Annotated in this window: 84 protein-coding genes and 6 tRNA genes (2 of these 90 running past the window's edge); 40 read left to right on the top strand and 50 right to left on the bottom strand. The window is 68.2% G+C overall.

What is annotated here, in order from left to right:
* From ISN75_RS07925 to ISN75_RS07880, 10 genes are all read right to left on the bottom strand, one after another.
* Positions 1-95 carry the beginning of a SurA N-terminal domain-containing protein gene (locus ISN75_RS07925; protein WP_167255530.1) on the bottom strand. It extends 1,810 nt beyond the left edge of the window, so 95 of the gene's 1,905 nt are visible here — the first part of the coding sequence; its start codon is at positions 93-95; its stop codon lies off the left edge, out of view.
* A gap of 90 nt (positions 96-185) precedes the next feature.
* Positions 186-262: transfer RNA gene (locus ISN75_RS07920), tRNA-Asp, on the bottom strand.
* Between the two features lie 9 nt (positions 263-271).
* Positions 272-346, bottom strand: a tRNA-Val gene (locus ISN75_RS07915).
* A gap of 20 nt (positions 347-366) precedes the next feature.
* Entirely contained in the window at positions 367-639 is a 273-nt protein-coding gene (locus ISN75_RS07910) for an HU family DNA-binding protein (protein WP_019465590.1), read from the bottom strand.
* Positions 640-982: 343 nt separating this feature from the next.
* Complete coding sequence (lon, locus tag ISN75_RS07905) at positions 983-3,493, bottom strand: endopeptidase La (protein WP_343819010.1); 2,511 nt, start codon at positions 3,491-3,493, stop codon at positions 983-985.
* Positions 3,494-3,711: 218 nt separating this feature from the next.
* Entirely contained in the window at positions 3,712-5,007 is a 1,296-nt protein-coding gene (gene clpX / locus ISN75_RS07900; RefSeq protein WP_167255534.1) for an ATP-dependent Clp protease ATP-binding subunit ClpX, read from the bottom strand.
* Between the two features lie 104 nt (positions 5,008-5,111).
* Positions 5,112-5,741: an ATP-dependent Clp endopeptidase proteolytic subunit ClpP gene (clpP, locus tag ISN75_RS07895; RefSeq protein WP_167255536.1), complete on the bottom strand. Its 630-nt coding sequence runs from the start codon at positions 5,739-5,741 to the stop codon at positions 5,112-5,114.
* A gap of 201 nt (positions 5,742-5,942) precedes the next feature.
* Entirely contained in the window at positions 5,943-7,235 is a 1,293-nt protein-coding gene (tig, locus tag ISN75_RS07890) for a trigger factor (protein WP_343819007.1), read from the bottom strand.
* A gap of 86 nt (positions 7,236-7,321) precedes the next feature.
* Positions 7,322-7,406, bottom strand: a tRNA-Leu gene (locus tag ISN75_RS07885).
* 249 nt (positions 7,407-7,655) lie between these two features.
* Entirely contained in the window at positions 7,656-9,605 is a 1,950-nt protein-coding gene (locus ISN75_RS07880; RefSeq protein ID WP_343819005.1) for a formylglycine-generating enzyme family protein, read from the bottom strand.
* Positions 9,606-9,713: 108 nt separating this feature from the next.
* Between ISN75_RS07880 and rnd the strand changes: the two genes are divergently transcribed.
* Together rnd and ISN75_RS07870 are read left to right on the top strand one after the other, a co-directional pair.
* Positions 9,714-10,829 carry a ribonuclease D gene (rnd, locus tag ISN75_RS07875; RefSeq protein ID WP_167255542.1) on the top strand — a complete coding sequence of 372 codons (1,116 nt, stop codon included), beginning with the start codon at positions 9,714-9,716 and terminating at the stop codon, positions 10,827-10,829.
* 59 nt (positions 10,830-10,888) lie between these two features.
* Positions 10,889-10,964 (top strand) — tRNA-Ala (locus tag ISN75_RS07870).
* 124 nt (positions 10,965-11,088) lie between these two features.
* Here the strand turns inward: ISN75_RS07870 and ISN75_RS07865 are convergent.
* From ISN75_RS07865 to ISN75_RS07855, 3 genes are all read right to left on the bottom strand, one after another.
* On the bottom strand, positions 11,089-11,448 hold the full coding sequence (locus tag ISN75_RS07865) for a hypothetical protein (RefSeq protein WP_167255544.1): 360 nt from the start codon (positions 11,446-11,448) through the stop codon (positions 11,089-11,091).
* A 168-nt stretch (positions 11,449-11,616) separates the two neighbouring features.
* On the bottom strand, positions 11,617-11,937 hold the full coding sequence (locus ISN75_RS07860; RefSeq protein ID WP_246866657.1) for a hypothetical protein: 321 nt from the start codon (positions 11,935-11,937) through the stop codon (positions 11,617-11,619).
* A gap of 96 nt (positions 11,938-12,033) precedes the next feature.
* On the bottom strand, positions 12,034-12,969 hold the full coding sequence (locus ISN75_RS07855) for a LysR family transcriptional regulator (RefSeq protein ID WP_167255548.1): 936 nt from the start codon (positions 12,967-12,969) through the stop codon (positions 12,034-12,036).
* A gap of 127 nt (positions 12,970-13,096) precedes the next feature.
* Between ISN75_RS07855 and ISN75_RS07850 the strand changes: the two genes are divergently transcribed.
* Positions 13,097-14,527, top strand: a complete 1,431-nt coding sequence (locus tag ISN75_RS07850) for an MFS transporter (RefSeq protein ID WP_343819002.1) — start codon at positions 13,097-13,099, stop codon at positions 14,525-14,527.
* Positions 14,528-14,802: 275 nt separating this feature from the next.
* On the opposite strand, the gene ISN75_RS07845 is transcribed toward ISN75_RS07850, so the two are convergent.
* The 4 genes from ISN75_RS07845 to ISN75_RS07830 form a co-directional block, all read right to left on the bottom strand.
* Positions 14,803-15,396: a DUF899 family protein gene (locus tag ISN75_RS07845; protein WP_343819000.1), complete on the bottom strand. Its 594-nt coding sequence runs from the start codon at positions 15,394-15,396 to the stop codon at positions 14,803-14,805.
* Positions 15,397-15,414: 18 nt separating this feature from the next.
* On the bottom strand, positions 15,415-16,119 hold the full coding sequence (locus ISN75_RS07840) for a DUF899 domain-containing protein (RefSeq protein ID WP_168647658.1): 705 nt from the start codon (positions 16,117-16,119) through the stop codon (positions 15,415-15,417).
* A gap of 63 nt (positions 16,120-16,182) precedes the next feature.
* Positions 16,183-16,629 carry an ArsR/SmtB family transcription factor gene (locus tag ISN75_RS07835; protein WP_168647659.1) on the bottom strand — a complete coding sequence of 149 codons (447 nt, stop codon included), beginning with the start codon at positions 16,627-16,629 and terminating at the stop codon, positions 16,183-16,185.
* Between the two features lie 140 nt (positions 16,630-16,769).
* The gene (locus ISN75_RS07830; protein WP_343818997.1) at positions 16,770-23,132 is read right to left on the bottom strand and encodes an autotransporter-associated beta strand repeat-containing protein; all 6,363 of its coding nucleotides are present in this window, start codon (positions 23,130-23,132) and stop codon (positions 16,770-16,772) included.
* A 424-nt stretch (positions 23,133-23,556) separates the two neighbouring features.
* Here ISN75_RS07830 and ISN75_RS07825 point away from each other — a divergent pair, with 424 nt between their 5' ends.
* The 6 genes from ISN75_RS07825 (at position 23,557) to ISN75_RS07800 (ending at position 30,184) form a co-directional block, all read left to right on the top strand.
* Positions 23,557-24,030 (top strand): RidA family protein, encoded by a 474-nt coding sequence (locus ISN75_RS07825; protein ID WP_343818995.1) that lies wholly within the window; start codon positions 23,557-23,559, stop codon positions 24,028-24,030.
* Between the two features lie 270 nt (positions 24,031-24,300).
* A complete protein-coding gene (locus ISN75_RS07820) occupies positions 24,301-26,487 on the top strand; it encodes a TonB-dependent siderophore receptor (RefSeq protein WP_343818993.1) in 2,187 nt (728 codons plus the stop codon).
* 3 nt (positions 26,488-26,490) lie between these two features.
* Positions 26,491-26,751 (top strand): hypothetical protein, encoded by a 261-nt coding sequence (locus ISN75_RS07815; RefSeq protein ID WP_167255560.1) that lies wholly within the window; start codon positions 26,491-26,493, stop codon positions 26,749-26,751.
* The gene (locus tag ISN75_RS07810) at positions 26,748-27,008 is read left to right on the top strand and encodes a hypothetical protein (RefSeq protein WP_167255562.1); all 261 of its coding nucleotides are present in this window, start codon (positions 26,748-26,750) and stop codon (positions 27,006-27,008) included. Before ISN75_RS07815 ends, ISN75_RS07810 begins: the two co-directional genes overlap by 4 nt.
* A gap of 7 nt (positions 27,009-27,015) precedes the next feature.
* The gene (locus tag ISN75_RS07805) at positions 27,016-28,602 is read left to right on the top strand and encodes a PepSY-associated TM helix domain-containing protein (protein WP_343818991.1); all 1,587 of its coding nucleotides are present in this window, start codon (positions 27,016-27,018) and stop codon (positions 28,600-28,602) included.
* 166 nt (positions 28,603-28,768) lie between these two features.
* Positions 28,769-30,184, top strand: a complete 1,416-nt coding sequence (locus ISN75_RS07800; RefSeq protein ID WP_167255566.1) for a cytochrome B6 — start codon at positions 28,769-28,771, stop codon at positions 30,182-30,184.
* Positions 30,185-30,268: 84 nt separating this feature from the next.
* Here the strand turns inward: ISN75_RS07800 and ISN75_RS07795 are convergent, their stop codons facing one another.
* On the bottom strand, positions 30,269-32,728 hold the full coding sequence (locus tag ISN75_RS07795) for a membrane-bound PQQ-dependent dehydrogenase, glucose/quinate/shikimate family (protein ID WP_168647663.1): 2,460 nt from the start codon (positions 32,726-32,728) through the stop codon (positions 30,269-30,271).
* Positions 32,729-32,971: 243 nt separating this feature from the next.
* On the opposite strand from ISN75_RS07795, the gene ISN75_RS07790 reads away from it, so the two are divergent.
* Positions 32,972-33,048: transfer RNA gene (locus tag ISN75_RS07790), tRNA-Arg, on the top strand.
* 29 nt (positions 33,049-33,077) lie between these two features.
* Here the strand turns inward: ISN75_RS07790 and ISN75_RS07785 are convergent.
* A complete protein-coding gene (locus ISN75_RS07785) occupies positions 33,078-34,160 on the bottom strand; it encodes an acyltransferase family protein (RefSeq protein WP_168647664.1) in 1,083 nt (360 codons plus the stop codon).
* A gap of 261 nt (positions 34,161-34,421) precedes the next feature.
* Between ISN75_RS07785 and ISN75_RS07780 the strand changes: the two genes are divergently transcribed.
* From ISN75_RS07780 to ISN75_RS07760, 5 genes are all read left to right on the top strand, one after another.
* Positions 34,422-35,957, top strand: a complete 1,536-nt coding sequence (locus ISN75_RS07780) for an aldehyde dehydrogenase family protein (protein ID WP_167255572.1) — start codon at positions 34,422-34,424, stop codon at positions 35,955-35,957.
* A 79-nt stretch (positions 35,958-36,036) separates the two neighbouring features.
* Positions 36,037-36,804: a class I SAM-dependent methyltransferase gene (locus ISN75_RS07775; RefSeq protein ID WP_343818989.1), complete on the top strand. Its 768-nt coding sequence runs from the start codon at positions 36,037-36,039 to the stop codon at positions 36,802-36,804.
* Positions 36,805-36,815: 11 nt separating this feature from the next.
* Complete coding sequence (locus ISN75_RS07770) at positions 36,816-37,853, top strand: quinone-dependent dihydroorotate dehydrogenase (protein ID WP_343818988.1); 1,038 nt, start codon at positions 36,816-36,818, stop codon at positions 37,851-37,853.
* A gap of 31 nt (positions 37,854-37,884) precedes the next feature.
* Entirely contained in the window at positions 37,885-38,913 is a 1,029-nt protein-coding gene (murB, locus tag ISN75_RS07765; protein ID WP_168647719.1) for a UDP-N-acetylmuramate dehydrogenase, read from the top strand.
* Between the two features lie 3 nt (positions 38,914-38,916).
* Positions 38,917-39,378: a hypothetical protein gene (locus ISN75_RS07760; RefSeq protein WP_168647667.1), complete on the top strand. Its 462-nt coding sequence runs from the start codon at positions 38,917-38,919 to the stop codon at positions 39,376-39,378.
* A gap of 9 nt (positions 39,379-39,387) precedes the next feature.
* Here the strand turns inward: ISN75_RS07760 and ISN75_RS07755 are convergent, their stop codons facing one another.
* Positions 39,388-40,626, bottom strand: a complete 1,239-nt coding sequence (locus tag ISN75_RS07755; protein WP_168647668.1) for an MFS transporter — start codon at positions 40,624-40,626, stop codon at positions 39,388-39,390.
* 128 nt (positions 40,627-40,754) lie between these two features.
* On the opposite strand from ISN75_RS07755, the gene ISN75_RS07750 reads away from it, so the two are divergent.
* The gene (locus tag ISN75_RS07750) at positions 40,755-41,555 is read left to right on the top strand and encodes an AraC family transcriptional regulator (RefSeq protein WP_167255582.1); all 801 of its coding nucleotides are present in this window, start codon (positions 40,755-40,757) and stop codon (positions 41,553-41,555) included.
* A 108-nt stretch (positions 41,556-41,663) separates the two neighbouring features.
* Here the strand turns inward: ISN75_RS07750 and ISN75_RS07745 are convergent, their stop codons facing one another.
* Positions 41,664-42,608 carry an NAD-dependent epimerase/dehydratase family protein gene (locus ISN75_RS07745; protein ID WP_168647669.1) on the bottom strand — a complete coding sequence of 315 codons (945 nt, stop codon included), beginning with the start codon at positions 42,606-42,608 and terminating at the stop codon, positions 41,664-41,666.
* Positions 42,609-42,699: 91 nt separating this feature from the next.
* Between ISN75_RS07745 and ISN75_RS07740 the strand changes: the two genes are divergently transcribed.
* The 4 genes from ISN75_RS07740 to ISN75_RS07725 all read left to right on the top strand — a co-directional run bounded on the left by ISN75_RS07740 (position 42,700) and on the right by ISN75_RS07725 (position 47,882).
* Positions 42,700-43,593: a LysR family transcriptional regulator gene (locus ISN75_RS07740; RefSeq protein WP_168647670.1), complete on the top strand. Its 894-nt coding sequence runs from the start codon at positions 42,700-42,702 to the stop codon at positions 43,591-43,593.
* 149 nt (positions 43,594-43,742) lie between these two features.
* Positions 43,743-45,908, top strand: coding sequence for a polyphosphate kinase 1 (gene ppk1, locus ISN75_RS07735; protein WP_168647671.1), 2,166 nt, complete (start codon positions 43,743-43,745; stop codon positions 45,906-45,908).
* Positions 45,909-46,030: 122 nt separating this feature from the next.
* On the top strand, positions 46,031-46,204 hold the full coding sequence (locus tag ISN75_RS07730; protein ID WP_167255590.1) for a hypothetical protein: 174 nt from the start codon (positions 46,031-46,033) through the stop codon (positions 46,202-46,204).
* 109 nt (positions 46,205-46,313) lie between these two features.
* Complete coding sequence (locus tag ISN75_RS07725) at positions 46,314-47,882, top strand: asparagine synthase-related protein (protein ID WP_343818986.1); 1,569 nt, start codon at positions 46,314-46,316, stop codon at positions 47,880-47,882.
* Positions 47,883-48,065: 183 nt separating this feature from the next.
* Here the strand turns inward: ISN75_RS07725 and ISN75_RS07720 are convergent, their stop codons facing one another.
* Positions 48,066-48,614 (bottom strand): NADPH-dependent FMN reductase, encoded by a 549-nt coding sequence (locus tag ISN75_RS07720; protein WP_167255595.1) that lies wholly within the window; start codon positions 48,612-48,614, stop codon positions 48,066-48,068.
* A gap of 298 nt (positions 48,615-48,912) precedes the next feature.
* Between ISN75_RS07720 and ISN75_RS07715 the strand changes: the two genes are divergently transcribed.
* Positions 48,913-50,565: a sensor domain-containing diguanylate cyclase gene (locus tag ISN75_RS07715; RefSeq protein ID WP_168647674.1), complete on the top strand. Its 1,653-nt coding sequence runs from the start codon at positions 48,913-48,915 to the stop codon at positions 50,563-50,565.
* Between the two features lie 42 nt (positions 50,566-50,607).
* Here the strand turns inward: ISN75_RS07715 and ISN75_RS07710 are convergent, their stop codons facing one another.
* The 6 genes from ISN75_RS07710 to ISN75_RS07685 all read right to left on the bottom strand — a co-directional run bounded on the left by ISN75_RS07710 (position 50,608) and on the right by ISN75_RS07685 (position 56,568).
* Positions 50,608-51,192, bottom strand: a complete 585-nt coding sequence (locus ISN75_RS07710; protein WP_343818983.1) for an Ivy family c-type lysozyme inhibitor — start codon at positions 51,190-51,192, stop codon at positions 50,608-50,610.
* 139 nt (positions 51,193-51,331) lie between these two features.
* Positions 51,332-51,901 carry an Ivy family c-type lysozyme inhibitor gene (locus tag ISN75_RS07705; RefSeq protein ID WP_168647676.1) on the bottom strand — a complete coding sequence of 190 codons (570 nt, stop codon included), beginning with the start codon at positions 51,899-51,901 and terminating at the stop codon, positions 51,332-51,334.
* Between the two features lie 137 nt (positions 51,902-52,038).
* Complete coding sequence (locus tag ISN75_RS07700; RefSeq protein ID WP_343818981.1) at positions 52,039-54,306, bottom strand: thiamine pyrophosphate-dependent enzyme; 2,268 nt, start codon at positions 54,304-54,306, stop codon at positions 52,039-52,041.
* Positions 54,307-54,350: 44 nt separating this feature from the next.
* Positions 54,351-54,824, bottom strand: a complete 474-nt coding sequence (locus ISN75_RS07695; protein ID WP_168647678.1) for a hypothetical protein — start codon at positions 54,822-54,824, stop codon at positions 54,351-54,353.
* Between the two features lie 8 nt (positions 54,825-54,832).
* Positions 54,833-55,393 (bottom strand): GNAT family N-acetyltransferase, encoded by a 561-nt coding sequence (locus ISN75_RS07690; RefSeq protein ID WP_167255607.1) that lies wholly within the window; start codon positions 55,391-55,393, stop codon positions 54,833-54,835.
* Positions 55,394-55,398: 5 nt separating this feature from the next.
* Complete coding sequence (locus tag ISN75_RS07685) at positions 55,399-56,568, bottom strand: acyl-CoA dehydrogenase family protein (protein WP_168647679.1); 1,170 nt, start codon at positions 56,566-56,568, stop codon at positions 55,399-55,401.
* A 300-nt stretch (positions 56,569-56,868) separates the two neighbouring features.
* Between ISN75_RS07685 and ISN75_RS07680 the strand changes: the two genes are divergently transcribed.
* The gene (locus ISN75_RS07680; protein WP_168647680.1) at positions 56,869-57,744 is read left to right on the top strand and encodes a DMT family transporter; all 876 of its coding nucleotides are present in this window, start codon (positions 56,869-56,871) and stop codon (positions 57,742-57,744) included.
* An 87-nt stretch (positions 57,745-57,831) separates the two neighbouring features.
* Here ISN75_RS07680 and ISN75_RS07675 read toward each other — a convergent pair whose 3' ends face one another.
* Together ISN75_RS07675 and ISN75_RS07670 are read right to left on the bottom strand one after the other, a co-directional pair.
* Positions 57,832-58,761 (bottom strand): 5'-nucleotidase, encoded by a 930-nt coding sequence (locus ISN75_RS07675; protein ID WP_168647681.1) that lies wholly within the window; start codon positions 58,759-58,761, stop codon positions 57,832-57,834.
* Between the two features lie 19 nt (positions 58,762-58,780).
* A complete protein-coding gene (locus tag ISN75_RS07670; protein ID WP_168647682.1) occupies positions 58,781-59,542 on the bottom strand; it encodes an NAD kinase in 762 nt (253 codons plus the stop codon).
* Positions 59,543-59,793: 251 nt separating this feature from the next.
* Here ISN75_RS07670 and ISN75_RS07665 point away from each other — a divergent pair, with 251 nt between their 5' ends.
* The 3 genes from ISN75_RS07665 to ISN75_RS07655 all read left to right on the top strand — a co-directional run bounded on the left by ISN75_RS07665 (position 59,794) and on the right by ISN75_RS07655 (position 64,812).
* Entirely contained in the window at positions 59,794-62,178 is a 2,385-nt protein-coding gene (locus ISN75_RS07665; RefSeq protein WP_343818976.1) for an ESPR-type extended signal peptide-containing protein, read from the top strand.
* A complete protein-coding gene (locus ISN75_RS07660) occupies positions 62,179-62,472 on the top strand; it encodes a YadA-like family protein (protein ID WP_343818975.1) in 294 nt (97 codons plus the stop codon).
* A gap of 351 nt (positions 62,473-62,823) precedes the next feature.
* Positions 62,824-64,812 (top strand): YadA C-terminal domain-containing protein, encoded by a 1,989-nt coding sequence (locus tag ISN75_RS07655; protein WP_343818974.1) that lies wholly within the window; start codon positions 62,824-62,826, stop codon positions 64,810-64,812.
* Between the two features lie 96 nt (positions 64,813-64,908).
* Here the strand turns inward: ISN75_RS07655 and ISN75_RS07650 are convergent, their stop codons facing one another.
* The gene (locus ISN75_RS07650; protein ID WP_343818972.1) at positions 64,909-69,843 is read right to left on the bottom strand and encodes an NAD-glutamate dehydrogenase; all 4,935 of its coding nucleotides are present in this window, start codon (positions 69,841-69,843) and stop codon (positions 64,909-64,911) included.
* Between the two features lie 716 nt (positions 69,844-70,559).
* On the opposite strand from ISN75_RS07650, the gene ISN75_RS07645 reads away from it, so the two are divergent.
* Both ISN75_RS07645 and ISN75_RS07640 read left to right on the top strand, forming a co-directional pair.
* The gene (locus ISN75_RS07645) at positions 70,560-71,771 is read left to right on the top strand and encodes an efflux RND transporter periplasmic adaptor subunit (RefSeq protein ID WP_343818970.1); all 1,212 of its coding nucleotides are present in this window, start codon (positions 70,560-70,562) and stop codon (positions 71,769-71,771) included.
* Positions 71,772-71,786: 15 nt separating this feature from the next.
* Positions 71,787-74,987, top strand: a complete 3,201-nt coding sequence (locus ISN75_RS07640; RefSeq protein ID WP_167255622.1) for an efflux RND transporter permease subunit — start codon at positions 71,787-71,789, stop codon at positions 74,985-74,987.
* 121 nt (positions 74,988-75,108) lie between these two features.
* On the opposite strand, the gene ISN75_RS07635 is transcribed toward ISN75_RS07640, so the two are convergent.
* Together ISN75_RS07635 and ISN75_RS07630 are read right to left on the bottom strand one after the other, a co-directional pair.
* On the bottom strand, positions 75,109-75,573 hold the full coding sequence (locus ISN75_RS07635) for a nuclear transport factor 2 family protein (RefSeq protein WP_343818968.1): 465 nt from the start codon (positions 75,571-75,573) through the stop codon (positions 75,109-75,111).
* Between the two features lie 35 nt (positions 75,574-75,608).
* Entirely contained in the window at positions 75,609-76,769 is a 1,161-nt protein-coding gene (locus ISN75_RS07630; RefSeq protein ID WP_167255626.1) for an acyl-CoA dehydrogenase family protein, read from the bottom strand.
* 203 nt (positions 76,770-76,972) lie between these two features.
* On the opposite strand from ISN75_RS07630, the gene ISN75_RS07625 reads away from it, so the two are divergent.
* The 3 genes from ISN75_RS07625 to metH are packed head-to-tail and all read left to right on the top strand — an operon-like array spanning position 76,973 to position 81,690.
* Positions 76,973-77,899, top strand: a complete 927-nt coding sequence (locus ISN75_RS07625; protein ID WP_167255628.1) for an ArsR/SmtB family transcription factor — start codon at positions 76,973-76,975, stop codon at positions 77,897-77,899.
* Positions 77,900-77,912: 13 nt separating this feature from the next.
* Positions 77,913-78,998, top strand: a complete 1,086-nt coding sequence (locus ISN75_RS07620) for a homocysteine S-methyltransferase family protein (protein ID WP_168647689.1) — start codon at positions 77,913-77,915, stop codon at positions 78,996-78,998.
* 4 nt (positions 78,999-79,002) lie between these two features.
* Complete coding sequence (gene metH, locus ISN75_RS07615) at positions 79,003-81,690, top strand: methionine synthase (RefSeq protein WP_208399752.1); 2,688 nt, start codon at positions 79,003-79,005, stop codon at positions 81,688-81,690.
* A gap of 859 nt (positions 81,691-82,549) precedes the next feature.
* Here metH and ISN75_RS07610 read toward each other — a convergent pair.
* From ISN75_RS07610 to cyoA, 7 genes are all read right to left on the bottom strand, one after another.
* Positions 82,550-82,879 carry a lipid-A-disaccharide synthase N-terminal domain-containing protein gene (locus ISN75_RS07610; RefSeq protein WP_167255630.1) on the bottom strand — a complete coding sequence of 110 codons (330 nt, stop codon included), beginning with the start codon at positions 82,877-82,879 and terminating at the stop codon, positions 82,550-82,552.
* Between the two features lie 105 nt (positions 82,880-82,984).
* Positions 82,985-83,059 (bottom strand) — tRNA-Val (locus ISN75_RS07605).
* A 76-nt stretch (positions 83,060-83,135) separates the two neighbouring features.
* Positions 83,136-83,903, bottom strand: a complete 768-nt coding sequence (locus ISN75_RS07600; protein ID WP_343818965.1) for an SURF1 family protein — start codon at positions 83,901-83,903, stop codon at positions 83,136-83,138.
* 22 nt (positions 83,904-83,925) lie between these two features.
* Entirely contained in the window at positions 83,926-84,336 is a 411-nt protein-coding gene (gene cyoD / locus ISN75_RS07595) for a cytochrome o ubiquinol oxidase subunit IV (protein WP_167255634.1), read from the bottom strand.
* Positions 84,333-84,968 (bottom strand): cytochrome o ubiquinol oxidase subunit III, encoded by a 636-nt coding sequence (gene cyoC, locus ISN75_RS07590; protein WP_167255636.1) that lies wholly within the window; start codon positions 84,966-84,968, stop codon positions 84,333-84,335. The genes cyoD and cyoC overlap by 4 nt, the downstream gene beginning before the upstream one ends.
* On the bottom strand, positions 84,961-86,934 hold the full coding sequence (gene cyoB / locus ISN75_RS07585) for a cytochrome o ubiquinol oxidase subunit I (protein ID WP_343203600.1): 1,974 nt from the start codon (positions 86,932-86,934) through the stop codon (positions 84,961-84,963). Before cyoB ends, cyoC begins: the two co-directional genes overlap by 8 nt.
* Positions 86,935-87,015: 81 nt before the next feature.
* Positions 87,016-87,996, bottom strand: coding sequence for a ubiquinol oxidase subunit II (gene cyoA / locus ISN75_RS07580; RefSeq protein ID WP_343818963.1), 981 nt, complete (start codon positions 87,994-87,996; stop codon positions 87,016-87,018).
* Positions 87,997-88,125: 129 nt separating this feature from the next.
* Here cyoA and ISN75_RS07575 point away from each other — a divergent pair, with 129 nt between their 5' ends.
* Positions 88,126-89,463 (top strand): MFS transporter, encoded by a 1,338-nt coding sequence (locus ISN75_RS07575; protein WP_343818961.1) that lies wholly within the window; start codon positions 88,126-88,128, stop codon positions 89,461-89,463.
* Between the two features lie 52 nt (positions 89,464-89,515).
* On the opposite strand, the gene ISN75_RS07570 is transcribed toward ISN75_RS07575, so the two are convergent.
* The 3 genes from ISN75_RS07570 to ISN75_RS07560 form a co-directional block, all read right to left on the bottom strand.
* The gene (locus ISN75_RS07570; protein WP_167255642.1) at positions 89,516-90,073 is read right to left on the bottom strand and encodes a GNAT family N-acetyltransferase; all 558 of its coding nucleotides are present in this window, start codon (positions 90,071-90,073) and stop codon (positions 89,516-89,518) included.
* A gap of 254 nt (positions 90,074-90,327) precedes the next feature.
* Positions 90,328-91,914, bottom strand: coding sequence for a hypothetical protein (locus ISN75_RS07565; RefSeq protein WP_168648614.1), 1,587 nt, complete (start codon positions 91,912-91,914; stop codon positions 90,328-90,330).
* 21 nt (positions 91,915-91,935) lie between these two features.
* Positions 91,936-92,388: a DUF3574 domain-containing protein gene (locus ISN75_RS07560; protein ID WP_167255646.1), complete on the bottom strand. Its 453-nt coding sequence runs from the start codon at positions 92,386-92,388 to the stop codon at positions 91,936-91,938.
* A gap of 79 nt (positions 92,389-92,467) precedes the next feature.
* On the opposite strand from ISN75_RS07560, the gene ISN75_RS07555 reads away from it, so the two are divergent.
* The 6 genes from ISN75_RS07555 (at position 92,468) to ISN75_RS07530 (ending at position 105,844) form a co-directional block, all read left to right on the top strand.
* Positions 92,468-92,635 carry a hypothetical protein gene (locus tag ISN75_RS07555; RefSeq protein WP_168648613.1) on the top strand — a complete coding sequence of 56 codons (168 nt, stop codon included), beginning with the start codon at positions 92,468-92,470 and terminating at the stop codon, positions 92,633-92,635.
* Between the two features lie 80 nt (positions 92,636-92,715).
* Positions 92,716-95,157 (top strand): TonB-dependent receptor, encoded by a 2,442-nt coding sequence (locus ISN75_RS07550; RefSeq protein ID WP_343818959.1) that lies wholly within the window; start codon positions 92,716-92,718, stop codon positions 95,155-95,157.
* A gap of 297 nt (positions 95,158-95,454) precedes the next feature.
* Entirely contained in the window at positions 95,455-98,937 is a 3,483-nt protein-coding gene (gene recC, locus ISN75_RS07545; protein ID WP_168648611.1) for an exodeoxyribonuclease V subunit gamma, read from the top strand.
* Positions 98,934-102,629: an exodeoxyribonuclease V subunit beta gene (recB, locus tag ISN75_RS07540; RefSeq protein ID WP_343818958.1), complete on the top strand. Its 3,696-nt coding sequence runs from the start codon at positions 98,934-98,936 to the stop codon at positions 102,627-102,629. Before recC ends, recB begins: the two co-directional genes overlap by 4 nt.
* Positions 102,619-104,565, top strand: a complete 1,947-nt coding sequence (recD, locus tag ISN75_RS07535; RefSeq protein WP_343818956.1) for an exodeoxyribonuclease V subunit alpha — start codon at positions 102,619-102,621, stop codon at positions 104,563-104,565. The genes recB and recD overlap by 11 nt, the downstream gene beginning before the upstream one ends.
* 145 nt (positions 104,566-104,710) lie before the next feature.
* On the top strand, positions 104,711-105,844 hold the full coding sequence (locus ISN75_RS07530) for a DUF3103 family protein (RefSeq protein ID WP_343818954.1): 1,134 nt from the start codon (positions 104,711-104,713) through the stop codon (positions 105,842-105,844).
* Positions 105,845-105,880: 36 nt separating this feature from the next.
* Here ISN75_RS07530 and ISN75_RS07525 read toward each other — a convergent pair whose 3' ends face one another.
* From ISN75_RS07525 to ISN75_RS07505, 5 genes are all read right to left on the bottom strand, one after another.
* Positions 105,881-106,294: a type IV pilin protein gene (locus tag ISN75_RS07525; protein WP_343818953.1), complete on the bottom strand. Its 414-nt coding sequence runs from the start codon at positions 106,292-106,294 to the stop codon at positions 105,881-105,883.
* 10 nt (positions 106,295-106,304) lie between these two features.
* Positions 106,305-106,844 (bottom strand): pilus assembly PilX family protein, encoded by a 540-nt coding sequence (locus tag ISN75_RS07520; protein WP_167255660.1) that lies wholly within the window; start codon positions 106,842-106,844, stop codon positions 106,305-106,307.
* Positions 106,828-108,132, bottom strand: a complete 1,305-nt coding sequence (locus tag ISN75_RS07515; protein WP_343818951.1) for a PilW family protein — start codon at positions 108,130-108,132, stop codon at positions 106,828-106,830. Before ISN75_RS07515 ends, ISN75_RS07520 begins: the two co-directional genes overlap by 17 nt.
* Entirely contained in the window at positions 108,129-108,647 is a 519-nt protein-coding gene (gene pilV, locus ISN75_RS07510; protein WP_168648605.1) for a type IV pilus modification protein PilV, read from the bottom strand. The genes ISN75_RS07515 and pilV overlap by 4 nt, the downstream gene beginning before the upstream one ends.
* A gap of 331 nt (positions 108,648-108,978) precedes the next feature.
* Positions 108,979-110,826 carry an ATP-binding cassette domain-containing protein gene (locus ISN75_RS07505; protein ID WP_168648628.1) on the bottom strand — a complete coding sequence of 616 codons (1,848 nt, stop codon included), beginning with the start codon at positions 110,824-110,826 and terminating at the stop codon, positions 108,979-108,981.
* A gap of 262 nt (positions 110,827-111,088) precedes the next feature.
* Between ISN75_RS07505 and ISN75_RS07500 the strand changes: the two genes are divergently transcribed.
* A complete protein-coding gene (locus ISN75_RS07500) occupies positions 111,089-112,330 on the top strand; it encodes a TIGR03862 family flavoprotein (RefSeq protein ID WP_343818949.1) in 1,242 nt (413 codons plus the stop codon).
* A gap of 107 nt (positions 112,331-112,437) precedes the next feature.
* Here the strand turns inward: ISN75_RS07500 and ISN75_RS07495 are convergent, their stop codons facing one another.
* Together ISN75_RS07495 and ISN75_RS07490 are read right to left on the bottom strand one after the other, a co-directional pair.
* Complete coding sequence (locus tag ISN75_RS07495; RefSeq protein WP_167255666.1) at positions 112,438-112,980, bottom strand: hypothetical protein; 543 nt, start codon at positions 112,978-112,980, stop codon at positions 112,438-112,440.
* A gap of 139 nt (positions 112,981-113,119) precedes the next feature.
* Positions 113,120-114,673 carry an oligopeptide:H+ symporter gene (locus ISN75_RS07490; RefSeq protein WP_343818948.1) on the bottom strand — a complete coding sequence of 518 codons (1,554 nt, stop codon included), beginning with the start codon at positions 114,671-114,673 and terminating at the stop codon, positions 113,120-113,122.
* A 119-nt stretch (positions 114,674-114,792) separates the two neighbouring features.
* Between ISN75_RS07490 and ISN75_RS07485 the strand changes: the two genes are divergently transcribed.
* The gene (locus ISN75_RS07485) at positions 114,793-115,239 is read left to right on the top strand and encodes a ribonuclease domain-containing protein (protein WP_343818946.1); all 447 of its coding nucleotides are present in this window, start codon (positions 114,793-114,795) and stop codon (positions 115,237-115,239) included.
* Positions 115,236-115,343 carry the beginning of a barstar family protein gene (locus tag ISN75_RS07480; protein WP_167255672.1) on the top strand. It continues 330 nt past the right edge of the window, so 108 of the gene's 438 nt are visible here — the first part of the coding sequence; it begins with the start codon at positions 115,236-115,238; its stop codon lies beyond the right edge, outside the window. The genes ISN75_RS07485 and ISN75_RS07480 overlap by 4 nt, the downstream gene beginning before the upstream one ends.

Raw genomic sequence — 115,343 nt, 5'->3', positions numbered from 1 at the left:
GACTCGATGCCGAAGAACGAGATGGCGAAGACACAGATGCCGAGGATGATGATCGACGGCCAGCCGTGCAGCTTGGTACGTAGTGCCTGCAACATGGGAATCTTCCCGTCAGGGTTGATCGAGTGCGCCCGACCCGGCGCGGTCCATAAAAAGCAAGGGCGCCACGCGGGCGCCCTTGCGAACTGTGGCGGAGCGGACGGGACTCGAACCCGCGACCTCCGGCGTGACAGGCCAGCATTCTAACCGACTGAACTACCGCTCCGCAGTTTTCTGGTGGGTGCTGTAGGGATCGAACCTACGACCATCGCCTTGTAAGGGCGGTGCTCTACCGCTGAGCTAAGCACCCGAAACCAAGCGAGAAGCCGCTTAGTTTAGGGCATCCTTCAGGGTCTTGCCAGCCTTGAAAGCCGGAACCTTCGAGGCCTTGATCTTGATCGTCTCGTTGGTGCGCGGGTTGCGGCCGGTACGGGCGGCGCGCTTGCGCACGGTGAACGTGCCAAAGCCCACGACCGACACATCGTCACCCTTCTTCAGTGCCTTCTGCACGGTCTCGAAGAAAGCCTCGAGCGCGCGGCCGGCGTCGGCCTTGGTGAGTTCGGCCTTCTCGGCAATGGCATTGATCAGATCGGTTTTATTCATTGAGACACTCCCTTAAACGTTATGCGGCCCGCGTGGTCAGTCTGGGACGAGACGACGCCGACTAGGATGATTTGGCGACCGGTGGGCGCCGCCCCGCGACCCCGCATCATGCGCTTGACGACGACGCGCCTGGATTGCGGTGCCGCTCTTTATACCAGTGGCCCCTAGGGTCCGCAATACAAGCAATACCAAGGCTTTCAGGCTTTTCGAAGGTCTCGCCGGCACTTGCCGGAAGGGGTGCGAAACGTTACCCGGCGCACATGCGAAGCAGTATTCGCGCAACAAAAAAGTGGCATGCCAGAGGCATGCCACTTCGGCTTGCTTACGATGACCAGTGCGCCGCTCAGTGCGGACGAACGGGCGTCTCGGCGGAGTCTTCGTTGCCGTCGACTTTCTTCTCGACCTTCGCGCCAGCTTCCGCTTCGCCGGCCTGGCGCGGCTGCAGCGGACGCTCCAGCGCGATGTCGAGCACTTCGTCGATCCAGCGCACCGCGTGGATCTCCAGCTGGCCGGTGATGTTGGACGGAATGTCGGCGAGGTCCTTCTTGTTCTCTTCCGGAATGATCACCGTGGTGATGCCGCCGCGATGCGCCGCCAGCAGCTTCTCCTTGAGGCCACCGATCGGCAGCACGCGGCCGCGCAGGGTGATCTCGCCGGTCATCGCCACTTCGGAGCGCACCGGCACCTTGGTCAAGGCCGACACCAGCGCCGTGCACATGGCGATGCCCGCGCTCGGGCCGTCCTTCGGCGTGGCGCCTTCCGGCACGTGGATGTGGATGTCCAGGTTCTGGTGGAATTCCGGGTCGATGCCGAAGCGGTCCGCGCGCGCGCGCACCACGGAGAGCGCAGCCTGGATCGATTCCTTCATCACGTCGCCGAGCTGGCCGGTATGCACCAGGCGGCCCTTGCCCGGCACGATCGAGGCTTCGATGCTGAGCAGATCGCCGCCCACCTGCGTCCACGCCAGGCCGGTGACCAGGCCCACTTCGTTCTGCAGTTCCTTGCGGCCGAAATCGAAGCGGCGCACGCCGAGGTAATGCTCGAGGTTCCCGGAGGTGACCTTGATCGCCGACGGCTTCTTCGCCTTGGCGGTCTTCGCCGTTTCCGGCTTGGCGGCCTTGGCCTTCGACACCTTCTTCGCCTCGCCCAGGGTCAGCTCCTTCACCACCTTGCGGCAGATCTTGGACACCTCGCGCTCGAGGTTGCGCACGCCGGATTCGCGCGTGTAGTAGCGCACGATGTCGCGGATGGCTTCGCCGTCCACGCTGAGTTCTTCCGGCTTCAGGCCATTGGCCTTCAGCTGCTTCGGCAGCAGGTACTTCTGCGCGATCCCCAGCTTCTCATCCTCGGTGTAGCCGGGGATGCGGATGACTTCCATGCGGTCCAGCAGCGGACCGGGAATGTTGAGCGAGTTGGCGGTGGCGATCCACATCACCTCGGACAGGTCGAGATCGACCTCCAGGTAATGGTCGTTGAAGGTGTGGTTCTGTTCCGGATCCAGCACCTCGAGCAGGGCCGAGGACGGATCGCCGCGGAAGTCCATCGACATCTTGTCGATTTCGTCCAGCACGAACAGCGGGTTCTTGGTGCCGACCTTGTTCAAGTTCTGCACGATGCGGCCCGGCATCGAACCGATGTACGTGCGGCGATGGCCGCGGATCTCGGCCTCGTCGCGCACGCCGCCCAGGCTCATGCGGACGAACTTGCGGTTGGTCGCCTTGGCGATGGACTGGCCGAGCGAGGTCTTGCCCACGCCGGGCGGGCCGACCAGGCACAGGATCGGGCCCTTCATGGTGTTCACGCGCTGCTGCACGGCGAGGTATTCGAGGATGCGCTCCTTGACCTTCTCCAGGCCGAAGTGGTCGGCATCGAGCACGTCCTGCGCCAGCTGCAGGTCCTTGCGCACCTTGCTGCGCTTCTTCCACGGCACGCCGACCAGCCAGTCGAGGTAGTTGCGCACCACCGTGGCTTCGGCCGACATCGGCGACATCTGGCGCAGCTTGCTGAATTCCTGGCGCGCCTTGGCCAGCACCGGCTTGGGCATGCCGGCGTTGTCGATCTTCTTCTGCAGTTCCTCGACTTCGTTCGGGCCCTCCTCGCTCTCGCCGAGCTCCTTCTGGATGGCCTTCATCTGTTCGTTGAGGTAGTACTCGCGCTGGCTCTTCTCCATCTGCGACTTCACGCGGCCGCGGATGCGCTTTTCCACCTGCTGCAGATCCATCTCGCCGTCGACCAGGCCGATCAGCAATTCGAGGCGCTGGCCGACGTCGGCGGTTTCCAGCACCTTCTGCTTGTCGGCCATGCGCACGGACAGATGCGCGGCGATGGAGTCGGCCAGGCGCGAGGGATCGTCGATGCCGGACAAGGTGGCCAGCACTTCCGGCGGCAGCTTGCGGCTCTGCTTCACCAGCTGCTCGAACAGCGAGACCAGCGTGCGCGACACCACGTCGAGCTCGCGCTCCTTGGCGCTGTACTGCGGCTCGATGATGCGTGAGGTTGCCATCAGCATGCCACCGTCTTCCTGGTACTTCTCGACGGATACGCGCGCCTGGCCCTCGACCAGCACCTTCACGGTGCCGTCGGGCAGCTTCAGCAGCTGCAGCACGCCGGCGAGCGTGCCGATCTGATGCAGGTCGGCGACCGCGGGGTCGTCGATGTCCGGGCTCTTCTGCGCCACCAGCAGGATCTGGCGCTCGCCTTCCATGGCGCGCTCCAAAGCGCGCATCGATTTGTCGCGGCCCACGAACAGCGGGATGACCATGTGCGGATAGACCACCACGTCGCGCAGCGGCAGGACCGGAAGCGCGTCCAGCGCGGCACCGGTGGCGACGGGAAGGGGGGCATTTTTTGCCATGTGAAATGGTTCCCTCTGGGGACTAAAACGACTACGCCCCGACACTGCGCCGGAGGCATCTGATCGTCAAGTGGAGGCCGGGGCGTTGTCATACAAGTGCATGCGCGGCAACGAAAAGCAAAACGGCCTGTAGCAATGAAACAGCCACGAAAACCTGGGCCTCAAAAAAAACGGCCCCGGATTGCTCCGGAGCCGTTCGTTCAGCCTGGAAAGACTGTTCAGGCCGCGTCGCCGCTCTCGCCCGCCACGCGCTGCTGCTGCAGGTTGCCGCGATAGATCAGGTAGGGCTCGGCCTGGCCGTTGATGACGGCGTCGTCCACGACCACCTTGCTGACGTGCTCCAGCGAGGGCAGCTCGTACATGGTGTCGAGCAGCACCTGCTCCAGGATCGTGCGCAGGCCGCGCGCGCCGGTCTTGCGCTTGAGCGCCTTGCGGGCGATCGCCTGCAGGGCCTCCGGGCGGAATTCCAGCTCCACGCCTTCCATCTCGAACAGCTTCTTGAACTGCTTGGTGACGGCGTTGCGCGGCTCGGTGAGGATCTTCACCAGGGCCGGCTCGTCCAGCTCGTCCAGGGTCGCGACCACCGGCAGGCGGCCGACGAATTCCGGGATCAGGCCGAAGCGGACCAGGTCCGCCGGCTCCACGTCCGCCAGCACCTTGCCGAGGTTCTCGGTGCGCTCCTTGCTGCGCACTTCGGCGGAGAAGCCGATGCCGGTCGTTTCGGAACGCTGCTGGATCACCTTCTCCAGTCCGGCGAACGCGCCGCCGCAGATGAAGAGGATGTTCTTGGTGTCGACCTGCAGGAATTCCTGCTGCGGATGCTTGCGACCGCCCTGCGGCGGCACCGAGGCCAGCGTGCCTTCGATCAGCTTCAGCAGGGCCTGCTGCACGCCTTCGCCGGACACGTCGCGGGTGATCGACGGGTTCTCGCTCTTGCGCGAGATCTTGTCGATTTCGTCGATGTAGACGATGCCCGACTGCGCCTTGTCGACGTCGTAGTCGCACTTCTGCAGCAGCTTCTGGATGATGTTTTCCACGTCCTCGCCCACGTAGCCGGCTTCGGTCAGCGTGGTGGCGTCGGCGATCGTGAACGGCACGTTGAGCAGGCGCGCCAGCGTCTCGGCCAGCAGCGTCTTGCCGGAGCCGGTCGGGCCGATCAGCAGGATGTTGGACTTGCCCAGTTCGACGTCGTCGCTCTTCTGGCGCGATTCCATGCGCTTGTAGTGGTTGTACACGGCCACCGCCAGCGCCTTCTTGGCGCGGGTCTGGCCGACCACGTACTGATCGAGCGTCTCCATGATCTCGCGCGGCTTGGGCAGCTGGCTGCGCCCGGAGGCGGCCTTCTCCTCCAGCTCCTCGCGGATGATGTCGTTGCAAAGCTCCACGCACTCGTCGCAGATGAACACGGAGGGACCCGCGATCAGCTTGCGCACTTCATGCTGGCTCTTGCCGCAGAAGGAGCAGTAGAGAATCTTGCCGCTGTCGTTGGAACGGCCCTGCCGCTCGTCAGTCATGCTGTAACCCTGCTGTAAATCGGTTGCGACGCGAGAATAGCACAGGGTTCCGCGTCCGATTCCAGACGCAGAACCCGGCCCTCAAGCACTGTAACGGCCGCGGATCAGGCGGACTTGACCGTTTCGCCGGCGCGGCGGTCCAGCACCTGGTCGATCAGGCCGTAGTCGCGGGCGGCCTCGGCGCTCATGAAGCGGTCGCGCTCCATGTCCCGCTCGATCTTGTCCAGCGGCTGGCCGGTGTGCTGTACGTAAATATCGTTAAGGCGGCGGCGCAGGTACAGGATTTCCTGGGCCTGGATCTCGATATCCGTGGCCTGGCCGCGGGCGCCGCCCGACGGCTGGTGGATCATCACGCGCGAATTGGGCAGCGAATAGCGCTTGCCCTTGGCGCCGGCCATCAGCAGCAGCGAGGCGGCGCTGCAGGCCTGGCCCACGCACATGGTGCTGACGTCGGGCTTGATGAACTGCATGGTGTCGTAGATCGCCAGGCCGGCGGTAACCGCACCGCCCGGGCTGTTGATATACAGATGGATGTCCTTGTCCGGGTTTTCGGACTCCAGGAACAGCATCTGCGCGACCAGCAGGTTGGCAACCTGGTCGTTGACTTCGCCGACGAGGAAGATCACGCGCTCTTTCAGCAGGCGCGAATAAATGTCGTACGAACGCTCGCCACGCGCCGTCTGCTCGACGACGATGGGGACCAGGTTGAGGTTCTGGATCGGGTCCATGGCCATGCTTGTCGCTCTCCGGGTTGATACGCCTGACATTGCTGATGGATCGTGCTGGAAACCGCGCCAAACCGCCATCCGGGCGGAAATCGCGCGTTCCTGCGGCACGTGGTTCGTCGCTGCCCGCTCCGCGGCCGGACCATCAAGGCCGGCCGCGTCGACTCCTTAAAACTCCAAGGAACGGCGGGCTGTCGATCGATACCCGCCTCAGGCGCTGACCGGGCGCATCACCTCGTCGAAGCTCAGGTTCTCGTCGGTGGTCTTGGCGTTATCCGCCACCCACAGCGCGACCTGGTCTTCCATCACGCGGTTCTGCAGCCCGGACATCAGTTGGGGGTCGGAGTTGTACAGTTCAATGACCTTTTCCGGCTCCTCGTAGGTCGAGGCGATCGCGGCGAGCTGCTCGGCCAGGCGGGTGCGGTCCAGCTTCAGCTCCTGCTTGCGGGCCAGCTCGCTCATCAGCAGGCCGGCGATCACGCGCTTGCGGGCCATCGGCGCGGCGGCCTCGACCAGCTGCGGCGGCGGCTGCTGGCCGCGCGGCACGCTGCCGGCGGCGAGCTGCTGGGCCTCGGACTGCACCATGATGTTCGGCACTTCCAGGCCGTCGTGGGCGTCCGCCAGCTTCTCGGCCACCTGGGACTTCAGGCGCGCCATCAGGGTGGCCTTGAGCTCGCGCTCCAGGTTGTTGCGCACTTCCTTGCGGAACTGCTCCAGGTCGCCGTCGGCGATGCCGAACAGCTTGGCGAACTCGCCGTCCACGGTGGGGAGCTTGGGTTCCTGCACCTTCACGATCTTGAACGAGACCTTGGCGGTCTTGCCGGCCAGGTTCTCGTTGCGGAAATCGGCGGGGAATTCCACGTCGGTCTCGAACTCGTCGTCGGCCGAGCGGCCGGTCAGGGCCTCGTCCAGCGCCTTGAACAGGGTGCCGGAGCCCAGCACGCTGCCGGCGCGCTCCAGGCCTTCGGCCGGGAAGCGGTAGTCGCCGGCGGTGGCGCTGTACTCGAACATCACGAAGTCGCCCTCGGCCGAGGCGCGGGCCACTTCGTCGAAGCTGCGGCGCTGGGCGCGCAGGGTCTCGATCATCTTCTCGATGTCGGCGTCGGTCACTTCGGCGACCGGGCGCTTGATCTCCAGCGCGGCCACGTCGACTTCCGGGAACTCCGGCATGATTTCGAAGGTGGCGGTGTAGGTGATCTCGCCGTTTTCCGGCTGGCCGGTGGTGTCCACCGAGGGGTTGGCGACCGGACGCAGGTTCTCCTGGTTCACCGCCTCGCGCAGGGTGCTGCCGATCAGGTCGGACAGCACCTCGCCGCGCACCTGCGCGCCGAAGCGCTGCTGGATCACCGTGGTCGGCACCTTGCCCGGACGGAAGCCCTTCAGGCGCACCGTGCGGCCCATCTCGGCGATGCGAGCGCTGACCTGCGACTCGAAGCGCTCCGCGGGGAACTTCACCGTGAGCTTGCGCTCGAGCTTGCCAACGTTTTCAACCGAAACCTGCATGACGTCTCCTGAATACCCGAAAGTGCGCGCCGACCGCGCCCGGCGGTCGTGCCGCCCGCAATGAAAACCACCAATTCGATAAGGGATGGTGCGAAAGGAGGGACTCGAACCCTCACGGGGTTAACCGCTGGAACCTAAATCCAGTGCGTCTACCAATTCCGCCACTTTCGCTCGGACCGACCCGGGGAAAGACGCCTAAGCTGCGGATACCGCGAGGAATTCACGCAGGCACCTGGCCTGCCCCGTCCCCCGTCCGTACCCGGGCCCCTCGCCCTAAGTCGATGATTCCCTTACACGAAAGCGGGCCATTTTACGGTTGCGCGCGGCGGCAAGACAAGCCAATGGCGGCTTGTCCACGCCTTTATATAAAGATGCCGCCCGCTCAATGGCTTGCGCGCCGCAAGCCGCGCGGGCGCGGTCTCACAGCTCGCGGAGAACGCGAAAGCCCACCCGTCCGCTGCGCACATTGCCGTCGGCGCCCTGCCGGTAGGCCGAGCGCACCTGGTCCGGCGAGCTGCCCCAGGAGCCGCCGCGCACCACCCGGGTCGAGCAGCCGGGGTTGACCCAGGCGCTGCCGTCGGTGGGCGCGCGCACGTAGCTGTCGTGCCAGCAGTCCATCACCCACTCCGACACGTTGCCGTCGATATCGAACAGGCCGTATGGGTTGGCTTCGAAGCTCATCACCGGCGCCGGCCCCCAGTAGCCGTCGCGGTACTTCTCGAACGCATTGCTCCAGCGCCGGCCGCTCTGCGAGCGGTCGCCCGCGCCGGTGAGGTTTTCCACCTTGCGGGTGGGCGTGCCGTTGCCCCACCAGTACTTGGTGGTGGTGCCGCCGCGCAGCGCGTATTCGAACTCGGCCTCGCTGGGCAGGCGGTAGCGCTTGCCGGTGCGCTGGCTGAGCCAGTCGACGTAGGCCTTGGCGTCGTTCCAGGAAATGTTCACCACCGGCAGGCGCTCGTCGGTGGCGGCGCGGCCGGCGTAGTCGCTCTGCCAGGTGGCGTCGGGATCGTCGCGCAGCGCGCCGCTGCGTTCGTCGTAGACGCTGGCGCCGCCGAGCTTCTGCGAGTCCGGCTGGTAGCCGCTGGCGCGCACGAATTCGCGGAACTGCCCGATGGTGATTTCCGCGCGCGACAGCGCGAAGCCCTTGCCGATGGCGACCTGGTGCTGCGGCGTCTCCGCACCCGCATGGCCTTCCTCGCCATCCGGCGCGCCCATGCTGAAGCTGCCGGTGGGAATGACCACCATCGACGGCGTCTGCCCCGGCAGATCCACATAACGGTCGGCGAACACCTGCCCCGGCTTGTAGCTGGCGTAGAGGCGCGCATTGGTCAGGCGTTCCTGCAGGTCGGCGAGGCCCTGCAGGTCTGGCGCCAGCTCCTTCACCTGCTCGGCCAGCTGCAGCGCCAGCGCCTGGTCGCCGCCGTCCAGCGCCGAACGCGCCTGCGCCAGCAGGTTGGCGGCGCGCTGGTGGCGGATGCCGTCGACGCGGCCCTGCACGTCCTGCAGCGCGGGCGAGCCGGGCAGGATGGTGGCCGCCTCGGTCAGCGCATCGCCGGCGCCCTTGAAGTCGTTGCTGGCCACCGCGGCCAGGGCGCGATCGAGCACCGCGCGCTGCACCTGCGCGATGCCCTGCGCGGCCACCGCGTTTTCGGCATCGAGCTGCTGCACCTGGCGATACAGCTCCAGCGCATTGCCGCCCTTGGGCGCGTCCACCTTGCCCTGCTGCAGCAAGGCTGCCGCCTGCGCCAGCATCGGCCGCACCTGGGCCAGTGTCTTGAGCCTGGCCTCGGCCTGGGCCACGTCGTCCTTGCTGTCGGGCACGCTCTTCAATGCGTCGAGCAGGTCCTTGGCCGACTCCTCGTCGCCGACCAGGATGTCCTGGCCGATCTCCGCCACCAGGCGCGCGCGCACTTCGTACAGGCCCTGCGCGGCGGCGCGGCTGTCGGGTTTCAGCTTCAGCGCTTCGGCGAACAGCGCGGCGGCGCCGTCCTTGTCGCCGGCCAGCTGGCCGTTGCGCAGCGCCTTGGTGGCCTTGTCCAGCAGCGCTTCGACTTCGGGCGTATCCGCGCTCTTCTGCTCGGGCAGGCTTTCGTTCTTCCTGCTCATGCGCGCCACGATCACATCGGTCGGGGCCAGCGTCACCGGCGGGCCGGCATCGAGTTCGGCCTGCGCCGTGCTCGCCGGCGCGCGGCCGGTGCCGAGCGGCGCGGCGGCGGGGCCGAGGTTCATGGCGCGCTGCGTCTGCACCCGCGTCGGGTCGACATGGAACACGCGCGGAAAGAAGTGATAGACCAGCGCCATCCCGAGCATGACCACGCCAAGCGCTCCGCCCAGGGCGCGCTGGCGTTGTACGGTTTCCTTGCTCGGCATGGTGCGTGTCCTTGGGGCAGCCTGCTAAGGTGCGCCGCTAACCATAGGCACAAACCCCTGACAGGACAATGAGCGATGCATGTCCCTCAGGCTGCGAAGGAAGCTTCGATGCAACTTCCCGTTATCCCGGCGGCGGACTGGATCACCAGCCGCGCTGCGCTCGAGCAATGGCTTGCCGCGCTGCCCGCCGACGCCGCGCTCGATCTCGACACCGAGTTCATGCGCCGCAACACGTTCTATCCGCAGCTGGCGCTGCTGCAGCTGGGCTGGAACGGGCGCTACGCGCTGGTCGATCCGCTCGCCTTCGACATCGGCGACGCGCTGCGCCCGCTGCTCGGCAACGGGCAACTGCTCACCGTGATGCACAGCGGCAGCGAAGATCTCGAAGCGCTGGCCCCGCTGCTGCCCGGCGGCCCCGCGCGGCTGTTCGACACCCAGATCGCCGCGGCCTTCGTCGGCATGGGCCTGGGCATCAGCTATCGCGCGCTGGTGGCCGAACTGGTCGGCGCCGAACTGGACAAGGGCGAGACGCGCTCGGACTGGATGCAGCGTCCGCTCACCGAATCGCAGCGCGCCTACGCCACGCTCGACGTGGTCTATCTCGAACCCGTGCACGAGCAGCTTGCCGCGCGCCTGGAGCAGCGCGGCCGCGGCGCCTGGCATGCGGAAGACTGCGAACGCCTCAAGCGCCGCGCCTGCGTGCGCGAAGGCGATCCGCAGCCGCAGGAGAATTTCCGCGGCGCCGCCGAATGGCAGCCCGCGCAGCAGGCGCGCCTGCGCCGCATCCTGCTGTGGCGCGACGCCACCGCGCGCCAGCAGGACCGCCCGCGCCCCTGGCTGCTGGAAGACGCCCAGGCCATGAACCTGGCGCAGCTGCCGCCGCAGAGCATGGCCGAACTCGACGAACGCACCCGCGGCCAGCGCGCCCTGCGCAGCCCGCAGCGCACCGAGCTGTTTCATCTGTTGCAGCAGCCGGTCACCGAAGAAGACATCGCCGCCACCGCGCCGATTCCCGGCACGCCGCAGGGCGAGGCGAAGAAGGCGCTGGCTGCGATGAAGGACGCCGTCGACAGCACCGCGCTGGCGCTGGACCTGCCCCCCGGCCTGCTGTGCCCGCGCAAGGTGCTGGAGACCTACGTCGTCACCCGCGCCTGGCCGGAATTCCTGGAAGGCTGGCGCCGCGAACACCTGCACGACCGCCTGGCAAGCCTGCTGCCCGGCTGAGGCTTGCGCGAGGGGGCTTGGCGGCCCCCGGTGCCGCTGCTAATATCCGCGGCTCGCGTGGGGCGGTAGCTCAGCTGGGAGAGCGTCGCGTTCGCAATGCGAAGGTCGGGAGTTCGATCCTCCTCCGCTCCACCATTCATTCCAGACATAAAGCCCCGAAAGACCAGCGCTTTCGGGGCTTTTTCGTTGCCCGCCGTTCTTCCCTCGCCCGTTTACCCCACCGCGCCTCATGCTGCGCGCGGGGCTTGCTCGCACCTCGTCAGGCTGAGCAGCGCAGGTCCAGCATCAGGTGGCGCACGGTTGCCTGGGCCGGACTGTCGATGGTGCCGGTGGCGTTGATGCGGTAAGCAGAGCAGTCGGCATTCTCCTCGCGCCCGTCTTTGATCGCGCACTCGGCCTGGATGGTGAAACCCATGCGGCCATTGAGAGCCGCCCGCGCGACGGAAACGTCCTGGCAGTTCTCCGACACTCGCGCCAGAACCGTGTCGTTGCGAAGGACGAACGCAAGCAACCCGCGATCCGTGGAGACATCGTCGCTGGCATAACTGGCGGAAAAGGGGCCCAGGACGGCAAAAGCAGCCACCGGGATCACCGCTATCGTCCGGAACTTCCGATTCATATCCATCTCCTTTGGTTGCATAGGGGCCAGCTGGCCGTGACTCGCAAACGCATGATGAAGCGAGCGTCTGATGCGCCAATGACCGATTAAAGGCCAGAATCGGCCGGCCCCTCGCCTTCCGGCATATCCGTCAAGAAGTCACCAAGCCGCCCGGCGATGCGTGGCCAGTCAGCGGGCTGAGGAAGGCGGCGCCATCCGCTGCGGCACGCCTGCCACGTTCGACGAGACCAGCCCCAGTCCCTGCCAGAAGTCCGCCGGATACGACAGCGTGGGCCGCCCCACCCAGCCGCGCACCACGTCCAGCTCATAGCCGCCGTCCACGCGCTTGTATGCCACCGAGTTGAGCGCGATGGCATCCCAGTCGCCGGCGTAGCGGATATCGCGCAGGGCATCCGGGTAGTGGCCGTAGCGCACCTTGTACAGCTCGATCAGCGCGATGGCGGTCTTGAAGTTCTGGTCGCCGAACTTGGCGTCCGCTTGCTGTTTCATGGAGCAGCCCGCGCCGAGGAAAGCTGCTCCAAGCACCACCGCAAGCATGCATGCACGCAATTTCATTCCATTCTCCTTTTGCGATCCGAAGGAACCCTAGCGGCGGGCCGCGCGCCGCGGCCTTCCCGCCGGCTTGCCGTCCGGCGGGCCGCAGACCTCCCGAACGCATTCGCGCAGCCATTGGTGCACCGGATCCGCATGCAGGCGCGGATGCCACAGCATCGAGATGTTCAAGACCGGCGTCGCCACCGGCAACGCGAAGCTGTGCATGCCTTCGCGCAGATTGCCGGTATGGCGTTCCGGCACGCTGGCGATCAGGTCGGTCTGCCGCGCCAGCGACAGTGCGGTGGCGAAGCCGCCGACGATGGTGGCGACTTCGCGCGCCAGCCCCAGCGCGGCGAGCGCGGCGTCGATCGGTCCCTTTTCGCGGCCGCGCCGCGACACGCTGATATGGCGCCCGCCCGCATAGCGCGCCGCGGTGAGCCGGCCGCGGCCAAGCGGATGGCCATGGCGCACCACGCCGACATAGCGGTCGCGGAACAGCGCCTGCACGCGCATCTCGGGGCCGGCGTTGGAGTCGACCACGCCGGTTTCCAGGTCGACGATGCCGTCGCGCAGCGGCGCGCTGTCCTTGTCCGGCTTCTGCATGAAACGCAGGTGGATGCCCGGCGCTTCGGCGGCGATGCGGGCGATCAGCGCGGGGCCGAAGTTCTCCACGAAGCCCTCGCTGGTGCGCAGGGTGAAGGTGCGCGCCAGCTGCTCCAGCCGCGGCCTGACCGCGGGGCGCAGCACTTCCTCCGCACCCAGCACGAGCTGGCCGACCCGGTCGCGCAGTTCCAGCGCGCGCGGCGTCGGCACCAGGCCGCGGCCGGCGCGCACCAGCAGCGGGTCGCCGGTGGCTTCGCGCAGACGGGCCAGTGCGCGGCTCATCGCCGAAGGGCTCAGCCGCAGCCGCCGCGCGGCGCGCGCGACGCTGCCTTCGGCCAGCAGCACGTTGAGAGTGACCAGCAGGTTGAGATCGGGCATGGACATGCGCGCCACCATGGCAGCGGCGATACCTGGCGTCAAACGCACGGATAAAGTGCAAATGCTGCGCCTTCCGCCATGCCACGAGCGGCATTAATTTGCCGGCATCCACGCTGCCGGAGTCGCCCGCTTCATGTCCAAGCCGCTTGTTTCCGCCCAGGGCGAATGCGCCATCGAGGGCGCCACGCGCCAGCCCGCCGCGCCCTGGGCGCTGGCCGGCCTGGCGCTGTCCATGCTGCTGCCCTCGCTGGACACCAGCATCGCCAACACCAGCCTGCCGCTGCTGGCGAAAGCGTTCGACGCGCCGTTCCAGCAGGTGCAATGGGTGGTGCTGGCCTATCTGCTGGCGATCACCACGCTGATCGTCGGCGCCGGACGCCTGGGCGACCTGGTCGGCCGCAGGCGCCTGCTGCTGGTGGGCATCTTCTGCTTCACCTTCGCTTCGATGCTGTGCGGCGTGAGCGGGCAGCTGTGGGTGCTGATCGCGGCACGCGCGGAGCAGGGACTGGGCGCGGCGATCATGCTCGCGCTCACCATCGCCAGCGTCAGCGAAGCCGTGCCCCGCGACCGGATCGGCCGCGCGATGGGCCTGCTCGGCACCATGTCGGCAATCGGCACCGCGCTGGGGCCGTCGCTGGGCGGCGTGCTGGCGGCGGCGTTCGGCTGGCCGGCGATCTTCCTGGTCAATGTGCCGCTGGGGGTGCTGGCCTTCGTGCTGGTGTCGCGGCATATGCCGCGGGAGCGCACCGCCGACAAGCCGGCGAGCGCCGGTTTCGACCCGCTCGGCACTGTGCTGCTGGCGGTGGCGCTGGCGGCGTATGCGCTCGCCATGACACTGGGCCACGGGAAGTTCGGCGCGCTCAATCTCGCGCTTCTGCTGGCCGCCGTTGCGGGCGCCGCGTTGTTCGCCTACGCACAGACGCAAGTGGCCGCACCGCTGATTCGCCTGTCGATGCTGCGCGATGGCGACCTGAGCGCGGGGCTGGCGATGAGCGCGCTGGTGTCGGCGGTGATGATGACGACGCTGGTGGTCGGGCCGTTCTACCTGTCGCGGGCGCTTGGCCTGGCGCCGCTGTGGGCGGGCCTGGTGTTGTCCTCCGGCCCTTGCGTCACCGCATTGAGCGGCGTGCCGGCTGGCCGCCTGGTGGATCGCCTGGGTGCGCGCCGCACGACCGTGCTCGGCCTGATCGGCATCGCCATCGGCACCTCGTTGCTGTCCCTGTCCACCTTGTGGCCGCTCGGCGTAGCCGGCTATATCGGCCCCATCGTGATCACCACGCTCGGCTATGCGCTGTTCCAGGCTTCCAACAACACCGCGATGATGACGGGCGTGGCGCAAGGCCAGCGCGGCGTGGTGTCGGGGATGCTCAGCCTGTCGCGCAATCTCGGCCTGGTGACGGGTGCGTCGGCGATGGCCGGGATATTTGCGTGGGCGGTGGGCAGCGGCGATGTCGCACATGCCGCGCCAACCGCGGTGGCATTCGGCATGCGCACGACCTTCGGCGTGGCCGCGGCCTTGATGGTGCTGGCGATCAGAGTTTCAGCCCGGCGTAGGTTGGGGTGAGCGCAGCGAACTCCAACCTACGCCGGCACCGCCTCGCACGTCCGTTGGGGTTCGCGTTCGCTCACCCCAACCTACGCCGGATGTTTCTACGCGGGGTGCGATGCTTTCAACCGGCGCGGCTTGATCGCTTTGTCGACGTGCTTCGCGGGAGCATCCCGCCGGCGCCGCTTCGCCACCGAACGCCACGCCACGGTGGCGACGCCACCGGCGGAACTCACTCCGCCGGCGATCAGCCACGCGGTACCGATGCATAAAGGACACATAAGCCGCCCTCCTCAATGTTCGCCGCAGCAGGGCGGCACGGCCGCGGTCACCCCGGGCCACGCGCCGACGCCGCCCGGCAGCATGTCGAAGAAATGCCACAGCACGCAGAAGTCGTCGCCGGGACTGAAGCCGGTGTCGGATACGCGCAAGATGGCGTCGCCGTCGCGGCGGAACACCGACAGCCCCGGCAGCCAGCCGCCCTTGGGCGATACATAGCCCATGTCCCTGGCGAAGCTGCTGCCTTCGTGGCTGAGTATCGGGAATGTCCAGCCGCGCAGCTCCGCCATGCGCTTCTGCACCGAAGGACGATCCGGACTGGTCACGGCGAAACCCGCGCGCGTCACCACATGCTGGTGGATGCCGTTGTAGCCATCCGCCCACAGCGTGCAGTACGAACAGGCCACGCCCATGTTGTGCACCACGATCAGGTCTTCGTGTTCGCCGAACAGCTCGGACAGGCGCACCTTGCCCTCGCTGCCGTTGAACTCGTAATCGTCCACCCGCTGCGGCTCCACGCCGGCCAGCGTGTCGCGCATCTGCTCGCGGATGGCAGCGATCTGGCGGCGGTAGTCGGCGAGCTTGCCGCTCACGTCGTTGTATTTCATGGCGGTGTTCCTTGGCGCTCAGGTGCCGTAGGCGATGCGGTGCTTCACCCAGGCCATCGGGTACGACAGGCTTTCCTCGTTGCGGCCCAGCGGCGAAGCATCCAGGTACTGGTAGGCGGCGTTGAAGATGTCGATGCCGCGCGAGTAGGTGGAATAGGTGTGGTAGACCTTGCCGTCCTCGTCCTTGAAGAACGCGCTGACGCCGGGGTAATCGGTGCCGCTGACCTTGATGCTGCCGTAGTTGTAGTAAGCCTCGCCGCGCTCGAGCACGTCGGGCCGGAACGACACCTGGTAGTCGTAGTTGAAATCGTCCAGCGAGGACACCCAGGGGAAAGCCCAGCCGAACTCGCGCGCCTGCTTCTGCAGCTTGGCCAGCGGCGCGCGCGAGATCGCCGCGAAGGCGACGTCGTGCTGGGCCAGGTGCGGCACGATGCCGTTGAAGTTGTCGGCCCAGAACGCGCAGCTCTTGCAGCTGATTTCCCACTCCGGCGCATACATCAGGTGATAAACCATCAGCTGGCTGCGATCGCCGAACAGATCGGCCAGCGTGGCCCTGCCCTGCGCCGTCTCGAACGCATAGTTCTTCTCGACCAGCTCCCACGGCAGCTCCTGGCGCTGCCGGGTGACTTCGTCGCGCAGATGGGTGAGTTCTTTCTCTTTGGCGAGGAAGAGCTTGCGGGCCTTGAGCCATTCCTCGTGACTGACGATGCGATGCTGAGCCATGACCATTACCTCGGGATAAGGGGGAGTTGGGGCTTGCATGGACGGCGTGCCGTCGCGGCGCGCTTATTTCCTGCCTGGCGTGCGCTTCTTCGCGGCTTTGCGCGCAGGCTTCGCGGCCGCCGCGGCGCGGCGCTCGTCGATATCCGCCAGGGTGACGGCGAGCAGGTCGAACTGCTGCTGCCAGTATTTGCTGTAGCGGTTCATCCATACCGCCGCTTCCAGCATGGGGCCGGCATCCAGGCTGCAGCGGCTGATCCGGCCGGTGCGTTCCTGCTGGATCAGGCCGGTGCGCACCAGCACCTGGATATGGCGCGATACGGCCTGCAGCGAGATATCGAAAGCGGCGGCGATTTCCGATACCAGCAAGGCCTGGCCGTCGAGCCGTTCGAGGATGTCCCGGCGTACCGGATCGGAAAGCGCGAAGAACACCTGGTTGAGGCGTTCCCGGGCCAGCTCGGGGTGTTCGCCCGAGGCGTCGACGAGGTGCAGGAGCTGCTGGATATTCATCATGGGGGATGAATATCAACTCACTCGTTGATAATCAACAATGGAGTTGATTTTTTAGACGATAGAGCTATCCAAATCATTGGAATAGCTCTATCGACTCAGCAACCAGCACCGGACAGAAGTCCGACCGGCGCTCCCTCGCCTCAGAACCGGTAACTGAACGTCACCGACGCCGCCTGCGCCGACGCATGCCCCACCTTGAGCAGCGCGTCGTAGCTCAGCGACAAGGTCGACGCCCGCGTCGGATGCATCGCCACGCTCGCGCCCAGCGTGGCGTAGGAGCGCGGCAGATCCGTGCCGGGTGCGGCGAACAAGGTGCCGTCCTGCGCCGCCACCGTCACGCCGCGGTGGCGGCCGGCGGTTTCGGTGGCGTAGCCGGCGCGCAATTGCAGATCCAGCGGCTTGCCGTCGTTGTCGAAGGACCGGTCGAACGACAGCCCGACATACGGCTGCAGGCTGCGCGCGCTGTCCACGCCTACGCGCAGGTTCTGCCCGCGCGCGCCGTCTTCGCCGAAGGCATTGCCGTGGAAGTAGGCGTAACGCGCGCCGATGCTCGGCGTCAGCGTGCCGCCGCCCACCGCAAGCGGCATGGCCGCCTGCAGCGCCGCGGTGAATTCGTGCCCCACGTGATCGCCTTCGGCCACGCCGATGCCGCCGAAGTTGCGCTTCTGCGAGAGGTCGTCGAAGGCGTAGCCCACCGTGCCGGACAGGCGCACCGCACCCAGCGGCTGCGCGCCGTAAAGGGCCAGGCGCACGGTGTCGGTCTGCGCGGTGTCGCCGGTCACGTTCTCGCGCAGGTTGCTGTGCGAGAAGCCCGCCGCAACGCCGACGGTGGCATCGCCCAGCGGACGATCCACACCCATCATCAGGCCGTACTGGTCCATGTGGAAACCGGGTTGCCCGCTGCGTCCTTCGATATCGGTGCCGGCACCCGATGCGGTCACCCACAGGCCGTCGCCCTTGCGCGACCGGTCATCGAGCAGCGCGCGATCCACCAGCGAAGCATTGGCGGACTGCGCGCGCAGCAGCGCGGCGGTGCCGAGCGCGGCGTAGTTGGAGGTCTGCGTGGGTGCGATCACGGTTGGCCCGGTCGGCCCACTCGGGCCGGTCGGCGTCGCCAGGTTCAGGCCGACCTGGTTCGCGCCGTAGGTGACCGTGGGCGTAAGCGTGCCGAGCGCGGCGCCATTGGCATACGTATTGGTGACGTTGCCGAACGTGCCGGTGACGCTGCCGCCCGCCGTCACGATGGTGTACTGGTGCGCGGCATAAGTGCCCGGATCGTAGATAAGCGCCAGCGTGCCGCCCAGGCTGGCGTTGCCGCCCACCTTCAGCAACGAGGCATCGGTCGGACTCACTTCGATGGACAGCGTGCCGTTCGCCGACTGCGCGTAGTTGCCGGCCACCGTCAACGTACCGATGGATCCACCCGGCGCCACCATGCCGTCGTTGGTGACGCTGCCGGTGATGCTGCCATGGCCCTGCAGCTTGCCTTGCGCGCCCACCGCCACGTCGCCGCCGAGAACCGCGCCGGGCGAACTGGCATCGCCAACCGCCAGCGTGCCAGCCGTCACATTGGTCTTGCCGGTGAACGCGCTGCTGTCGCCATTGACGGTCAGCACCGCACTGCCCTGCTTGTTCAACACGCCGCTGCCCGTGAAGCTGCCGGCGAACGTGCCGCCGCCGAGGTTCAAGGTGTTGGCGCCGAGCGCCACGCGGCTGCCGCCGACGCCGGCCAGCGTGGCGATGGTCTGCGCGCCGGCGGCGGAGATATCGAAGCTCGCGCCGCTGCCGTTCAAGGCGAGCGCCGTCGCCGGCACCAGCGAGCCGCTGCCGGCCAGGGCCAGGGTGCCGCCGGTGACGGTGGTGGCGCCGGTGTAGGTATTGGCGCCGGTCAATGTCTGCGTGCCACCGCTCAAGCTCAGCCCGCCCGTACCGCCGATCGCTCCGCCGAAGCTGCCGTTCGCCTGCGTCAGGGTCAGCGACTGGCTGCCGAGATTCACGCTGCCGGTACCGGCCAACCCGGCGATCGACGTACCGGACGTGGTCGCCGAGATATCGAAGTTGCCATTGGCGAGCGTGACGCCGCTCGATGCCGCGATGCTGCCGCCGCCCTGCAGCAGCAGCGTGGCGCCGTTGATAGTGGTCGCGCCGGTGTAGGTGTTCACGCCGGTCAGCGTCTGCGTGCCGCCGCCCAGCGTCAGTCCGCCCGCGCCGCCGATCACCCCGTCGAACGTGCCGGCGGCCTGCATGATCGTCAGCACGCTGCCGCCGAGATTCACGCTGCCCGTGCCGGTGAGGTTGGCGACCGATGCGCCGCTGCTGCTCGCGGCGATATCGAAGGTGCCGTTCGCCAGCGCAAGCCCGCTGGATGCCGCGATGCTGCCGCCGCCCTGCAGCGCGAGAGCGCCGCTGACGGTCGTTGCGCCGGTATAGGCGTTATTGCCCGTCAGCGTTTCGGTACCGGTGACATTCAAACCGCCCGCACCGGAAATCGCGCCATCGAACTGGCCACTGCCCACCAGCGTGAGCGCCTGGCTGCCGAGGTTCACCGCACCGCCGCCGCCAAGCGCGTGGATCGTCGCGCCGGTGTTCGCGGCCGTCACGTCGAGCGTGCCGTCGACCGTCACCGCGCTGGAGGAAGCGATGCTGCCCGCGCCGGTCAGTGCCAGCGTGGCGCCGGTGCCGATCGCGGTCTGGCCGCTGTACGCCTGCGCGGCGCTGAAAACCTGCGTGCCGCCGGTGATGGCAACGCCGCCGGTTCCCGTCATCGCGCCGTCGTAGCTGCCGCTCGCGCCTGTCAGCGTCAATGTCTGCGCACCGAGATTCACGCCGCCATGGCCCGTCAGCGCCTTGATGCTCGCACCGGCCGTCGTGCCCGAGATATCGAAACTTCCGCCATTCGCCACGCCGCTCGACGCCGCGATGCTGCCCGTCCCCGCCAACGCCAGCGTGGCCCCCTGCTGGATCGTGGTGGCGCCGGTATAGGCATTGCTGCCGCTGAGCGTCTCCGTGCCGCCGGCCACGACCAGATCGCCCGCGCCCGTGATGTTGCCGCCGAAGTTGCCGGCCGCCTGCGTCAAGGTGAGCGTGCGCAAGCCCAGGTTGACCTGGCTGTTGGCGCCGCTGCCGCTGAGCGTGGCGATGGATGCGCCGTTCGTCGCACCCGTGATGTCGAACAGTCCATTCGCCACCACCCCGCTCGACGCCGCGATGCTGCCGTTGCCGGACAAGGCCAGCGTGCCGGCGCTGTCGATGGTGGTCAGCCCGGTATACGCGTTGACGCCGCTGAGGAATTGCGCGCCACCCGCGATGGTGAACCCGCCGCTGCCGGAGATGATGCCGTCGAACGCGCTGCCGCCATTGGCGATGGTGAGCGTCTGCGCACCGAGCGTGACGGCGCCGCTGCCGGAAAGCTGCTGGATGCTCGCACCCGCGGTCGTTCCCGCGATATCGAACGTACCGTGGTTCGCCACACCGCTGGATTGCGCGATGGAACCGGCGCCGCTCAGCGCCAGCGTGGCGCCATTGTCGATCGCGGTGGCGCCGGTATAGCCGTTGTTGCCGCTCAGCGTCTGTGTGCCGGCGCCGATCCCGATGCCGCCCGTGCCGCCGATGGCGCCGCTGAAGTTGCCGCTGGCCTGGGTAATCGTCAGCTGCTGCGCGCCGAGATCGACCGCGCCACTCCCAGTCAGCGTGCGGATGCTCGCACCATTGCTGGTGGCGGAGATATCGAAGATGCCATCGCTCGCCACCCCGCTGGACGCCGCGATGCTGCCCGGGCCGCTCAATGCCAGCGTGGCGCCGCTGCCGATGCTGGTGGCGCCGGTGTATGCCTGCACGCCCGAAAACGTCTGCGTGCCGCCGCTGACGGTCAGCCCGCCGCTGCCGCCGATCACGCCGGCATAGGTGCCGCCGCCGTCGGTCAGCGTGAGCGTCTGCGCGCCCAGCGCGACATTGCCATTGCCGGCCAGGCGGGTGATCGATGCGCCGCTGCTGGTGCCGGAGATGTCGAAACCGCCGCCGTTCAATACCAGGCCTGCCGAACTGGAAATACTGCCCGTACCGATGAGCGCGAGCAGGGCGCCATTGGCGACGGTGGTCTGGCCCGTATACGCATTGCTGCCGCTCAGTGTCTGCGTGCCGCCCGCGATGGTCAGGCCACCGCTGCCCGCGATGCCGCCCGCGAAATCGCCGCTGGCGTCGGTGATGTTGAGGTACTGCGAACCCAGCGCCACCGCGCCGCTGCCGGTCAGCGCGGCGATCGCCACGCTGCCGCTGCTGCCGGAAATATCGAAGTTGCCGTTATTCACCAGGCCGCTGGAACTGGCGATGCTGCCGGCGCCGGCCAGCGCCAGCGTGGCGCCGGCATCGATGGCGGTCTGGCCGGTGTAGGTGTTGACGCCGGAAAAGCCCTGCGTGCCGCCGGCTACCGTGACGCCGCCCGAGCCGGAAATGACACCGGCAAACTGCGAACTGGCCTGGGTCAGGGTCAGATCCTTGGCACCCAGCACGACCGAGCCCGCACCGGCGAGCGATGCGATGCTGCTGCCGCTGGCCGTGGTGCCGGATATATCGAAGCTGCCATCGGCAGTAACCAGCGATGACGAAGCGATACTGCCCGCGCCGGTCAACGCAAGCGTCGCACCGGCGCCGATGCCGGTCGCGCCGGTATAGGCCTGCGCGGCGGTCAGCGTCTGCGCGCCGCCGGCGATCGACAGGCCGCCGCTGCCGCTCGCGACGCCGTCGAAGCTGCCGCTCGCATTGGTCAGCGTCAACGTCTTGCTGCCGAGCAGGATATTGCCGGCGCCGCTGATGGCCGTTACCGAAGCGCCGGCGTTGGTGCCGCTGATATCGAAGTTACCGTTCACTGCCACGCCGCTCGAAGCGGCGATGCTGCCGTTGCCGCTCAGCGCCAGCGTGCCGCTGTTGATGGTGGTGGAACCGGTGTACGTATTGACGCCCGACAGCGTCAGCGTGCCGCTGCCGTTCTGTTCCAGATTGCCGGTGCCATCGATGGCGCCGCCCAGCGATACCGCATCGCTGCGGTTGAAGGCGAGCGTGCCCAGGTTGTGCACATTGCCGACGATCGAACCGGTGGTGCCGCCGTTGCCGATCTGCAAGGTGGAACCGGTGTCGATCGAGGTGCCGCCGGTATAGGTGCCTGTGCCGGAGAGCGTGAGCGTGCCCGAGCCGATGACCGCCAATGCGCCGCCGCCGGAGATCGGGCCGGAGAACTGCAGCCCATCCGCGCCATCCATGTCGCCGGTGAGGATGGAACCGGCGCCGAGCGTGATCGCGTTGTCCAGCACCATGTTCACGTCCTGCGCGAACACGCGCGCCTGCGCGCCCGCGGCGAGGTCGATGCCGCCGGTGATGCTGCTGCCGTCGAACATGGTCAGCGCATTGCCGGTGCCGTTGAACTGGATCGCCAGTGCGGTGCTGCCGTCCGGGTTGAGTCCGCCGCTGATGCTGCCGCCGGGGCCGTTGACGATGGTGTTGCCGTTCCAGGTGACCACGCCGATGCCGCCCTGTCCGCCCACGGCACCGTTGCCGCCGGCGATGCTGCCGTCGTTCTGCAGCGTAGCGAACTGGCCGACCAGGTTGACGCCCGCACCGCCGCTGCCGCCGTGCGCGGAGTTGTCGGCGCTGCCGGTGCCTGCCACCGCGCCGTTGCCGCCCTGGATGCTGCCGCTGTTGGTGGTCGAGCTGTTCTGGCCCAGCACCAGCACGCCATCGCCGCCCGCGCCGCCGCCGCCGTTGTTGCCGCCGCTGCCGCCCGCGCCGCCGGAGCCGCCGGTGACCTGGCCATCGATCTGGATGTCGGCATCGTCCGCCACCGCCAGCACGCCGGCACCGCCGCCGCCGCCGCCCGCGCCATTGCTGGCGCCGCCGCTGGTACCGTTGCCGCCCGCGCCGCCGCTGCCGCCCGCCACCGCCGCGCCGCCCTGCACGTTCAACTGGATGCCGGCAGCGGTAAACGTCACGCCCGCACCGCCGCCGCCACCGCCGCTGGCGAAATTGAAGCCGTTGGCACCGGCCGCGCCCGTGCCGCCATTCGAGGTGGCGGTGATGTCGAGCGTGCCGCCGCCGGTGGTGCCGACGCTGCCGCCGGCGCCGCCGGCGTTCTCGCCCGCCGCGCCCGCGCCGCCTACGCCATTGGCACCCGCCGGCGCACCGACGACCTGGTCGGTTGCGCCGGTGCCTGAATTGAACACGCTCGCGCCACCGCCGCTGCCGTTGCCTGCGCCGCCACCACCGGTGCGTTGCGGAATGCCCGCGCCGCCCGGCGCGCTGCAGGAAGCAATATCGCTGGCGTTGGAGCTGCACGCGGCCCACGCCGTCGACGAGATCATGGCCAAGCTCACCGCCAGCGCGAGGGGGCGCAGCATGGGCGCAATCCGCGCCCCGCTTCGGCCGGACACGCCGCTGCTTGCATGCGCCAGTTCGGAAGCCACCTGCAGCAGGCGCAGCGAACGATTCCAGACGAGCCGGTAGATGCGGTTCATGGCGGTACCCCTGTTTATGGGTCGATCGATCGGCCACTCGCGGCATGGCGCCGGGGCCGCTTGCAGCAAGCATGGGCGGATGGCATAGACCGATCGTTCGGGGTGCGTGCGGAACCGGCTTGCAGCACAAAGCCTTCGCGTCGCGCGATGGAAGCGATTCCATCGGCGTTCCCCAACGACCGCTACCAACATCCCCTGGATTCGACTTTGCACCGTGCCTTCCGCCGGATGGAGGAACAGCGCCCCCTTGTCGAGCCGGGGGCCTGAACGCCGCACTCCATGGCGACGGGCCGTCGACTCGCGTGGCGTATGGTGCACGCGCGCATGTGGCCCGGCAATGTAACTTCCGGCCGGTGATGCGCCCGGCAGCAGCGGCGGCGGGCACTGGCTATGATCTGCCGTTTCCCCACGCCAGGAGTGTGCCGTGTCGCGACGTCCCGCCTGCTGTCTCGCTGTTGCCGCGCTCGCCTTCGCCGGCTGCGCCCATGCCGCCGATGCGCCCTCCGGCGTGCGCTATCTCGATCCCGCCGGCTTGTCCAAGCCCACCGGCTATACCCACGTGGTGGACGTGCCGGCCGGCGCGCGCACGCTGTATCTGTCCGGCCAGATCGCGCTGGATGCGAAAGGCAACCTGGTCGGCGCCGGCGATTTCGCGGCGCAGGCCGAGCAGGTCTTCGCCAATATCGATACGGCGCTGAAGGCGTCGGGCGCGAGCTTCCGCAATGTCGTGAAGCTCAACATGTACGTCACCGACATGACGCAGCTCAAAGCGCTGCGTGCGGCGCGCGACAAGTACGTCGACGTGCGGCATCCGCCGGCGAGCACCTTGGTCGAGGTAAGCAAGCTGGGGCGCGAGGGCTTGCTGCTGGAAGTCGAAGCGACGGCCGTCGTGCCGTAACGCTACCCCCTCTCCCTGCGGGGAGAGGGTCGGGGTGAAGGGGCCTACGGAGCGATGAAGCAGGAGCACAAAAGCAAGCGACGCTTCGTCGATCTTCTACCGCAACCACCCACCCCTCATCCGGCTGTGCCACGTTTAGCCGCCCAAACACTTGCCCTCTCCATATAAGAATCATTATCATTTGAGGCTGACAACCCCGCAGCAAGCCACGTCGCTCCGCCGACCCAGCCGCTCCTTCTTCATCAACGGTGCCTCCCGCGTGGAAGCACCGTGCCCAAGGACGCACCCGTGGCCGGCCACTCCCCCGCTTCTCCCTCGTTCCACCGCAGCGCTCTCGCCCTCGCCTGCCTGCTCGCCTTCGCCGCACCGGCGCTCGCCACCGAACCGCCCGCCACCGACAGCGACCACAAGGACCAGCGCCGCGTCACCACGCTCGAAGGCGTGAGTGCCACCGCCAATGTCGACGACCACGGCTACACCGTGCCCGCCGCCAGCGGTGCGACGCGCCTGCCGCTGTCGCTGCGCGAGACGCCGCAGTCGGTGAGCGTGGTCACGCGCGCGCAGATGGACGACTTCGGCCTGAACAACATCAACGACGTGCTCGGCCGCACCACCGGCATCAACGTCGAGAAGATCGAAACCGACCGCACCTACTACAGCGCGCGCGGCTTCGACATCACCAACTTCCTGACCGACGGCCTGGGCATGCCGTTCGCCAACGGCGGGCAGGAAGGCGATATCGACACCGCCATCTACGACCATATCGAAGTGCTGCGCGGCGCCAACGGCCTGCTCTCGTTCACCGGTAATCCCTCGGCCACCATCGACTTCGTGCGCAAGCGCCCCACCGCCGACCTGCAGGGCAGCGTGGGCGCCACCGTGGGCAGCTGGAACAACCGGCGGCTGGACGGCGACCTGTCCGGCGCGCTCAATGCATCGAAGAGCGTGCGCGGCCGCGTGGTACTGGCCGATCAACAGAGCGACAGCTATCTCGACCGCTATGCGGTGCGCAAGAAAGTAGCCGCCGGCATGCTGGAAGCGGACCTGACGCCCAACACCCTGCTCTCGGCCGGCATCACCTGGCAGAAGAATGCGCCGAAGAGCCCGATGTGGGGCGCGCTGCCGCTGTACAACACCGACGGCACGCCGACCGACTACCGCCGCTCCACCAGCACCGCAGCCGACTGGTCGCGCTGGGACATGAGCAACACGCAGTCCTACCTGTCGCTGTCGCACGACTTCGCCAACGGCTGGAGCGTGAAAGCCGCGCTCAACTACCGCCGCCTGGCCGGCGCCAGCGAGCTGTTCTACATCTATGGCACGCCGGATGCGGCCACCGGCCTGGGCCTCTTCAGCTACCCCTCGCAGTACAACAGCACCGAGAAGCAGTACTACGCCGATGTCTACGCCAGCGGCCCGTTCTCGCTGGGCGGCCGCGAACACGAGCTGGTGCTGGGCGTGAACGCGGGCAAGAGCGACGTGGACCAGCTCTCCGGCTACTCCACCGACATCGGCACCGCGCTGCCGCCGCTGTGGGACTGGAACGGCCGCTACGCCAAGCCCGCCTTCAACGCCTACTACAACAGCGCGCAGTTCCACATCCGCCGCCGCAGCGCCTATGCCACCGCGCGCTGGAACCTGGCCGACTCGCTGAAGCTGATCACCGGCGCCACCCTCACCCATGTCGAGAGCACCGGCCAGAACTACGGCGTGCCGCATGCGTACGAGAAAACCAAGGCCACGCCCTTCGTCGGCGCGGTCTACGACCTCAACGCGCACTACTCGCTGTATGCCAGCTACGCCAAGCTGTTCAATCCGCAGACCGAAGTGGACGTCAACAACCGCGTGCTCGCGCCGGTCACCGGCGACAATCTCGAAGCCGGCATCAAGGGCGCCTGGATGGACGACCGCCTCAACGCCTCGTTCGCGGTATTCCGCTCGCGCCAGAACAACTACGCCGAATCGGTGGGCATCAACCCGGCCACCGCGCAGAACTACTACCGCGGCATCAACGCCACCTCCACCGGCTACGAATTCGATCTCGCCGGCCAGATCACCCCGGACTGGGAAGCCAGCGCCGGCATCACCCAGCTCGGCATCGAGGACGACCAGGACCGCAACGTGCGCACCTACGTGCCGCGCCGCACGCTGCGCATCCACACCACCTACCGCTTGCCGTGGATGCCCGGCCTGAAAGTGGGCGGCTCGCTGCGCTGGCAGGACCGCATCGTGCGCGACCAGCTGGCGCTGGATACGCAGGGCCGCGAGATCTACACCACCCAGGGCAGCTATGCGCTGCTTGGCCTGATGGCGCGCTACGACTTCGATCCTTCGTGGAGCGCCACGCTCAACCTGGACAACCTCACCAACCGCAAATACATCGCCAGCCTGTACTGGGCACAGGGCTACTACGGCGCGCCCACCAACTGGCAGTTGAACGTGACGTACCGGTTCTGAACCATGGTGCCCGCCGCCCTCCTGCTGTGTTTCGCCAGCGCGCTGCTGTTCTACCTGGCCAGCCCGCAGCAGCGCCTGCGCGCCCGGCCGCTGCCGTCGTGGATACGGCTGGCGGCATTGGCGTTCGCGGCCAGCGGCGCCGGTGCGTGGATCGACGTGCTGGGCCTGGGCGCGGGGCTGTTCACCGCGCTTACCGCACTGATGCTCGGCTGGGTCGGCCTGCCCTACGCGGCGTGGTATGCCTCGCGCGGGGAGCGGCGATGATCGCGCGCTGCCTGGCCGGCACCGTGCTCGGCTTTCCGCTGTCGGGGATGCTGCTGGCGCTGTGCCTGTTCTGGCTGCCCGGGCATGGGCAGGATTGGTTGATTCCCGTGCTGCTGCTGTTCTTCCCGCTGTGGGTGGGCGTGATGGCGGGCAGCTATATGTTCCGCAGCGGCGCGCGCGCCTGGCTGATGCTGGCTGCCGCCAATGGCGCGGCGTTCGCTCTGCTGTGGCTGTCGCGCCACGTCGCCGGCGCCTGAGGCCCGCATGAAATCCTCCACCATCCGCACCTTCCAGACCGTCCACACCTGGGCCGGCCTGCTCGCCGGCTTCGCGCTGTTCGTGGCGTTCTATGCCGGCGCGCTCACCGTGTTCCATCACGACATCGCGCTGTGGCAAAGCCCGCCGTGGCGCAGCGAACCGGCGCGCGACGTCTCCGTGCAGACCATGATCGACCGCCTGCTCGCCGCGCATCCGAAGGCCGCCAAGGATTTCGGCATCGTGCTGGCGCCGCCGGGCACCGCCCAGGGTCCGTATGCGTACTGGAACGATGGCGAGGAACATTTCGCCACCGCCGACAAGCTGGACCGCCCCACCGACGACGCCGGCGCCACCCGCGGCCAACTGGCCGACTTCGTCTACGCGCTGCACGATTCGCTGGGCATTCCGGTGGTGGGCCTGTACCTGATGGGCATCGTCAGCGTGATCTACGGCCTGGCGCTGATCTCCGGCCTGCTGATCCACCTGCCGCAGCTGCTGGGCGACCTGTTCGCGCTGCGCCCCGGCCGCAACCTCAAGCGGCTATGGCAGGACGCGCACAACGCCATCGGCGTGCTGAGCCTGCCCTTCCACATCATTTTCGCGGTGACCGGCGCGCTGATGTGCCTGTTCGTGCCGCTGTTCGCCGCGCTCAACCTGATCGCCTTCGACGGCAAGCTGGACGATGCCTTCGCCAAGGCGATCAGCACCGCGCCGACGGTGCAGGCCAGCGGACGCGCGGCACCGATGCTTTCGGCCGAGGCGCTGACCGAACGCGCGCGCGCCTCGGCGCTGTCGCTCGGCGTCACCCGCTTCGAACCGGACTACGTGCACTACGACCACTACGGCGACGCCAACGCCCTGGTGCAGGTGCGCGGCGTGTCGGAGCGCACGCTGGGCACCTACGGCACCATCGCGCTCAACGGCGCCACCGGCGCGGTGCTGGAGCAGCACGTGGGCGCCGCGCACAGCGTCAACGGACTGGTCAATTCCTCGATCTATGCGCTGCACTTCGGCAACTTCGGCGGACGCGCGGTGCAGTGGCTGTATTTCCTGCTCGGTCTGGCGGGCGCGTTCCTGTTCTATTCCGGCAATTTGTTGTGGATCGAATCGCGGCGCAAGCGCCGCCACGCCGAACAGCCGCGCAAGACGCTGGTGATGGCGCGCGCCACCCTGGGCGTGTGCCTGGGCACCTGCGCCGGGATTGCGGCGGCATTCGCGGCGACGATGCTTGCGCAGGCGCTGGGCATCGATCCCGCCATGCCGCAGCAAGCCGCCTGCTATGGCGTGGTGGCGCTGGCGGTGGCGTATGCCTGCATGCGTCCGGTGGCGCGGGCCGCGGTGGAGTTGCTGCTGTTCACCGCGGCGGCGCACGTGGCGGTGGCGATCGCCGACCTCATCCGTAACGCGCCGGCGTGGAGCCAGCCATGGACGCCGCAGTCGCTGGCGGTGCTGGGCGTGGACCTCACCGGCATCGCCCTGGGCATCGGCTTTGCGTGGCTGGCGCGGGCCAGCCGGCAGCGTGCGCTGCATGGGGATGCCCATAGCGTATGGGCCGCCTCTTCCGCTCGGCCAGGCATGCACGCCGAAGTCTGAAGAACCTGCCGGTCACGCGTACTTCACGCGTATAGAAATCATCGATCGGTGCAATTCGATCAATCAATTATTCATGGCCGCCGGCGAGGCATAGGCTCGCGGCAGGCGGCTTCATTACCAAGGGGGACACGTCAGGCCGCCTGCTACCCAACGCAAGGGAGGCCCCATGAAACGCGCAACCGTAAAGCACGGACGGCGACTCGCGCTGGCGATCGCCGTGACCTTCGCCGTGGCCGGATCGGTGCAGAGCCAGCAAGCCGACTCTTCCCGCAAGCCGCCGCCGAGCAGCTACGCGCCGGTGATCGAACCGGATTTCGCCACCACCATGCAACGCATGTCGCAGGCCAAGGCCGGCGTCATGCAGCGCCAGAAGAACCTGCTGCAGGAACGCTACGACCTTGCCGACAAGCCGGCCAAAGGCGTGACCATGTCGCGCGGCAAGCCGGTGCAGGAAGGCGTACGCGTGAAACTCCGCTCCGGCACCAGCTGGCAGCAGCTGGCCGACCTGTCGCCGGACGAGATCAAGAGCAAGGACCTGTTTCCGTCCGGCTTCCTGCCCCTGCCGCATCCCAACCATCCCGAAGGCGGCATGGTGTTTCCGCATTTCGAGATCGAGCGGATCAAGCAGCAGGACAACCGCGACCTGACCCGCTTCGACCTGGACTTCGACCTGCCGGACCACATCCTGCCGGAGTTCCCGCAAGCGATCTTCCTCACCACGCGCCCGGACCTGGGCGATGTCTCCAAGGGCAAGCTGGTCACGCTGGACAATTACTACGAGCTGTTCAACGGCCTTCTCAATCCGAAGCAGCTGGAAGGCCTGCGCCTGCTGGTCACGCCGTTTCCGCAGCAGCAGTTCAATGCCACCGGCGACCGGCGTTCCGCGCGGCCCAGCCTGGGCGTGGCCTGTTTCGATTGCCATGCCAACGGCAGCACCAATGGCGCCACCCACCTGGTGGGTGACATCCGCCCGCAGGAATTCCGCCACCGCATCGAGACACCGTCGCTGCGCGGCGTGAACATCCAGCGGCTGTTCGGCTCGCAGCGCGCCTTGAAGACGGTGGAGGATTTCACCGAGTTCGAACAGCGCGCGGCCTACTTCGACGGCGATCCGGTGATCGCCACCAAGAAGGGCGTGAACATTCTGGAGCGCGGCAGCCAGGTGCATTTCATGGCGGAGTTCCAGGAGATCCTGGATTTCCCGCCCGCGCCCAAGCTGGCCTGGGACGGCAAGCTCGATCCCGCGAAAGCGAGCGAGCAGGAGTTGCGCGGGCAGGCGGTGTTCTTCGGCAAGGGCCAGTGCAGCGGCTGCCATACGCCGCCCTACTACACCGACGGCAACATGCATAACCTGCAGGCGGAGCGCTTCTACAAGCCACGCATGATCAACGGCATGATGGCCGGCGCGGACGGCCCGATCAAAACCTTCGCGCTGCGCGGCATCAAGGACACGCCGCCGTATCTGCACGATGGGCGGCTGCTGACGCTGGACGACACGGTGGAGTATTTCAACCTGGTGCTGGGCACGAAGTTGAACGAGCAGGAGAAGCAGGACCTGGTGGCGTTCATGCGGGTGCTGTAGGCATCAACGCCGGCGTAGGTTGGGGTGATAACCCAACGTCGTCGCATCCACGATGCGCAGCGATGTTGGGGTTGTCACCCCAACCTACGGCTTGGGCAGCGCATAGGCGACCAGGGCGTCGCCCATCTTCGTTCCCAGCGAACCATGGCCGCCGGCCATGATCACCACGTATTGCCGCCCGGTCTGGTCGGAGACATAGCTCATCGGCGTCGCCTGCCCGCCTGCGGGCAGCCGCGCCTGCCACAGCTGGCGGCCGTCGCGCACGTCGTAGGCACGCAGATAGTCGTCCAGCGCAGCGCCCATGAAGGCCACGCCGCCGCCGGTGGCGATCATGCCGCCGAGGCTCGGCACGCCCAGCGGCAGCGGAATCGGCAGGGGCGCGTTGTCCACCACCGTGCCATTGCGATGCATCCACACCTTGCGCATGGTGCGCAGGTCCACCGCCGCCACATAGCCCCACGGCGGCGCCTGGCAGGGAATGCCCAGCGGCGACAGCAGCGGCTGCAGGTCGACCGCGAACGGCGTGCCCTGCATCGGCTGCAGGCCGTGCTCGACGCCGGTGGAACCCTTGGCGCTCTTGGCTTCTTCCTTCTCGCGCGTGATCAGCCGCGACACGAAGGCCATGTAGTTGGGATTGCCCACCAGCAGCTGCCGCGCGGGATCCACCGCCACGCCGCCCCAGTCGAACACGCCGTAGTTGCCCGGATACACCAGCGAGCCCTGTTCCGAGGGCGGCGTAAAGATGCCGTCGTAGCGCAGCCGCTTGAACTTGATGCGGCACACCAGCTGGTCATAGGGATTGGTGCCCCACATATCCGCTTCGCGCAGCGGACGCTCCGGCGTGAAGCTCAGTGCGGAGAACGGTTGCGTGGGCGAAGTGCGGTCGCCGGTGGCCGCGCCCTGCGGCACCGGCTGCTCCGGCGCCGGCACGATGGGCTTGCCGTCGCGCCGGTCCAGCACGTAGATATCGCCGCGCTTGGTCGACGCCACCAGCGCCGGCCGCTTGCCCTGCGGCGTGTCCAGGTCGACCAGGCTGGGCTGGCCGCCGATATCCATGTCCCACAGATCGTGATGCACGGTCTGGTAGACCCAGCGCAGCTTGCCGGTGGCGATCTCCAGCGCCACGATCGCGCTGCTGAAACGCTCGCCTTCGGGATAGCGGTCGCCGCCCCACATGTCCGGCGTCTGGTTGCCCATCGGGATATAGACCAGGCCGAGCTTCTCGTCGACGCTGGACACGCTCCACGAGTTCGGCGAATTGTGCTTGTAGTGCGCGCCGGCCGGCAGCGGCTCGGTGCTGGCGGGATCGGCCGCATCCCAGTTCCACAGCAGCTTGCCGCTGGTGACGTCGTAGCCGCGGATCACGCCGGAGGGTTCGTCGGTCGATTCGTTGTCGGTGACGCTGGCCGACACGATCAGCACATTGCGCGTGACCGTGGGCGGCGAGGTGGGATTGAGAAAACCGCGCCGCGTCATCGCCATGCCCTGGTTCAAGCCGATCGCGCCGTGGTCGCCGAAGTCGGTGCAGGGCTGGCCGTTGTCGGCATTGAGCGCGATCACGGTGGCATCGGCGGTGGGCGCGAAGATGCGGCGCGGGCAGCTGTCGAAATGGATCGCCTCGGCCACCACCGCACCCTTAGGCGTCGGCGGCGGCGCCACCGGCGCCACGCCTTCGGCCGCAGCCTGCGCGGCATAGGCGCCGGAATCGTGATACGCCACGCCGCGGCAGATCATGTGCTGATAGCCCTTGGCATCGCGGTTGATCTTCGGGTCGTAGCGCCAGCGTTCCTTGCCGGTGTCGGGATCGAGCGCAATCACGATGTTGTGCGGCGTGCACAGGTACAGCATGCCGTTGGCTTTCAGCGGGGTCACTTCATTGGCGATCTCGGTGGGATCGCCGGGGCCCTTGAGGTCGCCGGTGTGGAAGGTCCACGCCACCTGCAGTTTCGAGACGTTTTCCGGCGTGATCTGCGCGGCCGGCGCGTACCGGTCGCCGTAGCCGGAGCGGCCGTAGGCGGTCCAGTCGTTCGGCGGCGTGCCGGTGGCATCGGCGGACGGAGGCGCGCCCACGCTCTCGTCGGCCATGGCGCCGGCGAGCGTGTGGTAGTCGGTGAAGTACGCCACCGCGCCCACCGCCACGCTTGCGGCCATCGCCACCCACAGCGGCAAGGTGCCCGTCGCCCAGCGCAAGGCCGCTTCCGGATCCGGCTCCAGGCGCCGCGACACCCACGGCAACAGCAACCACGCGCCCAGCACGAACCACACCGCCAGCCGCGGCACCAGCTGCCACCAGTCGAAGCGCACCTCGTAGATCGCCCACAGCAAGGTGGCAAGCAGCAGCAGCGCGTGCAGGCCCAGCGCCAGGCCGCTCCCTCGCCACGCCAGCCAGCCGGTGGCGATCAGCACCGCGCCGGCCAGCACGTAGTACGGCGAACCGCCGAGCACGAGCAGCCACGCGCCACCGGCCAGCAGGGCCAGGCCCAGGAGTACGAACACTGCCGCGGTGATCCACAGCGCGGCGGCCGGTCGGGACTTCGTCTCCATTCGCTCTTCCCTTGTCGCGTATCGAACGGCGGGGCATCGCCAGATGGCCCGCGCCACATGGTCGGCAAGCCGCCGTTGGGGTTTCGTGACGCCAAGCGCGTGCTTGCCGCAGCGCCCGACTATGGCGCATGCCGATGAACGCACACCGAGCCGCGCGGGCCGACCGCGTACGCGCTGGGAAAAAGCACGCCGCCCCGCCGCTTTCTCGCGCCGGGTCCGCTTCCTCTATACTTGCCGCCCGTTGCCCCCGTAGCTCAGTTGGATAGAGCGTCCCCCTCCTAAGGGGAAGGTCGTACGTTCGAATCGTATCGGGGGCACCACTCTTCGCTGGCGGCGGGCCGGCTTGTCACTAAGCGGCCTCGCCCGCCACCGGCTCCAGCGGCCTGCGCGCGATGCGCTGCTTGAGCGCCATCGCCGGCGCCTCCACCAGCCGCCAGGACAGCATGCCGGCCAGCAGCGCCAGCGGCGCGGCCAGCACGAACATCTTGTACGGACCGGCCGACGGCAGGTAATGCGCGATCACCTGCTGGATGGGAAACGCGTAGAGATAGACGCCATAGCTGTAGTCGTCGATCCAGCGCGGCAGCGCCAGCTTGCGTCCGTAGCCGATCACCAGCGTGCCGTAGGCCAGGGTCAGATAGCACAGCGGATAGAACGCGCGGGTATCGGCGGAAAGAAAGGTCATCGCCAGCAGCGCCACCGCCAGCGCCGGGCTGTAGGGAATGAAGCGGCGGTTGACGTACACCAGGCCGCCGAAGCAGAACATCGCCGCGAGCTTATATTCCCAGACCCCATGCGCAATCATCGGCAGAAAGTCGAAGAACGCGGATGCGATCAGCAGCACGGCCAGCGCATTCAACGCCGCGCGCGACTTGTACGCCGCCAGCGCGGCCAGGCCCACCAGGATGTACAGCCGCACCTCCACCGGGATGGTCCACAGGCTGCCGTTGATCACGCCGGCGAAGGCGCCGTCGCGCAAGGTCACGCCGGGAAGATCGCCCGCGATGCGATAGGTGGTGGCGTTGGTGAGCAGATAGCGCCAGGTGGTGGGCGAGGAGAAATACTCCGGCAGGCTCAGCGACGTGAACACCGTGCCCAGCACGAAGGTCATCACCAGCGCGCAGACGATCAGGCCCGGAAAAATGCGCAGCGCGCGCTTGGCGAAATAGCTGGCGGCGGAACGGCTTTCCACGCAGCTCTTGGTCACCAGGAAACCGCTGATCACGAAGAAGATGAAAAGCCCGATCCGGTGGCTGAGGATTTCCGGGTCGCGCGACACCAGCGAAGCCAGGTCCACGCAGGAAGCGCATTCCGCGGCCAGGCGGAACGAATGGCCGTAGACCACCAGCATCGCCGCCAGCAGGCGCAGCAGCAGGAAGTTGTTGGACTGCTGGTCTGCGCGTTCCGCGCATATCGCTTCGAACGTCTTCAAGAGGACTCCTCGCAACGGCGGCAGGGCCGCGGCCGTTTTTTTCCGCGCGGAGGATACGCCAGAACCATGTCGTATCCCTGTCACGCAAATCCCCCCGGGTGAGGCCCTGCCGGCCCGATGGCGCGGCGCACCATCCGCCGCCGCCGGCCGTGCCTCGGGCCTACCCGTGCCGGCCTGCTAGAATTGCCCTTTTCCACCCATCCCTAATCACCCATCCCAAACCACCTCCGCGCCCCCAGGCGCCACGGTCCAGGAGCAAGCATGTCCCACGAAATCCTCAAGGCGCTCGGCATCGGCGCGGAGCATTCCGGCACCTATCTCGGCCAGGGCGAATGGTCCCGCACGGCGGACGCCGGCGCGCTGCAGCCGGTGAATCCGGCCACCGGCGAGGTGATCGGCACCGTGCACGCCTCCAGCGCCGCCGACTACGAAACCATCGTCAAGCGCGCCCAGGAAGCCTTCAAGACCTGGCGCACCACCCCGGCCCCGCGCCGCGGCGAAGCCGTGCGCCTGTGCGGCGAAGCGCTGCGCAAGCACAAGGATGCCCTCGGCTCGCTGGTCGCGCTGGAGATGGGCAAGATCAAGCCCGAAGGCGACGGCGAAGTGCAGGAGATGATCGACATCGCCGACTTCGCGGTGGGCCAGAGCCGCATGCTCTACGGCTACACCATGCATTCGGAGCGCCCCGGCCACCGCATGTACGAGCAGTACCACCCGCTGGGCCTGGTCGGCATCATCAGCGCGTTCAACTTCCCGGTGGCGGTGTGGGCGTGGAACGCCTTCCTCGCGGCGATCTGCGGCGACATCTGCATCTGGAAGCCGTCGCCGAAGACCCCGCTGTCGGCCATCGCCACCATGAAGATCTGCAACGAGGCGCTGCAGGCCGGCGGCTTCCCGGACATCTTCTTCCTGTTCAACGACGCCGGCACCGACCTCTCGCAGGGCTTCGTCGACGACAAGCGCATCCCGCTGATCAGCTTCACCGGTTCCACCAAGGTCGGCCGCATGGTCGGCGAGCGCGTGGCGCGCCGCATGGGCCGCTCGCTGCTGGAGCTGGGCGGCAACAACGCCATCATCCTGGACGCGAGCGCCGACCTTAAGCTGGCCATTCCGGCCATCGTGTTCGGCGCGGTCGGCACCGCCGGCCAGCGCTGCACCACCACGCGCCGCCTGTTCGTGCACGAGTCCATCGTCGGCGAAGTGACCGACAAGCTGGTCGCCGCCTACAAGCAGGTGGAAGGCAAGATCGGCGACCCCACCCTGGCCACCACCCTGATGGGCCCGCTCAACAGCCAGGACGCCGTGCAGGCGTATCTCGGCGCGGTGGAGAAGGCCAAGGCCAGCGGCGGCAAGGTGCTGACCGGCGGCGCCGCGCTCACCGACCGCAAGGGCAACTTCGTGCTGCCGACCATCGTCGCCGGCGTCAAGAACAGCGACGAGGTGGTGCAGACGGAAACCTTCGCGCCGATCCTCTACATCATGCCGTTCAAGAGCCTGGACGAAGCGATCGAGCTGCAGAACGACGTGCCGCAGGGCCTGTCCTCGGCGATCTTCACGCGCGACCTGAAGGCGGCGGAGCAGTATCTGTCCGCGGCCGGCTCGGACTGCGGCATCGCCAACGTCAATATCGGCACCTCCGGTGCGGAAATCGGCGGCGCCTTCGGCGGCGAGAAGGAGACCGGCGGCGGCCGCGAATCCGGTTCGGACGCGTGGAAGGTGTACATGCGCCGCCAGACCAACACCAGCAACTATTCGGATTCGCTGCCGCTGGCCCAGGGCATCAAGTTCGACCTGTAAGTGCGACGGCGCCCGGCCACGCGCCGGGCGCTTTTTCCATAGGTAACGGTGGCTCCCTGAGGTCCCAAGGACTAGCGCCATGACCGATCTGCAAGCCACGGAACGATTCAGCAACCGCGTCGAGGACTACGTCCGCTACCGCCCGGATTACCCCAGGGCGATGCTGGACTGGCTGCAGCGCGAGCACGGCGTGACGCCGCAGTGGCTGGTCGCCGACGTCGGCGCCGGCACCGGCATCTCCAGCAAGCTGTTTCTCGATGCCGACTACCGCGTGATCGCGGTGGAACCCAATGCCGCCATGCGCGCGGCGGCGGAGAAATGGCTGGGCCTGGACCAGCACTTCCGCGCCCTGGACGGCCGCGCCGACAAGACCGGCCTGGCCGCGCACAGCGTGGACCTGGTGTCGGTGGCGCAGGCCTTCCACTGGTTCGACGAAGACGCCACCCGCCACGAGTTCGCGCGGATCCTGCGCCCGCACGGGCTGGCGGCGATCTACTGGAACAGCCGCCGCCTGACCGGCACGCCGTTCCTGGAAGGCTACGAGGCGCTGCTGCAGCGCTACGGCACCGACTACACCAGCGTGGCCGAACGCTACGCCGACGAGCCGCGCATGCGCGCCTGGTTCGGCGACGGTTACCGCGGCAGCGGCAGTTTCGAGCATCGCCAGCAGCTGGATTTCGACAGCCTGCGCGGGCGCTTGATGTCCTCCTCGTATGCGCCGAAGGAAGACCATCCGCAGCACGCGCCGATGATGCAGGCGCTGCGCGAGCTGTTCGACGCCACCGCGCGCGACGGCCAGATCAGTTTCGATTACGACACCCGCGTCTACGTGGGCCACCCAGGCTAAGCACCGCACGCATGTATTCCTATCTTCGCCCCCTGCTGTTCGCGCTCGACGCGGAAACGGCGCACCGCGTCACGCTGTACGGGCTGGACGTGGCCCACCGCAGCAACTTCCTGCACGTGCTGGCCCGGCCGCCGCAGGCCTTGCCGGTCCACGTGTTCGGCATCGACTTCCCCAACCCGGTCGGCCTCGCCGCCGGCCTGGACAAGAACGCCGACCATCTCGATGCGCTCGGCGCGCTCGGCTTCGGCTTCGTCGAAGTGGGTACCACCACGCCGCGCCCGCAGCCGGGCAACGACAAGCCGCGCATGTTCCGCCTGCCGCGGCACGAGGCGGTGATCAACCGGCTGGGCTTCAACAATGCCGGCGTGGATGCGCTGGTGCGCAACGTGCAGCGCTCCAGCTACCGCGGCGTGCTGGGCATCAATATCGGCAAGAACAAGGACACGCCGAACGACAAGGCGGTCGACGACTACCTCTTCTGCCTGGAGCGCGTGTATGCGCACGCCAGCTACGTGACGGTGAACATCTCCTCGCCGAACACCCAGGGCCTGCGCGACCTGCAGGAAGAAGCCACGCTGCGCCGCTTTATCGAAACGCTGCGCGAGGCGCAGGAGCGCCTGGGCGCGCAGTCCGGCCAGCGCAAGCCGATGCTGCTGAAGATCGCGCCGGACCTGGCCGAGGCGGAGCTGGACGGCATCGCCGAGGTGCTGCTCGCCACCGGCATCGACGGCCTGATCTGCACCAACACCACCATCGAGCGCGGCCCGGTGGCCAGCTCGCCGCACGGCAACGAAACCGGCGGCCTGTCCGGGCGCCCGCTGTATGCGCGCTCCACCGAAGTGCTGCGCGGCATGCGCCGCCGCCTGGGCGAGCGCGTGCCCATCGTGGGCGTGGGCGGCATCCTCGACGGCGCCGATGCGGCCGGCAAGATCGCGGCGGGCGCGGCGCTGGTGCAGCTGTATTCCGGCATGGTGTATCGCGGCCCGGAACTGATCGGCGAATGCGTGGACGAAATCCGCCGCCAGGGCGAGCACGACGATGCCGGCTGACCGCTACGCGCTGCCGCCGGAACGCACCGACATGGGCGGCTACGCGCTGATCGAAAACGCCCCGCTGGGCCAGCGCAACACGCTGCGCGTCAATGCGCGCGCGCGCCTGCTGGCCGAGGTCACCGAAGCGGCCAGGCTGCCGGAGCTGCTGGACTTCCCCGCCGTGCGCAGCGGCCCGCTGCTGGTGCTGGGCGAAGGCAGCAACCTGCTGCTGGCCGGCGACGTCGACGGCACCGTGGTGGCCATGGCCAACCGCGGCGTGCAGGTGGAGCAGGCAGGCGAGCTCACCCGCATCGCGGTGGCCGCGGGCGAGCGCTGGGACGACTTCGTGCGCTGGACCCTGGGCCAGGGCTTCGCCGGCCTGGAAAACCTGATCCTGATCCCCGGCACGGTCGGCGCCGCGCCGATCCAGAACATCGGCGCCTACGGCACCGAAGTGGCCGAGTTCATCGAAAGCGTGGAAGCCTGGGATACGCGCGAGCGCCGCGTGGCGGTGCTGAGCCGCGACGACTGCGCCTTCGCTTACCGCGACTCGCTGTTCAAGCGCGAACCCGGCCGCTACATCGTCACCGCGGTGCGCTTCGCCCTGCCCCGCGCGCACGCACTGCGCCTGGACTATGCCGGCATCCGCGAGGAACTGGCGCGCATGGGCGTGGACAAGCCCGCGCCGTTCCACGTCGCCGAGGCGGTGGTGCACCTCCGCACGCGCAAGCTGCCGGACCCGGCGGTGATCGGCAATGCCGGCAGCTTCTTCAAGAATCCCGTCGTCGCTGCGGCCGTGGGCGAAGCACTGAAGCGCGACCATCCGGAACTGGCCGCCTGGCCGGGCGCGGACGGGCGCTGGAAGCTCTCCGCCGCCTGGCTGATCGAAGCGGCCGGCTTCAAGGGCCAGCGCGACGGCGACGCCGGCATCTCCAACCGCCATGCGCTGGTGCTGGTCAACCACGGCCAGGCCAGCGGCGCCCAGCTGTGGGCGTTCGCGCAGAAGGTGATCGCCGGTGTGCACGCCAGGTTCGGTGTGACGTTAGAGCCCGAACCGGTGGTCGTCGGCAAGGGATAAACCATGAGGCTGGCAGGGAAGATCGCGCTGCATCTGTTGCTGATATTCGCGGTGCTGATCATTCCGCCGCTGGTTTACGACCAGGCGTCCAAGCATATCCGCGGCGAATCGCCCTGGCTCTACGCCGGCGGCCTCACTTATCCGCTGTACCTGGGCTGGTGGATGACGCGGATCGGCCATCCGCGCATCCGCGCCATCCTGCTGCACCTGCTCGCCTTCGCCACGCTGTTGTCGGCGCTGGTGCTGGTGCTCGATCCGCGTACCGCCGGCTTCGCGCCGTTCCTGCCGGCCGTGGCGACCCTGCCCTGCATCGCGCTGGCCGTGCTGCGCGCCTGGCAGGGGCGCGGCGAGCAGGCGCGCACGCATGTGTATGCGCTGTTGCTGCTGATTCCGTTCGCGCTGTTCCTCACCGCGCTGATCGTGATCGGCATGTCGCTCACCGCCATGCACGGCATGCGCTGGTAAGCCGCCGGCTCAGGCCGCGCCGGCGGCCTTGCGCCTGGGGCCATCGAGGTTCGGCAGCAGCACGGTGATCACGCCAAGCAGCGGCAGGTAGGCGCACAGGCCGTAGACGAAATCGATGCCCTGCGCGTCCGCCACCTTGCCCAGCACCGCGGCGCCGATGCCGCCCATGCCGAAGGCGAAGCCGAAGAACAGGCCGGAGATCATGCCCACGCGGCCGGGAATCAGCTCCTGCGCATAGACCAGGATGGCCGAGAACGCCGAGGACAGGATCAGGCCGATCACCACCGTGAGCACGCCGGTCCAGAACAGGCTGGCGTGCGGCAACAGCAGGGTGAACGGCGCCACGCCCAGGATCGAGGCCCAGATCACCCACTTGCGCCCGATGCGGTCGCCCACCGGTCCGCCGATCAGCGAACCGGCCGCCACCGCGAACAGGAACACGAACAGATGCGTCTGCGCGTTGGGCACCGACACGCCGAACTTGTGGATCAGATAAAAGGTGTAATAGCTGGTGATGCTGGCGATGTAGAAGTACTTGGAGAAGATCAGCAGCCCCAGGATCGCCACCGCGCCGGCCACGCGGCCGCGCGTCAGCGTCACCGTTGCGTGGCGCGCCTTGGCCTTGCCGCGCGCCGCGTGGTGGTCGCGGTACCACGCGCTCACCTGCAGCAGCACCACGATCGCTAGCAGCGCCGCCAGCGCGAACCAGGCCACGCTGCCGCGGCCGTGCGGCACGATGATCCACGCCGCCAGCAGCGGCCCCAGCGAGGCGCCGGTATTGCCGCCGACCTGGAACAGCGACTGCGCCAGGCCGTGGCGTCCGCCCGAGGCCATGCGCGCCACGCGCGAGGATTCCGGATGGAACACCGACGATCCCGTGCCCACCAGCGCCGCGGCCACCAGCAGCAGGCCGAAGTTCGGCGCGTTTGCCAGCAGCAGCAGGCCGCACAGGGTGAAGCCCATGCCCACCGGCAAGGAGAACGGCATCGGCTTGCGGTCGGTGATCATGCCCACCATCGGCTGCAGCAGCGAGGCGGTGACCTGGTAGGTCAGCGTGATCAGGCCGACCTGGGCGAAGCTCAGGTGGAAGCCTTCCTTCAGGATCGGATAGATGGCCAGGATCAACGACTGGATCATGTCGTTGAGCAGGTGGGCGAAGCTGATCGCGCCGATGATGCCGAATTCGGTCTTCGGCTCGGTCTTGGGCGCGGCGGCCGGCAGGGGGAGATCTTCGACGCGGGTCTGCATGGGAGCGGGCGGGTCTGTGGGGGACGGTGGGTGCGGCGGCTTGCCGCGCACAGGCCAGCACCTTAAATTGGGCCTTGCCGGCCCGCTCACGCCAGCGGGTCAATATCCGTCGAATTCGGGCCATCCCCATGCGCCAGACCCGCGTCAACCACTACGAGGACGTGCCGCGCGCCATCGTCGCCACCGGCAACGACTACCCCGCCCGCTTCGTGCTGCCCGCCCATGCGCACAAGCGCGCCCAGCTGCTGTACGCGGCCACCGGCGTGGTCAAGACCATCACGCCCGAGGGCAGCTGGATCGTGCCGCCGCGCCGCGCGCTGTGGATTCCGGCCGGCGTGATGCACGAAGTGCATATGGACGGCGAGGTGAGCACGCGCAGCGCCTACCTGCAGCCGGAGGTGGCGCGCCATCTGTGGCCGCACTGCCAGGTGATCGCCGTGTCGCCGCTGCTGCACGAGCTGCTCGAAGCCGCCGTCGACCTGCCCGTGGAATACGCGCTGGACAGCCGCGACGGCCGCCTGATGGCGCTGCTGCTGGACGAGATCGCCGCCATGCCCACCCTCGCCCTCAACACCCCGTTGCCGGCCGAGCCGCGCCTGCACAAGCTCTGCCGCGCGCTGCTGGATGCGCCGGCGCTGGATCTGGATATCGACGCGGTGGCGGCCAAGGTGGACATGAGCCGGCGGCATTTCACGCGCACGTTCCGGCAGCAGACGGGGATGAGTTATGCGGCGTGGCGGCAGCAGGCGTGCCTGCTGGCGGCGTTGACGCGGCTGGGGCGGGGGCAGTCGATTACTGAGGTGGCGGTGGAGCTGGGGTATGGGAGTGCGAGTGCGTTTACGGCGGCGTTTCGGCGGGTGCTGGGGGAACCACCGAGCCGGTATATGGCGGGAGAGCAGCGGCCGCGCGCCAAGGGTGCTCCGACCTGAAACAGCACGGCGCAGATTGGGGTGAGCGCAGCGAACCCCAACACCGCACCGCCAGGCGCCTCGCATTGTTGGGGTTCGCTGCGCTCACCCCAACCTACGCCGGCCGCGTTAGAGGCAACCCGCCCCCACCAGCGCACTACGCAGCGCATCCACCACCGGCGTCGCCGGCACCTCGCCGAGAAACCGCCGCAGCTTCGCATCCTCCAGCCGCGCCTCGTGCTTCCACAAATAGCGCATCTTCCACAGTTCGCGCAGCGTCTCCACGAACGGCTGCGCCACTGCCACCATCCACCATGGAAAGCGCGCCGCGCGCACCGTCGCATCGCCGGTCGCCGCGCGCACCGCGTCGACCATCTGGTGGCCGTCGAGCCAATAGCCGCCGAAATGGAATGCAGCGAACGGCTCCAGCTCGTCGGCGCGATCGAGCAGGCGCGCCAGCGTTTCGGCCACGTCGGGCAGATACGCCCAGGCGTGGCCCAGCTCCGGCGGTCCCGGATAGCTCACCGCGCGCACCTTGCTGCCGGCCTTCACCAGCCCCTGCGAAAACCAGCTGTTGCCCGTATTGCGCGGGCCGATGAAGTCGCCGCAGCGCAGGATCAGCACCGGCGCGCCTTCGTTCGCCGCCTGCGCCAGCCGCTGCTCCATCGCCACGCGCAGTTCGCCCTTGCGGCTGGCCGGATGCTGGGGCGCATCCTCGGTAAGCACCGGGAAGGCGTCGAGGCCGTAGTTGTAGATGGTGCCCGGCAGCACGATGCGCGCGCCGGCTGCTTTTGCCGCGGCGATGGTGTGGTCCAGCATCGGCAGCACCAGTTTCTCCCAGCCGCGATAGCCCGGCGGATTCACCGCATGCACGATCACGTCGGCGCCGGCCGCGGCGCGCAGCACGTCGGCCGCCACCATCGCATCGCCCTGCACCCACTCGATGCCTTCCAAGCTGCCGGGCTGGCGCGCCAGCGCGCGCACATGCCAGCCATGGCGCAGCAGGGCCATGCAGGTCTCGCCGCCCACGCCGCCGTTGGCGCCTACCACCAGTACCGTCTTCGTGCGCTTCATCGTGTCGTCCTCCGTTGGGATGGGCCAAGCTTGGCCTTGGGGCGCCCATAAGAAAATCCACGAAGACCGAACATCTGCTATACAAATATGCATGGACAAGCCCGAACCCTCCTGGGACCTCTACCGCTCCTTCCTCGCCGTGATGCGCGCAGGCAGCCTGTCCGGCGCCGCGCGCGCCCTGGCCATGACCCAGCCCAGCCTGGGCCGGCATATCCGCGAGCTGGAAGCGGCGCTGGACGCCGCGCTGTTCACCCGCTCGCCGCAGGGCCTGCTGCCCACCGAGCTGGCCTTGCGCCTGGTGCCGCATGCGGAAGCGATGGCCTCGGCGACGGCGGCGCTGCGGCGTGCGATCGGCGCGGGCGAAGATGCCGTGCGCGGCGTGGTGCGCCTCACCGCCAGCGAAGCGATCGGCACCGAAGTGCTGCCGCCGATGCTGACCGAGTTCCGCCGCGAACACCCCGGGGTGACCATCGAGCTGGTGGTCACCGACCGCGCGCAGGACCTGCTGCGCAAGGACGCGGACCTGGCCATCCGCATGGCCCGCCCCACCCAGCAGGCGCTGATCGCGCGCCAGCTCGCGCGCATCGAGCTGGGCCTGTTCGCGCATCCGCGCTATCTGCGCCGGCACGGTGCGCCGGCCACGCTGGACGAGCTGCGCGAACACAGCCTGATCGGCTTCGACCAGGAACCGCCGTACCTGCGCACGCTGCGCCCCAAGCACCTGCCCTGGACGCGCGAGCATTTCGCGCTGCGCACCGACCACCCGCTGGCCGCGCTGGCGGCAATGCGTGCCGGCTACGGCATCGGCATCTGCCAGGTGCCCTTGGCCGCGCGCACGCCGAAGCTGGTGCGCCTGCTGGCGCAGGAACTGTCGATCCCGATGGAATGCTGGGTGGTGATGCACGAGGACCTGCGCCGCCAGGCCGCCGTGCGCAGCCTGTTCGACTATCTCGGCGAAGCCTTGAATGCTTACGCGCAAAGCTGAGCGCCGTCACGCCGCCGTCAAATTTCCGCAGCAATATGACGGTTTGCGAAATGGCCCGGACTGACCGCCGGGCTTACGGCATGCCTGCCGCGGCAACGGGGTAGGATGCCTGTTCCCACACCCCGTCCGCGGGGATCAGGAAGCACCCGATGTCCAGCAGCGAAAACCGCCCCAGCCTCACGGTCGAAGAAGCGCCCGCCACCGCCATGCCCGCGGGCGACGCGCAGGGCGCGCCGCCGGATCTCAACGACAGCAGCCTGTACATCCACCGCGAGCTGTCCCAGCTGCAGTTCAACATCCGCGTGCTGGACCAGGCGCTGGACGAGCGCAAGCCGATCCTGGAGCGCCTGAAGTTTTTGCTGATCTTCTCCAGCAACATGGACGAGTTCTTCGAGATCCGCGTGGCCGGCCTGAAGAGCCAGATCGCCTTCGACCACGAGATCGTCGGCCCGGACGCCATCGCCCCGCGCCGCGCGCTCACCGAGATCAGCGAGATCGCACACAAGCAGATCGAGCGGCAGTACACCATCCTCAACGAGAGCGTGCTGCCGGAGCTGGCGCGCCACGGTATCCGCATCGTGCGCCGCAACGAGTGGTCGCATAAACAGAAGCTGTGGGTGCGCCGCTATTTCCGCCACGAGGTGGCGCCGCTGGTCACGCCGATCGGCCTGGACCCGACGCATCCCTTCCCGCTGCTGGTCAACAAGAGCCTCAACTTCATCGTGCAGCTGGAAGGCGTGGACGCGTTCGGCCGCGACTCCGGCCTGGCCGTGGTGCCAGCCCCGCGCGTGCTGCCGCGCCTGATCCGCCTGCCGGACGACGTGTGCGAAGGCGGCGAGAACTTCGTGCTGCTGTCCTCGATCATCCACGCGCATACCGAGGAATTGTTCCCCGGCATGTCGGTGCGCGGCTGCTATCAGTTCCGCCTGACCCGCAACGCCGACCTCACGATCGATCCGGAAGACGTGGAAGACCTCGCCCGCGCGCTGCGCGGCGAGCTGTACTCGCGCCGCTTCGGCGACGCGGTGCGCCTGGAAGTTGCCGACAACTGCCCGAAGGAACTCACCGATTATCTGCTGAAGCAGTTCGGCCTTACCGCGGCGGAGATGTACGAGGTCAACGGCCCGGTCAATCTCACCCGCCTGATGGGCCTGGCCAACAAGTCGCATGCGCCGCAGCTGCTGTATCCGCCGTTCACGCCGGCCATCCCCAAGGCGCTGAAGAAAGAGGAAGACCTGTTCCAGGTGATCGGCAAGCAGGACGTGCTGCTGCTGCATCCGTTCGAATCCTTCGCGCCGGTGGTGGATCTTCTGCACCAGGCCGCGAAAGACCCGAACGTGCTGGCGATCAAGCAGACGCTGTACCGCAGCGGCGCCAACTCCGAGATCGTCGACGCGCTGGTGGATGCCGCGCGCGCGGGCAAGGAAGTGACCGTGGTGGTGGAGCTGCGCGCGCGCTTCGACGAGGAGTCCAACCTCACCCTCGCCTCGCGCCTGCAGCAGGCGGGCGCGATGGTGATCTACGGCGTGGTGGGCGTGAAGACGCATGCCAAGCTGATGCTGATCCAGCGCCGCGAAGGCGACGAACTGGTGCGCTACGCGCACCTGGGCACCGGCAACTACCACACCGGCAATGCGCGCCTGTACACCGACTACAGCCTGCTCACCTCCGACCAGGCGCTGTGCGAGGACGTGCACAAGCTGTTCAGCCAGCTCACCGGCATGGGCAAGGTGCTGCGCATGAAGAAGCTGCTGCATGCGCCGTTCACCCTGAAGAAAACGCTGCTGGAACTGATCGCGCGCGAGACCGCGCATGCGCAGGCCGGCCGCGCCGCGCAGATCATCGCCAAGGTCAACGCGCTGACCGACCCGAAGGTGATCCGCGCGCTGTACAAGGCCAGCATGGCCGGGGTGAAGATCGAACTGATCGTGCGCGGCATGTGCTGCCTGCGCCCCGGCGTGCCGGGCGTGTCGCACAACATCCGTGTGCGCTCGATCGTGGATCGTTTCCTGGAACACAGCCGCGCCTACTGGTTCGCCAACAACGGCGACGACGAACTGTTCCTGGCCAGCGCCGACCTGATGGAGCGCAACCTCGACCGCCGCGTCGAAACCGGCTTCCCGATCGAGAGCAAGAAGCTGCAGCAGCGCGTGAAGAAGGAACTGGAACTCTACCTCGCCGACAACAGCAGCGCGTCGGTGCTGCAGGCGGACGGCCATTATCACCGCCTCGCACCGTCCGGCCAGGCGGTACGCAATGCGCAGGCGCAGCTGCTGGAGCGCATCTGCGGCGTGGGCGCCAACCCCGTCGAATAGGCCGCCACGTGCAGGCTTCGTGAAGGGCCAGGCGAGCGTGATGGAGTTCTGGTTTGACCTGATATCCCGGTGCTAGTCTCGATCGGCCGCATTGTCGCGGCTCAATCGCAAAGGGCATTCACATGGAACTTCAGGAACTCACCGTGCGTGAAGAAGGCGTGATTGCAGCTGACGTGTTCGGCGTGCCGATGGACGCGCCGATGCAGAAACAGGCCCCCATGCAGAAGCGTGCGCCGAAGACCCGGTTCGACGGCGATATCGGCACCTTCGGCGGCCGCAACGACGGCGGCGGCTGAGTCGCCGCGCAACGTGACCACGCGCCCTCACGGGTGACCGCCAAGCCGCCTCGCCAACGGGGCGGCTTTTTCATGCCGGTATGGCTGGCCCGCCTTTCATGGACGGAACATGCTCAAGGCCACGATCGCGCTTGCCGATCTTGCATTCGATCCGCGCTGGGACGGCCAGGCCGTCGCCTTCGGCGCCAGCCGCATCGAACCGTTCGCGCATCCCGCGCTGGAAACCCTGCTGGTGCGCACCGACGGCCAATGGTTTGCCACCGTGCGCGAGCGCCGCACCGAAGGCGGCGCGCCGGCGCGGCAACTGGACGTCGACGCGGCCGAATTCGAACAGCGCTACCGCGAATGCCTGCTGTGGCCGCTCGATTACGCCATGGTCGAAGCGGCGCAGGCCGGGTGCCGCCTCAAGCTGCGCGCAGGCGTGTTCGGCGCGTTGCCGGTGTATGCGCGCGCCACGGACGACCGGCTGGAACTGTCCTGGGATGCCGGCGACCTGACCCGCGCGCCGACCGCGCTGGACTTCGAAATAGCGAGCCATCGCCTCGCGCTGCACACGATCTACTCGGCGCGGCAGATCGCGGTCGGCATCGTGATGCTGACCGAACGCGCCTCGCTGTCCGTCGAACCTGGCAAGGCCAGCTATCACTATCCGCCGCCGGTGCAGGTCACCACGCTGGCGCAGGCGCGCGAGCGCGACGCATGGCTGCCTTCATTCGCCGCGCAATTGCGCGAAGCAGTCGATGCGCGCCCGTTCGTCGCGGCACGCAGCGCACTCGAACTCAGCGGCGGCATGGACTCGGCCACGGTGGCCTGCGGCCTGGCCGCGATCGCCGCACCGCGCAGCAGCCTCGGCATCCTGCTCGAAGGCGAGACCCGGCCGCCGCAGTTGAAGCGCCGCGGGGCTATCGTGGAACGACTTGGGCTGCACGACGAAACGGTGGAGATCGCTGCGCGGTCCCCAAGCCTCGACCTGCGCCCGGTGCCGGGACAGCGGCTGGGCTTCAATCAGGAGTATTACCTGGAGGCCTGCGCCGCACTGTGGGATCGCGCCGCTTCGCTCGGTTGCGACCGGCTCTATACCGGCGTGGGCGGCGACGAGCTGTTTCCCGACTACCTGCACGAACTGGCCAGCGAAGGCGACACGCTCGAAGCGCAACGCGAGCGCACGCACCGCGCACAAGTCGACACGCTGCTCACGCCGCGCGCGCGGGAAGCCGCGCGCGGCCTGCACAGCTTCGGCGCGCCAGCCGGCCCGGTGCCGGCCACCGCGCTCGCCGCGCAGGCCTGCCGCGCAGCGGATATCGCACGGCGCGGGCTGTGGCCGGTGAATCCATTGAGCGATCCGCGCCTGGCGCGGTTCTGCCATCAGCTCCCGCTCGAGCAACGACGCGGGCGCGCCCTGATGCAGCGCTATCTGCAGCAGCAGCTCGGCGAGGATACGTTTCCGGCCGGTTATCGGAAGGAGACGTTCGAGCAGGTGTTTCCAGCTTTGATCGCGGCACAGGCGGGCATGCTGACGGAACAGTTGCACGAATGCGCGCTGGCGGATCTTGGGCTGGTCGACCGGCGTGGCGTGATGGCGCTGCTCGACGCGGTAGCGGCCAGCCAGGCGCGTGCGCCGACGGCGGTGCTGGTGTCGTTTCTGTGGATGGAGCGGTTGGCGAGGCAGTGGGGGTGACTATGGAACCCTTCTCCCCTCCGGGGAGAAAGTAGCAGCAGCCGGATTAGGGGTGGGTGCTCGCGATTACGCTTCTACGAAAAGAAGAAAAGCTCTTGAGCTTATCGAGACCCTCCACTCACCGCTCCGCCCGACCCCTCACCCCGACCCTCTCCCCGGAGGGGAGAGGGAGCAAACTGCGCTTCAGCGAAAACGCTTTATCCATGCCACGTACTTGTCCACGAACCCCTGCAGGAACTTCTTCGTGCCGTCGCTCGAAATATTCCCCTCGCCGTCGATCAACCCGTCCTTGAACGCAATGAACACCTCCGGCTGCGCCAGCAAGGGCACGTCCACATAGGCCAGCACATTGCGCAGATGCTGCTGCGACAAGGCCGAGCCGGTCGCGCCGATCGAGGCGCCGATCACCGCGCCGGGCTTGCCCGCGAAGGAATTCGTCCCCCACGGCCGCGAGGCGATGTCGATCGCGTTCTTCAGCACGCCGGGAATCGAACGGTTGTATTCGGGCGTCACGAACAGCAGCGCATCCGCCGCTTCCACCGCCTGCTTCAGCTGCTGGCACGCGGCCGGATAGTCGCCGTCGAAATCCTGGTTGTAGAGCGGCAACCCGCCGATGTCGATGTGCTCGAACGAAAGATCCTTCGGCGCCAGCTTTTCCACCGCACGGGCGAGTTTGCGGTTGATCGAATCCTGGCGAAGGCTGCCCACGAAGACGGCGACCTTGGTGCTCATGGCGAATGCTCCTTCCGGGAAAGGGAACGCCCAAGCTTGCGGAGCCGCGGTCAAGGCAAGGTGACGCCTGGATGGCACGCCCCATGCTTTCTTTCCTAGGCCATTCGTCCGAATGGGTCAGCCGCCGCGACTCGGCCAGAATCCAAGGCCAGACCGCACGGCAGAGCCGGGCCAGGATGGCCGCGGACGCCAGGCGGGCCGGCAGGGGGGTGTGGTGGTGGCAGGCTGGTTACCAGGAACGCACAGGTGGCGGCGATGGTTCGTCCTCGCGCTGCTGCTGCTCGTGCCATGGCGCGTCATGCCGCAGCCCGCGGCCGCGATGGAGGCGGCCTGGTGCGCGGCGCGGCCCGGCGACACGCCGGCCGGCGTGCTGGCCGCCTTCGACCGCGGCGAGCTGCGCGCCTTCGACCCGTCCGCGATGACTCCCATCCTCAATCCCGGCGAAGCCGCCTGGGTGGTGCTGCGGCCGCTGCCGACGCCGCTGGTCGAGGAGCGCGCGCTCACCATCGAACCGCCGCCGCTGACGCCCGTGACCCTGTACGCGCGCGGCGAACCCGCGCGCCGGCTGGCCCTGGACGATTTCGACGCGCCGCTGCACGGCCACGGCCGGCTGGCCTGGCGCATGCCGGCCGACACGGGCGCCACCGCGCCGATCCTGCTGCGCTTCGAAGCCAATGCCGCGGCCAGCGCGCCGATGCGCTTCGGCTTGCAGCCCTGGGCCGACTATCTGCGCGACGACGCCGGCTGGCTGATGTTCGCCAGCGCCTGCTTTGCGGTGATGCTGGCGATGGCCGCGTTCGCGCTGTGCCTGGCGCTGATGCTGCGCGACGCCACCTTCGGCTGGTATGCCGGCTATGTGTGCTGCTACGCGGCGATCCAGGGCATCCAGACCGGCTACGTGTTCCATCCGATGGAGTGGGCCTGGCTGGCCGGCACCGCGCAGGTGGCCGCGCCCACGGCGGCGCTGCTGTCACTGGCCTTCGCCGCGGTGTTCGTGGCGCGCTTCTGCGATCTGCAGCGCTTCGCGCCGGCGCTGCACGCCACCACGCTGGCGCTGGCGCTGGGCGCGCCGCCGCTGGTGCTGATGCGCAGCAGCCATATCGATGCGCTGATCGCGCCGGCCCGCGCCCTGCACTACCCCATGCTGCTGATCGGCGCGGTGCTGCTGCTGTGCGCCGGCGTGGTCGCCGCCGTGCGCGGTTCGCGCAGCGCGCGCTATTTCCTGCTCGGCTTCACGCCGCTGCTGGCGCTCACCGTGCTCGACAGCGCGCAGGCCAACGGCGCCCTGCCCGGCATGGGCTGGCTGGACGATGCGGCCCTGGCCGCCGGCGCGGTGCAGGCGGTGGTGCTGGCGCTGGGCCTGGCCGACCGAGCGCTGGCCATGCGCCACGACACCGACGTGGTGCGCGAACTGGCCGACGTCGACGCGCTGACCCGCGTGCTCAACCGCCGTGCCTTGAGCGAAAGCCTGCAGGCGGCGATGTCCTGCCACGGCGAGCCGCTGGCCCTGCTGTTCCTGGACCTGGACTGCTTCAAGTCGCTCAACGACAGCCAGGGCCACCACGCCGGCGACTGCGCGCTGGCCGCCGTGGCCGCCGCGCTGCGCCACGAGCTGCGCCCGCAGGACCTGCTCGGCCGCCACGGCGGCGAGGAATTCCTCGCCGTGCTGCGCGGCGTGGAGCTGCCGCAGGCCATCCACGTGGCGACGCGGCTGTGCCGGCGCGTGCACCGGCTGGAAATTCCCGTGGACGGCCGCCAGCAGCTGCTGACGGTCAGCATCGGCATCGCCATGCACCGCGCCGACGATACGGTGGAAACCCTGGTCGAGCGCGCGGACCACGCGATGTACCGCGCCAAGCTCGAAGGCCGCAACCGCGTGCGCGTGGACGAGAAGCTGATGGCCTGCCGCTCGCGCGAGCGGGCGGCGCTGCGTTCGACGGAGCAATCCTGAGCCGCGGACGCGCCGGCATGCGCCTCGCGCCACGGCCATCGATCAGGCGCTCTGGTAGAGCCATTGCTTCAGCGCCGCTTTTATCTTCGCGTCGGGCCGGCCCAGCCAGGTGAGCTCGTCGCGGCTTTCGTCGGCGCCGCCGTCGTCAAGATCGGACCGGTCGCGGCGGGCCCGCGCGAACACACCCCACATCGCATGGCTCTTCTCGTCGTACGCCAGCACCAGACGCTCGGTCGCGCAGTCGTGCGGCTTGCAGCTGTGCGCGACGAGCAAGGTCCGGCCGTCCGCCCGCATGTCCTTCGCGGGCGCGGCGGTGCCGCCGTCGCGGGTCCATGCAGGAAGCGCGTTGATTCCGGCGAGCGCCTCGAAGGCGATGGCGAAATCGGCCCGTTCCAGCAGATCGGACAGATAGGGGCCAAGCACCGATACTTCCGGCCCGGCTCCGTCCGCCGGCTCTGCATCGGCCCCCATCGGAAATGCCGCCGATACGCTGCCGCCATGCGCCGGAGCGGCAGGGATGATCGGACTGGCGACCCGCACCCTTACCTCCCGGTCCCCATCGTCTTGCGAGCAGGCGGCGATAGCGAGGACCGAAGCGATCGCGAGAGCCCGAGCGGGCATGTTCATGCTGATTTTCCTTCGACGGCGGATACGGCAGCTTGTTGGTGCAGGCTGCGTGAAAAGCACCGCACCATAGCCACCGCCATCGCACCGCGTCGGCAGGAAAATTCCAGTGGCCGCGCCAGGCCGCGGCCGGCATCGGGCATCACTCGGGGTAGTACAGCCTCTTCTTCAAGGCGTCCTTGAACTGATCGTCCGGCTCGCCCAGCCAGCTCAGCTGGTCGTTGCTGCCGTCGCTGACATCGGCCGGCGCTTCGCCCTGGCGCCGCGCGAACACGCCCCACATCGCGTGCGTCTTCTCGTCGTACAGCAGCACGATGCGTTCGCTCGGACAGTCGTGCGGCTTGCAGCCGGCGGCGGCGAGCAGGCTCTTGCCGTCGACCGCGACTTTCTGCGCCGGCGTCGAAGTGCCCCCCTGCTCTGTCCAGTCGGGCAGCTCCTTCGCGCCCTTCAGCGCGTGGAACGCCGCGGCGAAATCGCTCTGCTGCAGCAGGTCGAACAGATACGGGCCAGCCGAAGCCGGCGTGGCGGCGGAAGACGCGGCAGCGGCACTGCTGCCGGGCGCGGGCGCCAGATTGCTCGCGGCTGCGGTGGCGGTGGTGGATAGGGCCGGCGTCGACGGCGAGGTCGCCGGGTTATCCGCGGTGTCGTCCTGCGAGCACGCGGCGACGGCGAGGACCGAGGCGATCACGAGCGCGTGAACGGCATGTTTCATGGCTGCCTCCCTTCGTTATTCGTTCGAAGGACTTCGACCATACGGCGCGAGGGCTGAATCGCCACCCTTGCGGTCCCATGCCGTGAACCAGATCACGTGCATCGTGCTGTTGGGGTTCGCCTGCGGCTCACCCCAACCTACGCCATGCGGTCGGCCGCGGCCACGATCTCCGCTTCGCCAGGCAGGACCAGCAACGCGGCACCGGCCAAAGGCGTGTACGTGTCGGCGCCCACCACGCGCTGCAGCGGCGTCGCGCCGCAACCTCCTTCGACGATGGCGGTGATGATGCCCTCGCCCACGCCAGCGCTGCGGCGGCCTTCGTCGAGCACCAGGATGCGCTTCGCACTGCGCGCCTGCTCCACGATGAACGCATCGTTGAGCGGCGCCAGCCAGCGCAGGTCCACCACGCGCGTGCGCCAGCCGCGTTTCTGTTCGATCTCGCGCGCGGCGCGCAGCGCCATCGGCACGCCGTTGCCGAAGGTGAACACCACCAGGTCGTCGGCGTCCTGTTCGTAGACGCGGCCTTCGCCCAGCGGCAGCGCCTCGCCCGGTGCGGGATAGGCGTACTGCCACAGGCCGTCGCCGGCTTCGTACAGGTCCTTGGTCATGTACAGCGCGATCGGCTCCAGGAAGGCGCACACGCGCCCGTCCACCTTGGCCAGCGCCATCAGCGTGCGCAGCATGGCCGCTGCGTCGTCGCCGCGGCTGGGGCAACCCACCACCAGGCCGGGGATGTCGCGCAGCGCGGCGATCGAGTTGTCGTTGTGGAAGTGGCCGCCGAAGCCCTTCTGATAGCCCAGCGAGGCCACGCGCATCACCAGCGGATTGCGGTACTGGTCGTTGGAGAAGAACTGCAGGCTGCAGGCTTCGCCGCGGATCTGGTCGCAGGCGTTGTGGAAATACGCCAGGTACTGGATTTCCGGCATGGGCAGCATGCCCATGTTGGCGTAGCCCTGGGCCAGGCCCAGGATCACCGTTTCGTCGAGCAGCGTGTTGAACACGCGGTTGCCCTTGAAGGTCTTGAACAGGCCCTTGGTCACCGTGTACACGCCGCCCTTCAGCGCCACGTCCTCGCCGAACAGCAGCGACTCCGGATACTTCGCCATCACGTCGTGCAGCGCCTGGCCGATCTGGATCGCCAGATGGCGCGGCGGCTGCTTCTCCGGCAGCTTCTCTTCGCCGCCGAACACCTCGGCGCGGCGCGCGGCGTAATCGGCGCGTTCGGCTTCGGCCTTCACCGCGGCCGGCGTGTACGGCGCCAGCGGCTTCATCACTTCGGCCAGCGTGCCCAGGCGCGGACGGCGGTCGGCTTCCTCGGCGGCGGCGAAGCACTGCTTGCGCGTGGCTTCGTACAGCTCCAGCAGCGACTCGCGCGTGTACAGGCCCGAAGCGAGCGCGATCTCGGCCGAGCGCAGCAGCGGGTCGGTAGCTTCCAGCGCGAACAGCTCCTCCACGCTGCGCCACTCGATCTCGAAATCGGTGCCGGCGTGGCCCATCACGCGCGTGGTGCGCAGATGCAGGAAGGTCGGGCGGCGCGTGCGGCGGCAGTGCTCCACCGCGGCCTGCACCTGGCCGTAGCCTTCGGCCAGGTCCAGGCCGTCGGCGTAGAAATAATCCAGGTCCGGGCGCCGGCTGAAATTGTTGGCGATCCAGCCGCTGGGCGTCTTCACCGAGATGCCGATGCCGTTGTCCTCGCACACGAACAGCACTGGCGCGGGCAGCTTCTGGTAGGCCGTCCACCCTGCCGCGTTGAACGCGGTCTGCGCGGTGGCGTGATTGGAGGAGGCGTCGCCGAAGGAGCAGATCGCGATGCTGTCCTCCGGCACCGGCAGCGTGTGGCCGATGCGGCGCGCCTGTTCGATCGCCACCGCGGTGCCGAAGGCTTTCGGCAGATGCGAGGCGATGGTCGAGGTCTGCGGCAGCACCCACAGCGGCTTGCTGCCCCACACCTTGTGGCGGCCGCCGGAGGCGGGGTCTTCCATGCTGGCGGCGAAGGACAGCGCCGAATCCATCACCGGATCCATGCCCGGCAGCTTGCGGAAGCGCTCGGCCATGAAGCCGCCGGAGCGGTAATGCAGGAAGGCCGGATCGGTATGGCGGGTGAGCCGCGCCACCATCGCATTGCCTTCGTGGCCGCTGGAGCCGATGGTGTAGAACACCTTGTTCTGCACGCGCAGTACGCGGGCCATCAGGTCCAGATGGCGCGAGATCAGCTGCGAGCCGAGCAGGTCGCGGAAGCCCTGCGCGTCCAGCGCGCTGCCGGGCAGCACCGGCTCGCCGTCGCGCGGCGCGGCCTGCGCCTGGCCCTGCCAGAGCTGTACGAACTCGATGAAGTTCTGGTCGACGATCTCGGCGCGGTTGAAGCCTTTGTGGCGGGCATTCAGGGAGAACGGAAGCGCGGTCATGGCGTGTCGGGTTCGGTAGGAAGGGAAAGAAGGAAACGCTGGCGTCAGCTCGCGGTGCCCGGCAATGCGCGCAGCAGCGCGGCGCGATGCAGGTCTTTCGGGCGGGCGAAGCTTTCGAGGATGCGGATCTGTTCGGGGATGCTGGGCACGGGCACGTCCAGGCCGGCGACGCGCACCTGCACGGTCTCGTGCACCGCCACCGGCTGCCAGCCCTGCCCCGCGTTGAGTTCCAGCGCACCCATCACTTCCACCGGCATGCCGGGGAAGCGGAAGCGCGCGAAATGCGAGCGGAAGCGTTCGGCGCCGGCGGGTTCGTAGCTGGCTTCGAGGCGGTCGCGCCAGGCGTCCGTGAGGCGCGCGGCATCGGCGGCGCTGGTGAGCAGGTCGAGGTCGGCCACGCTGACATCGGCGCCGGCCAGGCGGGCGGCGGCGCTGCCGATCAGCTGCCAGGGGTCGCGGCACAGCTGCCGCAGCTGCGGCACGGCGTCGAGGATCACCTGCTCCAGTGCGTCGCGCATGCGGCTCGTCAGGCGCGCCGGCGGCGGCGCCACTCCTCGCGGCTCTGACCCCAGATATCGATGGCCACGTCCTGGAACGGCTCCGGCAGGCGGCCCGGGCCGCGCTTGCGCGAACCCAGGCGCATGGCCAGCGCCTGCGAGGCGGTATTGGCGGGGTCGATGCTGTGGATCACGTCGGTCCAGCCCAGATGCTCGAAGGCCCAGTCCATCGCCGCCGCCGCGCCCTCCGCCGCATAGCCCTTGCCCCAGGCCGCGCGCGCCAGGCCCCAGCCCACTTCGGGGCCGGGCCAGCCTTCCGGCTGCCAGGGGCCGAGCCGGCCCAGCCACTGGCCGGTGGCCTTCTCGATCACCGAGAACATGCCGTAGCCCTGGATCGACCAGGCCCCGACCATGGTCAGGAACCCGCGCCAGGCCACCGCGCGCGGCTGCTGACCGCCGATGAAGCGGGCCGATTCCGCATCGGCCATGTTCGCGGCCCAGCCGTCGAAATCCTCGGCCCGCGGCGGACGCAGCAGCAGGCGCTCGGTTTCGATGCGCAGTTCGACCCAGGCGGTATCCGGCGCCCCCATCGGCGTCAGAACGCGTTGATGCCGGTGAGCTCGCGGCCCACCACCAGCTGGTGCACGGTTTCCGTGCCCTCGTAGGTGATCACCGATTCCAGGTTCAGCGCATGGCGGATCGCCACGTGCTCGGTGGTGATGCCGGCGCCGCCCAGGATGTCGCGGCATTCGCGCGCGATGTCGATGGCCATGCGGCAGTTGTTCCACTTGGCCAGCGAGACCTGGGTCGGCTGCATGGTGCCGGCGTCCTTCAGGCGGCCCAGCTGCAGCGACAGCAGCTGCGCCATGGTGATGCGGCGGGCCATCTCGGCCATCTTCAGCTGCACCGCCTGGTTCGAGGCCAGCGGCCGGCCGAACAGCACGCGCTCCTGGGTGTAGTCCAGTACTTCCCTGAGGCAGGCCTGGGCGGCGCCGATCGGGCCCCAGGTGATGCCGTAGCGGGCCTGGGTGAGGCAGCCCAGCGGGCCCTTCAGGCCCTTTACGTTGGGCAGGCGGTTGGCTTCGGGCACGCGCACGTTGTCGAAGAACAGCGCCGAGGTGACCGAGGCGCGCAGGCTCATCTTCTTGTGCACTTCCTGGGCGGTGAAGCCCTGGGTGTCGGTGGGCACGATAAAGCCCTGGATGCCGTCCTCGGTCTGCGCCCACACGATGGCGATGTGCGCCAGGTTGCCGTTGGTGATCCACATCTTGGCGCCGTTGATGACCCAGTCGCCGCCGTCCTTTCTGGCGTTGGTCTTCATATTGGCCGGATCCGAGCCGCCGTGCGGCTCGGTGAGGCCGAAGCAGCCGATGATCTCGCCGGCGGCCATCTTCGGCAGGTAATGCAGCTTCTGCTCCTCGGTGCCGTAGGCGTAGATGGGGTACATGCACAGCGAGCTCTGCACCGAGGCGAAGCTGCGCAGGCCCGAATCGCCGCGCTCCAGCTCCTGGCAGATCAGGCCGTAGCTGACCCCGTTCATGCCGGCGCAGCCGTATTTCTCCGGAAGGGTGGCGCCCAGCAGGCCCAGGCTGGCGATGTCCGGCACCAGTTCCTTGGGGAAGCGGCCCTGGTCGAACGCGTCGCCGATGATCGGCAGCACGCGCTCGTCCACGAAGCGGCCCACGGTGTCTTGCACCATGCGCTCCTCGTCGGTGAGCAGCGAGCGGACGTCGTACAGGTCGAGCGGGTTCAGGCGGGCGGACATGCGGATGTTCCGTGCGGTCGGTGGGAAGCCGCCGATTCTAGCGGGGCGGTTCGGGCCGGGTCATGACGAGGTGCAGCAGATGTGCCTCTGCCCCCTCTCCCCTGCGGGGAGAGGGCCGGGGTGAGGGGGACCTACGGAGCGGTGAAGCGGCACGGGTTAAGCGTGCGTCGCTTCGTCGAACCTTTATCGCGAGCACCCACCCCTCATCTGCCTGCCGGCATCTTCTCCCCGCAGGGGAGAAGAGTTCGGCATTCAAGGCCGCTTATGGGACCATGACCCTTTCCCCTTCCACCCCTCCCCATGCTCAAAGGCGTCCTCCTCGGCTTCGCCTGCTACGCCGCCTACGCGATCAGCGATGCCTTCGTGAAATCCCTGCACGGCGGCCTGCCGGCCTTCGAGGCGGTGTTCTTCGGCGCCGTGCTGATGCTCAGCGCCCTGCCCTTGATCCGGCGGCCGGGGGACCGCTGGATCGAGGTGTTCCAGGCCCGCAAGCCGTCGCTGTGGTGGATCCGGGCGGTTTCCGGCGCCGTCTGCAATATCACTGCCGTGATCGCCTTTACCGCGCTGCCGATGGCCGAGGCCTTCGCGTTGATCTTTCTGTTGCCGATCTTCGTCACCCTGCTGTCGGTGCTGTTCCTGAAGGAGCACGTGGGCTGGCGCCGCTGGTCGGCGGTGGTGGCGGGCTTCCTGGGGGTGCTGGTGGTGCTGCGGCCGGGCTTCCGCGCGCTCGGCGTCGGGCACCTGGCGGCCATGACCTGCGGCCTGTTCGGCGCGGTGTCGGTGGTGGCGCTGCGCATGGCAGGCGCGCACGAGAAGCGCATCAGCCTGTACGGCGCCGGCGTGATCGGCCCGCTGCTGACGGGCGGCGTGCTGATGCTGCCGCATTTCGTCTGGCCCGATGCCCATCAATGGCTGCTGCTGGCCGGCTATGGCCTGCTCGCCGGACTGGCCGGCGTGCTGCTGATGCTGGCGACCCAGCATGCGCCGGCCAACCGGGTGGCGCCGACCCAGTACAGCCAGATGCTATGGGCGATCGGCTTCGGCTATTGGCTGTTCGGCGACCGGCTGGACTGGCCGATGCTGATCGGCATCGGGCTGATCCTGGGGTCGGGGCTGTTCACCCTGGTGCGCGAGGAGCGCGTCACGCCGTGGTGGCGGCGAACTAAGCTGGTCTAGTTCATATCTCGCGCGGGGGGCCCGCGCTCAGCTTCATATCGCGCGGGAGGCCCGCGCTCAGGCTCATATCGCGCGGGGGGCCCGCGCTCAGCTGTTACTGACCCCGTGCGGCACGTGCCCCGCCGCCACGTATCTGCGCGCGGACTCGATATTGGCCGGTGAGTCGTCGAAGAAGATGTCCGCGCCGAAGGCTTCCAGGAACGGGCCCTTGTCGCGTCCGCCGAGGAACAGCGCTTCGTCGATACGCACGCCCCAGCGGCGCAGCGTGAGGATCACGCGCTTGTGCGCCGGTGCGGAGCGTGCGGTGACCAGTGCGGTGCGGATCGGCGAGGTCTCCGCCGGAAACGCCGCCTGCAGCCGATGCACCGCGGTGAGAAAGCCGCGGAACGGCCCGACCGACAGCGACTCCTCCGCCCGCTCGCGTTCGTTGCGGTGGAATGCATCCAGCCCTTCCTCGCGCGACACCCGCTCGCCTTCGTCGCCGAAGATCACCGCATCGCCGTCGAAGGCGATGCGCAGCTGCTCGGTCGCACGCGGCGGCGCCACCGACGGCAGGATGGTGGCGGCGGCCACGCCGGCGGCGAGCGCGCGGCCGACGTCCTCGGCGTTGGCGGACAGGAACAGGTCGGTCTTGAACGGTGCGATGTAGTCCGATGTCGGCGCGCCGCTGGTGAATGCCGCGCGGCTGATGTCCAGGCCGTAATGCTGGATCGCATTGAAGATGCGCAGCCCCGTATCGCCGGAATTGCGCGACAGCAGGATCACTTCCACCGGAGGCACATTGCCGCCGAGCTTGTTCAGGCCCAGCAGCTTCTGCACCAACGGGAAGGCCACGCCGGGCTTGAGGATCTCGTTCTCGTGGTCGATCTGGAACGCGCGGTAGGCATCGAGCCCGTCGCGCTCGAACAGCGCGTGGCTGTCGCCGAGGTCGAACAGCGCGCGCGAGGAAATCGCCACCACCAGGCGGTTGTCGCTGGCGGCTTTCGGATCGTGGGCGTCGGGGTGCGGGGTGGTCATGGCGTGATTGTGCACGTGATCAGTCCGGTGCGAACTGCTCATCGAGGATGCGCTGTTCCAGATTGTGCTCCGGATCGAACAGCAGGCGCACGCCCGGCCCCGCCGACTGCCGCACCGTCACCGAGCGCACGTCGCGCACTTCGTGGAAATCCGCGGTGGCGCTGACCGGCCGTTTGTTCGGATCGAGCACGCGCAGGCTGACCTGGGTGCGGTGCGGCAGGATCGCCCCGCGCCAGCGGCGCGGGCGGAACGGGCTGATCGGGGTGAGCGCCAGTACATTGGCATCGAGCGGCAGGATCGGGCCATGCGCGGAAAGGTTGTAGGCGGTGGAACCGGCTGGCGTGGAAACCAGGATGCCGTCGCACACCAGCGCATCCAGCTTCACGGTTTCGTTGAGCTTGATTTCCAGATGCGCGGCCTGGTTGCTCTGGCGCAACAGCGAGACTTCGTTGAAGGCCAGCGCGTGGTGCTTCTCGCCCTTGGCGCAGACCACGTCCATCTCCAGCGGATACAGCACCGCCGCATGTGCCCGCTCGATGCGCCCGGGCAGATCGTCCACGCGATGCTTGTTCATCAGGAAGCCGACGCGGCCGAGCTTCATGCCATACACCGGGATATCCAGCGGCAGATGCGCATGCAAGGTGCGCAGCATGAAGCCATCGCCCCCCAAGGCCACGATCGCCTGCGCCTGCTCCGGCGGCACCTCGCCGTAACGCTCCACCAGTTTGCGGCGAGCCTGCTGGGCGACCGAGGTTTCGCTGGCGACGAAGGCGTAGGCCATGGGGGCGTGGGCGGCGGTGGACGGGCCGCCAGTTGAGCCTAGATGGGCGATGGGTGCAAGAGCTGGCGCGGCCAGCGATGGGCCAGTCCTGGTTTTTTCCGGTTCATTGCCGCCGAGCGGATTTCTACGATGCACATCCCTCATCGCACCCGGCGTGCGTGCGCGAGGTTCCTTCGATGCCCAGCTACCGCCAGGTGTGCGGTAGGCGTTGGCGCGTGCACGCACATTCGAATCAAGTGGAGATGCTTTAAGTGAATACGATCTACAAGGTTGTACGGAATGCTTCGACCGGCAAGTGGGTGGTGGCATCCGAGCTTGCCCGCTCCCGCGGCAAGAAGCACCAGAAAATCCATCTGACGAAAGCCGCAATCATCAGCATCGGCATGCTCATGGCTGCAGGAATGGGTTCGAGCGCGACCGCCGGTACGACGAACACTCTTTTCGTCAACGACGGGACTGACACCGGCTGTGGCGCTTTCAATGAATCTTCCGGAACCCAGGTTGGCTCCACCAGTGGCGGAAATGCACCTTGCTCGGTTCAAAGCATCGCTGAACTCAAAGCCACCGGCGCAGCCGCCGGTACGGTGGTCATCAATGGCTATGGCACGTTCATCAACGGCAAACTATCGATTGACGGCGTGTTCGACCTGAACTCGCACAAGATCACCTCACTCTCGGCCGGCACGAATGCCTCCGACGCGGTGAACCTGAGCCAGCTATCGCCAGTGGTTAATGCCCTCGGCGGCGGCGCCAAGATCGATGCCACCACTGGCGTGGTAACCGGTCCGACCTACAATCTGACCAATGGCGGCACGCAGACCACGGTGGGTGGTGCGCTGACTGGCTTGGACAACGCCATCACCACAATCAACAGAAACTACAAAGTCAACTCTTATCCCAACACGGCTGATGCGATCGCCACCGGCACCGGTGCCATTGCGATAGGCGGCGGGGCGATCTCGGGTAAGGAAACGGGCACCGTGGACTCCATTGCCATTGGCCTTAAAGCCAAGGCAGATGCGAACAACGCCATTGCGCTGGGTCGACTGGCGCAAGCCAGCGGAGCGCACTCGTCGGCTCTTTCCGACAGCGCCAAGGCTCTCAGCGACGACTCGCTGGCAGTTGGTTACAGCGCCTCTGTGGCCGCCACAGCCACAGGCGGCACCGCGCTGGGTGCTAATGCGTCGGTCGGTGAGAACGCTACCGGTTCGGTGGCACTCGGCAAGGATTCGACCGCCACCGAAGCCAACACCATCTCCGTCGGCAACAGCACCACCAAGCGCAAGATCGTCAACGTCGCCGCCGGCACGCTGTCGGAGACCAGCAACGAAGTGGTGATCGGCTCGCAGCTCTACGCCACCAACCAGAACGTCACCACCAACGCCAACAACATCAGCGCCCTGCAGAGCCAGATCAACAACGGCTCGGTCGGCCTGGTGCAGCAGAACGCCACCACCAAGAAGATCACGGTCGCATCGGAGGTCGAAGGCGATACCGTGGACTTCTCCGGCAAGAAGGCTGGCGCCGCGATCTCACGCAAGCTCACCGGCCTGAGCAATGGCGAGTTGTCCAGTACCAGCACGGATGCCGTGACGGGTGCGCAGCTGTACGCCACCAATCAGAACGTGACTGCCAACAGCAGCGCTATCGCGTCCAATACGAGCAACATCAGTTCGCTGCAGACCCAGATCAACGACGGTTCGATCGGCCTGGTCAAGCAGGACGCCACTACCCAGGCGATCACCGTTGGCGCGGCGGGCGGCGGTACCAGCATCAACTTCGCCGGCAGCGCCGGCGGCCGCGTGCTCACGGGCATCGCCAACGGCACGGCCGACAGCGATGCGGTGACCATCGCGCAGCTGAAGGCCGCCGGCCTGGTCGACGGCAACGGCAAGTCGCTGCTGGCGCTGGTCTACGACGACCTGACCATGGGCAGCGCCATGCTCGGCGGCAGCAAGGGTACGGTGATCCGCAACCTGGCCAACGGCTCGGTGGCGCACGGCAGCATGGAGGCGATCAACGGCGGCCAGCTGTTCGACTTCCAGCAGGACGTGCGGAACCAGATGAATGCGCTCAACGGGCAGATCAATGCGCTGAACGACCAGGTGAGCCATATCCAGGAAGGCATCAACAACGGCTCGATCGGCGGTACCGGCACCGGCGGCGACAGCGCCTCGCTGGGCGTGGGCGCCAATGCGTCCGGCGATCACAGCACGGCGGTGGGCACGGGCTCGAACGCGTCCGGCGCCGGCAGCACGGCCACCGGCGCGGGCTCCAGCGCCTCCGGCGATAACAGCACGGCCAATGGCGCCAACGCCATCGCCTCGGGCGGCAACAGCACCGCCAATGGCAACGGCGCGCAGGCCACCGGCAACGACAGCACGGCCAGCGGCGCTCATGCTATCGCCTCGGGCGAGGGCTCGACCGCCAACGGCACTAATGCAGTGGCCTCCGGCAACAACAGCACGGCGCTGGGTTCCAACAGCAGCGCCACCGGCAGCAACTCGGTGGCCCTGGGCGCCAATTCCACCGCCGACCGCGACAACACCGTGTCGGTCGGCTCGGAAGGCAACGAACGCCAGATCACCAATGTGGCCGCCGGCACCCAGGCTACCGACGCCGCCAACTGGGGCTAGGTGCAGGACGCCGTGCACGGCGTGCAGGACTGGGCGACCCGCCGCTTCGAGCAGGTCGATGGCCGCATCGACCGCATGGGTGCGATGGGCGCCGCCTATTCGCAGATGGCCTTCAGCGCGACGGGGGTGAACACGCCCAACCGCGTCGGTGTGGGCGTGGGCATGCAGGGTGGCAAGTCGGCGGTGGCGCTGGGTGTGTCGCACCAGTTCTCGCCGAACGTCAACGTGTCCTTCGGCGGTTCGGCCTCCGGCAAGGAAGCCTCGGTGGGCGCCGGCATGGCCATCGGCTGGTAAGCAGCAGCAAGCGAGGGCAGTCCCTTGGGCCGGCATCGAAAGATGCCGGCCTTTTTTTTGCGCCCGGCGTTCGGCGGTTATCCATTTGGCTCCATTCCGGTACGCGCGCGGGCGGTTCTGCGAATGGCGCGACCACCGTCACCGCCGTCAGCCGGCGCACGGACGAGCATAGCCACGCTGCTGCCGACTGGGCAGGGGACATGCCACTCGTGGGGGCAAGACACGAGCAAGCGAACATGGCCAGCGGCAGCAGCGCTTATCGCGAACAACCCGTCGCCCGGCGCCTTGCGCCCGCGCGGCGGCGTTGCGCGCCCTCTCCAAGCACCGTTCACCTACTCGCAAGCGCTACCCATGAGTCCCAGATACCCGATCCGCCTCAACCGGCACGGCACGCCATGCGTGCATGCCACGCGCCACACCGGCCGCGGTGCCGCCAGACGCCCGGACCAAGGCGGCGACCTGCTCGCCGTCGGCTTCGGCGCCCTGGCTTTATGCGTCACCATCCAGATCCGCGCCAACGTGCTCGAAATCTGCGACGGCAACACCGCCACCACCATCACCGCAGGTTCCACCGCGAAAGTCGGCAAATGCAACGCACAGGGAAAGAACGGCACCACCTTCCTGCTCGCCAGCAACGGCGATGGCGCGGCGGTGCACGGCCATGACAACGGCACGCTGACCCTGCGCGGCAACAACGGCGTGCAGATCCACGGCCAGGCCTCGCTCAACGGCAACAAACTCACCAGCCTTGCGGCCGGCACCGCCGACGCCGACGCGGTGAACTTCGGCCAGTTGCGGCCGTTGCAGGATTCGCTGAAACAAGCGAGCGGCACGCTGGGAACCCTGGAGAAAAACCTCGGCGCCGCCAGCAGCAGCATCGCCAGCCTCAGCACGGGCCTCGACGGCGCCAACAAGCATATCGCCGGCCTCAAGAGCGGCCTCGATACCAGCAACAGCAGCATCGCCAGGCTCAGCAGCCACCTCGACACCGCCAACAGCCATCTGGCCGGCCTCAATAGCAGGCTGGACACCAGCAACGGCAACATCGCCAGGCTCAGCAGCCACCTCGACACCGCCAACAACGATCTGGTGAATCTGAAGAGCGGCCTCGCCACTGCCAGCAGCAGCATCGCCAGGCTCGACAGCGATCTGGGCGCGAGCAACGCCCATATCACCCGCTTGCTTGGCGTACTCGGCGGCGGCGCCACGGTCGATGCCGCCGGCAACGTGGTGCAGCCCATCTACAGGATCCAGGGCCGCGAGCACACCGGCGTGGATGGCGCGTTGAATGCGCTCGACGCCGGCCTGGATAACGCCAACGCCCATATCGCCAGGCTCGACGGCAGCCTCGGCAACGGCTCCGCCGGCCTGCTGCGGCAGGCCGCGCCAGGCGAGGACATCATGCTGGCCAAGGATCTCGATGGCGAACGCCTGAATATCGCCGGCAGTTTCGATGAAGAGGCCGCGGGCGGCGGCACAGTGAAGAAGATCAAGGACCGCCGCCTCACCGGACTCGCCGCCGGCAGTGCCGACAACGACGCGGTGAATCTCGGGCAGCTCAAGGACAGCGGTCTGTTCGATCGCGATGGCACCGCGCGCCACGCCGTGATCTACGACGGTGCGGACAAGGCGATGGTGAGCCTCGGCGGCAGCGGCGGCACCGTGCTGGCCAATGTCGCTCCCGGCCTGATCGCCGCCGGCAGCACGCAGGCGGTCAATGGCGGGCAGCTCCACACGCTGCGCGAAGACCTGCAAGGCCAGCTGCATGGACTGGACGGACGCGTCGGCCAGCTGGAGACATCCGGTGCCGGCCATCACGGCGACATGTCCCGCACCGCCGACGACACCGCGACAGCCGCTCCGGCCAAGAGCCAGAACGACAACGCCAACCATCGTGCGGAAACAGGCACCGCCAGCCACACCGTGGCGGACCGCGGGCACACGGCATCGTCAACTCCGGCATCGTCAACGCCAGCAGCGCAACCCCGCCCGATCGCCCACGTCGCCCCCGGCACCGCACGTACCGACGCCGCCAACTGGGGCCAGGTGCAGGACGCCATCGGCGACGTGCGGCACTGGACCCGCCGCCGCTTCGCGCAGATGGATCGCCGCATCGCCGGCATGGGCGCGATGGGCGCGGCCATGGCGCAGATGGCGTTCAGTGCGCAGGGCCTGGCGAAGGTCAACCGCGTGGCCGTGGGCGTGGGCAGACAAGGCAGCCGCTCCGCCGTGGCGCTCGGCTATTCGCACCAGCTGCATGCGAATCTCAACCTGTCGCTGGGCGGCGCGGCAAACGGCGACGACACCTCGATGGGTGCCGGCCTCGCACTGGGCTGGTAAGCGCGGCCCGCCAAAAAGAAGGCCGGCATCCACGGATGCCGGCCTTCCCGTTCAACGCTTCCGCATGGGCGCGGAAGCCTTCGCAGCCACTACCGCTTACGCGCTCACCGGCACCGCGGCCAGCTGCGCCAGGCGGCGCACCGCCACCGAGGCGATCGGATAATCCGCGTTCTGCGTGAGGATCTCCGCCAGCATGTTGCGCGTGTACTTCAGCGTCGCATCGTCGCGCTGCAGCCATGCCTGCACCGGCGAGACGTCCTTGGCCTGGCCGGCGAGCGCCAGCACCTGCAGGGCCAGCGCACGATGCTGGTGGTTGAGCTCATCCAGCAGCGAACCGCGCGCCTGCGCATGCCAGTGGCCTTCCACCGGCAGCGCCTCGATCTGGCTGCGCAGCCATTCCAGGTCCAGCGCCTCGCCCAGCTCGTAGAACACGCCGGCCACCTTGTCCACCGGCTGGCCGCTCTGCTGCGCCACTTCGACCATGTCGAGCATGGCGCGCAGCTCGGGGATGCGCGCCATGCGCACCGACAAGCCGGTGGGAAGACCTAGGCCTTCCCATTTCTCCTGGCTGGTGCCGAAGTCGGCCTTGCCGGTGGGCGTCAGTGCGTGGGGCACCGCTTCGTACAGCGCGGCGACGCCGGCCTGGTAGCGGTCGACGTTCGCGGCGATTTCCAGCGTGCCGCCCGGACGGCTCAGCAGCCAGCGGGTGAGATGGCGCAGCAGCGACCAGATCTGCATGACGGCGTCGAGCTGGGTCTCCTCCGCCACCTTGCTGTCCAGCGCCTCGATCTCCGCCCACAGGTCGCGCGCGCCGAGAATCTCGCGGGCCGCCGTATAGGCCTTGGCGATCGCCGCCGGGCCGTGGCCGGTGTCTTCCTGCATGCGCATCATGAAGGTGGCGCCCATGCGGTTGATCGTCGAGTTGGTCACCGCGGTGGCGATGATCTCGCGCTTCAGGCGATGGCGCTGCATGTGCTCGGCGTACTTCTCGTGCAGCGGCTCGGGGAAGTAGCGCACCAGCTCCTTGGAGAGGTACGGGTCTTCCGGCACGTCCGAGTCGAGCAGCTGCTGGAACAGCTTGATCTTGTCGTACGACAGCAGCACCGACAGCTCCGGACGCGTCATGCCCTGGCCGCGCGTCTTGCGCTCGGTCAGCTCCGCCTCGCTGGGCAGGTTCTCGACCTGGCGGTCGAGCAGGCCCTCGCCTTCCAGGATGCGGATGAAGTGGGCCATCGAACCCAGGCGGCGCACCGACTGGCGCTCCATCAGGGTGATCGCCTGGTTCTGGCGGTAGTTGTCCCACAGCACCAGCTGGCCGACCTCGTCGGTCATCGCGGCCAGCTGCTGGTTGCGCGCGGCGGTGTCCAGCTCGCCGCGCTGCACGGCGTCGTCGAGCAGGATCTTGATGTTCACCTCGTGGTCGGAGGTGTCCACGCCGGCCGAGTTGTCGATGAAGTCGGTGTTGAGCAGCACGCCGTGCTGGGCGGCTTCGATGCGGCCCTTCTGGGTGAAGCCCAGGTTGCCGCCCTCGCCCACCACCTTGCAGCGCAGCTCGCCGCCGTTGACGCGCAGCGCGTTGTTGGCGCGGTCGCCGGCGTCGGCATGGCTCTCGCTGCTGGCCTTTACGTAGGTGCCGATGCCGCCGTTCCAGAGCAGGTCCACCGGCGCCTTGAGGATGGCGTTGAGCAGTTCGTTCGGCGCCATCTGCGTGACGTCGCCCTTGATGCCCAGCGCGGCGCGCACTTCCGGCGACACCGGCACGGCCTTGAGCGTGCGCGGATAGATGCCGCCACCGGCGGAGATCAGCGACTTGTCGTAATCCTCCCAGCTCGAACGCGGCAGCTTGAACATGCGCTCGCGCTCGGCGAAGGAACGCTCCGCGTCCGGGTTCGGGTCCAGGAAGATATGGCGATGGTCGAACGCGGCCAGCAGGCGGATATGGCGCGACAGCAGCATGCCGTTGCCGAATACGTCGCCGGACATGTCGCCGATGCCCACGCAGCTGAAGTCCTGCGTCTGGCTGTCGCGGCCCAGCGCGCGGAAGTGGCGCTTGACCGACTCCCAGGCGCCCTTGGCGGTGATGCCCATGCCCTTGTGGTCGTAGCCGTTGGAGCCGCCGGAGGCGAACGCGTCGCCCAGCCAGAAGCCGTGCTCCAGCGAGATGGCGTTGGCGATGTCGGAGAACGTCGCCGTGCCCTTGTCGGCCGCCACCACCAGGTAGGGGTCATCCGCGTCGTGGCGCACCACGTCGTGCGGCGGCACCACCTTGCCTTCGACCAGGTTGTCGGTGATGTCGAGCAGGCCGCTGATGAACATGCGGTAGCAGGCGATGCCCTCGGCCAGCTGCGCATCGCGGTCGCCGCCGGCCGGCGGACGCTTCACCACGAAGCCGCCCTTCGAACCCACCGGCACGATCACGGTGTTCTTCACCATCTGCGCCTTGACCAGGCCCAGCACCTCGGTGCGGAAATCCTCGCGGCGGTCGGACCAGCGCAGGCCGCCGCGCGCCACCGCGCCGAAGCGCAGGTGGATGCCTTCCACGCGCGGCGCCGACACGAAGATCTCGCGGTACGGCACCGGCTTGGGCAGGTCGGGCACGCGGTGCGAATCGAACTTGAAGCTGATGTAGCCGCGGTGCGCGCCTTCCCACTGCTGGAAGAAGCTGGTGCGCAGGGTGGCACGGATCAGCGCCATGAAGCTGCGCAGGATGCGGTCGTCGTCCAGGCTGGAGACGTTCTCCAGCAGCACGCCGATGGTTTCCTCGATCACCTTGATCTGCTCGGCGCGCGGCTGTGCCAGCGCCCCGACCAGACCGTCGATCAGGGCCGGATGCGCGTGGCGCACGCTTTCCGGGATCAGCGCCTGCATCTCGCCGGCCAGCGCGGCCTGCGCGTTCTTCAGTTCCAGCGCTTCCAGCGCCTCGCGGCGCGGATCGAACTTGGCCAGGAACAGCTCCACCAGCAGGCCGGCGATGGCCGGATAGCGGTTGAAGGCGTCTTCCATGTAGTTCTGCGAGAACGCCACGCCGGTCTGCAGCAGGTACTTGCAGTAGCCGCGCAGCATGGCGACCTGGCGCCAGCTCAGCTTGGCGCCGAGCACCAGGCGGTTGAAGCCGTCGTTCTCGGCGTTGACGCGCCAGATCTGCTCGAAGGCGTCCTCGAACAGGCTGCCGACCTGCTCCACCGAGAACGTGAGGTTGCCCACCGGCTGCACCTCGAAGTCCTGGATGAACAGCGGCGTGCCGCCGGTCTTCACGTCGTACACGTGCTCGGTGAGCACGCGCAGGCCGAGGTTCTCCAGCTGCGGCAGCACTTCGGACAGCGCGATGTCGGCGCCGCTGCGGTAGACCTTGAAGCGCAGTTCTTCCGGACGCTGCTCCGGGTGATAGAACGACATGCGCACCGCGTCGTCGCCCTTCAGCAGGGCCAGCTGGCGCACGTCCTCGGCGGCGGCGGCGGGCAGCACGTCTTCCACGTAGCCGGCCGGCAGCGCCTTGCCGTAGCGGTTGGCCAGCACCACGCCGTCGTGGTCGCCCATCAGCTTGACCAGGGCATCGCGCAGGTCGTCGTGCCAGTTGCGCACGATCGCGGCCACGCCCTGCTCCAGCGCCGCGGCGTCGTAGCTCACGTGGTCGCCGATCTTCGGGCGCACCACGATGTGCAGGCGGGCCAGCGCGGCCTCGCCCATCAGCACGGAGGAATCGATCTGCTCGCCGTGCAGCGCGTCGCGCAGCATGTTCTCGATGCGCTCGCGCACCGAGGTGTTGAAGCGCTCGCGCGGCACGAACACCAGGCAGGTGAAGAAGCGGCCGTAGCGGTCGCGGCGCACGAACAGGCGCGTGCGGGCGCGCTGGCGCAGTTCCAGGATGCCGATGGCGGTGGCGTAGAGCTCGTCCTCGTTGCTCTGGAACAGCTCGTCGCGCGGCAGCGTCTCCAGGATGTGGCGCAGCGACTTGCCCGAGTACGAATCGCGCTTCAGGCCCGAACGGGCCATCACCGCTTCCACGCGCTGGCGCACCAGCGGCACGTCCTGCGGGCGCGCCATGTAGGCATTGGAGGAGAACAGGCCGAGGAAGCGCTGTTCGGCCACCGGCTTGCCGCTGGCGTCGAAGCGCAGCACGCCGACGTAATCCATGTGGCCCTGGCGGTGCACGTGCGAGCGCGCATTGGTCTTGGTCAGGATGATCGCGTCGGTGGAGCCGGACTGCGGCAGTTCGCTGGCCGCCATGCTGCGCAGCGAACGCGGCGCCATCGAGCGCTCCTGCTTGTGCAGGATGCCGAGGCCCGAGCCTTCGACCGAGCGCAGCACTTCGTCGCCGGCGGCCTGGGTGACTTCGTATTCGCGATAACCGAGGAAGGTGAAGTTGTCGTCGGCCAGCCAGCGCATGAACTCGACCGCTTCTTCCACCGAATCGCGGTTCACCGGCAGCTGGCGGTTCGGCAGGTCGGCGGCGATGGCCAGGGCCTGGTCGCGCATGCGGCTCCAGTCGGCGACCGAGGCGCGCACGTCTTCCAGCGAGCTCTCGATCTGCGCCTTGAGCTGGGCCATCTCGGCTTCGTCGGCGAGGCGGTCGATCTCGAAGTGCATCACCGACTCGGGCGCGCCGTCGTCGGCGCCCAGGCGCTGCAGGCGGCCGGCGGCATCGCGCGCGGCCTTCACCACCGGATGGATCACCGCATGGATCTGCAGGCGGGTGGACACGATCATGCTCACCGTGTCGACCAGGAAGGGCATGTCGTCGGTGGCGATCTGCACCACGCTGCGGCCCGCATGCCCGGCCTGCGGATTGAACACGCGCACCGAGGCGCGGCCGGTCTGGCGCTGCTGCACGAACTCGAGCAGGCCGCCGATCAGCGCGGCCCATTCGCTTGCGGTGTGCAGTTCGAGGTCGCCGGCGGCGACGCGGGAGAAAAAGGCGCTGATAAAAAATTGCGCCTCATCAAGGCGCTGGTTGGGGAAACCGGTTTTTTTCAGTTCATCCAGAACTTCAGCCTGGATCGATGTTTCGCTGGCCGCACGAATTGCGTTCATGGCATCTATTGGCAGTGACGGAGATGGGGCAGAAAAGCCGCAAAAGGATACGCTCGCACCAAGGCGATAGCCACCTGCATTGCGGCAATCACTTCAGCCTGCGGTTCGGCAGACGATCGTTTTGCGCAAGCGTGCGTTGCGGCTCGATCAACGGTGCGCGTGGATGCATGCGCACTGCGGTGCGGAGCGATGCGCACGTGTGTTCGTCGACGGATGCGGATCGACGATGCAAGCGATGCCTTGCCACTGCATCGGAAAGAGGCCGCGCGCGTGCTTCGCTGCGCCGCAGCACGCCAAGCCGGCTTCGGGGCGAGAAACCCGGATAAAAATACCGGTTCGATATCCGGAACGCGGCGGCCGCGGCGTGGTCGTCGCCTGCCGGCTCAAGAATTCCTCTGAGGGAGCATTCCACCCGGATCGCTAGCTAGACCATGCGCCCGCGCACGGTCCCCGTCACATCCCGTCACACCCCCTTCGCGGCGAAAACACGAAGAATTCAGGGCTAGACCATTCGTCAAAGCAAATTGTAAACTGGCCGGTATAGTCAAGCCCGCTGCCCGTCCGGAGCACCGCATGCGTTGGTCACAGCCGTCGTTCAGCCGCAAGCTGTCCGGCGGCACTAGGCAGGCATGCTGCGCCACGGAAAGCTACGCGCCTGGCAGCCGATCCGGGGATCGGCGAGACCCGCACACCCGATACCTATAAATGGAGTCCCCATGAAGTCCTCGTCACTGCGCACACCCCTGCTGTGCCTTGGCCTGCTGGCGCTGGCCGCCTGCGGAGGCAAGAAGGAACAAGGCCCGCCGCAGATGCCGCCGCCGGAAGTCGGCGTCGTCAAGGCCCAGCCGGTTTCCGCCCCGCTCAACAAGGACCTGGTGGGACGCCTCTCCGCCTTCCGCAGCGCCGACGTCCGCGCCCGCGTGGCCGGCGTGCTGCTCAAGCGCGTCTATGAGGAAGGCACCGACGTCAAGAAGGGCCAGGTGCTGTTCGAGATCGATCCGTCGGTCTACCAGGCCAACTTGAACTCGGCCCAGGCCAACCTCGCCTCGGCCCAGGCCACCTACGCCAATGCCCACAAGGCCGCCGAGCGCGCCCGCCAGCTGCGCCCGCAGGGCTACGTGTCGCAGGCCGACCTCGACAGCGCCGAAGCCAGCGAGCGCAGCTCGTCCGCCGCGGTGAAGCAGGCGCAGGCCTCGGTGGAAAGCGCCCGCATCAGCCTGGGCTTCACCCGCGTCACCGCGCCGATCGACGGCCGCGCCGGCCAGCAGCAGGTCACCGAAGGCGCCATCGTGGGCAACGGCAACGCCGATGCCGGCGCCAGCTCCACCCTGCTCACCACGGTCGACCAGCTCGATCCGCTGTACATCAACTTCACCGTCAGCGCCGCCGACCTCGACCGCCTGCGCCGCGCCCAGAGCGCCGGCCACGTGAGCCTGACCGACCCGACCAAGACCACGGTCGACGTGATCCTGCCCGACGGCAGCAAGTACGAGCACCAGGGCCAGCTCGACTTCTCCGGCGCCACGGTCGACCCGACCACCGGCACGGTCAACCTGCGCGCGCAGCTGGCCAACCAGGACAAGCGCCTGCTGCCCGGCACCTACGTCACCATCAAGGCGAACCTCGGCCAGCAGAACAACGTGTTCCTGGTGCCGCAGCAGGGCGTGGCGCGCGACGTCGCCGGCGCCTACGTGCTGGTGGTGAACCAGGAGGGCAAGGTGCAGCGCAAGGACGTCACCGCCAACGACCTGAGCAACGGCAACTGGATCGTCACCGGCGGCCTCGCCGCGGGCGACCAGGTGATCGTGTCGGGCCTGCAGGCCGTCCAGCAGGGCGCGCCCGCCAAGGCCTCGCCGTGGACGCCGGGCCAGAACGCCGGTCCGCCGAACGGCGCGCCGGGCGGTCAGCCCGCGGCCGGCAAGCACTGACGGGAGTCGACCGACATGCCCAGTTTTTTCATTGACCGCCCGATTTTCGCGTGGGTGGTAGCGATCCTCATCACCATGGTCGGCACGATTGCGATGCTGAACATGGGTATCGAGTCCTACCCCAACATCGCGCCGCCGCAGGTGGTGGTTAACGCCACCTTCCCGGGCGCCAACGCGGACACGGTGGAGAAGAACGTCACCCAGGTGATCGAGCAGCAGCTCACCGGCATCGACCACCTGCTGTACTTCTCCTCTTCCTCGAGCTCCAACGGCTCGGCCTCCATCACCCTCACCTTCGAGACCGGCACCAATGCCGACATCGCCCAGGTGCAGGTGCAGAACAAGGTCTCGCTGGCCCAGCCGCGCCTGCCTACCGCCGTGACCCAGCAGGGCGTGGTGGTGGCGAAGAACAATCCGGACTTCCTGATGTTCGTCTCGTTGGTCTCGACCAACCCGGACATCGACGGCAACCGCCTGGCCGACATCATCGCCTCGCAGGTCGCCGACCAGGTCGGCCGCATTCCCGGCGTCGGCAGCACCCGCGTGATCGGCGCCGAATACGCGGTGCGCATCTGGCTGAACCCGGACAAGCTGCAGGGCTACGGCCTCTCGGCCAGCGCCGTGCGCGACGCCGTGTCCACCCAGAACGTGCAGTTCGCCGCCGGCTCGCTGGGCGCCGACCCGGCGCCGGCCGACCAGGGCTTTACCGCCACGGTGTCGGCGGAGGGCCGGTTCTCCTCGCCCGAGGAGTTCGGCAACATCATCCTGCGCGCCAACAGCGACGGCACCGTGGTGCGCCTGAGCGACGTCGCCCGCGTCTCGTTCGGTCCGCAGTCCTACGGCCTGGCCTCCACCTGGAACGGCCAGCCGGTCGGCGGCCTCGGCGTGCAGCTGCTGCCGGGCGCCAACGCGCTCGACGTGGCCACCGCCGTGCGCGCCAAGATGGACGAGCTGTCCAGGGACTTCCCGCAGGGCGTCACCTGGTTCGCGCCGTACGACACCACGCCGTTCGTGAAGGTGTCGATCAACGAAGTGGTGCACACCCTGGTGGAGGCGATCATCCTCGTCTTCCTGGTGATGCTGATCTTCCTGCAGAACATCCGCGCCACCATCATCCCCACCCTGGTCATCCCGGTGGCGCTGCTGGGCACCTTCATCGGCCTGATCGCGCTGGGCTTCACCATCAACCAGCTGACCTTGTTCGGCATGGTGCTGGCGATCGGCATCGTGGTGGACGACGCGATCGTGGTGATCGAGAACGTCGAACGCATCATGACCGAGGAGCACCTCCCGCCGAAGGAGGCCACCCGCAAGGCCATGGGCCAGATCACCGGCGCGGTGGTGGCGATCACCGTGGTGCTGGCGGCGGTGTTCGTGCCGTCGGCCCTGCAGGCCGGCGCCTCGGGCGTGATCTACAAGCAGTTCGCGCTGACCATCGCGGTGTCGATGGGCTTCTCCGCGTTCCTCGCGCTGTCGTTCACCCCGGCGCTGTGCGCCACCATGCTGAAGCCGACCCACGACCAGAAGAAGAACGTGGTGTACCGCGGCTTCAACAAGATGTTCGACTGGGTCACCCACACCTACAGCGGCCATATCTCCAGCGCCGCGCGGCATGCGCCGCGGTGGATGATCGTGTTCGCGCTGATCACCGCGCTGGCCGGCTTCCTGTACACCAAGCTGCCCACCAGCTTCGTGCCCAGCGAGGACCAGGGCTTCGCGCTGGCCATCGTGAACCTGCCGCCGGGCGCCACCCTCAAGCGCTCCGAGCAGGTGATGGCGGAGATGCGCGAGCGCATCAAGAACAGCCCGCTGAACGACTCGATCGTCGGCATGTACCAGATCAGCGGCTTCAGCTTCGTCGGCCAGAGCGAAAGCGCGGGCATGGCCTTCATCAAGCTCAAGGACTGGAGCGAGCGCAAGATCACCGCGGACGAGCTGATCATGCAGGCCAACGGCGTGCTGCACGGCATCCGCGACGCGCAGATCTTCGTGGTGAACCTGCCGACCATCCGCGGCCTCAGCCAGTTCGGCGGCATCGACATGTACCTGCAGGCGCGTGCCGGCCAGACCCACGGCGAGCTGATGCAGGCCATGGGCATGGTGCTGGGCAAGTCGCAGGGCAACCCTGCCCTGCTCGGCACCCGTCCGAACTCGCTGCCCGACGCTCCGCTGTGGAACCTCAAGGTGGACCGCGTGCAGGCCGAGTCGATGGGCCTGTCGGTCAGCGACGTGTACACCGCGATCCAGCTCACCCTGGCGCCGATCTACGTCAACGACTTCGTCTACGGCGGTCGCGTGAAGCGCGTCTACCTGCAGGCGGACCAGCCGTTCCGCATGGGCCCGGACGCCTTGAACCACGTGTTCACGCCCAGCGCGCTGGCCAGCACCGGTAGCAGCAGCGCCGCGCGTTCGGCCACCAACCCCTACAACATGATCCCGATCTCCAGCGTGGTGCATTCCGACTGGGGCACCGGCTCGCCGGCGCTGACCCGCTACAACGGCTACGCCGCTGTTGAAATCGTGGCCAGCGAAGGCAAGGGGTACTCCACCGGCCAGGCCATGGGCGCGCTGCAGAACATCGTCGACAAGGACCTGCCCAAGGGCTTCGGCGCCGACTGGACCGGCCAGTCCTACCAGGAAATCCTGGCGGGCAACTCGGCCACCCTGCTGCTGGTGCTGTCGATCGTGATCGTGTTCCTCTGCCTCGCGGCGCTGTACGAGAGCTGGTCGATCCCGGTCGCGGTGCTGCTGGTGGTGCCGCTGGGCCTGCTCGGCACGGTGGTGTTCTCCATGCTGCGCAGCCTGCCGAACGACATGTACTTCAAGATCGGCATGATCACGGTGATTGGCCTGGCGGCGAAGAACGCCATCCTGATCGTGGAATTCGCGGTGGAACAGCAGCAGCAGGGCAAGTCGCTGTTCGACGCGGTGGTCACGGCCTCCCGCCTGCGACTGCGCCCGATCCTGATGACCTCGATGGCCTTCATCCTGGGCGTGTTCCCGCTGGCGGTGTCGACCGGCGCGGGCGCCAACTCCCGCCATGCGATCGGCACGGGCGTGATCGGCGGCATGCTGTTCGCCACCTTCCTGGGCCTGCTGCTGATCCCGGTGTTCTACGTGGTGGTGCGCCGCGCCCTGGGCGACAAGCTGGACGAGAGCTCGCACAAGGTGCGCCAGGCGCACGGCGGTGGCGGCGACGCAGCCTCCGGGCACTGATCGCCAGCTACCCTGCAACAAACAGAAGCCCCGGCCATGCCGGGGCTTTTGTTTTATGCATCCGCCGCATCGAAGCCGTTGGTTGGCCAAAGCCCCGGTGGTCAAAGCCCGATGGTCTAAGCTAGTAATCGTAAGTCTCGGACCGGAAGATCTGGTTGAGGATCCAGTAGTCCTCGGTCGTCGGCATGATTTGAAAGAACTCCCAGAAGCGCGTGGGATACTGGTTGATCCGCAGGGTTCCTTTTACAAGGACGCAGATCCCGCCATTCATGCTCGGCTGCGCGTAGGTTTCCTCGACTTCATAAGTCACCGCGGTAATGGACTGCAATTTTCCGATGATGGCGCCAGTCCCCTGGTAGTTCTCTCCTTCAAAGGTGAGCAGGGAACCGTCGTGGTAGAACGGCGCCAACGTATGCGGGTCGGTCTGCAAGCCGTGGTAGTACCGCCGGAAAAAAGCGCTGGCGACCACGTCGGTATCTACGCCGGGGTTCATGACTGCATCCTTTTGCATGCTCTCGGCGCCGAGCTTACGACGCCATCCGGCCGCAGGCATGCCGCGCATCCCATAAAAAAGCCCGGCGGTCACCCGCCGGGCTTGATCGATCCCGCTTGCCGAAAGGCTCAGCGCAGGCCGGTTTCGGCGCGCGCGATCACCAGGCGCTGGATCTCGCTGGTGCCTTCGTAGATCTCGGTGATCTTGGCGTCGCGGAAATAGCGCTCCAGCGGCATTTCCTTCGAATAGCCCATGCCGCCATGGATCTGCACGGCCTGGTGGGCGATCCACATGGCCGCCTCGGAAGCGACCAGCTTGGCCACCGAAGCCTCGGTGCCGAAGCGGCCGCCGTGCTTCTCGGTCTGGCCCTTGGTCCAGGCTGCGCGCAGGGTCAGCAAGGTGGCGGCGTCGAGCTTGCACTTCATGTCGGCGATCTTGGCCTGGGTCATCTGGAACGTGCCGATCGGCTGGCCGAAGGCCTTGCGGTCGCGCGACCACTGCAGGGTGGCCTCGTAGGCGGCGCGGGCGATGCCCACCGCCTGCGAGGCGATGCCGATGCGGCCGGCGTCGAGCACGCCCATGGCGATGGAAAAGCCCTTGCCCTCCTCGCCCAGCAGGTTTTCCTTGGGGCAGACGTAGTCGCTGAATTCGATCTCGCAGGTGGCCGAAGCGCGGATGCCGAGCTTGGGCTCGGTCTTGCCGGCCATGAAGCCCGGCAGCTGGGTGTCGACGATGAAGGCCGACACGCCCTTGGCGCCGATGCCCGGCGTGGTGATGGCGAACAGCACGATGTAGCGCGCCACCGGGCCGGAGGTGATCCAGCTCTTCTTGCCGTTGATCACCCAGTCGCCATTGGCATTCTTCGTCGCGCGCGTGTGCATGGCCGAGGCATCGGAGCCGGACTGCGGCTCGGTCAGCGCATAGGCGCCGATCGCCTCGCCCTGGGCGATGGCGCGCACGTACTTCTGCTTCTGCTCCTCGTTGCCGTGCTTAAGGATGCCGTTGCAGAACAGCGAATTGTTCACCGACATCACGGTGGAGGTGGCCGCGTCGGCCGCGGCGATCTCGATCATCGCCAGCACGTAGGCGACCGGGTCCATGCCGGCGCCGCCGTACTCGTGCGGCACTTCGATGCCCATCAGGCCGAGCTGGCCCATCTCGCGGATGTTCTCCAGCGGGAACTCGCCCTTGGCGTCCAGCTCGGCGGCGACCGGCACGATGCGCTTCTGGGCGAAATCGCGGGCGATGGACTGAATCGAAAGCTGGTCTTCGGTAAAGCTGAAATCCATGGGGGACTCCGGGGAAGGGCAAAGGAAAAAAGCTAGCCCGCTATTTTAGCCGGCGCGGGAAAAAGGCCCCTGTGCGGTGCAGCAGAAGGCCTGCCGCCCCGCCCGCCGGCCCGCGTGGAGGCCGCCCTGGAATTTGTCGCTTGACGCCCTCCCGGTCCCGCCCTAGCCTTTTGCATCTTTCCATCGCGATATAAGGATGCGGCATGGATCTCGCCACCGCTTCCAGCGTTCTGCGCCTGCTGGCCGACCCCACCCGGGTGCGCCTGCTGGCCCTGCTCGAACGTGAAGAACTCACCGTCGCCGAGCTGGCCGCCGTGCTGCGCCTGGCCCAGCCGCGCGTGTCCACCCACCTGGCCAAGCTGAAAGAGGCCGAGCTGGTGCGCGACCGCCGCGCCGGGGTGTCCGCCTATTACCGCGCCAATATGGAAGGCGACGAGCGCCAGCACGACCTGATCCGCTCGCTGCGCGACAGCATCGACGACGCCCTGCTGCGCGAAGACGCCGACCGCCTGCCCACCGTGCTGGCCCAGCGCGCCGGCGAGGCCGGCTGGGCCGACACCGTGGCCGGCGACATGGAGCGCCACTACTCGCCCGGCCGCACCTGGGAAACCCTGGCCCGCTCCCTGCTGCAGCTGCTGGAGACCGGCGACGTGCTGGACATCGCCTCCGGCGACGGCATCACCGCCGAGCTGCTGGCGCCGCATGCGCGCTCGATCGTCTGCGTGGATTCCAGCGACCGCGTGGTCGAAGCCGCCGCCCAGCGCCTGCAGCCCTTCGCCCACGTGGAAGTGCGCCAGGGCGACATGCACGCGCTGGATCTGGGCGAACGCCGCTTCGACCTGGTGCTAATGCTGCACGCCCTCACTTATGCCGAGCGCCCGGCGCAGGCCGTGGCCGAGGCCTCGCGCCTGCTGCGCCCCGGCGGCCGCCTGCTGGCGGTGACCCTGGGCCGGCACGACCACCGCGCCGTGGTGGAGCCGTTCGACCACCGCAACCTGGGTTTTTCCCAGGACGAACTCTCCGGCTTCGCGCGCGGCGCGGGCCTGGAAGACATCAGCTGTACCCGCCTGAGCCGCGAGCGCAAGGCCCCTCATTTCGAGGTGATCAGCCTGCTCGCCCGCAAGCCGTAAGGAGAACATCCGCATGAGCGCCCTGCCCTGGCTCCACCCCGACCGCGTCGCCCTGCTCGAGGCGGCGCTGCGCCAACGCATCCTGATCCTCGACGGCGGCATGGGCACCATGCTGCAGGGCCATCGCCTGGACGAGGAAGGCTTCCGCGGCGAGCGTTTCGTCGAAGGCCGCGACCATGCGCACGAGGCGCATCACGACCATCCCGGCTGCGACCTCAAGGGCAACAACGACCTGCTCACGCTGACCCAGCCGGCGATCATCCGCGGCGTGCACGAGGCTTATCTCGAAGCCGGCGCCGACCTGGTCGAGACCAATACCTTCAACAGCACGCGGATCAGCCAGGCCGACTACCAGCTGGAACACCTGGCGCACGAGCTGAACCTCGAAGGCGCGCGCCTGGCCCGCGCCGCCTGCGATGCCTGGACCGCGAAGACGCCGCACCAGCCGCGCTTCGTGATCGGCGTGCTCGGCCCCACCAGCCGCACCGCCTCGCTGTCGCCGGACGTCAACGACCCGGGCTTCCGCAACGTCACCTTCGAGGAACTGGCCGCCAACTACACCGAGGCCGCGGCCGGCCTGATCGACGGCGGCGCCGACCTGATCATGGTCGAGACCATTTTCGACACGCTCAATGCCAAGGCCGCGCTGTTCGCCATCAGCGAACTGTTCCGCGAACGCGGCGCGCGCCTGCCGGTGATGATCTCCGGCACCATCACCGACCGCTCCGGCCGCACGCTTTCGGGGCAGACGGCCGAGGCGTTCTACTACTCCGTCGCGCATGCGCGCCCGCTCACCGTGGGCCTGAACTGCGCGCTCGGCGCGGCCGACCTGCGCCCGCACGTGCAGACCCTGGCCCAGGTCGCCGACTGCTTCGTCAGCACCCATCCCAATGCCGGCCTGCCGAACGCGTTCGGCGAATACGACGAAACGCCCGAGCAGATGGCCGCGGTGATCGGCGGCTTCGCCCGCGACGGCCTGCTCAACCTGGTCGGCGGCTGCTGCGGCACCACGCCGGCGCATATCAAGGCGATCGCCGAAGCGGTGCGCGACTGCGCGCCGCGCGCCCTCCCTTCCATCGACGCCGCCGAAGCCGCCTGATCCGATGAGCACACGCCATACCCGCCTGTCCGGCCTGGAACCGCTGGTCATCACGCCCGACCTGCTGTTCGTCAACGTCGGCGAACGCACCAACGTCACCGGCTCCGCGCAGTTCCGCAAGCTGATCAAGGAAGACCGCTACGAGGAAGCCGTCGAGGTGGCGCGCCAGCAGGTGGCCAGCGGCGCGCAGATCATCGACGTCAACATGGACGAAGGCCTGATCGATTCGGAAGCGGCGATGACGCGCTTCCTCAACCTGATCGCCGCCGAACCGGACATCGCCCGCGTGCCGGTGATGGTCGACTCGTCCAAATGGAGCGTGCTCGAAGCCGGCCTGCGCTGCCTGCAGGGCAAGGGCATCGTCAATTCCATCTCGATGAAGGAAGGCGAGGAGCTGTTCCTCGAGCACGCGCGCAAGGTGCAGCAGTACGGCGCCGCCGTGGTGGTGATGGCCTTCGACGAACAGGGCCAGGCCGATACCTGCGAACGCAAGGTGGAGATCTGTTCGCGCGCCTATGCGCTGCTCACCGGACAGCTCGACTTCCCGCCCGAAGACATCGTGTTCGACCCGAACATCTTCGCCATCGCCACCGGCATCGAGGAACACAACAACTACGCGGTGGACTTTATCGAAGCCACCCGCGAGCTGAAGCGGCGCTTCCCGCTCAGCCATATTTCCGGCGGCGTCTCCAACGTGTCGTTCTCGTTCCGCGGCAACAACACCGTGCGCGAGGCGATCCATTCGGTGTTCCTGTACCACGCCATCAAGGCCGGCATGGACATGGGCATCGTCAACGCCGGCGCGCTGATGATCTACGACGAGGTGCCGGCCGAGCTGCGCGAGCGCGTCGAGGACGTGGTGCTGAACCGCCGCGCCGACGCCACCGAGCGCCTGCTGGAGATCGCCGACAACTACAAGGCGAAGAAAGGCGAGGTGGTGGTCGAGAACCTGGCCTGGCGCGAGAAGCCCGTGCGCGAGCGCCTCAGCCACGCCCTGGTGCACGGCATCGACGCCTTCGTCGAGGCCGACACCGAAGAGGCGCGCCAGCTCGCCGCGCGCCCGCTGGACGTGATCGAAGGCCCGCTGATGGACGGCATGAACGTGGTCGGCGACCTGTTCGGCGCCGGCAAGATGTTCCTGCCCCAGGTGGTCAAGTCCGCCCGCGTGATGAAGAAGGCAGTGGCCTACCTGCTGCCGTATATCGAGGAAGAAAAGGCCCGCACCGGCGACGTCGGCAAGAACAACGGCACCATCGTGATGGCTACCGTGAAGGGCGACGTGCACGACATCGGCAAGAACATCGTCGGCGTGGTGCTCCGCTGCAACAACTTCGAGGTGATCGACCTGGGCGTGATGGTGCCGGCGCAGAAGATCCTGGACACCGCGCGCGAGCACAAGGCCGACCTGATCGGCCTGTCCGGCCTGATCACGCCCTCGCTGGAGGAAATGAGCCACGTCGCGCGCGAAATGCAGCGGCAGGAATTCAGCATTCCCCTGCTGATCGGCGGCGCCACCACCTCGCGCGCGCATACGGCGCTGAAGATCGACCCGCATTACAAGGCGCCCACCGTATGGGTGAAGGACGCCTCGCGCGCCGTCGGCGTGGCGCAGTCGCTGGTCAGCAAGGACCTGGTCGACGCCTTCATGGCCAAGGTGCGCGCCGACTACGAGGAAGTGCGCGAACGCCACCGCAACCGCGGCCCCGGCAAGAGCCTGGTGCCGCTGGAGAAGGCCCGCGCGCAGCGCTACAGCTGCGACTGGGCCGCGTACGAGCCGCCGCAGCCGCGCCAGCCGGGCGTCACCGTGTTCGACGACTACGACCTGGCGGAACTGCGCAGCTACATCGACTGGACGCCGTTCTTCCAGGCCTGGGAACTGGCCGGCCGCTATCCGGCCATCCTCACCGACGACGTCGTCGGCACCCAGGCCAGCGAACTGTTCCGCGACGCGCAGGCGATGCTCGACCGCATCGTCGCCGAGCGCTGGCTGACCGCGCGCGCGGTAATCGGCTTCTGGCCCGCGGCGCAGGTCGGCGACGACACCGAGGTCTACGCCGAAGACGGCCGCAGGCTCGCCATGCTGCGCCACCTGCGCCAGCAGGCGGACAAGCCGGCGGACCGTCCGGATCTCTGCCTGGGCGACTTCATCGCGCCGAAGGAAGCCGGCAAGCGCGACTGGGTCGGCGGCTTCGCGGTCACCGCGGGCATCGGCATCGAGGCACATATCGCCCGCTTCGAAGCGGACCACGACGACTACTCGTCGATCCTGCTCAAGGCGCTGGCCGACCGCCTGGCCGAGGCTTTCGCCGAACGCATGCACGAGCGGGTGCGCCGCGAGTTCTGGGGCTATGCGCCGGACGAGGCGCTGGATAACGAAGCGCTGATCGACGAAAAATACCGCGGCATCCGCCCCGCCCCCGGCTATCCGGCCTGCCCCGACCACACCGAGAAAAGCACGCTGTTCAAGCTGCTGGACGTGACCGCCAACACCGGCATCGAGCTGACCGAGGGCTACGCGATGTATCCGACGGCGGCGGTGTCCGGCTGGTATTTCTCGCATCCGGACAGCCAGTATTTCGTGGTGGGACGGTTGACCCGCGAGCAGGTCGAGGATTACGCGAAGCGCAAGGGGTGGACTCGCGAGGAGGCGGAGAGGTGGCTGGCGCCGAACTTGGATTACGATCCGGATTGAGGGTGAGGGGCTGGCGCCCCTTTTTGCTCGTCATTCCGGCGTAGGCCGGGGTTCAATTTCTGTCGCCTGGTTTTTTGCGTTACCGCGACTTGGCCGCTTATGCAGCGGGCATTTCGGACGCCTGCCGGCGCCCGAGTTACTTTCTCTTTGCTGGCCCAAAGAGAAAGTAACCAAAGAGAGAATGGCCTTCAGAGCCAAGGCTCGCGACGCGACTAGAAGGAGCAGTGGGCGTCTGCGGTAACCTGATTAACCTGGGTCTACACGAAACCACAGTGCGTTTACGTAACGGCTTCTTCAACGTGCCGTTGCCGAGAGGATGTTCAATGACCGAGGCCAGCTTGTGGGCTTAGCCCTGTTCGTCGCGTAAGCGCACGGCGTAGGTTGGGGTGAGCCGCAGGCGAACCCCAACACCCGCACCTTCACGCGCCTCGCCACGTTGGGGTTCGCCTGCGGCTCACCCCAACCTACGCACGGCAAGATTTGACGTTGCGCTCCGCCCGACCCCTCACCCTGCCCTCTCCCCGGAGGGGAGAGGGGGAAAGCGTGAGGTAGGCAGGGACGAAGAGCCAAAGCTGGCCCCGGTTCTTGAACGTCCTCTCGGCCACGGCACGTTGAAGGACGCGTTACGAAACCGCACTGGTGTTTCGTGTAGACCCAGGTTAATCAGGCTACCGCAGCCGTCCACTGCTCCTTCTAGTCGCGTCGCGAGCAGTTGCTTTTAGGCCATTTCTCTTTGGTTACTTTCTCTTTGGGCCAGCAAAGAGAAAGTAACTCGGGCGCCGGCAGGCGTCCGAAATGCCCGCTGCATAAGCGGCCAGGTCGCGCCAGCGCAAAAACCGAGCGACCCCGCCCCCCGACCTCAGGTCTCCTCCGGCCCCCCAGGCCGCACCGTCTCCGGCCTGTGCTGCCGCAAATGCGCAAACACATTGTAAATCGACACCAGCATCGGAAATGCCGTCTGGATGATGCCGACCGAATCATTCTTGCCCCAGATGAAATAGGCCAGCGTCAACACACTGCCAGCCACCGACAGGTACCAGAACGACATCGGCACCACCACTTTCTTCTGCTTCTTGGTGGCATAGAACTGCACGAACCAGCGCGCGGTGAACAGCAGCGTGCCGAGCAGGCCGATCACTTTCCACGGCGTCAGCGTAATCAGGTGCAGGTTGGCGAGAGCTTCGTGCATGGCGGTCATCCGTACGGGTCAGCCGGGGCATTGTAGGCGCGGGCGCGGTGGCGCCGCGAAAACGCGAAGGCCACCGCGGGGGTGGCCTTCGTGTTTCGATCGGGATGGTGGGCGGTACAAGGATCGAACTTGTGACACCTGCCGTGTGAAGGCAGTGCTCTACCGCTGAGCTAACCGCCCGCCGGAAGCGCGAAACTATACGGGGACTTCACCAGCAGGTCAATGCCCATGACCGAAGATTCTGAGCCCGCCTGCCCTACCCCGCCCGCCGCCGCAGCCGGTATTCGTGGCGCCCCACATAGACCGCCGCCGCCAGCACCATCAGGGCCAGCACGTACCAGGTGATCAGGTAGCTCAGGTGATTGTTGGGAAAGCTGGTGACGGTGAGTCCGCCGCGCGGCCAGGCGTCGGCCTGCGCCGGGTCGGCATCCGCGTCGACGAAGAACGGCGCCACCGCACCCAGCCCTCTCGCCCTGGCGATGGCCTGCACGTCGCGCGCGTACCAGCGTGCATGCGCGGGGTCGTTATGGCGCAGGAACACTTTCGTCTCGGGCGTGCGCAGCAGGCCGGTAACCGTCGTCTCGCCCGCGGGGCCGGGCGCGCAGCGTCCGTCGCGGCCGCAGGCCTCGGCCGGCACGAAGCCGCGGTTGACCAGCACGAGGGAACCGTCGTCCTGGCGCAGCGGCGTCATCACCCAATAGCCGCTGCCCAGCGCGGTGCTGGCCGCGACCAGCACCTGCTGCTCGTAGAGGAACACGCCGGCAAGGCGCACGTGGCGGTATTCGTGGCTGGCCGCCGTGACGGCGGGCCATTCGGACGGCGTGGGCGCGGCGACGGCCGGCGCATGCACGCGCTGCTCCACGCGGGCGATCAGCTCGCGCTTCCAGGCCAGGCGCTGCACCTGCCAGGTGCCCAGGGCGAGGAAGCCGGCAAACGCCGCCAGCGCGCACAGCGCCAGCAGCGACAAGGCGAGCGGCCCGCGCGGGCCGCGCTCGGACGCATCGGCGGCGCCTAGCCTGGCCATGGCAGCGCCGCCGCGACGGGGATCACGGCAGGTTCCGCGGATCCATCAGGGCCGGCATCATGTTGTGATTCAGGTGATACATCACCCAGATCGAACCGCTCAACGTGATCAGCACCAGCACCGCGGTAAAGATCAGGGCCAGCATGTTCCAGCCGCCCTCCGACTTCGCGTTCATGTGCAGGAAGTACACCATGTGCACCACGATCTGCACGGCGGCGAAGCCCAGGATCACGAACGCCGTGGCGCTGGGATCCTTCAGGCCGCCGCTCATCACCAGCGCGAACGGCACCGCGGTCAGCAGCACCGCCAGCACGAAGCCGATCATATAGCCCTTCAGCGAGACGTGGCCGATGCCGTCGTCGTGCTCGTGATGCTCGCCATGGCCATGCTCATCGTGGCCATGTCCGGCATGGACGTCGGTATGCGCGCTCACGGCAGCACTCCCATCAGGTAGACAAAGCTGAAGACGCCGATCCACACCACGTCCAGGAAGTGCCAGAACATCGACAGGCACCACAGGCGGCGCTTGTTCGGCCCGATCAGGCCCTTGCGCTTGACCTGCACCATCAGCGTGATCAGCCAGATGATGCCGCAGCTCACATGCAGGCCGTGCGTGCCGACCAGGGTGAAGAACGAGGACAGGAAGGCGCTGCGCTGCGGGCCGTTGCCCTCGGCGATCAAGTGCCCGAACTCGTACAGCTCGATGCCGATGAAGCCGGCGCCGAGCAGGCCGGTGACGGCCAGCCACACCAGGGTGGGATTCACCCGCTTGCGCTGCATCTCCAGCATGGCGAAGCCATAGGTGATCGACGACAGCAGCAGCAGCGAGGTATTGAGCGCCACCAGCGGCAGCTCGAACACTTCCGCACCGGTGGGACCGCCGGCGTAGCTGCGGCCCAGCACGCCGTACACCGCGAACAGGCAGGCGAAGATGAGGCAGTCGCTCATCAGGTACAGCCAGAAGCCCAGCAGCGTGCCGTTCTCCGGGTGATGCTCGGTTTCCTGGTGGAACCGCAGCGGCGCGGCGGCCGTGTTGTAGGTGTCGTAGGACTTCGCGTCAGACATGGCTGGCCAGCGCCTCGGTGCGCGCCGCTTCCACCCGGGCCACGTCGGCGGCCTGGATGTAGTACTCGCGGTTGTAGTTGAAGGTATGCCCGATCGCCACGGCCAGCAGGGACACGAAGGCCAGCGCGGCGACCAGCCACATCTGCCAGATCATGGCGAAGCCCAGCACCGTGCTGATGCCGGCCAGAATGATGCCGGCGCCGGTGTTCTTCGGCATGTGGATGTCGATGAACCCCGACAGCGGACGCTGCCAGCCCAGCTGCTTCATCTGCCACCAGGCGTCGCCGTCGTGCACTACCGGGGTGAAGGCGAAGTTGTAGGCCGGCGGCGGCGAGGAGGTGGACCACTCCAGCGTGCGGCCGTTCCAGGGGTCGCCGGTGACATCGCGCAGCTTGTCGCGGCGCAGGAAGCTCACCACGAACTGGATCAGCATGGCGCCGATGCCCAGCGCGATCAGCACCGCGCCGAAGGCGGCGATCTGGAACCAGATCTGCAGCGAGGGATCCTCGAAGTGGCTGATGCGGCGGGTCACGCCCATCAGGCCCAGCACGTACAGCGGCATGAAGGCGAAGTAGAAACCCACCACCCACAGCCAGAACGAGCACTTGCCCCAGAACACGTCGAGCTTGAAGCCGAAGGCCTTGGGGAACCAGAAGTTGATCGCCGCGAACGCGCCGAACAGCACGCCGCCGATGATCACGTTATGGAAGTGCGCGATCAGGAACAGGCTGTTGTGCAGCGAGAAGTCCGCCGGCGGCACCGCCAGCAGCACGCCGGTCATGCCGCCGATCACGAAGGTGACCATGAAGGCCACCGTCCACATCATCGGCAGCTCGAAGTGGATGCGGCCGCGGTACATGGTGAACAGCCAGTTGAAGATCTTCGCGCCCGTGGGGATCGAGATGATCATCGTGGTGATGCCGAAGAACGAGTTCACGCTCGCGCCCGAGCCCATGGTGAAGAAGTGGTGCAGCCACACCAGGTAGGCCAGCACCGTGATCACGATGGTGGCGTACACCATCGAGGTGTAGCCGAACAGGCGCTTGCGGGCGAAGGTGGAGACCACCTCGGAGAACACGCCGAACATCGGCAGGATCAGGATGTAGACCTCCGGATGGCCCCAGATCCAGATCAGGTTCACGTACATCATGGCGTTGCCGCCAAGCTCGTTGGTGAACATGTGGGTGCCGAGGTAACGGTCCATCGACAGCAGCGCCAGCACCGCGGTCAGCACCGGGAAGGCGGCGATGATCAGCACGTTGGTGCACAGCGCGGTCCAGGTGAACACCGGCATCTGCATCAGCTTCATGCCCGGCGCGCGCATCTTGATGATGGTCACCAGCAGGTTCACGCCCGACAGCAAGGTGCCGACACCGGCTATCTGCAGGGACCATATGTAGTAGTCCACGCCCACATCCGGACTGGCCAGGATGCCCGACAGCGGCGGATAGGCCAGCCAGCCGGTGCGCGCGAACTCGCCCACGAACAGCGAGGCCATCACCAGCACGGCGCCGGCGGTGGTCATCCAGAAGCTGAAGTTGTTGAGGAAGGGGAAGGCCACGTCGCGCGCGCCGATCTGCAGCGGCACCACGTAGTTCATCAGGCCGGTGACGATCGGCATCGCCACGAAGAAGATCATGATCACGCCGTGGGCGGTGAAGACCTGGTCGTAGTGATGCGGCGGCAGGTAGCCGAGGTTGTCGCCGAAGGAGATCGCCTGCTGCAGGCGCATCATGATGGCGTCGGCGAAGCCGCGCAGCAGCATCACCAGGCCCAGCACCATGTACATGATGCCGATCTTCTTGTGATCGATGCTGGTGAACCATTCGCGCCAGAGATAACCCCACAGGCGGTATTTGGTGATCACCGCGAGCAGCGCCAGGCCGCCGACCAGCACGGCGGCGAAGGTGGCCAGCAGGATCGGCTCGTGGAACGGAATGGCGTCCCAGCTGAGACGGCCGAAGATCAGTTTGGTCAGATCGGGATGGTCAGACATCTTGGACACCCGGGAAGGCGCAATGCGTAAGGCGGACGGGACGGCGCACGATCAGTGCTCCATGTGTTCCATGTGCGACATGTCGTGCTCGCCGGCCGGCTTGCCGGCGCGGGCGGCATCTTTTGCCATGGTCTCGTGCATGCACGGCGTACCCGGTGCGACGCACAGATTGACGATGGCCGGATACAGGTCGGGCGCGACCGTGGCGTAGCGGCGCACGGGTTCGTTCTCGCTGGGCTTTTCCAGCTGCAGATAGCTTTCGCGGGTGAGCGCGCCGCCATCCTTCGCCTTGGCCACCCATTGCTCGAACTCGCCTTCGCTGAGCCCCAGGAACTTGAAGTGCATGCCCGAGAAACCGGCGCCGCTGTAGTTCGCCGAAATGCCCTCGTAGCTGCCCGGCTTGTTGATCACCGCATGCAGCTTGGTCTCCATGCCCGGCATGGCGTAGATCTGGCCGGCCAGCGAGGGGATGAAGAACGAGTTCATCACGGTCGAGGCGGTGATCTTGAACTGGATCGGGCGGTCGACCGGCGCGGCCAGCTCGTTCACCGTGGCGATGCCCTGCTCCGGATAGATGAACAGCCATTTCCAGTCCAGCGCCACCACGTCCACTTCCAGCGGCCTGGCGCCGGCCGGAATTTCGCGGCCGGCGGCGATGCGCTCCAGCGGCCGGAACGGATCGAGCTTGTGCGTGCTCACCCAGGTCAGCGCGCCCAGCGCGATGATGATCAGCAGCGGGGCCGACCAGATCAGCAGCTCCAGCACGGTGGAGTGGTCCCAGTCCGGCTTGTAGGTGGCCTTCTGGTTGGACGCGCGGTAGCGCCAGGCGAAGAACAGCGTGAGGCCGATCACCGGTACGACGATGAGCAGCATCAGCACCAGCGAGATCAGGATGATGTCGCGCTGCTGGACGGCCATGTCGCCGGACGGCGACATGAGCACGGTCTGGCAGCCCGACAGCAACAGGACGGCGGGGAGCAGCAGTCCGCGGAGAGCCTTGGAGGACATGGGCCGGAAGGGGAGCAGAAGCATGGGGAGAGACCCGGAAAGTTAACCTACGCGTGCTGCGCCGCGGAATAGGACACTTTGTCTCATGGCGATTAAACGCCGCCGGTGCGATCCTTACGCGAACCACCCCAGTTCTCAAGTTCAAGCATGGCCATGTCGAGCACTTTTGACCAACACGGATCCCCGGACACGGCCCGCCAGGACGCGCTCCAGGACAGGCCCGCCCCCGGCCACTCCCAGGTCGCCCCCGGCGAGATCGCCGTCGGCGTGGTGATCGGGCGCGCTTCCGAGTACTTCGACTTCTTCGTGTTCGGCATCGCCTCGGTGCTGGTGTTCCCGTCGGTGTTCTTCCCGTTCCGCGACCGCCTGCACGGCCTGCTGCTGTCCTTCGTGGTGTTCGCTCTGGCCTTCGTGGCGCGCCCGTTCGGCACCGCCCTGTTCATGACCATCCAGCGCCGCTGGAGCCGCGGCACCAAGCTCACCGCCGCGCTGTTCCTGCTGGGCAGCGCCACCGTGGGCATGGCCTTCCTGCCCGGCTTCGACACGCTGGGCTGGCGCGCGATCGCCCTGCTCGCCTTCTTCCGCCTGCTGCAGGGCGTCGCCTTCGGCGGCTCCTGGGACGGCCTGCCCTCGCTGCTGGCGCTGAACACGCCGAAGGGCCGCCGCGGCTGGTACGCCATGCTCGGCCAGCTCGGCGCGCCGATCGGCTTCATGCTGGCCAGCGGGCTGTTCCTGTTCCTGCACAGCCAGCTGTCCAGCGAAGACTTCCTCAGCTGGGGCTGGCGCTATCCGTTCTTCGTGGCCTTCGCCATCAACGTGGTGGCGCTGTTCGCGCGCCTGCGCCTGGTGGTGACCGAGGAGTACACCCAGGCGCTGGAAGAAAGCGCGCTGGAACCGATCGGCATCTTCGAGATGCTGCGCAAGCAGGACTACAACATCTTCCTGGGCGCGTTCGCCGCGCTGGCCAGCTATGCGCTGTTCCATCTGGTCACGGTGTTCCCGCTGTCGTGGATCAGCCTGGGCTCGACCCAGTCGGTCAACCAGGTGCTGCTGATCCAGGTGGTCGGCGCCGGTGTCGGCATCCTGGGCACCATCGCCTCGGGCTTCGTGGCCGACCGCATCGGCCGCCGCACCACCCTGGGCACGCTGGCCGCGCTGATCGGCCTGTTCAGCTTCTTCGCGCCCTGGCTGCTCGGCGGCAGCCGCGCCGCGCAGGACGCCTTCATCCTGATCGGCTTCGCCCTGCTCGGCCTGTCCTACGGCCAGTCCGCCGGCACGGTGACCTCGAACTTCCCGATCCGCTTCCGCTACACCGGCGCGGCCCTCACCGCCGACGTGGCCTGGCTGATCGGCGCCGCCTTCGCGCCGCTGGTGGCGCTGGGCCTGTCCAGCAAGTTCGGCCTGGGCGCGGTCACGGTGTACCTGCTGTCCGGCGCGATCTGCACGCTGGGCGCACTGCGCCTGAACCGGGCGCTCGAAGCGCGCGACTGAGCATCGGCGTGCATGCCATAAAAAAGGCCCGGCAGCGCCGGGCTTTTTTATTTCAGGGTTTCCAGAGGAACCGCGCCGGCAACGCGACCCGGCTGTCCTGGTTCACCTGGATCTCCTTGGCGCGATGCGTGCGCACGAAACCCTGCCGCTTGAGCAGGCGCTGCATGCCGCGCGAGAAGTCGGTGCAGAAGCATTCCACGCCGCCGGCCGGCGCGCGGCGCAGCGCATAGTCCACCAGCAGGCGGCCGATGCCGGCGCGGCGCGCGGATTCCGCCACCACCAGGTATTCGAGCAGCACGGCGGGTGCGCCGTCGTCGAGGCTCACGTCCTTCAGCAGCATCGCGCCCAGGACCTGCCCCGCCTTGCGCGCGACCACGAAGCGGATGCCTGCCTTGCCGCGGCGCCAAGGCAGGCGCCTGGCCAGGATGGCCCTGGCGCAGTCCAGCCCGTGCTTGCGCATCACATAGGGCATCGATGCATAGGCACCGGCGAAATGCCCCTGGCGCGCGCCTTCGACGATTTCGCCGACGAAGAAGAAAATATCCCAAGGCTCACCGGGTGCCAGCACGACACGGTCGTCCACCACCAGTCCGGCGTTATTGAGCAGCATCGATGTCCCCTTGAGCAAAACGTTCTGACCGGACTGCCGGGTATCCCGTCCCCTTCGCCTTGCGGCGCGGCAGTCCCTGCCAGGATACGCCCGCAGAGATGCGTTCCGGTGCCTAGGCTAGCGATTTCCGGACGCAATGAGTTGCGCCGTGCGGACCTGGGTTCCTTGCGTCTTGCGCGCGTGTGATGCAGAACGCAAAAAAAGACCCGCCGTTGACGGGTCTCCGGTGGCGGACTTCGGCCATGCGGTCTATGTCATATGGCCGATGGCTTCGAACGCTGCAGGCTGAGCAGCAGCAGTCCCGCCGCCAGCACCGCATAAGCCCCGGCGAATTGCCACACCAGCGCGCGCGCACCGGCATCGAGCAGCCAGGGCAGGTACACGCCGCCCGCCGGATCCACCGAATGGATCAAGCCGAACAAGGCCAGGCCGGCGCCGAGCAGCAGGATCAGTGCCGCGCGCCCGCTCTTGCCGTCGATCATCGCCACCACGAAGCTGGCCCACACCATCGAGGTGATGATGAAGCCGTTGCCCAGGATGGTGATCACCGCCAGCTCCGCGATGCCGTGCCCCTGCTGGTTGAACAGTTCGCCGAAACGCTGCGGCGAGACGTAAGTCGGGTCGCTCAGCTTGATCGTCACCATCCGCGCGATCGCCGGAAAGAAACTGAACACCACCGCGGCCGCATAGCGCATCGGCGTGGCTTCGAACGCCTGCACGGTGATGCCGATCGCCACGAACACCAGGATCGGCGCCAGCACCGACAGCGGCACCAGCTCCACCAGGTTGGACAGATAGCCGAACACGCCGCCCAGCCCGATCACGATGCCGGTCAGCAGCGTATAGCCGCTGCGCGCGCCCATCGCCTTGTACGAAGGCTGGCCGATGTACGGCGTGGTCTGCGCCACGCCGCCGCAGAAACCGGCGACCAGGGTGGCCAGCGCTTCCACCAGCAGGATGTCGCGGGTGCGGTATTCGTCGCCGGCCGCGCGCGCGCTTTCGGTGACGTTGATGCCGCCCACCACCATCAGCAGGCCGAACGGCAGGATCAGCGGCAGGTACGGCACGGTGTAGGCGATGCCGTCCAGCCACTTCAGCGTCGGCAGCGGCAGCGCGAAGCGCCAGGTCCATCCGGCCGGCGCGTGATAGCCGCTGCCCAGCCAGCCCAGCGGCCCCAGCACGTAGTACAGCGCCGCGCCGATCGCCACCGCCGCCAGCACGCCCGGCACGCCGAACGGCAGGCGCCCTTTCGCCACCAGCGCGTACAGCACCACGCCAAGGCCGGCGAAACCGACCAGCGGCACTTTCATGATTTCCACCAGCGGCAGGAAGCCCATCAGCACCAGGGCGATGCCGGCGATCGAGCCGAGCAGCCCCGCGCGCGGCACATGCCGCTGCACCGCGCCGCCGAAGAACGACAGCACGAACTTCAGCACGCCCATCACCACCAGCGAGGCCATGCCCAGTTCCCAGGTGGCCTGCGCGGCAGCCGCTTCGTCCATGCCGCCCTGCTTGAAATGCACGAAGGCCGGGCCGAGCACCAGCAGGGCCATGCCGATGCTGGTCGGCGCGTCCAGGCCCAGCGGCATCGCGGTCACGTCGTCGCGGCCCACCCGCGCGGCCAGCCGGCGCGCCATGGCGGTATAGGCGAGATTGCCCAGCAGCACGCCCAGCGCGGTGCCGGGAAACATGCGCAGGAACACGATGTCGGCGGGGAACCCGAAGATGCCGATCAGCGCGGTGGCGAGGAAGGCCATGATGGACAGGTTGTCCACCACCAGGCCGAGGAAACCATTGAGGTCGCCGGGCGTCAGCCAGCGGCGTGTCGCGGTATTGTTCAAAGTGATGTCCTGATGCGCTGATTAGAACGACACATCCGCCGGCTGCGTCACCCGCAGCACCGACTGATCACCCGTGCGCTGCTTCCACGCCGCGCGGATCGCCTCAACCTTGGCGCGGTTCTCGGCCGTGTCCGGATAATCGATCACCAGCTGCTTGGAGCGCAGCCGCTCGGGCGTGCTCTGCTGCTTGCCCTGCCACTGGCCGTAGACGTCGATCACGCTCAGCCCGTCGGGAAAGCGCGGCGTCACTTCGCGATCGAGGAACTCGCGCCAGGCCTGCTCGCTCACGCCGTTGCCCGGCTGGTCCGCCAGCCCCAGGCCGAAATACAGCCGCGTCTCCACCCAGCCCTGAGTCGCAGCCGGATGCGCATGGTCGCCCTGCAGGGTCGCACCGGCGGTGGCCTGCGGTTGCGTGGCGCAACCCGCCACCAGGCCAAAAGCCAGCACCGCCGCCAGCGCACGCTGAAATTGCATAGGGATTCCCTGTCGTCGTTTGGACGTCCAGACGGATAAACCGTCGTACGCCCGGAAAGTTTCGTGACGAAGTATTGACATGAACCTTGCGCAATGCAACAAATGCCGGACGGCGCGGGAGCAACGCGCCCTTCCCTATCTTCGCGAACCTCGCCGTGACCATCACGACCGCCGGACAACGCCGCTTGCCGCGTACCGCCCGAATGCGGCGATGTTGCTGTCGCTGATTTTTTTCGCGACGCGCTGATCCAGCGCCTTCCAGACAAGACCTTCGACGCCGCACCCCCATGCGGCGCGCCCCGCTGCTGCCCGCTGCAAGGAATCCGCATGTCCATCGTTTCCCGCACGTATCGCCGTACCTGCCTGTCCACCGCGCTGCTGCTCGCCGCGTCCGCCGTCCACGCGCAGGCCCAGCAGGCCGACAACGCCGCGCCGCGCACGCTGGACCAGGTCGTGGTCACCGGCGTGCGCGCCAGCAGCCGCACCGCACTGGAATCGCCGGTACCCGTGGACGTGCTACTGCGCGCCGCCGGCGCGGTCAACGGCGAACTGGGCCAGGCGCTGGCCAACCTGCTGCCTTCGTTCAATTTCCCGCGCCAGTCCAATTCCGGCGGCTCGGACCACGTGCGCGCCGCGCAGCTGCGCGGACTGTCGCCCGACCAGGTGCTGGTGCTGGTCAACGGCAAGCGCTTCCACACCTCGGCCCTGGTCAACAGCGATACCAAGATCGGGCGCGGCACCACGCCGGTGGATTTCAACGCCATCCCGATCAGCGCGATCAAGCGGGTGGAAGTGCTGCGCGACGGCGCCGGCGCGCAATACGGTTCGGACGCCATCGCAGGCGTGGTCAACATCATCCTGGACGACGCGCCCGAAGGCGGCGAAGTCACCGGCAGCTACGGCGCCAACCACACCCGCTTCAGCCCCGCCGACCGCACCATCACCGACGGCAACAGCAGCTACGGCGCCGCCAAGTTCGGCACGCGGCTGGCCGGCACCGGCTTCTTCCGCGCCGGCATCGAGGCCGGCCACCACGACGCCACCAACCGCGCGGGCCTCGACACCGTGCCGGACTGGCTGGCCGATCCCACGCCCGCCAACCTGGCGCTGCGCGGGCGGCGCAACTATGCGGCGGGCGATCCGAAGTCGGAGAACTACAGCGGCTGGCTCAACAGCGAACTGCCGCTGGGCGACAACGCCCGGCTGTACTGGTTCGGCACCTACACCCAGCGCCACACCATCGGCGACAACTATTTCCGCTATCCGGACAGCAGCGCGAATGTGACCTCGATCTACCCCGACGGCTACCGCCCCGAATCGGTCGGCAGCAACCGCGACGTGCAGACCGCCGCCGGCGTCCGCGGCACGCTGGCCGACTGGCATCTCGACGGCAGCCTCAACTGGGGCAGCAATGCCTTCGACTACGACCTGCGCGATTCGCTCAACGCCTCGCTCGGTCCCGCCAGCCCCACCTCGTTCCATATCGGCAGTTACCGCTTCAATCAGGGCAGCGCCAACCTGGACGCCAACCGCGAGTTCGCCGCCGGCAGCCGCTACGTCACCGTGTCGCTGGGCGGCGAATACCGCCACGAGCAGTTCCGCACCCTGCCCGGCGATCCGGCCTCGTACGCGGTCGGCCCCTATCTTGACGCACCGGTCGGAGCACAGGCCGGCGGCGGCCTGCAGCCGCAGGATGCGGCGCGGCTGTCGCGCAACGTCGGCGCGGCTTACGCGGAAGTATCCAGCGACATCACCGACCATTTCTTTGCCGACGCCGCCGCGCGCTACGAGCACTACAGCGACTTCGGCGGCAACTGGAGCGGCAAGCTCAGCGCGCGCTGGGAATTCGCCCCGGGCTTCGCGCTGCGCGGCGCCGCCTCCAACAACTTCCGCGCCCCCTCGCTCAGCCAGATCGGTTTCGAGTCCACCACCAGCGGCTACGGCGCCGACGGCAAGCTGGTCACCGGCCGCATCCTGTCGGTGAACAACCCGCTCGCGCGCGGCCTGGGTGCGCAGGCGCTGAAGCCGGAGAAGTCGCGCAACTTCAGCCTCGGGCTGACCGGCCAGCTCGGCGAGCACTTCGACTTCAGCCTCGACGCGTACCAGATCAGCATCGACGACCGCGTCACCCTGTCCGAAACCATCGACAGCGCCGGCCTGGAGGACTACATCCTGCAGCACTTCGGCGTCCCCGGCGTGCAAAGCGTGGCCTTCTTCACCAATGCGGTGGACACCCGCACGCGCGGCGCCGAGCTGGTCGGCAACTACCGCACGCCCTGGGCCGGCGGCCGGCTGCTGCTCACCCTCGCCTACAGCCGCAACCACACCGACATCCGCGGCGTGCGCGCCACGCCGCCGGAACTGGCGGCGACCGGCGCCGGCAACGTGCTGTTCGGCGACGAGGAGCGCAACACCCTCACCGACGCCGCGCCACGCCAGCGCGGTTCGTTCAGCGCCAACTGGAGCAACCGGCGCTGGTCCCTGCTCGGCCGCATCACGCGGCAGGGTTCGACGGTGCGCGTGTTCGACTTCGGCGGCGGCTTCGAACCGCGCCAGGTCTATGCCGCGCGCTGGCAGCTGGATGCCGAAGCGGAACTGCACGTGACCGGGCGCTTCAGCCTGGCGCTGGGCGGCTACAACCTCACCAACCAATACCCCACGCGCTCCAACAGCGACATCAATTACGCCGGCAATTTTCCTTACGACGTGATCTCGCCGATCGGCGTCAACGGCGCGTATTGGTATGGGCGTGCGCGCTACACGTTCTGATCATGAATGCCGTCGCGCGCATGCACCGTACACGCGCAACGGCATCCGCAACCGCCACTGTCGCCCACCGCTTGCGCAACTAAAGTAGTTGACACCGACCACGTACGTTGGCGCACAATGCACCACCCGCGCTCGAATACGCGTGGGCCCACTGCCAAGCTTCACCCGCAACACCCATCGCCGCATGCTCACCGCATGCGGCGATGTTCGTTTCAGGGCACGCCGCCACGGCACGCCGCCGCCACTCGCCCGCCGCCGCCACTCGCCCGCCGCGCCGATGTCCGCCACAATTCCCGCATGACCTCTTCCCTGGCCCTGCCCCTCGACGTGCCGATCGAACCGGGCCTGATGGTCATCCATGGCAACCGCCTGGAAGATCTGCGCGACCTGCTCACCGCCTGGATCCAGCGCACGCCGCTGCGTCCGCTGGAAGACGAGCTGATGCTGGTGCAGAGCAACGGCATCGCGCAGTGGCTGAAGCTGGCGCTGGCGCGGCCGCCGCAGGAAGGCGGCCTGGGCATCAGCGCCGCGGTGCAGGTGCAGTTGCCGGGACGCTTTCTATGGGAGGCCTATCGCGCCGTGCTCGGCCGCGATGCGGTGCCGCCCACCTCGCCGTTCGACAAGTCGCGCCTGGCCTGGCGGCTGCTGCGGCTGATCCCGCGGCATCTGGACGACGCCGACTTCCGCCCGCTGCGCGACTTCCTCGGCGAGCAGCCGGACTGGCGCAAGCGCCATCAACTGGCCGCGCGCATCGCCGACCTGTTCGACCAGTACCAGGTTTATCGCGCGCATTGGCTGGCCGACTGGGAACGCGGCGTCGACGCGCTGTACGACGACTGGCGCGGCCGGCACGCGCCGCTGCCGCCGGGCCAGCGCTGGCAGGCGCAGCTGTGGCGCCTGCTGCTGGACGACGTCGGCGGCGAGTTCCGCCACAGCCACCGCGCCGCCGTGCACGCCGCCTTCCTCGCGCGCGCGCAGGCGCTGGCCGAACGGCCCGCGCGGCTGCCGCGGCGCATCGTGGTGTTCGGCATCTCCTCGCTGCCGCTGCAGACGCTGGAAGCGCTCACCGCGCTGGCGCGGCACAGCCAGGTGCTGCTGATGGTGGCCAATCCCTGCCGCCACTACTGGGCCGACATCATCGAAGACCGCGAGCTGCTGCGCGGCGAACGCCGCCGCCAGCCGGGCAAGCCCGGCCTGCCCGAACAGCCGCGCTATGAAGAACTGCATCTGCATGCCAACCCGCTGCTGGCCGCCTGGGGCAGGCAGGGGCGCGATTACATCCGCCTGCTCGACAGCTTCGACCAGCCCGAGCGCTATCGCCGCCGCTTCGCTTCCTGGGGTTCGAGCATCGACCTGTTCGAAGACCCCGGCCGCGACACCCTGCTGCACCAGGTGCAGCAGGCCGTGCTCGACCTGGAACCGCTGCCCGCCGACCCGGCGCAACGGCAAACCTGGCGCGTGGGCGACGGCTCGCTCAGCTTCCACGTCGCGCACAACGCGCAGCGCGAGGTGGAGATCCTGCACGACCGCCTGCTGGCGCTGTTCGAGCAGGCCCAGCGCGACGGCCGTCCGCTCGCGCCGCGCGACGTGATCGTGATGGTGCCGGACATCCAGAGTTACGCGCCGCACGTGCAGGCGGTGTTCGGGCGCATCCCGCCGGACGATCCGCGCTACCTGCCCTATGCCGTCGCCGACCAGCCGGACCGCGGCGCCGCGCCGCTGCTGGTGGCGCTGGAACATCTGCTGTCGCTGCCGGAGTCGCGCTTCACGGTGAGCGACATCCTCGACCTGCTCGAGGTGCCCGCGCTGCGCCAGCGCTTCGGCCTCGACGAAACCGGCCTGCCCACCCTGCGCCGCTGGATCGAAGGCGCCGGCATCCGCTGGGGCCTGGACGGCGCGCAGAAGGAAAGCCTGGGCCTGCCGCCGCAGGCGCAGAACAGCTGGGCCTTCGGCATGCGCCGGCTGCTGCTCGGCTATGCGGTGGGACACGGCGACACCTGGGCGGAGATGGCGCCCTACGGCGAAGTCGGCGGCCTCGACGCCGGCCTGCTCGGTCCGCTCAGCCGCCTGCTCGACCAGCTCGAACTGCACTGGCACGCGCTGCGCGCGCCCGCCGCGCCGGCCGTCTGGGCGGCGCGCCTGCGCGACCTGCTCGCCGCCTTCTTCGACAGCGCGGACCACACCGACGGCGACCGCCTGCGCCGCCTCGACGAAGCCTTGGACGCCTGGCTGGAAGCCTGCGCCGAAGCGGCGCTGGACGAACCGCTGCCGCTGGAGATCGTGCGCGAGCACTGGCTGGAAAGCATCGACGCCAGCCGCCTGTCGCAGCGCTTCATGGGCGGCGCGGTGGGCTTCGGCACGCTGATGCCGATGCGCGCGATTCCGTTCCGCGTGGTCTGCCTGCTCGGCATGAACGACGGCGACTACCCGCGCCAGCAGGCGCCGGCCGACTTCGACCTGATGGCACAGCCGGGCCAGGCCATGCCCGGCGACCGCTCGCGCCGCGAGGACGACCGCTATCTGTTCCTGGAAGCGCTGCTGTCCGCGCGCGACACCCTGCATGTGAGCTGGGTCGGCCGCAGCGTGCGCGACAACGCGGTGCTGCCGCCGTCGGTGCTGGTCGGCCAGCTGCGCGACTACCTCGCGGGCGGCTGGCAGGCGGCGGTTGGCGAACTGCTGGATGCGCTCACCACCGAATACCCGCTGCAGCCGTTCAGCCGGCGCTACTTCGGCGCGGACGGCGACCCGGCCCTCTTTACCTATGCGCACGAATGGCAGCGCGCGCACGCGCTCGACGGGCGGGCGGCGGAAACCGGACCGCTGGCGCCGTGGCTGCCGGAAGCCCCCATCGCGCTGGATGCACTGCAAGGCTTCCTGGCCCGCCCCGTGCGCCACTTCTTCAACCAGCGCCTGAAGGTGCATTTCGGCGGCGAGGAAGCCGACACGCTCGACGACGAGCCGTTCGCGCTCGACGGACTGGAGCGCTACCAGGCGATTCTCGGCGTGCTGCAGGCGGCGCTGGTCGCCGATGGCGACCGCGCGCCGCAAGCCGTCAACGACGCCGTGCAGCGACTGGCCCAGCAGGGCCGCCTGCCCACCGGCGGCTTCGGCGAACTGTGGCAGGACAAGATCGCCGCCGAAGCCGGCGTGCTCGCCGCGCACTGGCATGCCGCCGACCGGCGCTGGCCGCGGGTGGATGACAAGTTCGAGCTGCGCCACGAAGCGCACGGGCTGGTGCTGGAGGACTGGCTGTCCGATCTGCGCCGGCCCGGATCAACCCAGGCAGACATCGACTTCGTGCGGCTCGAACTGATCCAGGGGCCGCTGCTGGCCCGCCCGCGCGGACGCCGCCTGGACAAGCTGGTCGCGGCCTGGGTCGCGCACCTGTTCGCGCATGCGGGCGGGCTGCGGGTGGAGACGCGCGTGGTCGCGGCGGATGCGCAGCCGTATTTCCCTGCGCTGGACCCGCCGCAGGCGCGCGCCCTGCTCGATGCCCTGCTCGATGCGCTGCGCCACGGCATGCGCGCGCCGCTGCCGGTCGCGCGCAAGACCGCCTTCGCCTGGCTGCAGGCCGAACACGAAGGCCGCGACGCCGCGGCCGCCGCGCGCCTGTGCTACGACCGCGACGACAGCGGCCAGCGCTTTGCCGAAGTGGACGAAGACGCCTACCTGCAACGCGCCTGGCCCGCCTTCGAAGCCATGCACGACGCCGGCTTCGAACACTGGCTGCCGCTGTACCGCGCGATGGCGCAGAGCGTGCGCTGGGAGGACGGCGCATGAGCGCGGTGCAGCCGCCGGCCTCCATGACGCTCGATCCGCTGCGCCTGCCGCTGCACGGCGTGCGCCTGATCGAAGCCAGCGCCGGCACCGGCAAGACCTGGACCATCGCCGCGCTGTACCTGCGCCTGGTGCTCGGCCACAGCACCGCCGCGCCGCTGCTGCCGGCGCAGATCCTGGTGCTGACCTTTACCAAGGCCGCCACGGCGGAGCTGCGCGACCGCATCCGCGCGCGGCTGACCGAAGCGGCCGCGGTGTTCCGCGCGCAGAAGGCAGCGGACGAATTCCTCGCCGCGCTGCTCGCCGAATATCCGGAGGCGGACGCGCGCGCCGCCGCCGCGCGCCAGCTCGAACTGGCCGCGCAATGGATGGACGAAGCCGCCGTGCACACCATCCACGGCTGGGCGCAGCGCATGCTGGCGCAGCACGCGTTCGACAGCGGCCATCCGTTCGTGCAGGACATCCAGACCGACGATGGCGACCTGCTCGCCGAGGCGGTGCGCGACTACTGGCGCCTGCAATGCCTGCCGCTGGGCCGCGCTGCCGCCGCGCTGCTGGCGCGCTGGTGGAGCGACCCGCGCGAACTGCAGCAGAGCCTGCGCCCGCTGCTGCGCCAGCCGGCGGCGAACCTGCGCCTGCACGGGCAGCCGCTGCCGCAGACGGCGGACGTGCGCGCGATCCTGGAAGCGCCGCTGGCGCGCTTCCACGCCGCCGAGGGACACGCTCGCGCACTGTGGCTGGCGCATCGGGAAACGCTGGAACGGCTGCTGGACGATGCGCTGCGCGACAAGGCGCTGAACGGCACCCGCTATCCCGCCAAGCGCCTGCCGCAGGACCTTGCCGCGCTGCGCGCCTGGGCGGCGGGCGGCGATGGCGACGACAAGCTGCCGGCCCGCTACGCGCAATCGCGACTGGATGGCGCCGTCAACCAGGGCCGCACCGCGCCGGCGCACGACGCATTCGCTGCGATCGACGCGGTGATCGACAGCGCCGCCGAACTAGACCTTGCGCGTCCGCTGATCCTCGCCCACGCCACGGCCTGGACGGCCACGCGCGTCGATCTGGTCAAGCGGCAGCGCGCCCTGCTCGGCTTCGACGACATGCTGCGCCGCCTCGACGAAGCCCTGCACGGCCCGGCCGGCGAACGCCTGGCCGGCACCATCGCCGCGCAGTATCCGGTGGCGCTGATCGACGAGTTCCAGGACACCGACCCGCTGCAGTGGCGCATCTTCCATCGCCTGTATGCGGACCGCGCGGAGCTGGGCCTGCTGCTGATCGGCGATCCCAAGCAGGCGATCTATGCCTTCCGCGGCGCCGATATCCATACCTATCTGCAGGCGCGCGCCGCGGCCGCGCCGCCGGTATGGACGCTGGGCACCAACCATCGTTCCACCGCCGCGCTAGTCGCCGCGGTGAACCGCGTATTCGAACAAGGCGACCGCCACGCCGAAGGCGCGTTCGCGTTCGGCCGCGGCGAGCGCGGGCTGCCGTTCCATCCGGTCGCCGCGCGCGGCCGCGAAGCGACCCTGGTGCTTGACGGCGAACCCTTGCCGGCCTTGCAGCTGGCGGTGCTGGACGAAGGCCGCAACGTGGGCAGCACCGCGTATCGCCAGCGCATGGCGGAACAGGCGGCCGCATGGCTGGCCGGCCTGTTCGATGCCGCGCGCGAAGGCCGCTGCGGCTTCGCCACGCCCGATGGCCTGCTGCTGCCGCTGGCGCCGGGCGACGTCGCCATCCTGGTGCGCAGCGGTCGCGAGGCGGCGCTGGTGCGCGCGGCTTTGCGCGACACCGGGCTGCGCAGCGTGTACCTGTCCGATCGCGACTCGGTATTCAGCTCGCCCGAGGCGGCCGACCTGCTGCTGTGGCTGAAGGCCTGCGCGGAACCGGGCTCCGACCGCGCCATGCGCGCCGCGCTGGCCACGCGCAGCCTGGACCGCGGCGACGCCGAACTGGACCGCCTCAATACCGACGAGCGCTGGTGGGAAGCCTGCGGCGAACGCCTGCGCGAACTGCAGCAGACCTGGCGCCGCCACGGCGTGCTGGCCATGCTGCACGACCTGCTGCACGCCTTCGACCTGCCCGCGCGCCTGCTGGCATACGACGGCGGCGAGCGTGCGCTGACGAACCTGCTGCACCTGGCCGAACTGCTGCAGCAGGCGGCCGCCGCGCTGGACGGCGAGCATGCGCTGATCCGCTATCTGGCCGAGCAGATCGCCGAGGCGCGCGAAGGCCTGGCCGAAGCCGCCGAGGAACAGATCGTGCGGCTGGAGAGCGAGGCCGAACTGGTCAAGGTGGTGACGGTGCACAAGTCCAAGGGCCTGGAATATCCCCTGGTGCTGCTGCCGTTCGCCTGCGCCGCGCGCGAGCTGAAACGCGACGACCTGTTCGTCTGGCACGACGGCGGCGGCCAGCCGCATATGGACCTGGAACCGGACGACGCGGCCTGGAGCCAGGCCGAACGCGAACGCCTGCAGGAAGACCTGCGCCTGCTCTACGTGGCGCTGACCCGTGCGCGCTATGCGTGCTGGGTGGGCGTGGCCAGCGTGAGCGTAGGCAATGCCAAGGCCTCGTCGCTGCACAAGTCCGCGTTCGGCTATCTGCTGGCGGGCGGCACGGCGATCGACGCGTCCGATCTGCTGCCCGCGCTGCTGGCGCTGCGCGGCGGCGAGACCGCCATCGCCGTGGATGCGCTGCCGGACATGCCGCAGCCGCGCATCGCGCCACCCGCGCCGCACGAACGCGAAGACACGCGACCGGCCCGGACGTATGCCGGCCGTCCCGGCGAGCGCTGGTGGATCGCCAGCTACAGCGCGCTGAAGTACGACGAGAGCAGCGGCGTGCAGATCTCCGGCGACGCGCCGGCCGCGCCCGAAACGCCGGCGCAGGACGTGCTCGCCGAGGCCGGCGCGGAAAAGCCCGCGCCGGTGGCCGACGCGCAAGGCAGCGGCATCCACGCCTTCCCGCGCGGCGCGGTGGCCGGCACCTTCCTGCACGACCTGCTGGAATGGGCGGCCGAGCAGGGTTTTGCCGAAACCGCCGCCGACCCGCGGCCGCTGGCCGAGCTGATCGCGCGCCGCGTGCAGCGCCACGGCTGGCAGGCGCAGGCCGCGCTGCTGGCGCAGTGGGTGCCGGCGCTGCTGCGCACGCCGCTGCCGCTGGGCGACGGACATGCCGTGGCCCTGGCGGAGCTCGCCGACCCGGCGCGCTACCGCGCCGAACTGGAATTCTGGTTTGCCGTGCGCGAGGTGGATACGCGGGCGCTGGACCGCCTGGTCACCGCCGGCACGCTGGACGGACGTCCGCGGATGCCGCTGCTGTACGACCGGCTCAACGGCATGCTCAAGGGTTTTATCGATCTGCTGTTCGAGCATGGCGGCCGCTATTACGTGGTCGACTACAAATCCAACTGGCTGGGCGCGGACGCCGGGGCCTACACCGCCGAGGCGGTGCGCGATTCGGTGCTGCGCGAGCGCTACGACCTGCAGTACGCGATCTACACCCTGGCCCTGCACCGCCAGCTGCGCGCGCGCCTGCCGGACTACGACTACGAGCGGCATGTCGGCGGCGTGCTCTATCTGTATCTGCGCGGCCTCGATGGCGAAGGCCATGGTGTGCACTACGAGCGCCTGCCGCTGCGCCTGGTCGAGGCGATGGACCGGCTGTTCGCCGAGGGAGGCCGCGCCGATGCCGCCTGATCAGCGCCTTATTCCCTTGTTCGCCGCCGAGGAGCAGCAGCGCCTGCGGGCGCTGGACGTGGCGTTCGCGCGCTTCCTCGCCGAACTGGATGCACAGGCCGACGGCGCCTGGCTGCTGCTCGCCGCGCTGCTCAGCCGGCGCGTGGCGGACGGGCATCTGTGCCTGGATCTGTCGCTGTGGCAACCGCTGGCCGAAGAGCAGGCCTGGCCCGCGCCGTGGCGCGAGGCGGTGGCGAACGTGCTCGGCGAACAGCGCGTACCGGCGTGGATCGGCGCCGGCAACGACGCCACGCCCCTGGTACTGGAAGGCACGCGCCTGTATCTGCGCCGCTACTGGAACCACGAGCGCCAGGTGGCCGAGGCGATCCGCGCGCGGCTGGCGCAAGCCCATGCCGCGCCGGCGCATCTGCGCCAGCAGCTGGCGCGCCTGTTTCCCGGCGAAGCCTCGCCCGACTGGCCGCGCATCGCCTGCGCGCTGGCTGCGCGCGGCGCCTTCACCGTCATCACCGGTGGCCCCGGTACGGGCAAGACCACCACCGTGGTGCGCCTGCTCGGCCTGCTGCAGACGCTGCGCCTGCGCGCCGGCGAGCGGCCGCTGCGCATCCGCCTGGCCGCGCCGACCGGCAAGGCCGCGGCGCGCCTGCAGGCTTCGATCCAGGGCCAGCTGGCGCGGCTGGATGTGGACGAAGCGGCGCGCGCGGCCATTCCCGCCCAGGTGGACACGCTGCACCGCCTGCTCGGCGCGCGCCCGGACACGCGCCGCTTCCGCCACGGCGCGGCGCATCCGCTGCCGCTGGACGTGCTGGTGATCGACGAAGCCTCGATGGTCGACCTGGAAATGATGTCCGCCGTGCTTGCCGCGCTGCCGCCGTCGGCGCGGCTGGTGCTGCTGGGCGACAAGGACCAGCTGTCGTCGGTGGAAGCCGGCGCGGTGCTGGGCGATCTGTGCCGGCGCGCCGAGGCGGGGCATTACTCACAGGACACGGCCGCGTGGCTGCATGGCGTATCCGGCGACGACGTCGGCGCGTGGACCGCGGCCGATGCGCAGGCGCTCGACCAGCAGGTGGTGATGCTGCGCCACAGCCATCGCTTCGGCGCGGACAGCGGCATCGGGCGGCTGGCGCAGGCGGTGAATGCGGGCGACATGTCCGCGCTGCGCGCGCTGCTGGCGGCGCCGCGGACGGACATCGCGTGGATGGCGCATGCGGCTGGCCAGGCCGACCTCGCCGAACTGGTGCTGCACGGCGGCGGCGAGCGCTTCGCGGCGGACGACCAGGCGCCGCAGGGTTATCGCCACTATCTCGAATTGCTGCGGCGCGAACGCCCCGCGACCGGTGCGGGCGAGGCCGCGCACGAGGACTGGGCGCATCGCGTGCTCGATGCCTTCGGCCGCTTCCAGCTGCTGTGCGCGCTGCGGCGCGGCGACTACGGCACCGAAGGGCTGAACCGGCAGATCGAGGACATCCTGGGCCGCGCGCGGCTGATCGATCCGGTCCACGTCTGGTACGAAGGGCGGCCGGTGCTGGTCACGCGCAACGACTACAACCTGGGCCTGATGAACGGCGACGTCGGCGTGGCGCTGACGATGCCCGGCGAGGATGGCGTGCCGCGCCTGCGCGTGGCCTTTGCCGCGGCAGGCCCGTCGGAAGGACCGGACGGCGCGCGCGTGCGCTTCGTGTTGCCGTCGCGGCTGGGCGAGCTGGAAACGGTCTATGCGATGACCGTGCACAAATCGCAGGGATCGGAGTTCGACTCCACCGCCCTGGTGCTGCCGGCGCAGGACAGCGGGATTCTTACCCGCGAACTTTTGTATACCGGGATCACGCGTGCGCGGCGGCGCTTCATGCTGGTGGGCGGGGAGCGGGTGGTGGAGACCGCCGCGCAGCGTTTGACGCTGCGGCATTCGGGCTTGCGGGAGCGGCTCGTCGCGCCCTGATGCACGGTTTTCCCCGCGGGATCACCGCGAATCCCGCCGATGGGACATGGCATTCCGGCGCATGAGCAATCGCCGGATCGCGCCGCCCGCCCGAACATGGGCTGCGCATCGAACCGCGCCCATCCCTCTTCCGGAGGACGACCTCATGACCACCAGAACCACGCTTCTGGCCGCGTTGTTGAGCACGGCCATGCCGCTTTCGCTGCAGGCGGCGGATACGCAGACTCCCCAGCAGATCAAGGAGGACACGGCCAGGACCATCGCAAGGCAGCTGCAGGATCCGGCTTTTTCGGATGCCGCATTGCGCTTGTTCACCGCGCAGGCTTCCTCGGGCGAACGGGACGGCATTCCCCTGCATGCCCTGACCGCGCGGAGCCACGGCGAGGCGATCGCACGGATCGACGATGCCAATCGCCAGCTCACCGCGACGAAAGGACTGACCGGCTGGTCGCAAGGCGTGCTTCGACTGCGCCTGTATCTGCCCGGCGATGCCGACGGCAGGCTGCCTGCGGAACTGGACGACGTGCTGGTCGCGGTGGAGCCCGCCGGCGACGAACGGCAGCTCACGTCGATACCGGCCTTCGACGCCCACGGCAAACGCCATGAGCTCGATGCCAGGACGGCGCCCACCATGCCCGTGCTGGTGCTTGACGTGGACAGCCAGGCCTCGGCGCGTGCTGGCGTCATGCTGATGAACCAGGCGCTGCGGCAGGCGAACCTGCAGGCACGCGACGCCGGTGCGATGGCCACCGGCGCTGAATTGACCGTCCTTACCGGCATCCGCCTCAAGGACGACGAGGAACCCTGGTTCAAAGGCAAGGCGGAAATCTTCGCCATCGTGTCCGGCATGAAACCGGGCAAGGCCGAGCCGCAGATCGAGATCAAGGAAATGGAATACCTCGACTACGACAACACCACCTATGCGCCTTACCAGGACATGGTGTCCTGGGCCGACTACGGGCTGGGCATGGCCAATCTGCAATTGTTCGAGCGCGACCAGGAAGACCTCAACTACCAGGAGCTGGCCTCCAAGGTCGCCGGCGCCGTACAGAACCATCTGGCGACGTCCAAGCCCGGGGCATCCGCCGTCACGGCCATCGGCAAGGCGATTCTCGACGCCATGCCCAGCTCTCTGCTGGTCGACAGCAACGACTATGTCGACTCGTTCTATCTGATCGAGAAGGGGCGCAGCTATACCGACCTGGCCGGCGCAGGCGGCAATGCCACGGCAAGCTTCTGCCCGCACGTGGTGGGCACGGACGACTGTCCGCGGCAGTAGGCTGCCGGCGGCGTGCCGCCATCGCGGCACGCCGTCTCACCAGCAGGCGCCATGGCCGTTTGCCGCCGCATCGCCGGCTTCCGGCATTTTCCGGCCGGTGTCATCGAGAGCCAGCGCGCCGCAGCGGTCGTCTCGCTGCACCCGCGCCGGGAGGGCCGTCGCGACGAAGGACTGCATGCTCACGCCCGTGCCCAGGTTCAGAGTGGCCAGGTAATACCCGTGCGTGGATCGCACAGGCTCCGCAAAACCCAGTTCGGCCAGCGCGCCGTAACGGCCATAGCTGGCGTAGTAGCGCTCTTGCGCCTGGGCGATGCGCAGCAGCAGCTCCTTGCCTTCGATGCGGCGCACGCGATACGCATGCTGCCGGTAGGCAGGCACGGCCAGCGCGGCCAGCACGGCGGCGATGGCCAGGGCAGCCAGAAGCTCGATAAGGGAAAAGCCGCGCGGCACGCGGGGCACCTCAGTCGCCTCCGGCCACGAACACGCTCCGCGCCACGCGCACCGTATTCGCGTCGCTCCCCACGGCTCGCGCGACGATGCGGTAGACGCAGCCCGCGGCACCCGCTGCCGTGCCCGGCGCGGCCGGCCAGGCCGGACCGAGGCTCTCGATCAGGTAGGACGGAGGCTGTGCCAGCACGGCGGTCCTGCGCGCATCGTCTTCCAGGCCAAGGCCTGCCTGGGTGGTGAAGTCGTGGCGGCCATCGGTGCCCCGATACGCTGCCGGGTGCGCCGGATCGAAAGCAGCGCAGTCGCTCACGGGTGCCGCCGAAGCATCGCGCCATAGTTTCCACTCGGCGCCGCGCAGCGCCGACTCCGCGGCCATCCCGGCCAGTTGCGCGCTGCGCTGATGGCCGGCCATGCGCTGCTGCAGCAGCGCATGGTCGAGCGCACCCGCCGCGAGCATCGCCGACAGCAGCAGGAAGATCAGCGCCAGCACCAATACGATGCCGCGCTGCCGCGCACGGCCGGCAGCACGTTGCCCATCATGGGATCGGCGCATGGGGATTCCTCGCCAAAGCGGCCTCAGGGCGATAGCTGCGCAGCGCGACCAGCGCGCTGAACTCGCGGCGCAGCATCCGTGGATCGAAGCCCTGTTCGGCCGGACGCAGCTTGCGCGTGGCTGCCTCGGGCGCGGCGGGCCTCTGATCGCCGTCGATGCTGTAGGCGTAGTGCGTTGCGTCCGCGCCCGATGCCGCGTGTACCTGCTGGCCATCCACCAGCAGATGGACTTCGATCGATTTCACCGCATGCCAAAGGCAACCGTAGTCGTCGTCGGCTAAATCGGATGGAAGCTGCGGACAGGCGATACTGCCGCCGGCCCGGTCGTCGACCTGTGCGGCGGCGAGATAGCGCGTGGCGCCGGCGGCGTCCTCCACGCCATAGCGGAGGTCCAGCCGCTCCACCCCGCGCACGACTTCGCTGGCACTGCCGTTTTCGCGCCGCATCAGGGCGCCGGTAGTGACGCCATCGCCGGCATCCACTACCTGCAGGTAGTAAGTGACAGTGCGGAAGTTGCGGTTGAAGTCGAACAGGCGCGGGGCGTTGAACGACGGCGGCATGCGCGGCATCGCCAGGTTGCGGCCGGTCTCCGGCGCATCGGGATAGAACGTATCGCCGCCCTGCAGGTTCGCCGAGAAGATCTGCGCGAGCGGGCAGTCGGCGAGCATCAGCAGATCGCCCGGCTGGTAAACCTCGGCGATCGCCGGCTCGCCTGCGCCAGGCCGGATAACGAGATGATGGATCGCGCCGCCTACGCTGCCGGCGATCGCCGCGGCGTCGCCTGCCGCCCATCCGCTGTCCGGATCCAGATAACGCAGCGTAAGCACGCCGGCACCGATCACGCGCTGCCCCACGCTACGCCCCATCGCCGGCAGGCCGGACGGGGCCGCGGGCACGCAACTGGTTCTGCCGCAGTCGTAGCCGCGCATCGACAGGAAGCGCGGAAAGCGATACGACGAAGCCGGCGAAGATGGATACGGCGCATGGCCCCATCGCGTGGTGACGTCATGCAGCGCACCCATCATCCCGCTGGCCTGCACGGTGGGTACGGCGCCGGCGCGGCCGCAGTAGAACGCATTCGCCATGCGCAGATCGCGGGTGAGGCGCGCCATGGCATAGCGGCCGCTCTCCTGCAGCAGGGCGAGCTGGGTCTGCGTACGGTAGCTGGCGGAGGTGGCCACGAAGACGGCAACGAAGCCGCCGGCCACCATCAGGCCCAGCACCATCGCCACCATCAGCTCGATCAGCGAGTGGCCGCGTACGCAGCGCTCCAGCGACGGCACGTTCATGGCTGGAACACCCACGCGAAGCTGCGCAACGCCGCGCCACGATGCGCGTCGCCGCCTGCGCCACGCTCGAGCCAGCGCACCGTCATCGTGCACAGGCCGGCGAACGGTGGCGGCAGCCGCAGCTGTTCGGCGGTGAGCGCAACGCCGATGCCGCGGTCGCAGCGAATGGCGCCCTTGCCTTCCGGCAGCACGGTCCGCAGGCGCGCCGCCCACAATGCGCGGTCGTGCTTCGCCAGCGCTTCGGGCATGCACCCCATGACGGTGTCGCAGGCCGAAGCGCCGGCGTCCGCTTCGCCATCGTAGGCACCGCTCCACACCGCGGCGGGATTCGCGCGCATGCGTTCGGCCATGTCGCTGGCGAGAAAGCTGGCCTGGGTGCGCAGGTAGGCCGTGTGGCTGGAACGCGTGGCCAGCAGCATCCAGCCGCTGACGCCGATGGCGCCGATGCTGAAGATGGCGAGGGCGACCAGGACTTCGAGCAGGGAGGCGCCGCGTGGGGGCGTTGGGGTGAGCATCGGGTTCCGTCCGTGGGGGGAGGGATGCTCAGCTTAGGCAGGGCGGGAGTTGCTGGAAGAGGTGGCGGTGTTTTTCTGCGGGGCGTGCAGAAGTGGGGTGCGGAGGGGGAAAAGCTAGAAGTGCATCACGAGGGCGGTGCGCGATGCTTCGCTGACTGAGGCATCGGGTTTGGAGACAATCGGCGCGTTTTGAGCACGCGATGAAGAGCTTTGCGGGTGCCGTGGCCGTCAGCTCAGCGCTCCGGCCGGCCCCTCACCCCGACCCTCTCTCCCACAGGGACTACCTTCGGGTCGCCCGGAGGGGAGAGGGAGCCGAAGCGGTGAGGCAAGCTTAGGCAATGACTGCGTCGTCTTCCGCCGCGACAAACCCACCCGTCTGCCGCTTCCACAAGCGCGCATACAGGCCGTCGTGCGCGATCAGCTCCGCATGCGTGCCGGTTTCCACGATATGCCCCTTGTCCATCACCACCAGCCGGTCCATCCGCGCGATGGTGGACAGGCGATGGGCGATGGCGATCACCGTCTTGCCGCGCATCAGCAGTTCCAGGCTGTCCTGGATCGCGGCTTCCGCTTCGGAATCCAGCGCCGAGGTGGCTTCGTCCAGGATCAGGATCGGCGCGTCCTTCAGCAGCACGCGCGCGATGGCGATGCGCTGGCGCTGGCCGCCGCTCAGTTTCACGCCGCGCTCGCCGACGTGCGCGTCGTAGCCGGTGCGGCCTTCGCCATCCACCAGCTGCGGAATGAATTCGTCGGCGCGGGCCTTGCGCACGGCCTCGCGGATGTCTTCCTCGGTGGCGTCGGGGCGGCCGTACAGCAGGTTGTCGCGGATCGAGCGGTGCAGCAGCGAGGTGTCCTGGGTGACCACGCCGATCTGCGAGCGCAGGCTTTCCTGCTGCACCTGGGCGATGTCCTGGCCGTCGATCAGGATGCGGCCGCCTTCCAGGTCGTACAGGCGCAGCAGCACGTTCACCAGGGTGGATTTGCCGGCGCCGGAAGGGCCGACCAGGCCGATCTTCTCGCCGGGGCGCACGGCCAGGTCCAGGCCGGCGATCACGCCGCCCTGCTTGCCGTAGTGGAAATGGATCTCGTCGAAGCGCACGGCGCCGTGGCTCACCTGCAGCGGCACGGCGTCCGCGCGGTCCTGCACCAGGCGCGGCCTGGCGATGGTTTCCAGGCCGTCCTGCACGGTGCCAACGTTTTCGAAGATGCCGTTGACCACCCACATGATCCAGCCGGACATGTTGTGGATGCGGATGACCAGCCCGGTGGACAGCGCGATCGCGCCCACCGTCACCCGGCCCTGGCTCCACAGCCACACCGCCAGCGCCGAGGTGCCGACGATCAGCAGGCCGTTGAGCGCGCTGATGGTGGCGTCCATGGCGGTGGTGAGGCGGGTCATCGCGCGCATGCGCTGGATCTGCTCGCCCATCGCCTCGGCCACGTAGGCCTCCTCGCGGCGGGTATGCGCGAACAGCTTCAGGGTGAGGATATTGCTGTAGCCGTCGACGATGCGGCCCATCAGGCGCGAGCGCGCTTCGGACTGCTTCCAGGAGCGCTCCTTGGTGCGCGGCACGAAGTACGCCAGGGTGATCACGTACAGCACCAGCCAGGCCAGCAGCGGCGCGGCCAGCCACACGTCGGCGTGGGCGAACATCACCAGGGCGCTGCCGGTGTAGATGGTGACGTACCAGATCGCATCGACAATCTGCACCGCCGATTCGCGCAGCGAGCCGGCCGTCTGCATGATGCGGTTGGCAATGCGGCCGGCGTAGTCGTTCTGGAAGAAGCCCAGGCTCTGGCGGATCACATAGCGGTGGTTCTGCCAGCGGATGCGGCTGGTGAGGTTGGGCACGATGGCCTGGTTCACCAGCAGGTCGTGCAGCAGGATCAGCACGGGGCGCGCAAGCAGGGTGACGAACACCATCCACATGAGCTCGTTGCCGTGCTCGGCGAAGAAGCCGGGGGTGGGCACGCCCTTGGCCAGGTCCACGATGCGGCCGATAAAGCCGAACATCGCCACTTCCACGATGGCCACGCCGAAGCCGACCACGATCGCCGCGGCGAACACCGGCCACACCTGGCGCAGATAGAACACATAGAAACGCCAGACCGAGTCCGGCGGCATGCCGTCCTCGGGTTCCTTGAAGGCGTCGATCAGGGATTCGAACCAGCGGAAGATCATGGGGAGGTCCTGCCATGCCAGGCGAGGCATGGTGCCTGAAAAGGGGGTGAGGGGGATGACAAGTTGAGGGCCGCGGAGCGGCGGCACAAGTGGGCGTAGGTTGGGGTGAGCGCAGCGAACCCCAACGATGCGACCCCTCGTTGGGCTGACGGCCTGCATCCGCAGCCCGCCCTTCGGGCCATCCGCTGCGCGGATGTTCGCTATGGCATCCTGCCTTCGCAGTCGCCTTCGGCTCACCCCAACCTACAATGCGTTCTTCATGTCCAAGCCCACGCCCACTCTCGCCATCGTCGGCGCCGGCCCCGCCGGCCTGATGGCCGCCGAAACCGCCCGCGCCGCCGGCCTCGAGGTCGACGTCTACGAAGCCAAGGGTTCGGTCGGCCGGAAATTCCTGCTGGCCGGCGTGGGTGGCATGAACCTCACGCATGGCGAGCCGCGTCCCGCCTTCGACGGGCGTTACGGCGAACGTGCGGCGGAAGTCGGGCGCTGGCTGGACGACTTCGACGCCGACGCACTGCGCGCATGGGCGCGCGGCCTGGGCGTGGAGACCTTCGTCGGCACGTCCCACCGGGTGTTTCCCGCCGACCTCAAGGCCGCGCCGCTGCTGCGCGCCTGGGTGCATCGCCTGCGCGAGAGCGGCGTGCGCTTCCACGTGCAGCACCGATGGCTGGGCTGGACGGACGACGGCGCGCTGCGCTTCGCCGCGCCCGCGGGCGAACTGGCGCTGCGCACGGATGCCACGGTGCTGGCGCTGGGCGGCGGCAGCTGGCCGCAGCTGGGTTCGGATGGCGCCTGGCAGCCGTGGCTGATTGCGCGCGGCGTGGAGGTGGCGCCGCTGGAGCCGGCCAATTGCGGTTTCGATATCGGCTGGAGCGCGCATCTGGCCGAGCGCCATGCCGGCGCGCCGCTCAAGCCGGTGGTGGCGCACTGGCGCGACGCGGACGGCCGCGAGCAGCAGCGCCAGGGCGAGTGCGTGATCACCGCTACCGGCATCGAGGGCAGCCTGGTGTATGCGCTGTCGGCGATGCTGCGCAAGGCGATCGCGCGCGACGGGCAGGCCACGCTGACGCTGGATCTGGCACCGGACCGCCCGCTGGAACGCCTGCAGCAGGACCTGGCCAAGCCGCGCGGCAGCCGCTCGCTGAGCGAACACCTGCGGCGGCAGGCCGGCATCGCCGGCGCCAAGGCCGCGCTGCTGCACGAGCTAGTACGCAAGGAGGATCTGCACGACAGCGCACAGCTGGCCCGCGCGATCAAACGACTCGATCTCCGGCTGCGGCAACCCCGCCCCATCGCCGAAGCGATCAGCAGCGCGGGCGGCGTGCGCCTGGAGGCGATGGACCAGGGCCTGATGCTCAGCGCCCTGCCCGGCATCTTCTGCGCCGGCGAGATGCTGGACTGGGAAGCGCCGACCGGCGGCTACCTGCTGACCGCCTGCTTCGCCAGCGGACTGCGCGCGGGCGCCGCCGCGGCGGCGTGGGCGCTGGCCCGTCCGCTCTAGCTAAGGACGCGTAGGTTGGGGTGAGCCACAGGCGAACCCCCAACATCCAGCTCACCGCATTGTTGGGGGTTCGCCTGTGGCTCACCCCAACCTACGTCCTGTGCTGCTTACTTCAGGTTCGCCTTGCTGGCGTCGATATCCGCCTGCAGCTTGGTCGCCAGCTCCTTCGACGCATGGTCGAGCAGGCTGACGAACAGCTTCGGATAGTTGGTCTGCCCGTTGACCTCGGCCGTGGGTTCCAGGTGCGGCTCGCTGCGCGTGACGAAGCCGCGCGCATTGGTGGTGCAGCGCATGCTGATGTCCAGCGTGGCGATCGAGGGCTTGTCGTCCTCGCGGCGCACGCGGATGTCGGTCTTGACCCGCTCGCAGGCCACGGTGAGGTTGGAGATATAGGCCGGCTGCAGCGCCTGGCGCAGCTGGGCCTGCAGCACCTCGGACACGGGGCGCGAGGGGCTGAGCACCACCTTGTCGTCCAGGCCGCGCACCTGCAGGTCGCCCGCGGTGGGCTCCACGCTGATCCACGGCGCGAAGGCCGGCACCACCAGTGCATCCACCGGTACGGTCTCGCGTGCCTTCTGTCCCCCGCAGGCGGCCAGCGCCAGCGCAATCGCGGCCAGGCCCGCCCCACGGGCCATCGTCGTCTTGTTCATGATTTCCCCCCAGCTAATTAGCCCGAAATGTACCTTGCACTGCGGCAATCGGGCAACGCCGGATGCGCCTCAATGCGGCGCGGTTCGCAGGAATCGCCCGCCCGGCACATCCGTCTAGCCGTCCAATCGCCGCGGCGGCTCAGGCCGCCCGGTAGTTGTCGACCTCGCGATAACGGCGTGCGTAGGCGCCGAACGCCAGCGCGGCGAGCAGCGCGAAGGCGGCGAAGAAGAACATCTGGAAGGCGTCGACGCTCAGGCCCGTGCTGGCGATATGCCCGGTCACCGCCTCGTCCCGCACCGCGGCATTGGCGATCAGCACCCACAGGTTGCCGATGGTGGTGGCCAGATACCAGAAGCTCATCATCACGCCCTTCATCGACGCCGGCGCCTGGCTGTACGCGAACTCCGGCCCCGTCGCGGAGACCAGCACCTCGCCGAAGGTCAGCAGCAGATAGGGCAGCACCTGCCACACGATCGACAGCGCCTGGCCGCCGTCCAGCAGCAGCTGGTAGCCGCCCACCACGATCCAGGCCAGCCCGGCGAAGGCGATGCCCATGGTCATCTTGCGCAGCGCGGTGGGTTCGACGCCGCGGCCGCGCAGCAGCGGAAACAGCACCAGATTGTTGAACGGGATCAGCAGCATCACCAGCAGCGGATTGAGCGCCTGCATCTGCGCCGGGTGGAACCAGTCCGGCGCGGCCATGGCATTGCCCTGCAGCACCCAGGTCGAGGCCTTCTGGTCGAACAGCGAAAAGAACGGCGTGGTCAGCGCGAAGATCACCAGCACGCGCAGCACGTTGCGCGCGCCGTCCACCGCCGCATCCGCATGCCGCCCGCGCGAGCGCTCCAGCTGCAGCCAGGCGCCGCCGCCGACGCCGCCGATCAGCGCCACGATGGCCAGGCACAGCGCGATCACGAAACCCAGCGAGGGCGCCATGGTCAAGGCAGCCAGCGCGGCGAGCACACCCGCGCCGGCCAGCCACAGGCCCGGCCGCGCCTGCCCCGGCGCCTGCGCGAGCAGCGCCGTGCGCACCACGCGGGTGAACGCGTCCGGATCGGGCGGCGACGGCGGCACCATCACGTAGCGGTGGCGGCCCAGCCACAGCACGAACGTGGCCGCCAGCATCAGCGCGCCGGGAATGCCGAACGCCACCGCCGCGCCGAAGTGGCGCAGGAACATCGGCGCCAGCAGCGAGGCGAAGAACGAGCCGAAATTGATGATCCAGTAGAAGGCGTCGAACACCGGCTTGGCCAGATGCTTGTTGGCGCTGTCGAACTGGTCGCCGACGAACGAGGCCACCAGCGGCTTGATCCCGCCCGCGCCCAGCGCGATCAGGCCGAGGCCGACGTAGAAGCCGGTGGGATGGTGCTCGAACAGCGCCAGGCACAGATGCCCCAGGCAGTACACGAGGCTCATCCACAGCACCGTGTGGTACTTGCCGAAGAAGCGGTCGGCCAGCCAGCCGCCGAGCAGCGGAAAGAAGTACACGCCGATCACGAAGGTGTGGAACACGTCCTTGGCCGCGCCCGGCCGCTCGGCTTCCGGCAGCTGCAGCAGCAGCGAGGTGATCAGGAACGGGGTGAGGATGTTGCGCATCCCGTAGAAGGAAAAGCGCTCGCAGCCCTCGTTGCCGATGATGAAGGGGATCTGCCGCGGCAGGCGGCCGCGCGCGGTGGAAGGGGCGGCGCTCATGCGTGGCTCCAGGGGGACCGGCCAAAGCCTCGAGTGTGCCGCAAGATTTTGCGGACACCAAGCCGATGCGCGTCATTCGGCCCTGTTAAGCTGCGCGCCACCTTACGGCGGCGATGCCCATGCGCTACCTCCAGACCTTCCTGCTGCTGGCCGCGGTGCTCGCCGCCGGCCTGTTGTGGAACCGCCATGCCGCGCGGCCCGTGCGCATGCCCGACCCGCCGGCGCAGTCCGCCGCGGAGCCGGCCCCGGCCGCGCGCCAGCCGCGCATCGCACCGGCCCCGGCCACCGGCCTGCCCTCGTTCCTGCCGTCCGAAGCGCGCGACACGCTGGCCCTGATCGCCCGCGGCGGCCCGTTCCCGAACCGGCAGGACGGCACCGTGTTCGGCAATCGCGAAGGCCTGCTGCCGCAGCAGCCGCGCGGCTATTACCACGAGTACACGGTGGCCACGCCCGGCCTCGGCTATCGCGGTGCGCGCCGGATCATCACTGGCGGTAATCCTCCGGTGGTCTACTACTACACCGACGACCACTACAACTCGTTCCGCGCTTTCGAGGTGCCGCGATGACTCCCCAGGACCACGACATCGACCTGCTCGACCCCGACGCCGGCGGCGTGTTCTTCGTGATCGAGGAAGACCTCGATCCGCTGGGCGCCCAGGGTTCCAGCCAG

Origin of the sequence: Dyella marensis, assembly GCF_049532885.1 — a bacterium.
Lineage (GTDB): Bacteria > Pseudomonadota > Gammaproteobacteria > Xanthomonadales > Rhodanobacteraceae > Dyella_D > Dyella_D marensis.
Note: the sequence above shows the minus strand (reverse complement) of the source record. Positions and strands in the feature narration are given on the sequence as shown.

What these genes read in the sequence shown, in the direction of transcription:
- ISN75_RS07910 (WP_019465590.1), bottom strand. Translation starts at nt 639, where the DNA reads ATGAATAAAACCGATCTGATCAATGCCATTGCCGAGAAGGCCGAACTC.
- lon (WP_343819010.1), bottom strand. Translation starts at nt 3,493, where the DNA reads ATGGCAAAAAATGCCCCCCTTCCCGTCGCCACCGGTGCCGCGCTGGAC.
- clpX (WP_167255534.1), bottom strand. Translation starts at nt 5,007, where the DNA reads ATGACTGACGAGCGGCAGGGCCGTTCCAACGACAGCGGCAAGATTCTC.
- clpP (WP_167255536.1), bottom strand. Translation starts at nt 5,741, where the DNA reads ATGGCCATGGACCCGATCCAGAACCTCAACCTGGTCCCCATCGTCGTC.
- tig (WP_343819007.1), bottom strand. Translation starts at nt 7,235, where the DNA reads ATGCAGGTTTCGGTTGAAAACGTTGGCAAGCTCGAGCGCAAGCTCACG.
- ISN75_RS07880 (WP_343819005.1), bottom strand. Translation starts at nt 9,605, where the DNA reads ATGCCGAGCAAGGAAACCGTACAACGCCAGCGCGCCCTGGGCGGAGCG.
- rnd (WP_167255542.1), top strand. Translation starts at nt 9,714, where the DNA reads ATGCAACTTCCCGTTATCCCGGCGGCGGACTGGATCACCAGCCGCGCT.
- ISN75_RS07865 (WP_167255544.1), bottom strand. Translation starts at nt 11,448, where the DNA reads ATGAATCGGAAGTTCCGGACGATAGCGGTGATCCCGGTGGCTGCTTTT.
- ISN75_RS07860 (WP_246866657.1), bottom strand. Translation starts at nt 11,937, where the DNA reads ATGAAACAGCAAGCGGACGCCAAGTTCGGCGACCAGAACTTCAAGACC.
- ISN75_RS07855 (WP_167255548.1), bottom strand. Translation starts at nt 12,969, where the DNA reads ATGTCCATGCCCGATCTCAACCTGCTGGTCACTCTCAACGTGCTGCTG.
- ISN75_RS07850 (WP_343819002.1), top strand. Translation starts at nt 13,097, where the DNA reads ATGTCCAAGCCGCTTGTTTCCGCCCAGGGCGAATGCGCCATCGAGGGC.
- ISN75_RS07845 (WP_343819000.1), bottom strand. Translation starts at nt 15,396, where the DNA reads ATGAAATACAACGACGTGAGCGGCAAGCTCGCCGACTACCGCCGCCAG.
- ISN75_RS07840 (WP_168647658.1), bottom strand. Translation starts at nt 16,119, where the DNA reads ATGGCTCAGCATCGCATCGTCAGTCACGAGGAATGGCTCAAGGCCCGC.
- ISN75_RS07835 (WP_168647659.1), bottom strand. Translation starts at nt 16,629, where the DNA reads ATGATGAATATCCAGCAGCTCCTGCACCTCGTCGACGCCTCGGGCGAA.
- ISN75_RS07830 (WP_343818997.1), bottom strand. Translation starts at nt 23,132, where the DNA reads ATGAACCGCATCTACCGGCTCGTCTGGAATCGTTCGCTGCGCCTGCTG.
- ISN75_RS07815 (WP_167255560.1), top strand. Translation starts at nt 26,491, where the DNA reads ATGGTGCCCGCCGCCCTCCTGCTGTGTTTCGCCAGCGCGCTGCTGTTC.
- ISN75_RS07810 (WP_167255562.1), top strand. Translation starts at nt 26,748, where the DNA reads ATGATCGCGCGCTGCCTGGCCGGCACCGTGCTCGGCTTTCCGCTGTCG.
- ISN75_RS07805 (WP_343818991.1), top strand. Translation starts at nt 27,016, where the DNA reads ATGAAATCCTCCACCATCCGCACCTTCCAGACCGTCCACACCTGGGCC.
- ISN75_RS07800 (WP_167255566.1), top strand. Translation starts at nt 28,769, where the DNA reads ATGAAACGCGCAACCGTAAAGCACGGACGGCGACTCGCGCTGGCGATC.
- ISN75_RS07795 (WP_168647663.1), bottom strand. Translation starts at nt 32,728, where the DNA reads ATGGAGACGAAGTCCCGACCGGCCGCCGCGCTGTGGATCACCGCGGCA.
- ISN75_RS07780 (WP_167255572.1), top strand. Translation starts at nt 34,422, where the DNA reads ATGTCCCACGAAATCCTCAAGGCGCTCGGCATCGGCGCGGAGCATTCC.
- ISN75_RS07775 (WP_343818989.1), top strand. Translation starts at nt 36,037, where the DNA reads ATGACCGATCTGCAAGCCACGGAACGATTCAGCAACCGCGTCGAGGAC.
- ISN75_RS07770 (WP_343818988.1), top strand. Translation starts at nt 36,816, where the DNA reads ATGTATTCCTATCTTCGCCCCCTGCTGTTCGCGCTCGACGCGGAAACG.
- murB (WP_168647719.1), top strand. Translation starts at nt 37,885, where the DNA reads ATGGGCGGCTACGCGCTGATCGAAAACGCCCCGCTGGGCCAGCGCAAC.
- ISN75_RS07760 (WP_168647667.1), top strand. Translation starts at nt 38,917, where the DNA reads ATGAGGCTGGCAGGGAAGATCGCGCTGCATCTGTTGCTGATATTCGCG.
- ISN75_RS07755 (WP_168647668.1), bottom strand. Translation starts at nt 40,626, where the DNA reads ATGCAGACCCGCGTCGAAGATCTCCCCCTGCCGGCCGCCGCGCCCAAG.
- ISN75_RS07750 (WP_167255582.1), top strand. Translation starts at nt 40,755, where the DNA reads ATGCGCCAGACCCGCGTCAACCACTACGAGGACGTGCCGCGCGCCATC.
- ISN75_RS07745 (WP_168647669.1), bottom strand. Translation starts at nt 42,608, where the DNA reads ATGAAGCGCACGAAGACGGTACTGGTGGTAGGCGCCAACGGCGGCGTG.
- ISN75_RS07740 (WP_168647670.1), top strand. Translation starts at nt 42,700, where the DNA reads ATGGACAAGCCCGAACCCTCCTGGGACCTCTACCGCTCCTTCCTCGCC.
- ppk1 (WP_168647671.1), top strand. Translation starts at nt 43,743, where the DNA reads ATGTCCAGCAGCGAAAACCGCCCCAGCCTCACGGTCGAAGAAGCGCCC.
- ISN75_RS07730 (WP_167255590.1), top strand. Translation starts at nt 46,031, where the DNA reads ATGGAACTTCAGGAACTCACCGTGCGTGAAGAAGGCGTGATTGCAGCT.
- ISN75_RS07725 (WP_343818986.1), top strand. Translation starts at nt 46,314, where the DNA reads ATGCTCAAGGCCACGATCGCGCTTGCCGATCTTGCATTCGATCCGCGC.
- ISN75_RS07720 (WP_167255595.1), bottom strand. Translation starts at nt 48,614, where the DNA reads ATGAGCACCAAGGTCGCCGTCTTCGTGGGCAGCCTTCGCCAGGATTCG.
- ISN75_RS07715 (WP_168647674.1), top strand. Translation starts at nt 48,913, where the DNA reads ATGCCGCAGCCCGCGGCCGCGATGGAGGCGGCCTGGTGCGCGGCGCGG.
- ISN75_RS07710 (WP_343818983.1), bottom strand. Translation starts at nt 51,192, where the DNA reads ATGAACATGCCCGCTCGGGCTCTCGCGATCGCTTCGGTCCTCGCTATC.
- ISN75_RS07705 (WP_168647676.1), bottom strand. Translation starts at nt 51,901, where the DNA reads ATGAAACATGCCGTTCACGCGCTCGTGATCGCCTCGGTCCTCGCCGTC.
- ISN75_RS07700 (WP_343818981.1), bottom strand. Translation starts at nt 54,306, where the DNA reads ATGACCGCGCTTCCGTTCTCCCTGAATGCCCGCCACAAAGGCTTCAAC.
- ISN75_RS07695 (WP_168647678.1), bottom strand. Translation starts at nt 54,824, where the DNA reads ATGCGCGACGCACTGGAGCAGGTGATCCTCGACGCCGTGCCGCAGCTG.
- ISN75_RS07690 (WP_167255607.1), bottom strand. Translation starts at nt 55,393, where the DNA reads ATGGGGGCGCCGGATACCGCCTGGGTCGAACTGCGCATCGAAACCGAG.
- ISN75_RS07685 (WP_168647679.1), bottom strand. Translation starts at nt 56,568, where the DNA reads ATGTCCGCCCGCCTGAACCCGCTCGACCTGTACGACGTCCGCTCGCTG.
- ISN75_RS07680 (WP_168647680.1), top strand. Translation starts at nt 56,869, where the DNA reads ATGCTCAAAGGCGTCCTCCTCGGCTTCGCCTGCTACGCCGCCTACGCG.
- ISN75_RS07675 (WP_168647681.1), bottom strand. Translation starts at nt 58,761, where the DNA reads ATGACCACCCCGCACCCCGACGCCCACGATCCGAAAGCCGCCAGCGAC.
- ISN75_RS07670 (WP_168647682.1), bottom strand. Translation starts at nt 59,542, where the DNA reads ATGGCCTACGCCTTCGTCGCCAGCGAAACCTCGGTCGCCCAGCAGGCT.
- ISN75_RS07655 (WP_343818974.1), top strand. Translation starts at nt 62,824, where the DNA reads ATGAGTCCCAGATACCCGATCCGCCTCAACCGGCACGGCACGCCATGC.
- ISN75_RS07650 (WP_343818972.1), bottom strand. Translation starts at nt 69,843, where the DNA reads ATGAACGCAATTCGTGCGGCCAGCGAAACATCGATCCAGGCTGAAGTT.
- ISN75_RS07645 (WP_343818970.1), top strand. Translation starts at nt 70,560, where the DNA reads ATGAAGTCCTCGTCACTGCGCACACCCCTGCTGTGCCTTGGCCTGCTG.
- ISN75_RS07640 (WP_167255622.1), top strand. Translation starts at nt 71,787, where the DNA reads ATGCCCAGTTTTTTCATTGACCGCCCGATTTTCGCGTGGGTGGTAGCG.
- ISN75_RS07630 (WP_167255626.1), bottom strand. Translation starts at nt 76,769, where the DNA reads ATGGATTTCAGCTTTACCGAAGACCAGCTTTCGATTCAGTCCATCGCC.
- ISN75_RS07625 (WP_167255628.1), top strand. Translation starts at nt 76,973, where the DNA reads ATGGATCTCGCCACCGCTTCCAGCGTTCTGCGCCTGCTGGCCGACCCC.
- ISN75_RS07620 (WP_168647689.1), top strand. Translation starts at nt 77,913, where the DNA reads ATGAGCGCCCTGCCCTGGCTCCACCCCGACCGCGTCGCCCTGCTCGAG.
- metH (WP_208399752.1), top strand. Translation starts at nt 79,003, where the DNA reads ATGAGCACACGCCATACCCGCCTGTCCGGCCTGGAACCGCTGGTCATC.
- ISN75_RS07610 (WP_167255630.1), bottom strand. Translation starts at nt 82,879, where the DNA reads ATGCACGAAGCTCTCGCCAACCTGCACCTGATTACGCTGACGCCGTGG.
- ISN75_RS07600 (WP_343818965.1), bottom strand. Translation starts at nt 83,903, where the DNA reads ATGGCCAGGCTAGGCGCCGCCGATGCGTCCGAGCGCGGCCCGCGCGGG.
- cyoC (WP_167255636.1), bottom strand. Translation starts at nt 84,968, where the DNA reads ATGTCTGACGCGAAGTCCTACGACACCTACAACACGGCCGCCGCGCCG.
- cyoA (WP_343818963.1), bottom strand. Translation starts at nt 87,996, where the DNA reads ATGCTTCTGCTCCCCTTCCGGCCCATGTCCTCCAAGGCTCTCCGCGGA.
- ISN75_RS07575 (WP_343818961.1), top strand. Translation starts at nt 88,126, where the DNA reads ATGTCGAGCACTTTTGACCAACACGGATCCCCGGACACGGCCCGCCAG.
- ISN75_RS07570 (WP_167255642.1), bottom strand. Translation starts at nt 90,073, where the DNA reads ATGCTGCTCAATAACGCCGGACTGGTGGTGGACGACCGTGTCGTGCTG.
- ISN75_RS07560 (WP_167255646.1), bottom strand. Translation starts at nt 92,388, where the DNA reads ATGCAATTTCAGCGTGCGCTGGCGGCGGTGCTGGCTTTTGGCCTGGTG.
- ISN75_RS07555 (WP_168648613.1), top strand. Translation starts at nt 92,468, where the DNA reads ATGAACCTTGCGCAATGCAACAAATGCCGGACGGCGCGGGAGCAACGC.
- ISN75_RS07550 (WP_343818959.1), top strand. Translation starts at nt 92,716, where the DNA reads ATGTCCATCGTTTCCCGCACGTATCGCCGTACCTGCCTGTCCACCGCG.
- recC (WP_168648611.1), top strand. Translation starts at nt 95,455, where the DNA reads ATGACCTCTTCCCTGGCCCTGCCCCTCGACGTGCCGATCGAACCGGGC.
- recB (WP_343818958.1), top strand. Translation starts at nt 98,934, where the DNA reads ATGAGCGCGGTGCAGCCGCCGGCCTCCATGACGCTCGATCCGCTGCGC.
- recD (WP_343818956.1), top strand. Translation starts at nt 102,619, where the DNA reads ATGCCGCCTGATCAGCGCCTTATTCCCTTGTTCGCCGCCGAGGAGCAG.
- ISN75_RS07530 (WP_343818954.1), top strand. Translation starts at nt 104,711, where the DNA reads ATGACCACCAGAACCACGCTTCTGGCCGCGTTGTTGAGCACGGCCATG.
- ISN75_RS07520 (WP_167255660.1), bottom strand. Translation starts at nt 106,844, where the DNA reads ATGCGCCGATCCCATGATGGGCAACGTGCTGCCGGCCGTGCGCGGCAG.
- ISN75_RS07515 (WP_343818951.1), bottom strand. Translation starts at nt 108,132, where the DNA reads ATGAACGTGCCGTCGCTGGAGCGCTGCGTACGCGGCCACTCGCTGATC.
- pilV (WP_168648605.1), bottom strand. Translation starts at nt 108,647, where the DNA reads ATGCTCACCCCAACGCCCCCACGCGGCGCCTCCCTGCTCGAAGTCCTG.
- ISN75_RS07500 (WP_343818949.1), top strand. Translation starts at nt 111,089, where the DNA reads ATGTCCAAGCCCACGCCCACTCTCGCCATCGTCGGCGCCGGCCCCGCC.
- ISN75_RS07495 (WP_167255666.1), bottom strand. Translation starts at nt 112,980, where the DNA reads ATGAACAAGACGACGATGGCCCGTGGGGCGGGCCTGGCCGCGATTGCG.
- ISN75_RS07490 (WP_343818948.1), bottom strand. Translation starts at nt 114,673, where the DNA reads ATGAGCGCCGCCCCTTCCACCGCGCGCGGCCGCCTGCCGCGGCAGATC.
- ISN75_RS07485 (WP_343818946.1), top strand. Translation starts at nt 114,793, where the DNA reads ATGCGCTACCTCCAGACCTTCCTGCTGCTGGCCGCGGTGCTCGCCGCC.